Raw genomic sequence first — 112,358 nt, 5'->3', positions numbered from 1 at the left:
AGGCGCCTACAGCCAGGGATCGGATCCGCGCATCGACAGGGCCATCATCCAGAAACCCTATCTGGATCAGTTCTTGCAGCAGAAGATGCGCGAGGTGGTTCCCTACGACGAGGGCCTGCAATCCCTGCACATGGTGGCCATGCCGCTGATGCGTTAACCGGTGGAGTGTCGTGATGAGTAAAGGATTGACGTTGCTGGCGGGCCGACTGCTGGAGGCCGAACAGCAGGCCGCCATGGCGCTGGCCAAGGCCCAGCAGGATCTCAAGCTGTTCATGGATCAGCAAAACGCCCTCAACCAGTACCGCCAGATCTATCACCAGCAGTGGACGGATCGCGGCCTGCAGGGGATCACGCCCCAGCAGAACAGCCAGTATCACGCCTTCATCAACAAGCTGGAAAATGCGGCGACCCAGCAGTATGAAGGGGTGTTGCAGGTGCGCGAGGCGCTGGCCCAATGTCGTACCCAGTGGCTCGAAGCCCAGCAGCGGCGCAAGGCCGTCGAGCTGCTGCTCGAGAAGCAGGCCGGACGAGCCCAGCTGAAGGCCCAGCGTCAGGAGCAGAAGATGCTGGACGATTACGCCATACTGCGACGCTATCACCATTCTGGCCTGTAACTTGCTTTCTATTGCCAACACAGGCTAAGACGCCGCCTCCGCCCCCGGATGTGCGGTCATCACCGGATTGTCGTCAGGGATCCCAGCATGATAGAGACCAAGTTGAACCTAGCGCCCAGCCAGGCAATCCCTGCCGACGGCGCCCTGTCGCCCTCGCTCCTCGCCGGGGGGGAAGGAAAGGATCTGTCGCTGGCGGACGGCAAGGCCGCATTTGCCGATGCCATGGCCAGAGCCCAGCTGCTGGGCCAGGAGCCATCGGCCAGTCAAGGGGGTGACGAGGCCCAGGCTGCGGCCACTTTGGATGCCAAATCTTTGGCGTCTGCCGAGGCAACTGGCGATCAGGAGGTGCCCACCAAGACGCCATCTGAGGAGACCGAGCTTCCCCCCGAGGATTTTCTGCAGCAGCTGCAGGCCTCCCTCAGGCAGGATGTCAGCCTGGTGGTGCCCCCTGCCTTGCCCCCCCAGGAGGTGACGGCGACCGTCGACGGCAATGACTTGCCGCCCGAGTCGCATCCTGTGTCACAGGCCGCAGGGCCTGTGACGGCGGGGGCTGCACCAGCCTCGCCGGTGGTCGCCGATGGGCAGGGCGCAGAGGCGCTCCCCCTTGAAAATGAAGAGAACGGGCTCGCCGCTGGCAAGGTGCCCGTCGCGGGCAAGGGCCAGCCCTCGGAGCCGCAAGAGCGCGAGCAGGCCACTGCCGAAAACAAGCCAGCGGCGCCCAAGGCCGGTCAGCCGGCAGATGCGGTGGCGACTGAACCCTTGTCTGGCGAGACGCGGGCGGCCCAGCTGGCCAAGGTGGTGGCCGGTGAGGCCGCCCCTGCGCCGGCGAGCCAGGGGCCTGTGGCGGGCACGAAGCCGTCCGAGCCAGTTTCCCATGACGAACAGATCAGCGCGGCCTCTGCGACCACAGCCAGGGCCTTCGACGCCGGCGTGGTCAGGGTGGAGCCCCAGGGCGGGGCCCAGGCCAAACCAGAACCTGGCACTGCCGGTGGTGAGGGCGACAAGGCGAGCCCGGCAGGTGACGCCCGGGAGGCCAAGCCAAGCGCGGCCCCCAGAGCCGAGACGACGGCCAGTGGCACCACTCCCCAGCCCGCCCCATCCAGCCCGGATCCCGTGCTGACGGCGCCCCAGCAGACGCTGGCGCGTCATGAGTCCCAGGGGCCGCAAGCCTCGCTGACGGCGCTCTCGGCCGGCATCCAGCAGATGGAGGCCGAACCCGCGGTGGCCGTTGGAGCCGCCGTGGAACTCAAGCCGGCGGCGCAGAAATCCAGGCTCGATGAGCTGGGCAAGCAGCTCGGGATCGAGGCCAAGGGCAACGAACCTAGCGAGGGAAGCCAGCCGCTGCAGCATGCCCAGACCAGCGATGGCAAACCGGCGGCCGAGGTGAGTGCGCGGCGGGAGCCCCAGAGCCTGCCGCATCTCAAGCTGGCCACCCCGGAGGCGCCAGCCCAGTTGCACCAGAAGGTGAACCTGATGCTGGCGGACAAGCTGCAGCAGGCGGAGATCCAGCTAGACCCCCTGGGCCTTGGCAAGATGAAGATCCAAATCCAGATGGATGCCTCCAGCCAGGCCAACGTCCACTTCGTGGTGCAGCATGGCCAGACCCGGGAGATGCTGGAGCAGGCCATGCCCAGGCTGCGGGACATGCTGGCGGGGCAGGGGATCCAGCTCGGTCAGACAGTGGTGCAACAACAGGCACAGCAGCAGGGGCAACAGCAGCAGGGACAGCCGCCATCGCAGGGCCAGTCTGGCTTCGGCGGTCAGGGTCAGCAAGGGGGAGGCTTTGCCGGTGGCGACCAGCCGGAGGGGGAGGGCAGGGCCCGCACCCTGAGTCTGCTGGTGGAATCGACAAACGATGCCGGAATTGATTTCTATGCTTGATGCCTGCCCGAGTAAGTTTATGATACCGAACAAGTTTGAGACTAGGGTGGACAAGGGATGGCAGACGATAACGAACTGACGCTGAAGGACCCGGCGGCGGCCAAGAAAAAGAAGCTGATCATGATAGTCGCCCTGGTCGTCATCCTCCTGGGTGGCGGCGGGGCCGGTGCCTGGTTCATGTTTGCCGGTTCGGACGAACCGGCGGCCGACACGGCCGAGACCAAGCCCGAAGCCAGTGCGCCCCAGCCCTCCCTCTATGTGGGCATGCCGCGCCCCTTCGTGTTCAATGTGGCTGGCGGGCAGCGGGATCGGCTGGTGCAGATCAAGATCCAGCTGATGTTGCGCGGGGCCGCTGACGAGACCCTGGCCAAACAGAATATTCCCCTGATCGAAGGGACCCTGCTGCGGGTCTTCAGTGCGGCCACCGCCGAGCAGCTGATGACCTTCGAGGGCAAGGAGAAGCTGCGTCAGGATTCATTGGAAGAGTGTCGCCGGGTCCTCAAGGATCTGGTCTCTTCCCCCGTAATAGAACAAGTGCTGTTTACCGGCTTTGTCATGCAATGAAAGGTGAAGCGTGAGCGATCTGTTAAGTCAGGACGAAATTGATGCCCTGCTGCACGGTGTCGATGATGTCGAAGAGGAAGAGCTAGGGGCGGCCGGGGATCCCGGTATCGCCCAGTTTGACTTCTCCTCCCAGGACCGCATCGTCCGTGGCCGCATGCCGACCCTGGAGCTGGTGAACGAGCGGTTCGCCCGTCACATGCGCATCAGCCTGTTCAACATGATGCGACGCACCGCCGAGGTGTCGATCAACGGCGTGCAGATGCTCAAGTTCGGCGAATACGTGCACACCCTGTTCGTGCCGACCAGCCTGAACATGGTGCGCTTCCGCCCCCTCAAGGGGACGGCGCTCATCACCATGGAGGCGCGTCTCGTCTTCATTCTGGTGGAGAACTTCTTCGGCGGCGACGGCCGCTACCACGCCAAGATCGAGGGGCGCGAGTTCACCCCCACCGAGCGGCGCATCATCCAGATGCTGCTCAAGCTGGTGTTCGAGGACTACAAGGATGCCTGGGCGCCGGTGATGGACGTCGGCTTCGAATACCTCGACTCGGAAGTGAACCCGGCCATGGCGAACATCGTCAGCCCCACCGAGGTGATCGTCGTGAGCTCCTTCCACATCGAGCTGGATGGCGGCGGCGGCGACTTCCACGTGGCCATGCCCTACTCCATGCTCGAACCCATCCGCGAGCTGCTGGATGCCGGGGTGCAGAGTGACAAGGGCGACACCGACGTGCGCTGGAGCAAGGCCCTGCGCGACGAGATCATGGACGTCAAGGTGGAGCTCAAGGCCAAGCTGCTGGAGACAGAGCTGACCCTACGCGAGCTGATGGAGCTGCAACCCGGCGACATCATACCGGTGGAGATGCCGGAGAACCTGCTGGTCTTCGTGGAGGACCTGCCCACCTTCCACGCCAAGATGGGGCGCACCAAGGAGAACGTGGCGCTCAAGATAGTGGACAAAATCAAGCGCCCTGACGGAGTCAAGACAGAGATGCATCTGGTGACCCGGGGGGGCGTGCGCATCGATGGCGAGGCCGAGCTGGAAGAGCTCGAACGCAGCATCGCCGATAAACAGCCCTAATAGACCCGTCGCCTGCGACCTGGGTCACGAAGCAGCATGAGGAATTGAAGATGAGCGGAACCGATGACGAGCAGGATCTGATGGCTGACGCCTGGGCTGCCGCGCTGGAAGAGCAGGTAACGGCCGAGGCCAAGCCCGCCCCCCTGGAGGAGCTGAGAGACGACGCCCCCATCAGTGCCGAGGAGCGGCGCAAGCTGGACACCATTCTGGATATTCCGGTGACCATCGCCATGGAAGTGGGCCGCAGCCAGATCAGCATTCGCAACCTGCTGCAGCTGAATCAGGGCTCTGTCGTGGAGCTGGATCGGGTGGCGGGCGAGCCCCTGGACGTGCTGGTCAACGGCACCCTGATCGCCCACGGCGAGGTGGTGGTGGTGAACGACAAGTTCGGCATCCGTTTGACCGATGTCATCAGCCAGATAGAACGGATCAAGAAGCTCAAATGATTCGTGCCATCGCCCTGTTGTTGTTCGCCGTCCCCGCACTGGCCAACCCGGGGGCTGGCGCCACTCCCCCCAGCATCACCTCCTGGCTGCTCTCCAGCCTGATGGTGATCGGCCTCATCCTGGTGCTGGGCTTCCTGCTCAAGAAGAGCAAGCTCACCCAGGTGATGGGGGGCGGCCAGATGAAGGTCATCGCCACCCTGCCGCTCGGGTACAAGGAGAAGCTGATGGTGGTCAAGGTGGGCGAGCAACAGCTGCTCATCGGGGTGACGCCGCAGCAGGTCAACTTCCTCTATCGCCTGGAAGAGCCACTGGACGAGCGTCAGCCCCAGGCCTTCTCCCAGCAGCTCGGCAAATTGATGGGCAAGCATGAAAAAAGTTAACTGGATCGGGTGCCTGGGCCTGCTGTCCGTGCTGCTGTCGCCCCTGGCGATGGCCCAGGACGGCATGTCGGCACTGACCGTCAAGACCATGGCGGATGGCAGTCAGGAGTACAGCCTGACCCTGCAGGTGCTGGCGCTGATGACCGCGCTCTCCTTCCTGCCTGCCATTGTCATCATGATGACCTCCTTCACCCGGATCATAGTGGTGCTCGGGATCCTCAGACAGGCCATAGGCCTGCAGCAGAGCCCATCCAACCAGGTGCTGATCGGCATCGCCCTCTTCATGTCCTTCTTCATCATGTCGCCGGTGCTGGATCGCATCAACGAAGAGGCATTGCAGCCCTATTTGGCGGAGACCATAGGGCCCAAGGAGGCGCTGGAGAAGGCCGAGCTGCCCATCCACCAGTTCATGCTGGCCCAGACCCGGATCAAGGATCTCAACACCTTCATGGAGATAGCGAACGTGCAGGTGGCCGAGCCGGCGGATGTGCCGCTGCGGGTGCTGATCCCGGCCTTCGTCACCAGCGAGCTCAAAACCGCCTTCCAGATAGGCTTCATGCTGTTTCTACCCTTCCTGGTCATAGATCTGGTGGTGGCGAGCATACTGATGGCCATGGGTATGATGATGCTTTCTCCCATGCTGGTCTCCCTGCCGTTCAAGCTGATGCTGTTCGTCATGGTGGACGGCTGGAACCTGATCCTGGGGTCGCTCGCGACCAGTTTCGGGCTGGGGGCGGGATAAGCCGGTCAATGGAAAGGAGCCGATAAGATGAGTCCGGAAACCTTCGTCGACGTATTCCGTGAGGCGCTCTGGCTGGTGACCATAATGGTGTGCGCCGTTATCCTGCCGAGCCTGATGGTGGGGCTGGTCGTCGCCATCTTCCAGGCCGCCACCTCCATCAACGAACAGACCCTGAGCTTCCTGCCCCGTCTCGTCGTCACCCTGCTGGCCCTGGGGGCAGGCGCCCACTGGGGCCTGCAGAGCCTGATGGACTTCTTCCAGCTGATGGTGAGCCAGATCCCCGAGGTGGTCGGCTGATGCCCGTGTCGGCATTAGCGACCATCAGGCTGCCGATGACCATCAGTCCCACGGCTTCGGTAGCGGCGGCATGAGCTATACCACTGCGGTGATCATGGAGTGGCTGGCGTCCGTGCTCTGGCCCCTTGCCCGGGTGAGCAGCCTGCTGATGGTGATGGCGGTGTTCGGCAGCCGGCTGGCTCCTGCGAACGTTCGCATGGGGCTGGCGCTCGCCATCACCTTCATCATCGCCCCCCTGCTGCCCCCCATGCCCAAGGTGGAGCTGTTCTCCGTCGGCAGCTTCCTGGTGCTGGGGCAGCAGCTGCTCATCGGCATAGCGCTCGGCCTCATGACCCAGTTTCTGCTGGAAAGCTTCGTGATGGCGGGCCAGATCATCGCCATGCAGACCAGCCTGGGCTTCGCCACCCTGGTGGACCCCATGAACGGCCAGTCGGCCCCCGTGGTGGGTCAGTTCTACCTGATGCTGGCGACCCTGGTGTTTCTGGCGGTGGACGGCCACCTCCTGATGATCAGGATGGTGGTGCTGAGCTTCGAGACCCTGCCGGTCTCGGACAGCGGGCTCAGCCTGCCCGCCATCCGCAGCCTGGTAAGCTTCCTAGGGGTCATGTATCAGGCCTCCCTGGTGATGGCGCTGTCGGCCATCATTGCCCTGCTGCTCATCAACTTCGCGTTCGGGGTCATGACCCGGGCGGCCCCCCAGCTCAACATCTTCAGCATCGGCTTCGCGGTCAGCATGATGTCGGGCCTGTTCATCCTCTGGCTCACCATAGGCGGCTTCATGGGGCACTTTGACTCCCTCTGGGAGCGGGTGCAGGAGACCAGCTGCGAGCTTATCCAGGTCCAGTGCCTGGGGGGCCAAAATGGCTGATACCGGGCTGAAAAGTACCGATTATCTCCCCGTCTGCTGCGCGTGGGGGTTAGCTCGCCATGGCGACTTGATGTGCCTGAGAGGCCAGCATGGCTGATACCGATCAGGAACGCACAGAACAACCCACGGGCAAACGACTGCAACAGGCCCGGGAAAAAGGGCAGATTGCACGTTCCAAGGAGCTGGGTACCGCCAGCGTCCTGCTGGCGACCGTGTTTGGCTTGCTGATGATCAAGGAGAGCCTGGCTGGCGCCATGGTCAAGGTACTCACCATGGGCTTTACCCTGGACCGGGATCAGGCGTTCGATCCCAACGCCATGGGGGTCATGCTGCCCACCCTGCTGTGGGAGTTGCTGCAGCCCCTCGGCCTGCTGTTCCTGCTGGTGACCATAGCCGCCTTCGTGGGCAACACCCTGCTGGGGGGGATGAACTTCTCCTCCGAGGCCATGCTGCCTAAGTGGAGCAAGCTGAGCCCCTTGAGTGGTTTGAAGAGGATGTTCGGGGTGCAGTCCCTGGTGGAGCTCGTCAAGTCCATCGCCAAAGTGGTGTTCATCAGCCTGTTCGCCTGGTGGATGCTGTCTAGCCAGTTCAATCACCTGCTCAATCTCTCCCTCGAGGGCTTCCCCGGCGGCATCATAGACGCCCTGGACCTGCTGCTGTGGATGCTGATCATCCTCTGCTGCGCCCTGATCCCCATAGTCGCCATAGACGTGCCCTTCCAGACCTGGAACCACAATCGCCAGCTCAAGATGACCAAGCAGGAGATCAAGGACGAGTTCAGGGACAGTGAGGGCAAGCCCGAGGTAAAGGGCAAGATCCGCCAGTTGCAGATGCAGATGGCGATGCGCCGCATGATGGGGGATGTGCCCAAGGCGGACGTCATCATCACCAACCCGACCCACTACTCCGTGGCCCTGAAGTACGACGCGGGCAAGCCAGGCGCCGCCCCCAAGGTGCTGGCCAAGGGGGTGGACGAGGTGGCGATGAAGATCAGGGAGATAGCGCGGGAGTACGATATCCCGGTGATGTCCTCGCCGCCCCTGACCCGGGCCATCTACCACGCCACCGAGATTGGCCAGGAGATCCCCGAGGGGCTCTTTGCCGCCGTGGCCCAGGTGCTGGCCTATGTCTATCAGCTCAAGAAGTTCCGCCGTGGCCGTGGCCGCCGCCCGACCCCGGTCGCCAAGGATCTGCCCATTCCACCGGAATATCGCAAGTAGCCCGGTGTTTTGGGAGGCGTTGGCCGTCTCCGCCACCAAGGTCTGTCCACTATGCCGCCGGACTATTGCAAGCAGTCTGTGCTCTGAGGCGTTGGCTGTCTCCGCCGCCAGAGAGCTGTCCACCATGTTCCGCCGGAATATCCTAAGAACCCCCGCACTCCGCCCTGTTTGCCATCAAGCTACCCGAACGTGTCCTCCGACGGACTTCTGACAGCATCAAAATAAAATTCCAATAGATCAATGAGTTGAGTAATTGGCTTGATATTTGCTTTCATTCGGCATCGGCAGTTGTAAATCGAGAAGAACGATGGGATTCAAGGCTGGAGTGAGCCGCTTCAAAGAGTACAGATGGTTGCTCAGCAAGGGGATAGGGACCCCGCTGCTGGTGCTCGCCTCTCTCGGCATGGTGGTACTCCCCATACCGCCCCTGATGCTGGATATCCTCTTCTCCTTCAACATCGCCCTCTCCATAGTGGTGCTGCTGGTGGCCGTCTATACCCGTCGGCCGCTGGAGTTTGCCGCCTTCCCCACAGTCCTGCTGATAGCGACCCTGCTGCGGCTAGCGCTCAACGTCGCTTCCACCCGGGTGGTGCTGCTGGAAGGCCACAACGGCAGCGCGGCGGCGGGCCATGTGATCGAGGCCTTCGGCAACGTGGTGATCGGTGGCAACTATGCGGTGGGCATCATCGTCTTCATGATCCTGGTGATCATCAACTTCGTGGTGGTCACCAAGGGTGCGGGCCGGATCTCCGAGGTGAGCGCCCGCTTCACCCTGGATGCCATGCCCGGCAAGCAGATGGCCATAGATGCGGACCTGAACGCCGGTCTCATCAACCAGGAAGAGGCCAAGAAGCGCCGTCAGGACGTGACCCAGGAAGCCGACTTCTACGGCTCCATGGACGGTGCCTCCAAATTCGTGAAGGGGGATGCCGTCGCCGGCATCATGATCCTCTTCATCAACATCATCGGTGGCTTCATCATCGGCATGATGCAGCACCAGCTCAGCTTCGGTGAAGCGGCCGAGATCTACACCCTGCTCGCCATAGGTGACGGCCTGGTGGCCCAGATACCCTCACTGCTGCTCTCCATCGCCGCTGCCATCATAGTCACCCGTCAAAATACCGATCAGGACATGGGCACGGCCGTGCTCGGCCAGCTGTTCGAGAACCCCAAGGCGCTGGTGATCTCCGCCGGCATACTGCTGATGATGGGCAGCGTGCCCGGCATGCCGCACCTGGCCTTCCTGAGTCTGGGGGCCGTGGCGGCGGTGGGGGCCTGGTGGCTGCTGCGTCGGGAGAAACTGAACAAGGCCAGGGTGGCGAGCGGTGAACTCTTGCCGGCCCAAGGTGATGCCCCGGTGGAGCAGAAGGACCTGAGCTGGGACGACGTGATGCCGGTGGACATCATAGGTCTGGAGGTGGGCTATCAGCTCATCCCGCTGGTGGACAAGAACCAGGGTGGCGAGCTGCTCAACCGGATCAAGGGGGTGCGCAAGAAGCTCTCCCAGGAGTTCGGCTTCCTGGTGCCTGCGGTGCATATCCGCGACAACCTGGATCTCGCCCCCAATCAGTACCGCATCACCCTGATGGGGGTGAGTACCGGCGAGGCCACCGTCTATCACGACAAGGAGATGGCCATCAATCCAGGCCAGGTGTTCGGCCAGATCCAGGGCATAGCGACCCAGGACCCCGCGTTCGGACTGGAAGCTGTCTGGGTCGCCAAGGAGCAGGTCTCCCAGGCCCAGACCCTCGGCTATACAGTGGTGGACGCGGCCACCGTCGTGGCCACCCACCTGAGCCAGATCCTCTCCAACCATGCCGCCTTGCTGCTGGGTCACGACGAGGTGCAGCAATTGCTGGACATGATAGGGAAGCATCAGAGCAAGCTGGTGGAAGGGCTGGTTCCCGAGGTGATCAGCATGGGCAACCTGGTCAAGGTATTGCAAAATCTCCTCAATGAAGGCGTGCCAATTCGCGATATGCGCACTATCCTGCAGACCCTCGTGGAATATGCGCCACGCAGCCCGGACCCGGAAGTGCTGACCGCCGCCTGCCGTATCGCCCTGCGCAGGTTGATAGTGCAGGAGATTGCCGGCCCCGAGCCCGAGCTGCCGGTGATCACCCTTTCACCAGAACTGGAACGCATATTGCATCAATCCCTGCAAGCAGGTGGGGGAGATGGCGCCGGTATAGAACCGGGACTGGCGGAGCGGATGCAGCGCTCCCTGGTGGAAGCCACTCAACGACAAGAACTGGAAGGCCAGCCGGCCGTGCTTCTGACATCGGGGATATTGCGCAATACCCTGGCGAAATTTGTCAAGAATGCCATTCCTGGATTACGCGTCCTGTCTTATCAGGAAGTGCCTGATGACAAGCAGATCCGCATCGTCAGTGCGGTGGGACAGGGCTAGTTAGCGGAGATGACGGGTGAAGATTAAGCGGTTTTTTGCCAAAGACATGCGAACGGCGCTGGCCGAGGTCAAGGAGACGCTCGGGCCGGATGCCGTCATCATGTCCAACAAAAAGGTCACCGGTGGGGTGGAGATAGTCGCGGCTGTCGATTATCAGTCCCAGGTGCCTGGACCTAAAGATGCGCCGGTTCGCCGTCAGTTGAACGATGAGAGCGTCAATATCTCGTCTGCGGGCAAGCAGATGACGCGCTCGGCTCCCCCCAAGGAGCAGAACGAATACTATGCCGATACCCTGGCGGCCCTGCTGGCGCGCCAGCAGAAGCTCAACCCTGCCAATCCGGCGGGCGGCAACGCCGCTCAGGGTTCATGGCCTGCGAATGGGGCGGGCAACGGCACCCCAGCTCCGGCATCATGGTCCGGGAATGGGGCCGCTGGCGGCAATCAGTCCGCGGGACTGGCGTCCGCCAACGGCGCACCCAGGACGCTGGCCGAACAGGGCCAGTGGGGCGCGGCCCCCGAGCCTGCCAAGCCGAAGGCACGTCCTGCCCCCGGCCCCCGTGCAGCGCAACCTGCCCCGCGGGATCAGGAGATGGAGGGGATGCGCAAGGAGATGGCCAGCATCCGCAAGCTGCTGGAGCACCAGATCTCCGGTCTGATGTGGCAGGAGGTGGAGCGCCGCGAGCCGATGCGGGCGCTGCTCATCAAGGAACTCAAGAAGATGGGGTTCGATGATGCCTTCGCCGATCAGCTCGCCGGACTTATCCCGGAAGACATGCCCATCCATCAGGCCATGGCCCAGCTGGCCGAGGTACTGACGGCCCAGCTCAAGATCAGCGAAGACGACATCTTGCGCCAGGGCGGTGCCGTGGCGCTGCTCGGGCCGACCGGGGTGGGCAAGACCACCACCATCGCCAAGCTGGCGGCCCGTTTTGCCATGAAGTATGGCGCCGAGCAGGTGGCCCTCATCACCACGGACAACTACAGGATCGGGGCCCACGAACAGCTGCAGACCTATGGTCGCATCATGGGTTGCCCGGTGCGTCAGGTACGGGATGCCGAGGAGCTGGCCAATGCGCTCTATCAGTTCCGTCACCGCCGGCTGGTACTCATCGATACCGCCGGGGTAGGGCAGCGGGATATCCGTCTGACCGAGCAGCTCGACACCCTGGTCAAGAATGCCAAGGTGCGCATTCGCAGCTACCTGGTCATGTCAGCCACCTCCCAGCGACGGGTGATGCAGGAGGCGGTGGATCACTTCCGGCGCATTCCGCTCTCCGGCTGCATCCTGACCAAGCTCGACGAGAGCCTGAATCTGGGTGAGGTGATTAACGTATGCATTCAGAACGCCCTGCCCATCAGCTACATCACTGATGGGCAGCGGGTGCCGGAAGATATTCAAGTTGCCAATGCGGCGCTGCTGGTCGGCGCGGCCATGGGCTCGCTGGAGCGGGAAACAGAAGACCCTTACTTCTGGGGTTCAGGCTTTGGCGAGGCCGAAGATTCGGAGTTTTATGAGTAACATGTATATGGATCAGGCGAGTGGTCTGCGCAAAATGCGTCAAAACAATCGAGTAAAAGTGATCGCCGTGTCCGGAGGCAAGGGGGGCGTTGGCAAGACCAACGTGACCCTGAACGTGGCGGGAGCCATGGCCGCCCAGGGCAAGCGGGTGTTGGTGCTGGATGCCGACCTTGGTCTGGCCAACGTCGACGTCATGCTGGGGCTGCGGGTGCACCGCAACCTCTCCCATGTGCTGGCGGGGGAGTGCACCATAGACGACATCATAGTCGAGGGGCCCTACGGCATGATGATAGTGCCGGCCACCTCGGGCACCCAGTCCATGGTCGAGCTGTCGCCGGTGCAACATGCCGAGCTCATCCGCGCCTTCAGCGAGATGAAGACCCAGGTGGACGTGCTGCTGGTGGACACGGCGGCGGGGATCTCCGACATGGTGCTGAGCTTCACCCGTGCGGCCCAGGACATCATGGTGGTGGTGTGCGACGAGCCCACCTCCATCACCGATGCCTATGCCCTGATCAAGATCCTCTCCAAGGATCACGGGGTGTTCCGCTTCAAGGTGGTGGCCAACATGGTTCGCTCCCTGCGCGAGGGGCAGGAACTCTTCGCCAAGCTGACCCGGGTCACCGACCGCTTCCTCGACACCTCCCTGGAGCTGGTGGCCTGCGTGCCTTACGACACCAACCTGCGGGCCGCGGTGCGCAAGCAGAAGCTGATCGTCGAGGCGTTTCCCAAGTCGCCCGCCTCCCTGGCATTCCGTGCCCTGGCGAACAAGGCGGCGAGCTGGCCCATCCCGAACCAGCCTGGGGGACACCTCGAATTTTTCCTGGAAAATTTATTGCAAAAGCCGGTCATAGCACAGGAAGACTCCCGTGAATAAAGCCCAAGCATACTTGCGTCATCAGGATTCCTACGTGCTGGTCGAGCGTCATGCTCCGCTGGTCAAGCGGATTGCCCAGCATTTATTGGCTCGCCTGCCAAGCAGTGTCTTGCTGGATGACCTGATCCAGGCAGGTATGATTGGGCTGCTCGAAGCCTCCCGCAACTTTGACGGCAGCAAGGGCGCCAGCTTTGAAACCTATGCCGGCATCCGCATCCGCGGCGCCATGCTCGACGAGATCCGCCGCGGGGACTGGGTGCCCCGTTCGGTGCACCGCAACAGCCGTGCCATCGCAGAGGCGATCGAGAACGTGGAGCAGGCCCATGGCCGGGATGCCAGAGACACCGAGGTAGCCGCCAACATGGGGGTCTCCCTTGGCGAATACCATGCCATGCTGCAGGATGTCTCCTGCGGCAAGATCATCGGCATCGAGGATCTCGGGGTCAGCGAGGATGTGATAGGGCATCCCGATGACGCCAGCGGTCACGGCGGCTTTGACGATCTGGCGGCCGAGCGCTTTCAGGGCGCCCTGGCCGAACACATCGCCCGCCTGCCCGAACGGGAAGCCCTGGTGCTGTCACTGTATTACGACGAAGAGCTGAACTTGCGTGAAATCGGGGAAGTCCTGAGCGTGAGCGAGTCTCGGGTGAGCCAGATCCACAGCCAGGCCATGCACAGGCTGCGGGCCCGTTTGAGAGATTGGAATTTATAAGTGGTTGTACTGGCTACACTGGAACGCAACTCTAAGGCATAATCCGCACCATAAAACCTGCGATCTGCATCATGTAAGTGAGCCGTTTTGGCGGCTATTTAGGAGGGAATTTTGGACAAGAACATGAAAATCCTCATCGTCGACGATTTTTCAACGATGCGCCGGATTATCAAGAACTTGCTGCGTGACCTGGGATATAACAATACCCATGAAGCAGACGATGGCAACACGGCCCTGCCGATGTTGAAAAACGGCGATTATCAGTTCGTGGTCACCGACTGGAACATGCCCGGCATGCAGGGCATAGACCTGCTCAAGGCGATCCGTCTCGATGACAAACTCAAGCACCTGCCGGTACTGATGGTGACTGCGGAAGCCAAGCGCGAGCAGATCATCGAAGCCGCCCAGGCCGGGGTCAATGGCTATATCGTCAAGCCGTTCACTGCCGCCACCCTCAAAGAGAAGCTCGACAAAATCTTTGAACGAATCGGCTAAGGAGCGGCAGGGATGAAGGCCAAAACGAGTGCCATGATCTCGCTTGAACAGGCAAGGATGCTGGTTGCCCACCTGGAGCGAGAAGAGTTTGAACAGGCCGATACCATCCTCGCCGATGTGTGTGCCCCCAATGCGGCGGCCCTGTTTGACAAGGTGGGGCAGTTGACCCGCCAGTTGCACAACTCACTGCAAGATTTTCGCCTGGATCCCAGGATCCCCGACCTGGCCACCCATGAGATCCCGGATGCCCGGGAGCGGCTCAGCTATGTCATCGACATGACTGACAAGGCGGCCAATCGCACCATGGATGCGGTCGAGGCCAGTCTTCCCATCGCCGATCGGCTCAATGACAACATTCAGCTGGTGATGCCCAATTGGAATGCCCTGATGAGCCGGGATCTTGAACTGGGTCAGTTCAAGGCACTCTGCCATCAACTGAATGATTTTATTAAGGCTTCGGAGACGGATGCCGATAAGTTACGACAACTGCTGACTGAAATCCTGATGGCTCAGGATTTCCAGGACTTGACCGGTCAGATGATCCGCAAGGTGATCAAGCTGGTGCAGGAAGTTGAAACAAAGTTGATAGAGATGCTGACCATGTTTGGTGAGGCCGTCATCGAGAATTCGGCGCGCAGCCTGCCGGCGAGCGGCATCGAGGCAGAAGGCCCCATCATGAACCCGCAGACAAGGTCCGATGTGGTCAATGGTCAAGATGATGTGGACGATCTGCTGTCTAGCCTGGGATTCTAATGGAGTGACGCATGGCCTTCGAAGTTGATGAAGACATACTGCAAGACTTTTTGGTCGAAGCATCAGAAATATTGGAACAGTTGTCTGAACAACTGGTCGACTTGGAAAAGCGGCCCGATGACAAGAATCTGTTGAATGCCATCTTTCGCGGCTTCCATACCGTCAAGGGGGGAGCGGGTTTCCTCTCCCTGACCGAGCTGGTGGACGTCTGCCACGGTGCCGAGAACCTGTTCGACATGCTGCGCAACGGCAAGCGAACCCTCAGTGCTGAGCTGATGGATGTCATTTTGCAGGCCCTTGATGCCATCAACGTCATGTTTGCCCAGGTGCAGAATCGGGAGCCGACCAGCCCGGCCTCTGCCGATCTGCTGCACGATCTGCACGAACTGTGCAAACCCGAAGGGCAGGAGCAGTTGCGTACCGCCAGTGTTGCCGCCCCGCAGCAGCCCGAGCCGGAACCCGAACCCGTCATCGTCGCCGAGAGCGCGCCTGTGGCCGTCAACGGTGGCGGCTCCATCGACGAGATCTCTGCCGACGAATTCGAGCGCCTGCTGGATGAACTGCACGGTGCTGGCAAGGCGCCGACAGTGTCTGCCGCCCCCGTTTTGAGCGGCTCGGGCGACATCACGGACGACGAGTTCGAGGCCTTGCTCGATCAACTGCACGGCCAGGGCCAGCATGGCGGCGCTCCGGATCTCTCCCCGCTGCAATCGGTACAAAAAGAGGTGGATGAGCTCATCGACGACGACGAGTTCGAACGCCTGCTGGATGAATTGCATGGCCGTGGCCAGGCGCCGCAGCACAGCATGGCGGCGGCTACTCCGGCTCCCGAGCCCAAGGCTCCCGCCGCGCCTGTGGCCCCGCCCAAGGCGCCGGTCGCGGCCAGCGCCGCCCCCGCCAAACCCGCTTCTGCACCGGCCAAGCCGGCCACTGCTCCCACTCCTGCCAAGCAGGCGGCCCCCGCCGAGAGCAGTGCGGTGCAAAACGACACTACTGTGCGGGTGGATACCAAGACCCTGGACGTCATCATGAACATGGTGGGGGAGCTGGTGCTGGTGCGAAACCGCCTGGTGAGCCTCGGCATCGCCAGCAACGACGAAGAGATGTCCAAGGCGGTGGCCAACCTGGATGTGGTGACCGCCGATCTGCAGGGCGCGGTCATGAAGACCCGCATGCAACCTATCAAGAAAGTCTTCGGCCGCTTCCCGCGCGTTGTGCGCGATCTCGCCCGCACCCTCAAGAAAGATATTGAGCTGGTGATGGTGGGTGAAGAGACGGATCTCGACAAGAACCTGGTGGAGGCCCTGGCCGATCCCCTGGTTCACCTGGTGCGCAACTCCTGCGACCACGGCGTCGAGATGCCGGACGTGCGGGAGAAGGCGGGCAAGCCCCGTCAGGGCACCATCACCCTGAGCGCCTCCCAGCAGGGTGACCATATTCTGCTCTGCATCGAGGATGACGGCGCCGGCATGGATCCGGAGAAGCTCAAAGCCATCGCCATCAGCCGTGGCGTGCTCGATGCAGACAGCGCGGCGCGCATGAGCGACAACGATGCCTACAACCTGATCTTCGCCCCCGGTTTCTCGACCAAGTCCGAGATCTCCGACATCTCGGGCCGTGGCGTCGGCATGGATGTGGTGAAGACCAGCATCGTCAGCCTCAATGGCTCTGTGCACATAGATTCGACCTGGGGCAAGGGCACCCGCCTTGAGATCAAGGTTCCCCTGACCCTGGCCATACTGCCGACCCTGATGGTGGAAGTGGGTGAACAGACCTTCGCCCTGCCGCTTGGCTGCGTGAACGAAATCTTCCACCTGGATCTGAAGAAGGCCAACGTGGTGGACGGCCAGCTCACCATCATAGTCCGCGACAAGGCGATCCCGCTGTTCTACTTGCACAAGTGGCTGGTCCGCGGTGCCGGCAGAGCGGCACGCCAGGACACAGGCCACGTGGTCATAGTCCAGATCGGCACCCAGCAGGTGGGCTTCGTCGTGGACAACCTCATCGGTCAGGAAGAGGTGGTGATCAAGCCCCTGGACAATCTGCTGCAAGGGACCCCCGGCATGGCCGGCGCCACCATCACCAGCGACGGCGGCATCGCCCTCATCCTGGACGTGCCCAGCCTGCTCAAGGCCTATGCCCGCCGCCACTGAGCGTCTGGCCCAAGGAGTTAAAAGAATAACAATGGCAGTCAAGGTATTAGTGGTCGACGATTCGAGTTTCTTCCGTCGCCGGGTCAGCGAGATCATCAATCAGGATCCCCTGATGACGGTGATCGACACGGCCCAGAACGGTCGGGAGGCGGTAGACAAGGCGCTGCAGTTGCGGCCTGACGTCATCACCATGGACATCGAAATGCCGGTGCTCGATGGCATCAGCGCCGTACGCGAGATCATGGCCAAGTGTCCGACCCCCATACTGATGTTCTCCTCGCTGACCCACGAGGGGGCCAAGGCGACCCTGGATGCACTGGATGCCGGTGCCCTGGATTTCCTGCCCAAGAAGTTCGAAGACATAGCCCGCGACAAGGATGAGGCCGTCAAGCTGCTGCAACAACGCGTCAGGGAGATCGCCCGCAAGCGCTTCCTGATGGCGGCCGCCAGGCCCCGGGCGCCGGAGCCCCTGGTGCGCCCCGCCCTCGGAGCTGCCTTGGCGCGTCCTCTTGATCGCCAGCCCGAGCCGGTCCGCGCCGCGGCGCCCGCCAGCTTCAAGCGCAGCGGCAAGAGCTATCAGCTGGTGGCCATCGGCACCTCCACCGGTGGCCCTGTGGCGCTGCAGAACGTGCTGACCAAGCTGCCCGGTGACTTCCCTCACCCCATATTGCTGATCCAGCATATGCCCGCCACCTTCACCGCCGCCTTTGCCGCCCGTCTCAACGGTCTGTGCCAGATCGGGGTCAAGGAGGCGGAGGACGGTGACGTGCTCAAGCCGGGTCACGCCTACCTGGCCCCCGGTGGCAAGCAGATGCTGCTGGAAGGGCGCGGGCCCGGGGCTCGCCTTCGCATCATAGAGGGCAATGACAAGGTCAACTACAAGCCCTGCGTCGATATCACCTTCGCCTCGGCCGCCAAGATCTACGGCGACAAGGTGCTCGCCATAGTGCTGACCGGCATGGGAGCCGATGGCCGGGACGGAGCGCGTCTGCTCAAGGAGCAGGGCGCCACCATCTGGGCGCAGGATGAAGCCTCCTGCGTGGTCTACGGCATGCCCCAGGCGGTTGCCAAGGCCGGCATAGCGAGCGAATCCCTGCCGCTGGACAGGGTTGCCCAGCGCATCCTGGTCGAGTTGGGTCGCTGACCATGGGCATGTTCGGCCTGGTGCTGGCGCTGCTCGCCGTGGCCGTCGCCCAATGGTGGCACGGGGGCAGCCTGCTGACCCTGCTCGATGGCCCGGCCTTCGTCATCGTGGTCGGGGGCACCTGGGGGGCCGTCATACTGCAGACGCCCCGCAAGTACATGCTGTCCGCGCTCGCCCAGGCCCGCTGGATGCTGTTCCCGCCGCGACTGGATCTGGTGCAGCAGGCCGAACGCCTGCAGGCCTGGGCCCAGTTTGCACGCCAGCAGGGGTTGCTGGCGCTGGAGAACCAGGCCGAAGGGGAGCCTGATCCCTTCACCCGCCAGGGGCTCACCATGATAGTGGACGGTGTCTCCATCGAGGATATCCGCCGCCTGCTGGAGGCGGACATCGACATCGAGCAGGAGCGCAACGAGCACGCCGCCAGGGTGTTCGAGGCCATGGGGGGCTACAGCCCGACCATAGGCATCATAGGGGCCGTGATAGGCCTCATCCAGGCCATGTTTCACCTGGAGGAGCCGGGCACCCTGGGCGCCGGCATCGCCATCGCCTTCGTCGCGACCATCTACGGGGTGGGCTTTGCCAACCTCCTCTACCTGCCGATAGCGAATCGCCTGCGGGCATTCCACTACCACTACGGTCTCTACCAGGAGATGACGCTGGAAGGGTTGCTGGCCATCGCCCACGGGGAGAACGGCCAGCAGGTTGAACGGCGGCTACGGGCTTATCTGAAAGGGGAATAGCCATGCGCAAGCGCTATCGTTTGCACCTGCAAGGGCGAGAACATCTCGATCGCTGGCTGGTCTCCTATGCCGATTACATGACGCTCATCTTCGCCCTCTTCGTGGTGCTCTACTCCGTGGCCATAGTCAACAAGGAGCAGTACCGCGCCGTCATCGAGGGCATGACCCAGGCCTTCAACCAGGTACCGCGCAGCGATGGCTTGCTGGAAGGGCAGGGCAACTCCCTGCTGAACCATCCGGTGTCGGCCGCGCCTTCCCTGCTGGAGAGCCAGGCCTCCCCATCGCCTTCGCGTGCCCCCATCACGGGCACCCCGATCCAGCAAGATGGCACGGCCCTTGCGACCATAGACCTGCAGTTGCAGGAGGCCATGGGCGCCCTGGTGGATGCCGGCGTGGTCAAGCTGGCGAAGGATGACAACTGGCTGACGGTGGAGCTGAGTTCCGGCCTGCTGTTTCGCAGCGGCAGCGCCTTTCTGGGGAGCAATGCGGCCCCTGTGCTCGATACGCTTTCAGGTATTCTGAAACCGGTCGATAACTATGTCAGGGTGCGGGGTTACACGGATAACCAGCCGATCAACAACGAAATGTTTCGCTCCAACTGGACCCTGTCTGCCGCCCGCGCCGAGGCTGTGCTCGGCGCCCTGGTGGCCAAGGGGATAGCCCCCGAGCGGCTCGCCTACGAGGCCTATGGGGAGTTCTCCCCCTTCGCCGACAACGGCAGCGAGCAGGGGCGGTTACAGAATCGCAAGGTCGTGGTCGCCATATCCAGATTCGCCTGGGTGCTGCGAACCTCCGTCAACTCCCTGACGGTGACGCCGGCCCCGGCCGCGCCACAGAGCGTCGACAGCGAGAACGTCAGAGTGGTGACGCTGCCCGGTGGTGGCATACGCATAACAACAAGGCAGGATTGATACAGTGATTGTTTGGACGGTTGCCAATCAGAAGGGTGGAGTCGGTAAAACCACCACGGTCGTCTCCCTGGCGGGCATTCTGGCCCAGCGTGGCCAGCGGGTACTGCTGATCGACACCGATCCCCATGCCTCCCTGACCTCTTATTTCGATTTTGACTCGGACCGGCTGGAAGGCACCCTCTACGAGCTGTTCCAGGCGGCCAAGCCGAGCAGCGAGCTGGTCAACCGCATGACCCTGAAGACCAAGTTCGAGAACATCCACCTGCTGCCCGCCTCCATCACGCTGGCGACCCTGGACAGGGTCATGGGCAACCGGGAAGGCATGGGGCTGGTGCTCAAGCGTGCCCTGTTGCGGGTGCAGGATCAGTATGACTATGTGCTCATCGACTGCCCGCCCGTACTGGGGGTGATGATGGTCAATGCGCTGGCGGCCTGCGATCGCATCCTGGTGCCGGTGCAGACCGAATTTTTGGCCTTGAAGGGGCTGGAGCGGATGATGAAGACCTTCGAGATCATGCAGCGATCCAAGCGGGACAAGTTCCGCTATACGGTGATCCCGACCATGTTCGACAAGCGTACCCGGGCCTCCCTGATGACGCTGCAGTCCATCAAGGAACAGTATGGGGAGGCGGTGTGGAATGCGGTCATTCCCATCGACACCAAATTCCGGGATGCCAGCCTGCTGCACATACCCCCGTCCATCTATGCACCGGGCAGCCGTGGCACCTATGCCTACGAGACACTGCTCAACTTTATTGATGCGCTGGAGCGTCAACGAACCCAGGAGGTGAAGCCATGAGAGAGACCACCCAGGTTCGGGCCATGGATGACTATTTCCACTCCCTGCTGCTCGATGACGTCCTGCTGCGGGACGATCCGGACGACGAGGCACCGGCCCCTGCGCCGCAGTTGCAGCCTCAGCCCGCCCCCTTGCCCGAGGTGGTTGCAGCCCCCTATCTCGAAGCCGACAGCCGACTGGCGCAACTGAGCGAGCTGCTCGCCCAGGTGAGCCAGGTGCAGGACGAGATGGATGTCCTGAGCCATGAAGAGCTGCATGTCGAGCCCTTCCAGCTCGAGGTTGAGGTCGAAGCCGAGCCCGAGCCGGTCGAGGTGGCCCTGGCGACGCCCGAGGTGATCCCGGTGATCGCCGAACCCGTCGCCCTGACACTGGCCGAACCCGCGCTGGCGGCGGAACCTGAACCGGCCCCTGCGGCCTGGGAAAACCTGGATACCGGCAACGAGTTTCAGGCGCTCTTCTTCGACGTGGCCGGGGTGACCTTCGCTGTGCCCCTGACCGAACTCGGCGGCATCCACCAGCTGGGGGAGGTGAGCTCCCTCTTCGGCCAGCCGGGCTGGTACAAGGGGATCATGACCTCCCGGGAGCAGAAGATGAACGTGGTCGACACGGCCCAGTGGGTCATGCCGGGCCAGCATCTGGAGATAGACGAGTACAAATATCTGATCATGCTGGGGGAATCACCCTGGGGACTGGCCTGTCATCAGTTGAAGGGCACCGAACTGCTGCATCGGGATCAGGTGAAGTGGCGCCATCAGGAGGGGAAACGTCCCTGGCTGGCGGGCATGGTCAAGGAGAAGATGTGTGCCCTGCTGCACGTCAGGGAGCTCTTGGTGCTCCTTGGCCGAGGCGTGAACATTGAAGGCCGCTGACAACATCGGCACTGCCATGGTTTTATTGCTAATTTTACCCGTTGACGGGTTCATACAAGGATCAAGAAGATGACAGAGAAGCGCAATATTGCACAAAATCTGGCCGAGGACGAAGTGCTGCAGTGGGTGACCTTCCAGTTGGAAAACGAGACCTATGGCATCAACGTGATGCAGGTCCAGGAGGTGTTGCGCTACACCGAGATAGCCCCGGTACCGGGTGCGCCCGACTATGTGCTGGGCATCATCAACCTGCGTGGCAACGTGGTGACCGTCATCGACACCCGCTCCCGTTTCGGCCTGCCGGCCGGTGATGTGAGCGAGAATTCCCGCATCGTCATCATAGAGGCGGAGAAGCAGGTGATCGGCATCATGGTGGACAGCGTGGCCGAGGTGGTCTATCTGCGCTCCTCCGAGATCGACGCCGCCCCGGCGGTGGGCACCGAGGAGAGCGCCAAGTTCATCCAGGGTGTCAGCAACCGCGACGGTCAGCTGCTGATCCTGGTGGATCTCAACAAGCTGCTCTCCGACGAAGAGTGGGACGATATTGGCTCCCTGTAACGGCGGGTCAAAAAGTGATACAACAGCGGTCCCGGATCTGCCCGCGGCACCTTGATGCCGAGCGGGACCCTGTGATGAGGAAGGTGACAGTTTGATGATTGAATTCGCAGCCTTGGGGTTGTCCTTGTTGGCACTGGTGCTGGCCCTCTACGGTCTATTGGGTCATCGCCGCCGTCAGCGAGAGTCCGAGGCCAGGATGGAGACGCTGCAGGGGCAGCTCGAGAGTCTGCGCAAGCAGATGATGGAGCTGCATACCGGTGCCATCGGCATGGGTCAGCGCCTGCAATCCGCCGAAGGGGCCATGCAGAAGATCCAGGATAGCCAGCAGGAGTTGACCCTGCAGGATCCGGAGCGCCGCCTCTACAGCCGCGCCGCCAAGATGGTGGAGCTAGGGGCCGATCTCGACGAGGTGATGAGCGAGTGCGAGTTGCCCCAGGCCGAAGCCGAGCTGCTGATCTCCCTGCGCAAGGGTCGCAGCTGACCCCTGCTCCTGATCGAAAGGGGAGGCTCCGGCCGCCCCTCTCTTCCCTGCCACATCCTCTTCTGCCGGTGCGCGATCTCCCCCACAAATCCTGTTGATTATTGGCATCTTTGAAAAGACGCCTCCGGATCCTGTGTTAAGATGCAGGCCGCCTCATTTTCAACGATTACATCCTCATGCTGCTTCAAGCCAACAATCTGAGCTGCGTGCGTGAAGATCGCACCCTGTTTGAACATCTCTCCTTCGCGGTGCGCTCGGGCGATCTGATGCAGATTGAAGGCCCGAACGGGGTGGGCAAGACCAGCCTGCTCCGACTGCTGACCGGCCTCTCCCAACCCTTCGCGGGGGAGGTGTGCTGGAACGGGGAGAACATCCGCCACTGCCGGGATGAGTACCATGCCAGCCTGCTCTACCTGGGCCATCAGCCCGGTGTCAAGGCGACCCTGACCCCCCTCGAGAATCTCTCCTTCTACCAGAAGCTGCACGGCACGGCCGAGGCTTCCGTGGATCTCTGGCAGGTGCTGGCCCAGGTCGGACTCGCCGGCTTCGAGGATTATCCCGCGGGCCAGCTCTCGGCAGGGCAGCAGCGGCGGGTGGCGCTGGCCAGGCTCTGGCTGTCGGAGCGCCCGGCGCTCTGGATCCTCGACGAACCCTTCACCGCCATCGACAAGCAAGGGGTCAGGGTGCTGGAGCGGTTGTTCCTGACTCACGCGGATCGGGGGGGCATGGTGGTGCTCACCACACATCAGGACCTGACCCTGATGCAGGGGCGCCTGAAGACACTGTCGCTGACCTCGTTGTTGCAGGAGTAGCCATGCTGCGCGCCGTCATACACCTTATTCACCGCGAGTTGCTGATGGCCCTGCGCCAGCGCGCCGACATCTTCAACCCGCTCTGGTTCTTCCTCATCGTCATCACCCTCTTTCCCCTCGGCATCGGGCCCGAGCCCCAGCTGCTGGCCCGCATCGCCCCCGGCATCATCTGGGTGGCGGCCCTGCTGGCGGCCATGCTCTCTCTGGAGCGGCTGTTTCGCGATGACTTCAGCGACGGCGCCCTGGAGCAGATGATGCTGATGCCCCATCCCCTCGGGCTGCTGGCGCTGGCGAAAGTGATCGCTCACTGGTTGCTGACCGGCCTGCCGCTGCTGCTGGTCTCGCCGCTGCTCGCCATCCTGCTCTCCCTGGACATGAAGAGCTATCTGGCGGTGGTGGCCACCCTGGCGCTCGGCACCCCTGTGCTGAGCCTGCTCGGGGCTGTCGGGGTGGCGCTGACGGCGGGACTGCGCAAGGGGGGCGTGCTGCTCAGCCTGCTGCTGCTGCCGCTCTATATCCCGGTGCTTATCTTCGCCACCTCCGCCATCGATGCGGCCAGCATGGGGTTGCCCTACGGGGGGCAGCTCGCGATCCTGGGGGCCATGCTGGTGGGGGCCCTGACCCTGACGCCCCTGGCCATCTCGGCGGCACTGCGGGTCAGCGTCAACTGATTAATTACCAAAAGAGCCTCTTTTGAGGCTTATTTTTGAAAAATATAATTGAGATAGATCAAGGGGATGGCTGCTTATTGCTTTGGGGGGATATGATGTTTCCCGCCTGTGGGTATGGTAGGCCTCGCCACTTAAAAATTAATAACTGAAAGGTTCTGTGAGCTATGTGGAAATGGTTGCACCCTTATGCCAAACCCGAGCGCGCCTATGGGCTGGCCGGCACCCTGCTGCCCTGGTTTGTCGTGACAAGCCTGCTCGCCTTCATCATAGGCACCGTCTGGGGGCTGGCCTTTGCCCCCGCCGATTATCAGCAGGGAGACTCTTTCAGGATCATCTACATCCATGTGCCTGCCGCCATCCTCTCCATGGGAGCCTACTCCACCATGGCGGTGGCGGCCTTCATCGGCCTGGTGTGGCAACTGCGCATGGCGGACATGACGGTGGCGGCCATAGCCCCGGTGGGCGCCGTCTTCACCTTCATCGCCCTCTTCACCGGTGCCGCCTGGGGCAAGCCCATGTGGGGCACCTGGTGGGTGTGGGATGCGCGCCTCACCTCAGAGCTTATCCTGCTGTTCCTCTATCTTGGGGTCATCGCCCTCTACAACGCCTTCAGCGACAAGGTAGTGGCGGGGCGCGCCGCCGGCATACTGGCGCTGGTGGGGGTGATCAACCTGCCGATCATTCACTACTCGGTGGAGTGGTGGAACACCCTGCACCAGGGCGCCTCCATCACCAAGTTTGACAAGCCCTCCATCTCCCCCGAGATGCTGTGGCCGCTGCTCATCATGATACTGGCATTTGCCACCTTCCTCGGGGCCCTGACCCTGATGCGGTTCCGCAACGAGCTGCTGATGCGGGAGTGGCACCGCCCCTGGGTTGCCGACATCGCCAGACAGGAGAAGTAAGCATGCACTTTGCCTCATTCAGCGACTTCATGGCCATGGGCGGTTACGCCTTCTACGTCTGGCTCTCCTTCGGTCTGACCGCGCTCTGCCTGGTCGGCATCGTCATTTCCACCCGGTTGAAAACCCGCAGCCTGCTCGGCGAATTGCGCAACAAGCAGGCCCGAGAGGCCCGTCGCAAGGCGGCCCAGCAGATGGAGAACACTCTATGACCCCGAGACGCAAGAAACGCCTCACCATCATTCTGGCCATCAGCCTGGGCCTCGCCAGCGTGACTGGCCTGGTGCTCTATGCCCTCAGCCAGAACATCGATCTCTTCTATACCCCGAGCGAGCTGGTGGAGGGCAAGGGGCCGGAGAAGGTCAAGCCGGAAGAGGGCCAGCGCCTGCGCATCGGCGGCCTGGTGGTGCCGGGCTCGGTGCAGCGGGATCCCCAGAGCCTCAAGGTGGCCTTCAAGCTGGTGGACAACGGCGGCCATCTGGTGACGGTGGAATTTGACGGCATACTGCCGGACCTGTTCCGGGAAGGGCAGGGCATAGTCGCCCAGGGCACCCTCAAGGACGCGACCACAGTGGCCGCCTTCGAGGTGCTGGCCAAGCACGACGAGAACTACATGCCGCCGGAGGTGGCGGACGCCACCAATGGCATGCACTTCAAGCCCGAATATACCGAGGCGCAGTTGCAGGGGGCCAAGCAATGATGCCGTCAGCCTTGATCTCGTGTTCAGCTCGTTTCGCCGCCGGATCTGTATGTCTCACCCTGCCATCGAAAGGAAATAGTCAATGATCCCCGAATTTGGGCAGTTCTCACCGTCTCATGCCTGTGCACCGGTTCTGGTCGCGGTGCAATTGAAAGGAAGTCAGCCATGATCCCTGAACTGGGGCAGTTCTCACCGTCTCATGCCTGTGCGCCGGTTCTGGTCGCGGCGCAATTGAAAGGAAGTCAGCCATGATCCCTGAACTGGGGCAATTCGCACTGATCCTGGCCTTTGCCACCGCACTGCTGCTGGGGAGCTATCCGCTGATCGGCGCCAAATTGGGGCGCCTCGGCATGATGTCGGCAGCCCGTCCGCTTGCCTACAGCCAGTTCCTGCTGCTGTTGCTCTCCTTCCTCTGCCTGACCTGGGCCTTCGTCGACAACGACTTCACCGTGCAGTACGTGGCCACCAACTCCAACAGCCTGCTGCCGCTGCAGTACCGCATTTCGGCGGTGTGGGGGGCCCACGAGGGCTCCCTGCTGCTCTGGGTGTTGACCCTGGGAGGCTGGACCGCGGCCGTGGCCCTGTTCAGCCGTCGCCTGCCGCTGGATGCGGTGGCGCGGGTGCTGGGGGTGCTCGGGCTCATCTCAGTGGGCTTTACCGCCTTCGTGCTGTTCACCTCGGATCCCTTCACCCGCACCCTGCCGTACTTCCCGGTAGATGGTCGCGACCTCAACCCCCTGCTGCAGGATCCTGGTCTCATCTTCCACCCGCCCATGCTCTACATGGGCTACGTGGGCTTCTCGGTGGCTTTCGCTTTTGCCATCGCCTCCCTGATGACAGGGCGCCTCGACGCCACCTGGGCGCGCTGGTCCCGTCCCTGGACCATGGCTGCCTGGGTCTTCCTGACCCTTGGCATAGTGCTCGGCTCCTGGTGGGCCTATTACGAGCTCGGCTGGGGTGGCTGGTGGTTCTGGGATCCGGTGGAAAACGCCTCCTTCATGCCCTGGCTGGCGGGCACGGCCCTGCTGCATTCGCTGGCGGTGAGTGAGAAGCGCGCCACCTTCAAGGCCTGGACTGTGTTGCTGGCGCTCTCGGCCTTCTCCCTGAGTCTGCTGGGGACCTTCCTGGTGCGCTCCGGCGTGCTGGTGTCCGTCCACGCCTTTGCCTCCGACCCGACCCGCGGCCTCTTCATCCTGGGCTTCCTGCTGGCGGTGATAGGCAGCTCCTTGCTGCTGTTCGCCTTCAAGGGCTCCCAGGTCAAGAGCCACGGCAAACACGAGCTATGGAGCCGCGAGACCCTGCTGCTTGGCAACAACATACTGCTGGTGGCGGGCCTGCTGACAGTGCTGCTCGGCACCCTCTTGCCCCTGGTGCACAAGGAGCTGGGGCTTGGCAGCATCTCCATCGGTACCCCCTTCTTCAACCACATCTACAGCTGGCTGATCATCCCGTTCGCCTTGCTGCTGGGGGTCGGGCCGCTGTTCCGCTGGCGCCGTCAGGAGCTCGGTGAGCTCAAGGGCAAGGTGGTGCTGGCCCTGGGGCTGAGCCTGGCCGCCGCCCTGCTGCTGCCGCAGCTCTTCGCCGGTGAGTTCAAGCCCTGGGCCGCGCTCGGCATAGGCCTGGGTACCTGGATCATCATCACCAGCATCCAGGAGACCTGGGTGCGCGCCACCCACAAACACGGTTTTGCCACCGGGGTGCGCAAACTCGGCAACAGCCATTGGGCCATGATCCTGGGCCACGTGGGGCTGGCGGTCAGCATCATAGGCATCGCCTGCACCCAGAACTACAGCATCGAGAAGGACTTGCGCATGCAGGCCGGTGACAGGGTGCAGTTCGCCGACTACGAATTCGTGTTCACCGGTATCAGCGAAAAGAACGGCCCCAACTACGACGGCTTCAAGGGGGTGCTGGAGGTGCACAGGAACGGCAAGCAGGTGGCCCTGCTCAAGCCCGAGAAGCGGATGTACAAGGTCAGTCGCATGCCGATGACCGAAGCCGCCATCGACGCCGGCTTCACCCGGGATCTCTATGCGGCGCTGGGCGAGCAGCTCGACAACGGCGCCTGGGCGGTGCGTATCTACTACAAGCCCTTCGTGCGCTGGATCTGGTTCGGTGGCGTCTTCATGGCCATCGGCGGCGTGCTGGCCATGCTGGACAAGCGCTACCGGTTCGGCCGTCGTGACGAGGAGACCAAGGCATGAGCAAGAAGACCTGGCTGTTTCTGCTGCCCTTCATCATCTTCCTGATGGGGGCCGTGTTCCTGTTCAAAGGGCTCTACTCGGACCCCACCAAGCTGGAATCCGTGATGGTGGACAAGGAGGTGCCCGTGTTCACCCTGCAGGACATCTACGACCTCGACAAGCAGCATGACAGGAGCATCTTCAAGGGGCGCCCCATGCTGCTCAACGTCTGGGCCACCTGGTGCCCGACCTGCTATGGGGAGCACACCTACCTCAAGCAGCTGGCGGGGCAGGGTATTCCCATTGTCGGCATGAACTACAAGGATGAGCGGGACAAGGCCATCAAGTGGCTGGCTGAGCTCGGCAACCCCTATGAAGTCAACCTCTATGATCCGGATGGCATGCTGGGGCTGGATCTGGGGGTCTACGGCGCCCCCGAGACCTTCTTCATCGACAGCCAGGGCATCATCCGTTATCGCCACGTGGGGGACGTCAATCCCGAAGTCTGGGCCTCGACCCTCAAACCCATCTTCGATGCCATGAAGTGAGGGCCGCTCCGATGAAAACGCTTATTGCATCCCTGTTGCTGCTGGGGGGCCTGCTGGGCGCCGGCCAGGCCAGTGCCGCCATCGACGTCTACACCTTCGACAGCGATGCCCAGGAGCAGACCTTCCGCGAGCTGACCAAGGAGCTGCGCTGCCCCAAGTGTCAGAACCAGGACATCGCCGACTCCAATGCGGGGCTCGCCAAGGACTTGAGGGACAAGACCTACCAGATGGTGCGGGACGGTAAAAACAAGGAGGAGGTGGTGGATTACATGGTGGCCCGTTACGGCAACTTCATCCTCTATGATCCGCCCCTGATGGCCTCCACCCTGATCCTCTGGCTTGGCCCCCTGCTGGTCATCGTCATCGGTGCCGCCACTGTGGTGGTGCGCAGCCGCCGTGCGCCGGCGGCGACAAAACGAATTAATAACGCCCTGAGCGAAGAAGAGCGGCGCCGTCTGGCCGAGCTGCTCAAAGAGGAAGAGAAACAATGACCGCATTTTGGATAGTGATCGCGGCCCTGCTGGTGCTGGCGAGCCTGGCGCTGATCCTGCCGCTGTGGCGCGGCGAGGGTCGCCAGAGCATCAGCCGTTCGGCCCTCAACAAGCAGCTCTACCGCCAGCGTCTGCTGGAGATAGGCGAGGAGCGTGAGCAGGGCATACTGGCCGAGGAGTCCGAGTCCCTGGTAGAACTGCAACGCAGCCTGCTGGACGACATCCCCGACGTGGAGCAGAGCGCCCGCGGCGGCAAGAGCCTGATCTGGATCCCGGGTGTGCTGGTGCTGGTGGTGGTGAGCCTGGGGCTCTACTACCAGCTGGGGGCCTGGCAGGAGGTGAGCCGCTGGCAGGATGCCAGCAGCCGGCTGGGGGAGCTGAGCAACCGCATCCTGGTGGAGCGGGATAGCGAGGTCACCGAGCAGGATCTGCTGGACTTCACCCTGGGGCTGCGCACCCGGCTGAAAGAAGAACCGAATGACTATCGTGGCTGGCTGCTGCTGGGGCGTCTGACCCTGGATGGCAATGACCCCGAGATGGCCCGCGAGGCGCTGGAGCGGGCCTACTCCCTGGCGCCGCAGAAGGCCATGGTGGCTGTGCCCTATGCCCAGGCCCTGATGATGACGGGGGAGGAGGCCCGGGCGGATCAGCTGCTGCAGGCGGCCATCGCCCAGGATCCGGCCAACATAGAGGCGCGCTCGGTCCATGCCTTCATGGCGCTGCAGAAAGAGGACTTCCAGACAGCGCTGGTGCGCTGGCGAGCCATGTTGCCGCTGCTGGAGAAGGGCTCGACCCGCCACGCCATGGTGGAGCGCTCCATCGAGTATGCCGAGCAGCAACTGCGTCAGCGCGGCATCGCCGTGACAGCCGCCCCCGCCGCTCAGGCCGGGCAGGGCAGTGCTCAGGTGCTGGCGGTGAAGGAGGGTGAGTATCCCCTGCACATCACCCTGGCACCCGGCATCCAGCTGCCGGAGGATGCCCACCTGTTCGTCTTTGCGGTGATCCCCAATGGCCCGCCCATGCCCATCGCGGTCAAGCGCATCCCGGGTCCGCAGTTGCCCCTCACCCTCTCACTGGGGGATGGGGATGCCATGATGGAGGGGAGCAAGCTGGCGGCCTATCCCGAGCTGCAGTTCAAGGCGCGCCTCTCCCGGGGCGGCAACGTCATGAACAAGGAAGGCGCCTTCGAGGGGGTCTCGGTCACAGTGCCGACCACCAGCATCCCTACAGCGCCGATTGACATCCGCATCGATCACGCACTCTAATACCCTCTTGGCCCGACCCCGGGATGGGGCGGGCCTACCTATAATCCATAAAGATTCCCAAAAAAGCTTAGGACTTTCATATGTATCTGCGTTCAGGAGCATTGGCAGTGGCACTGCTGTTGGGGGGCTGTGCGGGTGGCCCTCCCAAGCCGGGCCCAGAGAGCCTGGATCTCAACGAAACCCCCAGCCGCCCCGGGGCGTCCAGCACGGCCAGCGATCCCCGTGACCCCTTCCAGGGGGCGAACCGGGCCATGTGGGCCATCAACTACGACGTGCTGGAACCCTATGTGGCCCGCCCCGTGGTCCATGGCTATGCCCGCTATGTGCCGCAGGGGATGAAGGACGGCATCGACAACCTGGTGGAGAACTTCGACGAGCCGAGCAGCATGGTCAACCATCTGCTGGTCGGAGATCTGAAGGGGGCGGGGACCAACCTAGGCCGCTTCACCCTCAACACCACCATAGGTCTGCTGGGGATCTTCGACGTGGCCAAGCATGCCGGCCTCGAGCGCAACATGCTGGAGATGGATACTGTGCTAGGCAGGGCGGACATCGGGGATGGCGCCTACATAATGGTGCCCGTCTACGGCCCGACCACCACCCGCGAACTGGTGGGGGATACCATAGATACCATCTACTTCCCCTATGCCCTGCTGACCTTCCCGATGAAGTTCGTGCACTGGGCGCTGGATGGTCTGGGCACGCGCTCCAAGCTGATCGATCAGGAGCGGATCATCGACAACGCGCTCGATCCTTATGCCCTGACCAAGGACTTCTACCTGCAGTACAACGACGGCAAGGTGACGGGTCGCCAGCCTGAGCTCAAGCAACAGGGCCAGCAGGAGGATGACAGCAACCTGGACGAGTATCTGGACGAGATAGACCAGTAACGACCCATGGTTATCAAAAAGGCGCCCATGGCGCCTTTTTCGTTGCTTGTTCGCTATAAAAAAACGCCCCGCAGTGCGGGGCGTTTTGGCAAGAAAGAGGCTATCAGGCAGCCAGGTTCTTGGCCACGAATTCCCAGTTGACCAGGGTCCAGAAGGTTTCCATGTACTTCGGACGCAGGTTGCGGAAATCGATGTAGTAGGCGTGCTCCCACAGGTCGACGGTCAGCAGCGGGGTGGTCCCGGCTTCGGTCAGCGGGCAGCCGGCGTTGGAGGTGTTGACGATGGCCAGGGAGCCGTCGGCTTTCTTCACCAGCCAGGTCCAGCTGGAGCCGAAGTTGCCGATGGCGGACTTGGTGAACGCATCCTTGAACTCGGCGAAGGAGCCGAACGCCTTGTTGATGGCATCGGCCAGGGCGCCGGTGGGCTCGCCACCGCCGTTCGGGGAGAGGCAGTGCCAGTAGAAGGTGTGGTTCCAGATCTGGGCGGCGTTGTTGAAGATGCCGCCAGTGGAGGTCTTGATGATCTCTTCCAGAGACTTGCCTTCAAACTCGGTACCCGGCACCAGGTTGTTCAGGTTGACCACGTAGGTGTTGTGGTGCTTGCCGTGGTGATATTCCAGGGTTTCCTGGGAGATGTGCGGTTCCAGAGCATTGATTGCATAGGGCAGAGCGGGAAGTTCGAAAGCCATTTTCTACTCTCCATTGGCTGGGCCGTGCGAAGGCGACGGTTGCAAGACATTGCGTACTCTTTTCTATGTTGAAAAGAATTGTTCTTGAAATGATGGGGCCGGACGGCCCAAAGCCCGTCGATTGTAGCAGCATCAAAGATGGGCGAACAACTCTTGATTCTCGCCATGATCCGGATCAAGCTGCGGCGTATTGATTCATCACTTCTTGCATTCGGGACGGTTTGCCAGTTTGTGGTCTGCCCGGTTTGCAGTAGAATGGCCGCCGAAATCGCTCTAGTGAGGCATTTATGGAAACTATTGAAAAGATCAAACAGCAGCTGGCTGAGAATCCCATCATCCTGTACATGAAGGGATCCCCCAAGCTACCCAGCTGCGGTTTCTCTGCCCAGGCCTCCCAGGCCCTGATGTCCTGTGGCGAGCCCTTTGCTTACGTCGACATCCTGCAAAACCCGGACATCCGTGCCGAGCTGCCGAAATTTGCCAACTGGCCGACCTTCCCGCAACTCTGGGTGGAAGGTGAGCTGGTCGGTGGTTGCGACATCATGATCGAGATGTTCCAGGCCGGCGAGCTGCAGACCTTGATCAAGGAAGCTGCCGCCAAGCACAAGCAGGATGATGCCGCCGCCGAATAAGGTCGCATCCGCATCATGCAAAAAGGGGAGCCATTGGCTCCCCTTTTTTATGCGTGCGCAGGGCCTTAGGCGATGCGTTCGATCCGCGCCATGTAGAAACCGTCGAAGCCGGTCTCGGAGGGGCTGACGGTGTGGTCATCCCGCAGGCGATAGTTCTCGTTGGCAGCCAGGAACTTGTCCACCTGCTGGCGGTTCTCCTGGGGCAGGATGGAGCAGGTTGCATAGACCAGCAGGCCGCCCACCTTCACCATCTGGCTGTAGCGTTGCAGTATCTCTTCTTGCAGGGCGACCAGTACCGGCAGGCGCTCGGCGGTGTCACGCCACTTGGCATCCGGATTGCGCTTGAGCACGCCAAGGCCGGAGCAGGGCACGTCCAGCAGCACGCGATCGGCGCTCTCCTTGAGGCGCTTGACAGTCTTGCTGCTGGTGATGACCCGGGTCTCCACGTTGTGGGCTCCGGCGCGGCGTGCGCGCTGCTTGAGGTTCTCCAGCTTCCACTCTTCCACGTCCATCGCCAGCAGGCGGCCCTTGCCTTCCATCATGGCGGCGATGTGCAGTGTCTTGCCACCGGCACCGGCGCAGGCATCGATGACCCGCATGCCCGGGGTCACTTCCAGGGCGGCGGCGACCAGCTGGGAGCCAGCGTCCTGCTGTTCGAAGCAGCCATCGGCAAAGGCCTTGGTGCGGAACAGGGCGGCGTCAGAGGTGACCTGCAGGGCAGTCTCCACACCATCAACGGGAATGGTGGTGACATGCTCTTTGGCCAGAATGGCCTGCAGCTCTTCCCGGGTGCACTTGAGGGTGTTGACCCGCAGGTAGCGCTTGGGCATCCAGGCCAGAGCGGCACGCTCGGCAGGCCAGGCCTCACCCAGCTGCTCGTTACCCAGCTTCTCCAGCCAGGCAGGGCAACCATCCATCAGCACCGGGTTCTTCTTCGCCTCGGTCAGACGGCGGCGGAATGCCTCTTCATTGAAGCGATCCAGGGTCGGATTGTTGGGCTGGGCAATCTTGTGGAAGGCGTGCCAGCTGTGCAGCAGCGGCCAGACATTCTTTTCGGCCTGACGGACCTGGATGCCGGTCAGGAAGCAATAGAGGCTGAGACGACGCAGCAGGTCGCCGGTGACCAGGGCAATCCTTGCCTGTTCTTGCGGTTTGAGTTCGATGCCGGAGAAGTGACGGGCATAAGCGCGGTCCAGGGTGAGACCCTGACCGAGTACATCGTCAACAATGGCAACGACCAGATCCCCGAAACGGGGCAACAGTGGGGATTTGAGCATGAGATTAACCTTGGCCAAAAAAGGGTGAACCGGCCCGTGACACAGGAGGGTTCTGAAACGGACAAATCCGCGCCATGATAGGGGCTAGACTGCATTGGTGCAACCGTCCCCATTCGGGGAATGTACAGAGGATGGGACTGGACTTCTCACCCGGGCAGGAAAATGATGCTGAGGCAGTTCAGGCGAACGCATGGAAAAAGGGATAATAAAGATGCAGTTGATGAAATACTCTCCGCTGGCGTTGCTGGTGGCCGGTCTGATGAACGCCAGCGGCCTGGCCGCCAGTGAGTGGAATACGGTGGCGGCGCGGGCCACCGCTGCCGATGGCTATGAGGTGAGGGCCAGCCAATATCGCATTGCCACTGTGCCGGCCGATTACTTCGCCGGCTTGCAGGGAGGGGAGCCTCGACTGACCCTGCCGCTGCCGGATGGCAAGGAGGTGACCTTCAACCTGCAGCCCTATGATCTGCTGCCATCGGATCTCGCCGCCAGGTATCCCGGCATTCTGGCATTCAAGGGATATGACGAGTCCAACCCGGTGGAGACGGGGCGCTTCGATCTCGGTCCCCAGGGTTTCCACGCCATGTTCAGCCACCAGGGCCGCATGGTGTTCGTGGATCCGCTCCGAAACGGTGAAGGCTACGCCATCTATTACCAGCAGGATGCCCACAGCCGGCTGGAGGAAGAGGCGGACAAGGTGATCGGTTCCCAGGCCAAGGCACTGGCCCGTCAGGTCCTGGTGGATGGCAACGAGCGCAAGCGCTACGTCATCGCCATCTCGGCGGCGGGGGAGTACACCCAGTATCACGGCGGCACCGTCGAGGCGGGTCTCGGCGCCATCGCCACCCTGCTCAACCGGGTCAACGAGGTGTACCAGCGTGACGTCGCCGCCGAGTTCCAGCTCGCCAGCGGCAACGACACTATCATCTTCACCGACACCGCCACCGATCCCTTCAACAACGATGACGGTGACATAGATGCCAACGTCACAGTGCAGCAGAATGCACAGACCCAGGCCGGCACCAAGCTCGGCGCCTTCGACATAGGTCACGTGGTCAACACCGGGGGCGGCGGTCTGGCGGGGCTGGGAGTGCTCTGCACCGCGGAGAAGTCGGCGGGCATGACGGGCTCCCCCAATCCGGTGGGGGATGCCTTCTTCATCGACTACGTGGCCCACGAGATTGGCCACCAGTTCGGCGCCGATCACACCTTCAACGGCACCACCGGCAGCTGTGGCGGTGGCAACCGGGAGGCCAGCCAGGCCTGGGAGCCCGGCAGCGGCAGCTCCATCATGGCCTATGCAGGGATCTGCGGGGAGGAGAACCTGCAGGCCAACAGCCTGCCCTACTTCCACAGCAAGTCCATCGAACAGATGCGGGCCCACATGGCCAGGGTCGCGAGCTGTGGCAGCTCCCAGAGCCTGACCAACAACGCGCCCCAGGTCGCCGCCGGCAACGACTATGTGATCCCGGCCAACACCCCCTTCGTGCTCAAGGGCGCCGGGGCGGATCTGGATCAGGATCCCCTGAGTTACACCTGGGAGCAGATCGATCTCGGCACCGAATCCTTCAGCGTCGCCAGCATGGTGGACGACGGCAGTCGCCCGCTGTTTCGCTTCGTGGCGCCGACCGCGTTGCCGGAGCGCACCCTGCCAAGCCTGCCCTCCCTGCTCTCCAACACCCTGGCGAAGGGGGAGGCCTGGCCTGCCACCAACCGGGAGCTCAATTTCCGCCTCACGGCGCGGGATGGCAAGGGCGGTGTCGCCACTGACGACATGAAGATCCAGGTGGTCAACACCGGCAGCGCCTTCCGCCTGACCAGCCCGCTGGTGACCCCGCTGGGAGCCGGCGCCAACCAGACCATAGGCTGGGACGTGGCCGGCACCAACGCGGCCCCCATCAATTGCAGCAAGGTGGATCTCTCCCTGACCCGGGACGAGGGGGTGAGCTGGACCCTGCTCGCCAGCGGCCAGCCCAACTCGGGCTCGGCCAGCGTCACCATACCCGCCGGTAACGACGGCACCGCCAGGCTGAAGGTGGCCTGCAGTGACAACCTCTTCTTCGCCATCAGCCCGCTCAAGCTGTCGGTGACCCAACGCGGGGATGAGGGCGGCGGTGGTGGCGGTGGCTCCCTCGGCTTCTGGACCCTGGCCCTGGCGCTGCTGGGCTGGCAACGGAGGCGGGCATGAGGCTGGCCAGCGTGCTGCTGCTCACCCTGCTCGGCGGCTGTCAGGCCGATGCCGACACCCTGGATCAGGCAGTCAGTGACAGCCTCGCCCAGCAGGATTACCGGCTGATAGTACGGGCCGGCCGTGGCGAGGTGGCACCCGGCATAGCGGCGGAGCAACAGGTGGCTGCCAAGGCTCGCTGTGGCGTGCGCTATCTGGAGGGGCTCGGCGATGTCATCAAGCCGGATCAGAAGGAGGCCCACGCCAGGCTGAGCGCCTATGCGGCGGAATATAACCGGCGCATGCTGGCCCATTGCCCGCCGATTGACGGCAAACCATAGGCAGGTGGCAAGCTGCCGTCAGAAAAAGGGAGGCACAGGCCTCCCTTTCTGTTTTTGGTGCCAGCATTTGGCCGCCCCCAGGCTTGTACCCATGACGTGCTCGTCGCACAATGCCCCCATCCACAGCCGCAGGGGCGGCAAAGAAAGAGAGAAGGAAAATCAAGATGATGGATGTGGCTGATCTGCGTCGTGAATACACCAGGGGCGGACTGCACCGGGCCGATCTGCCGGCCGAGCCTCTCGCCCTGTTCGAGAAGTGGCTGGCCCAGGCGTGCGAGGCCAAGCTGACCGACCCCACCGCCATGGTGGTGGGCACAGTGGATGCCGACGGCCAGCCCTGGCAGCGCACAGTGCTGCTCAAGCACTACGACGCCCTGGGCATGGTGTTCTACACCAACATGGGCAGCCGCAAGGCACATCAGCTGGAAGGCAATCCCCGCATCAGCCTGCTCTTCCCCTGGCACACCCTGGACCGCCAGGTGCACGTGACAGGCCGGGTGGAGAAGATGAGCACCTTCGAGGTGATGAAGTACTTCCACAGCCGCCCCAAGGATAGCCAGATAGCCGCCTGGGTCTCTAAGCAGTCGACCCGCATCTCGGCCCGCGGCGTGCTGGAAGCCAAGTTCCTCGAGCTCAAGCAGAAGTTTGCCAATGGCGAGGTGCCGCTGCCGAGCTTCTGGGGCGGTTTCCGGGTGGTCATCGAGACGGTGGAGTTCTGGCAGGGGGGCGAGCATCGCCTGCACGATCGCTTCTACTACAGCCGCGAGGGGGATGGCTGGCACATAGAGCGACTGGCCCCCTGATGAACATAGCCAGGCTCAAGAACTTCACCGAGATAGTGAAGAACAACTTCAATATCTCGGCGACGGCGGAGAAGCTCTACACCTCCCAGCCGACCCTCAGCAAGCAGATGAAGATGCTGGAAGACGAGCTGGGGCTGGCGCTGTTCACCCGCAAGGGCAAGAACCTGGTGGGCCTGACCCCCATGGGGGAGCAGGTGATGGAGCTGGCCAAGGGGGTGGTGGCCCAGGTCGAACAGATTGGTCAACTTTCCCTCGGTGATCAGCTGGCCACCAGCGGGGTGCTGCGCATCGCCACCACCCACACCATGGCCCGCTACAAGCTGCCGTCGGTGATCACCGCCTTCTCCCGCCGCTACCCTGAGGTCAGCATCCAGCTGCATCAGGGGGCGCCGGCCCAGCTGGCACAGATGGTGCAAAACGGGGATGTGGAGATGGCCATCGCCACCGAGTCCATGCACCTGTTCGACGAGCTGGCGACCATTCCCTGTTACCGCTGGGGGCGCGGCGTTGTGGTGCCCCACGGTCATCCGCTGCTCGACTGCCAGCCGCTGGCCATGGCGGATCTGGCTCGCTATCCCCTCATCACCTATGTGTTCGGCTTCACCGGTCGATCCAAGATGGACAAGGCGTTCGGCCGTCATGGCCTCAGCCCGCGCATAGTGCTGACCGCCACCGACAGCGACATCATCAAGCACTATGTGCGCCTCGGTATGGGGGTAGGCGTGATCGCCACCTCGGCGTTCGACGAGGGGGACAGGGAGAGCCTGGTCTGCCTCAACATAGATCATCTGATCGCCTCGAGCGTGGCCCATGTCTGCCTGCGCAGGCACGCTCACCTGCGGGACTACATGTATGACTTCATCCACCTCTATGCCCCCCACGTGAGTCGGGAGACGGTGCAGTTGGCGCTGCTCAACCAGTCGAGCCCCGCCAGTGCGGCGACCCTGCCCTGGTTGTAGCGCCGGATCTGTGCTGCGGCCCTGAATGGCAGAGGCAAAAAAAGAGAGGCCATTGGCCTCTCTTTTGTTTATCGGTATGCGGGATTAATCGCGTCTGGTCGCCAGATTGACAAAGATCTGGGCGCCGATCAGCAGGCAGTCATCGTCCAGGTAGTAGGGGTTCCCATGCAGGTAGTTGCAGAGCCCCTGTTGCCCCTCAGGCTGCCCTGGTCGCCAGATTGACAAAGATCTGGGCGCCGATCAGCAGGCAGTCATCGTCCGGGTAGTAGGGGTTCCCATGCAGGTAGTTGCAGAGCCCCTGTTGCCCCTCAGGCTGCCCTGGTCGCCAGATTGACAAAGATCTGGGCACCGATCAGCAGGCAGTCATCGTCCAGATAATAGGGATTGGCGTGCAGGTAGTTGCAGATCCCCTTTGCCTGGCAGCCGCTGCCGAGGAAGAACATGGCCCCCTTGCGACCCGGGGTGGCGTTGATCATGTAGCTGAAGTCCTCGCTGCCTGTCATGGGCTGGCCCCGGGCATTGATGCCCTCGGCGGGTAGCACGCCGGCGGCGGCCTGCAGCAGGCGCTCGCAGGCTTCACCATGGTTCTCCACCGCCGGGTAGCCGGCATAGACCATGGTGGTCTTGAAGCCGCGCAGCTCGCTCTGGGCGACCATGTCCCTGAAGCTATTTTTCAGGATCTGGTCGGTCTCGGCGTCCATGGCACGTATGGTGCCACGAGCCTGCACGTGATCGGCGACGGCGTTGGGGATGGTGCCGCCGTTGATCATGCCGCAGCCAAACACCGCCGGGCTGAACGGACTGGTGCGCTTGGCGACTATGTAGTCCATGTCCTCTATGATCCGCACCGCCTCGCGGATGGCATCCAGCCCCTTGTGGGGGGTGGAGCCGTGGGCTGAGATGCCGTGCACATCCAGGGTCCAGGCCGAGCCCCAGGAGGACATGACCCCCTGGTTGAACTTGATGGTGCCCGTCTCCATGGCGCCGTCGTTGTGCAGGGCGTAGATCTCGTCCACCCCCTTCATGCAGCCGAGCTCCACCATCTTCTCGGCCCCCGGCACCCGCATATCCTCCTCCGCCATCTGGAAGATGACGCGAACGTTGTAGCGCAGCCGCTCCCTGTGCCCTGCCAGGAATTTCGCCGTGGTCAGGGCGATCGCCATATGGGAGTCGTGGCCGCAGTTGTGGGCCATGCCCTCGTGGGTGGACTTGAACGCCACCTCGCTCATGTCGTGCATCTCCAGGCCATCCATGTCGGCACGGAAGGCGATGGTGGGCAGGGTGGGATCAACGACCAGATCCCCGTGAAAACCGGTAAAGCCCGGATACTCGGTGATCTTGTAGCCAAACTCCTCCATCAAGCCCCGGCAGTAGGCTGAGGTCTTGAACTCGGCCCCGGAGTACTCCGGGATGCGGTGCAGGTGGTGGCGCACCTCGTGGCTGAAGTCGCGCAGGGCAAGGAGGTCAGGTTCGATATGGTAGTGGTTCATCAGATGATCCCTTGAATGGAGAAGCCGAGTTGGGCAACCAGCGAGGCGCCGAAGAAGCAGCAGGTGGAGACGATCATGAAGATGAGGATCACCTTCCACGACATCTTCTTGAGCTCCTCGAGCTGACCGCCGACGGAGAGGCCGGCGAAGGCCAGCAGCGGCACGCAGCAGGAGAGGAAGGAGATCTTCGCCACGGCGTCGATGAAGAGGCCGCGCACCGGGGTCTCGGGCAGGCAGATGAGGATGCCGATGATGGTGGCATAGGCAAAGGCCGGCAGCGAAGAGGGCAGATAGCGCTTGGCCACCAGGGAGGCGAACACCACCAGGGACATGGCGACGAAGCTGTCACCCATCAGCCAGAGCGGGGTGCCCGTGGTCAGGGTCTGGGTAAACATGGCCAGCAGGATCGCCAGAAAGACGAACCGCATATCCATCACGATGCTCTTCATGCTTTCGCTCCTTTGTCAGTCAGGGCATAGATCTTTTCGGCGAGGGGCAGCCCCAGGTAGGTGAGGGAGAGGGCGCCCAGGGCAGACGAGAGCAGGTTCGAGGCGGCGGCTATGCTCAGTACCTGCTGGGCCAGCGCCTCGTCGAGGCCGTTGATCAGGGCGCCGGAGGCGGCGCTCAGCATGGAGCCTGAGCCCACGCCGGAGCCGGCGGCCAGGGCCAGCGGGTGCAGACCTGTGAGGGGCGCTATGCTGCCGAGCACGCTGAACCAGAGGGTGCCGATGACGGAGCCGCACAGGTAGATGGCGAGCACGCCTATGTACTCCTGGGAGCCGGTGCCGAACTTGCCCTGGATCACCGCGACGGAGGGCTCACGGCTGATGGAGGAGCAGGCCCCGATGGCGCGACGGCCGAAGCCGAATTTCACCGCCAGTGGAATGGCGATGAGGATGGGCAGCAGGTTGCCTATCTCCTGCAGGAAGAGCGGCACACCGACGCTCAGGATCATCTTGAGGTTGGGGATGATCATGCCCGCATACTGGGTACCCAGGATCAGCAGGCTGAAGCCCACCATCTTGCCGCAGAAGCCCTCTTCCTTTTCGCTGAAGAGGCGCTTCCAGCCCGGGATGCGATCCTTGACCGGCTTGGCGGAGACGATCATGCCGATGATGACGGCAAAGAGCATGGGCAGTATGGGGATGATGGCGATGCCTATCCTGATCTCCTGTTTCCCGATGAGGTACTGGGCCACGAAGATCAGCAGGGCGGTCGCCAGGGTACTGACTAACACCGTTTTGAGGGGAGTGGTTTGCTGCATAGTGTGTTCTCTTGTTATGCGTTGTCATTCACGAGCGGCGCTGGCCGCTGCGAGATGGGGGCATGATAGGAAGGGCAGGGGGGCATTAATGTGACCGCCATCAAGCTGGCCATATGGCATTTTTTCATGGGGTATGCCGTTTAACCATGCTAAAGATATGGGTTAACAAACCATTAGCAGCCGGTTATGCTGCGCCGTTCGGCGGTCGCAGGGGGAAGGATGGAACTGTTGATAGAAGAGGCGCTCTGGCAGCCTCGCTGGCAGGAGGTGCTGCAGAGGTGGCAGGGGCAGGGCAACCGTTGGCAGTTGCTGCGCGGCAGGCGCTGCGAGCAAGGGGCAGTGACCCCTGCGCCCTGGGCCGGCTGCCCGCCTGACGGCACCCTCTCGGCCAGCGGCTTGCTCGCCGCCTGGTTGGGGGAGGGTGAGTCACCCCTCATGACGGCCGACCCGAGTCGCCAGATCCTGGTTTCTGCCTCCAGCGTCCTCCTGACCCTGGCCAAGGAGAGCGGCCTGCTCACCCTGGGGCCCAATGGGGCGGACATGCTCCTCGGCACCGATGGGGATCTGGCCGCCGCGCTGCAACGCCTGCTGGCCCGGCGCCTGACCACGCCCCTGCTGCGTGAACCCGGGGGCGCTGCCTCTCCGGCTCTGGTGCTGCGGCCGCTGCAAGCCGCCGACGAGCCAGCCGTCCTGCGCTATTGCTCGGATGAGGCGCTCGCCCGCTACACCCTCAACATCCCCCACCCCTATCCAGCGGAGGCGGCCCGCGACTGGCTCGCCATGAGCGGGCGCAAGGCCGCCCTCGGGCTGGGGCGGACCTGGGCCCTGACATTGCCCATGGTTGATGTGCCGGCTCCCCTGCTCGGGGTCATCTCCCTGCACTGGCACGGCGAGCTGGCCTGGTGGGTGGGGATCCCTTGGCAAAACCGCGGGCTGGCCACCCGGGCGGCGCGGCTGGTCAGGGCTTTTGCCTTCGAGCAGTTGCGCCTGCCCGCCCTGACCGCCCGCCACATGCCGGACAACCTGGCCTCAGGCCGGGTGATGGCCAAGCTCGGCATGCACCATTGCGGGCGGCGGCCCGGGTCGGCGCGCCAACCCGCTGAACTGGATCATTGGCGGCTGGATCGCCCGCCGTGCCTGCCGGACGACCTCAAGGAGGCGCTGGCCCCCTGGCTCGAGGACAAGCGGGTGGCGGTGGCCATCCTTCATGAGGACGAAGTCGGGGGGCAGGAGGTGGCGCTCTTCATGGAAGGGGCCGGGGCGGGCGGTGAGCGGCGCCTCCCCGCAGGGCTGACGGTCAGATGCTATCCACTCGCCTGGCTGGGGCCTGAGGCCCCCGGGGTGCAGGCCCATGGTGGTGGCGTCCTGCTCAAGGACAGGGGCGAGCTTGGCCTCGGGTACCTGCTGCGATTGCTGGAGCCTGGTGCTTGATGCTGGCAACGTCGGCGGGAAGAGGGGGTATTGCGACGCTTGGCGCATGGATTGCCATTCGTTTTCCTGAGTCAGCCCTCCCATTTTCGGATAAAGGCGCTCAAGTCAGGAGCCACTTCTGTGAAATAATGGCCGTCCTGCTGTACGAGGAGTAACGCTGTATGTTGAGAACCGAGCGTCCCGGCGACATGCTGCCAGTCTTTGAGCTGGTGAGCGCCGCCTTTGGTCGTCCCGACGAGGCCGAACTGGTCAATCGCCTGCGCGAGTGTGGGGCCGCCGTGGTCACCATGGTCGAGGAGGAAGAGTACGAGTTCATGGGGCACCTGATGCTGAGCCCGATCACCATTGACGGCCAGGAAGGTCCTTGGCTCGGGCTGGCGCCGGTGGCCGTCCATCCGGACTGGCAGGGGCAGGGCATAGGCTCGGATCTGGTGCGGGAAGGGCTGGACACGGCCCTCGAGATGGACTGGAAGGCAGTGGTGGTGCTCGGCGATCCGGCTTACTATGGCCGCTTCGGCTTCAGGCCCGCCAGCGACTTCGGCCTGCACTGCATCTACGAGGTGCCCGCCGACTGCTTCATGGCGATGGAGCTGCAGCCCGGGGGGCTGGCTGGCCTGCAGGGCGAGGTGCTCTACCACCCCCTGTTCGATGAAGAGCCGGTGGAATAACCGCCTGAATGCCATAGAAGAAGGACCCATTAAGGGTCCTTCTTCATTTCAATCCGTCCCTCATTGGGCCAGGGACTTCAACTGCTGCCTGCCCGGCGGATTGTTCCAGTCGATGGGGCCGTGGGTGAAGCGATACTGCAACCTTGGCAGGCAGAGCTCCAGCCACTCCTCCCTGAAGTAGGCATAGCCCTGGTCCCAATCCGGGTCATTGGCCCAGCCGGTTTGCAGGAAATGGAGCCGGGTGCCCTGACCTTCGGGTACGAAGCGCAGGCTGACCTGGGTCTTCTGCTGGCGGATATGGGGAAACTGGGGCGGGAAATTCCAGCTGAAGCTGAGCAAGTCATGGGGCATGACCGCCATCACCCGGCACCCTTCACTGCCGCGCTCCCCCAGCGGGGCTTCTGGCCTGAAATAGATTTCGAAAGGACCGTTGGGTTCCGGCACCATCAGACATTCCGGCGCCAGGAAGCTGCGCAGACCGCTCTCCGTGGTCCAGGCCCGCCAGACATCGTCGATGTGGGCGGGTACCAGAATGCTGCCTTCTATTTGCTTGTTATCCATAAATCAGTGAACCTCAAACCAGTCATGGACGGGACCCAGGCAGTATAGCCCCTAAGGCGATAAAATAGGCAGCCCTGCGTCACAGCATCACGTATTCAAGAGGGTCCAGCTTGCCGATTTGACACGGCGGCGGTATCCATCGAGAGTGGGAGGCAGTGAGCAGGCAAATCAAGGATGTCTTCATGATCAGAATGATGCGAGATGCAGATGAACCCATGCTGGCGCAGCTGTTCCTCAAGGGGAGGCGGCAGGCCTTCCATTGGGTCGAGCCCTCCCTGTTTAGGCTGGAGGATTTTGCCGAGCAGACCCGGGGGGAGCAGATCTGGGTGGCGGAGAAGGGCGGTACCCCCTGCGGATTCGTCTCCATCTGGGGTCAAGACAGTTTCGTGCATCACCTCTATGTGGTGGCCGACTGGCATGGGCAGGGAATGGGGCGGGCCTTGCTGGCCGCCGGGCTTGCCGGACACAAGCCCCCGGCATCCCTCAAGGTGGCCACCCGCAACACGACGGCGCTGGCGTTCTATCACCGTCTGGGTTGGCAAAATACGGACGAGACCGGTCACTGCGAGATAACGGGCCCCTGGCGCAGGTTGACTCTGGAGGTGGGGGGCTGATTTAGGGGCCCATCTGCAAAACCAACTCCCCTCAGGGTTTGTGTGCGAAATGAGATCAATCGGATACAAAAAGGGCTACTTCTTGCGAAGTGGCCCTTTATAAATCGTTGGAGGTATCTTGCTCTTGTGTTGTTGTGGGCGCTGCCAGTTGTCGTAATCCGTCAGATATAGCTGATATCCTGCTTCGCCTCCTTGTACCCCGTTGCTGGGAGCCGTTCTGTCTTTAGTATCCTGAGCAACAGCTCCATCGGTACGTCCCATCCTCATCACCGCTACCAGCTTTACCAACTCGCTGCTTACTCTGATCGCCCTGCCCATGGTTGACCGCATTGGCCACTATAAGCTGATGCTGATTGGCTCGGCGGGGCTAACCATATCGATGTACTTTGTGAAGTGGGGCTCCTGACAAAGGAGCCTCGAATAGGGCCTAAAGGAAAGAGATCAAACGTCTATGTGTTGACATTGGATAGTGCAGGCGCTGTGCACTAGGGGGTGGTGCAGGAGCTGCACATAGAATCAGTCACTCTTTAGAACCAGTCATTGAACCAAAGATCCCCCCTGGATCCCCCCTGGATCCCCCAAGGGGGAAAAACGTTCTGACAGTGGGGCGCCGCGACGAGGTACCCGTTTGCCGAATGACTGGAGGCCACCGAGGAGCGTGGGGGAGGTGGGCTATTCAGGAGACAGGGCTCCCCAGAGAGCGGATCCTGTTGGAGGCGGCTACGTTCACCGATTACTGGCAGGCGTTGGCTGGTGTCAAGGCCGTCAAGCTGGACAGGGAGAAGACTTGGCGCAACTGGATACGCCGGGCGGCCAGCCCGTTCCGAACCGCTGCACAGCGGAAGCCCTTAGCCAATATCCAGGCTGCCCAGCAGGTCGCTCTGGTACTTCGAGAGTCGGGGAGGGGGGTCTATGACGACAGCACTCCGCTCTAACGAGACGGCAGCCCTGAGTGCCTAGGGGATTCGCTGCTGGTTAGTGCTCGCATGTCGGTATTCATGGTTGAGGAACTGCTGCCGCTGATGGCCGGGATCTGGCCTGGGGGAGCCTGCTCAGGGGCTTCAATGCGCTGCAAATCCGCGAGGCGGTGCTGCAACTTGGGGAGGATGCCGTTCGGCAGTTTGCGCCGCGGCTGGCGGAGGTGAGGGCTGAAATACTCAAGGCCGTGCCTGCTGCAACGGTATCCCAGAGTGGCCCCTGCATATCGATTAGGGCCTGTGAAATGATTGCTGAAGCTCGGGTGTTTCTGCGGAGTCGTAGTGTGCCCGCAGAGGAGGTTGCCGCTGAGCTGCAGAGAGTGCTGGCAGAGAGGCGCAAGCTTGGCGTAGTTGTGTCAGAACAGAGGCAAGCCTAAGGCAATGTTGAAATTGGAAAGATGTTGCCAGAGGTTTGTTATGAGAACCGTAGTAACAAAGTTGTGATAATCAGGTTGGATCCACTGTACTGTGTTGTATATTGAAGGAGATGTGATGATCTCAACGAATGCGGCTTGTTATAAAGTGGCTTCACCTTGCCATTCATCACATTTTGTTAAATTAAAAAAGTGTTCACTTGGATACTCTATGACTTCATAGATGTTATTGTTTTGAATGTTTTCTGTGCTATATCCTTCATGTTCGATGGATCCGTTTATGCTATATCCGTGATTTGATAAATACACCCTTGCAAGAGCTCTGCAAGGGTAATAGCTCTCTTTTAAGAATTCGATCTTTACTTTTGCTTTTACTATACATGGCCGCCCAATTCTCATTAGTATATTACCTGTTTTTTCTCTGCCTACATGATGATTATAAAGTGCCTCACCTCCCCAAAACTTGAAGAAGCGATAAATGCCATAAGGATCTGAACAATGAGGTTCAAAGAAGCAAAACCAAAGCATGTTAGCTCTATTCGTATCACTGGCTTGATTTATAGAAATTAGTTCATGTGCTACTTCGGGGGTAATATCGAAGCAAGATTTCAATCTCAGTATTCTATTCGTGAGCGATTCTATATTTTGAAGCCTCATTCCATTCAAACGAATGTCTTTAATTTCGTAAGGTGTTAGTTTCGTACAGTGGTAACCAACCAATGAAAATGGCTTCAGTATTCTACGGAATTCATAAATGGCTTGGTCAAATTCACTGGCTGAAACTCTATCTTTAGCGGGAGTCTCCCATCCAAAAAAAAGATGGTGATTTTTTTTCTAAATATGAAATAACTTCAGCGGGCCAAGTGGTTTGATCAGATATTATTATCGACAATTAGTAAACACCTCAATTGAAAATGACCAAGTATCACGATGATTTATTTTTGAGTGATTTTAAATGTTGCAGTGTAATTAGTTCGTGTTGTATTTAAAGTGAAATTAAGATGAAGAAGGTGCCGACACAGAGCTGGCACCATAATAGTGAGTGTTAAAGAGTGTTTATGTAGTCGACTCCAATACGACCGCTATAACTGTTCGCAACGTGTTGATATCTTTCTGCATAACCATGCCGTAGTTGTGATTTCAATTTAAAAACTAGAACTTTTTGCGTTATTGCATTGTTAAGTTGAGTAACGGTCTTAAATGTAGTTGCATATATTATTCGTTCACCATTAACAGTCTTATGGTTTCTCAATATAATGTAATCAATTAATGGGATTGATGTTATAGGGTGTGTCACAGAAAAGTACATTCTGCTGCCATTTTCTATAGCAAATATGAACCTTGATTGAGTCGCTTGTTTATTGGCTGTATCAGCATTGACTTTATATAGCTTTATTATTTTCACTAGGCGGTGTGGGTGTAATTTTTCATGATATAAATCATTGCCTTGTGATGGTACCATATCGCAAGCAGCCGACACACATAGATACCATTCTCCATCATTTTCGCATTTTAAGACAGTACCCGTTGATATGTATTTCTCTCTGTAATTTTTTGATGACAAGCTCATATTTAAAGCATGATACATATCGTTGATAAGGTTATGGCTACTCGGTATCCCCATTTCATTGGCACAATAAGTCGCTCGTTTAGTGCTTATTGAATTCTCATCTATAGGTTGACTATTGAACTTATTGTGATAGTAATCAAAGGTGTCATTTATAAATCTATTTAGATTATGGTTATCTTTCAAATTTGTATATATTTCATCAGATATATTCTTGTAAATGATATTTATCAAATCCCTCCTTTCTTTTTGACCATCCAGTTTGATAATTTCATTTAGCCATGCAGCTTGACCGTGAAGATCATTCTCCAAATGCACCTTAAAAGACAGTGAATCTGATATGATTTCATTTTGAATCTCAGATTTTATTATATTATAGTAAGATGGACTCCAGTTTGATAAAGCATTTATTAGGCAATCCCAAATATCTTCTGAATCATCTTCCGTATCCCCTTTATGAAAAAAGGTGACAAATATATTACCAGACTTAATCCACATACAGTCTTCACTTATAAGTGAAGCAATGCTGGTCTGAGTTGGTATGGATGATGCTATATTATATTTAAGAACATGTTCTTCACATATGGCCAAAGCTAATTGGTTCAGATATGGTTGAAAGACTGCTTTATTTTTAATAAATTCTGGATGAGTGAATAAATTCTTCTTGGCTTTTCTTGTGTCATTTGTTTCTATGAAATATTTGATTTCATCAAAAGTTAAAGATAGGGGCCCATTGCCATTAATTTCGGGAAGCGCCGTGTTCTCCCAAAAGTCCGTTACATCATATTCGTTACAACTATCAATTATTTTTGATGCGCAATTGTTTCCTTTAAGACTGGCAAGAGTCTGCATCCAGGCCTCTTTTAAGTCAGCCTGAGTGTAAACAATCACAATATTTAATTGCTTCGAGTTTCTGAGTGCATCAATTATGTTGATTGTTTTAAGCGGATTTTTATCTTCAAGGTGGTAATCAATTATTATGAGGTCTGATTTTCTTATTCTGTCAATGTCTAATTTATCGACGCCATTGTCGATATCGCAAAGCATCCTTTTATTTTGAAAAAACCGTTCAAGATTAGCGGCTCTCTTAGATGCATCTAGTTTAATTAGCTCTGGCTCTGATTTCTCATTCAAATGTTCGATGGACTGCGAGTAAGTAATGAAATTGTCATCTATCAACATTACGGACCTAATCGCATTTTGGCAGTAAGTGTCACGAACTAGCTCTGGATAGCTAACGATATTAGCCATTTACTCTCTCCATCCCATTAAATTCGATAATAAAATTAGCGCCATTCTTTATAAGATAAGGCTCTTCAGCGTCAATATCTGCATACCAAATTTTATGATGAGCAACTGACAGGTTCTCTCTACACAAATATAGCCCCACACCATGTCCATTAGCTCTCTTGCTATAGAATAAGCTGAACAGTTTCTGGATATCATCTTCATCAACCTTGGGTCCAGAATTTGCTATTAATACAAGATTATCGATAAGATCTATTTTAATTTCTCTCTTATCAGAAAAACAAACCCAATAGAGAGCGTTGTTTACTATATTTGTAAAGACAGGATATATTCTTGATGGAACATCCGTGATATTCATAGACAAAAACTCACGACCAAAGAATAAATCAACTCTTTGTCTAGAGAATCTATCACCAAAAAATTTTATTATATGTTCTGATATATTTTTCCCTGTGATTTTTTGTCGTGCTTGATACCCTGATAATTTTAATGGTGATAGAAATCTAATTTGCTCAGTTAATGATTTATGTGCATTGAATGCGAGTTGAAACCCAGGATGCTCTTTTATATTAGAGGGTAATGAGCTTAGGCCTCTTGTCACGAGAGAATCGGTATCTTCTAACTCATGAGAAATAATTTCAACGCTAATTCCTAGTTGTGCTAAAGCATTTAAACTCTTTGTCTTTTCTTCAAGGTAATCTCGTTCCTCTTCAGATAAAGAAAAAGCTGACTCTAAATTTATCCCTTCAGCTATTCTCTCCAATGCTTTAATAATTGATTGATACTTTAAACTAAAATTTTCCAATAGACTAAGATAGATAGAATCTAAACTGTTTAATGCTATTTCAACTTCCCCACCGTTTTCTACTACCTCTAGCACTGATATTGCATCTCTATAATAGATCGCACGATCACTCTTTATATCTGAGTTCCAATTCTCAGTGAGAGCATCTATCTTTGACTGGATTGCTGAGGAGTACTTACTCAGCCTTGAATTTAGCACACCCTGATTTCTTTCAAGGTGTCGCTTCACAAGTTGAGTTGGCTCTAGTTTATTTAAATCGGAGTTTAATTTGTTTAGAGTGGTTTTTAGTTGTGTTACATATTGAGAGAATTCATTGTATTTATCTCGATAGGAACGATATTTATCTTCATAGATGCCAATTTTTGGTGGTTTTATGGGGGTGCGAATATCTATTCTTACAGCATCTAACTCACTAAGCAAAGTATCCGCTTCCTCTATAAAGTGGATGTCATTACTCCGAGAGCTTTCTAATTCATGTTTTAAGCTTACAGCTTTGGAAAAATACTCGTCCAATAATGGAGCTTGTTTTTTTAACGCCTCGGAGAAGCCTTTCTGCGTTGCTTTTCTTGCATTCTGTTGCGCTGACTTGCGTTGTTCTTTTTCTCTTTTGTTAATAGATAAAATTTCTTGCCTATCTTCAGAGTGTTTACCGAAAAACCGATCGGCTAGAGTTATCAGTAAGTCAGATACAATTACTCTAAGCTGTCTTGCTGCTTGATTTCTTATAAAACCTTCTCTGCCTGATTTGTCTTTTAGCTGTTTGTTTTTATCTTGAGATATGCCTATATATCCGAAAAGCCTGCGATTTGACCAATAATAGCGGCCCGCATTTAAAGATCGTCGCTCTTCAATCTGAAAGAAATCATTATCAACTCGTCCATAAGGAAGAACTCTCAACCCATCTCTAAAAACCATTAATCCTGAGTATCTTTGCGCTTTCTCTAGGAGATTACTGTGCTCTCTTTCTGGATGTACTGTATTTTGAAGCAACATCTCAAATGTGCCAAGATGTACTTGAAAGGGGCCAACACCTGACGAATCTACACTAATAGATGGTGGGATTACTACGTCTCCCTTATCTTCACCAAAAGCTTTTATTTTACCCCTAAACCAACCTTTTTCATCAACACTACCAACGACAGTATGCTCTAGTGAATCAAATTCTGCCTTGCCAAAAACATCAAATTGACTGAGGATGCTTCTTTCTCTCCCATCGTTTCTAATTGAATGAATTTGATATGAAAAAGAATCATCATGACTTGTTAATGGGTTAACAAAACCACGTAGTGTATCAACAAGATCTTTCTGAATATCCGTGAGCTCTATATTATCCTTTGCTAGATCACTTGAGTTGGTAAGTAAAGACAGCTCTCTACCTAGATCAAAGAGGAATAGGGCTGTTCCATGAATATCCCCATCGATGTCTGCTACTTTTTTAAGTACGTCACTCCATGGTAATACTAAATTTTTATCAAATTTAACTGACGTGCAAAAATTTATTATTTTATCTTGTGTTGAGATGAACTCTTCTGGATGCTCCGCAAGCTCAAACTCATCTTTTGAATATCGCGACCATGCTCTTTCTACCAAATCGTCTTTTTTATTATTATGAAAATATACATTTTCATTTAATTGCTGAACGAGAGAGTTAAACGTTAACTCAATATCATTGAATTCACTGAACTGTCCTACAGGTATCTTTATATCATCGAAAGATAAATATGGGTTTTCAAATAAGCGCCAGTCTACTAATATCGCTGTAAATGTAGAATCTATTTTTTTTGTGACTAAGAATGTAACTGATGATAAGAATGCTGCGGATAGCCTACCAATTCCTTTTTCACCCTGAGTTTTACGAATTCTCAGACCAAATCTATCGTGTGAACATAATGGTGATTTTTTACTTTTTGATTCAGTGCCAACGATCAACCAGCTATCAACCAGTTGATCTAATGTCATCCCACAACCATTATCAATTAGCCCTCCACATGGGTACTTACTGTCTATAGTGTATAGCACAACATCACGGGCATATGCGTCGTAGGCGTTTTTCCAAAGTTCACTTACCGCAGTGGGACAGTCCGCTATCTGACCTTTTCCTAAATGCTCGATTGTCCGCGCTCTCGCACGAAATGTTAATGTTCCACTCTGCATACGATGATCATCCGTTTGCTTTTAGAATATCTAAGCATGAACTCAGTAAAGCTTTTCCCATTAATACTGGGACAGCATTACCAATTTGCTTGCCTTGACTAATTACTCCACCCAAGAATAGATAACTATCTGGGAAAGTTTGAAATCTGGCTGCATGCCTTAGTGTGATACCATGATTTTCCCAAGGATGAAGAAACCTACCTTTTGACGGATTAAAACAACCTGTTGTAATTGTTGGACCTGGCTGAGAAAGTCTAATACGACCATAAACATCACTATGACCGCGATAGTTGTGATCATGGCATGGTAATCTAAAATCGATGTCATACCTTCCACCATTAATTGGTGTCATAGAAAATCGCTCAATCATATGCTCAGAATGATTCATAGAAATTTGTAACGGATCATTTTTATCGAACTGATGTTCGTTGAACTGGAGGCTGGATGCTGCTTGAGCGCCAATTGCCTCAGCTATAGACTTTAATATGCTTTTCGATGGCTTTTCAAAAACAGAGGATGCATTTAGCCAAAGGGGCTGTTTATTTTCAAAGTGAGTTGGCTTAGGTGGCCATGCATCTAGTGTTAAATCGATGTCATTGCGGACACCGAGAATAAAAACTCGGCTTCTATTTTGAGGTACGCCATAATCTTTAGCGTTTAACTTTAATGGACCAACTATTTCATAGTCGTTTTTTTGGGCGAGAGATTTGAAATCATTCAGATATGACTGATGCCTTTCCCAGAGGAGGCCTGGAACATTTTCCACCAAAAATAACTTGGGTTTATATGCCGCGACAAAATCGAAATATCTTATTAGGAGGTTGTTTCTTGGGTCATCCACACCAGAATTTTTAATCCTATGTGATGAGAAACCTTGGCATGGAGGGCCACCAATAATAATGTCTAGCTCACCTTCTGATATACCGAGTGAATTCATCATAGATATGGGATCAACATCCATAATATCACTATTTAGCAAAAGGCATGGTTCATCTTGCCTATCAACAATGTTTTTCTTATATGTTTCACATGCGTGTTTGTCAAACTCTATAGCTGACAATATTTTTATATTTAGTTCTAATGCTGCTAATGAAAAACCACCTGCACCTGAAAAAAGATCAATTGCTTTAAAACTCATGTTGACTCAACTCACCAAAGGTCAAATTTTTAATAATTATTCATTTTACCGCAAAATCACTTCATTCTCAATTGGAATAAATTGTGAGTTGTTTCGAGATCAGCAGACCACATTGAAGTTATTATTTTTATAAATTTCTGCAGATGATAGAAAAAGATGATTTATTGCATTTTGATTTCAGCTTTTATAGAACGGTACATCCGGGTGTTATAAATATAACTTTATATAAAGTTGCTACGCTACCGCCCTTAGGTTACAGCCCCCAGATGCTGCTTTTGACCTGCGATCAGATGACGGTTCCTTGTCATGGGTAGGCCTTGCATGGAGCTTGGGTACCTTAGTCGAATAGTATCTCATATGGTTCCTTATGTGGAACTGAATAAGCAACGAATCAGGAAGGGATCACAGATTTCAAGGGTTGCCGATGGGGGAGGGGTTGCTCAACTGTAAATGCTAATTGGTAAGCACTGAGGAGGCCACGTAACTCTGGACTAGGAGTACTTGACTGCCAGTGAAATGTTGGGCAAATTTTGAGCGGCTATCGATTGTCCTGTGCTTACGGCATGCCATTGGCATACCTCTGTAACCAACCTTAGGAGAATCTGTATGAAAATGAGCGAACACTCTCGCTTGTGTGATGAGCTGAGTCACCGGCTTGCTGATGCTCACCCAGGCCTAAAACACGAAGATTTGCTGGATCTCGCAGCACAAGAGCAGGGGTTTGAGGACTACACATCGCTCCACAATCTTCTCAAGCTCCTCGGGCCGGAGGGTGTACCGAGCGAAATTGAGATTGCAAAGGCTGGAGGAGACTCTAGACAGTCCCCTTACTTATCCATCTCTACGACCGTGGGCTCTGGATGATCTGAGGCAGATCCAGTTAGCAGCTAAGCATTATAGAGTAATGAAGTATCGGTACCGCCGATATAGCGGTACCAAGTTTTGCTTGCTGTTTTATACTGCGGGCAGAGCACTTCCTGCTTCCATATGATCTTCTGTAGTTATTGTATTGTTTTTTCTAGCTGCTTCAATATTTCCGTATAAGCTTTGTATTGTTTATATGTCTCTCTTACAGTATTTGAATTTATTGTAGAAGTTGCATGTTCAACATAGGTGTCACCATAAATTGACTGATAAGTAATGGTGATGAGTACTTCTTCACCACCTACAAGCCCGATCATCTCCGGCATGCATCTATCCCTCATATCGCTAGTGGTTATCCCAAGAAGAGCAATTTCGTCGCTTGCTTTTATTGCTGTATTCTCCGTTGGCCATCCAGGAGCAAAGCAATCGTGCTTCAACCCTACACTGTCAAGAACTAATTTCCATTGATCAGATGAAAAGCCAGAAGCAACAACCTTTTTTGTACGAACTTCAAACTCCTTTATTATGGCTGGGCCAAGGCCAATATTCGATAGATAGAGTCCATTGCGTTTATTACCACCCTCAACCATTGGTGTTAGTTGAAGAATTGGTTTTACACTCAATCTATTATGTTCTTTTGTTATATTGTTTTGCTGCCATGAAAAAACAACGGCTAATATAGATGCAACTAATGCAATAGTTGATGCAATGTTACTATACGATACTTTACTTGATTTTCGATCCGAAGGTGGTGTATCCACGGTTATCATTAGTCTCAGTTTTCATATGTCTATACATAATATTTATCCAGCCATAAAGGGGTAGCCTCTGAGGCTCCTGAACATATGCAACTGACCATTTGGTGTAGTTTGGGCATAAATCCATTAGTCAGGGCTCAGATCGGTTTTGCCGGGAGAATAGATAACTCCGCGGTGTCGATCGTTTCTGGTGCGTGACAGAAATTATCGATAGTGGGCACCATAGTCAGTGCCGGACCTAGACCACCCGGCTGTGTATGACCAAAAGGACCCAGACCATGACCAAACCACATACCTGAGATCTATCCGCAGCGCGCCCATACGGCCGTACCAGTATTAACAGCACCCTCAGTTCAGCCCCGAGCATATCGAGCTGTTCCAAAAGCTTGTTGGGGAGGGTGTAGCTTGAACGCCTACCCCAAGTATTTCCTCCGGATCCCTGAAATCCGATCCCGTGCTTGTCAGCCTGCCGGAGTACCACTGAATTTAGTACCACAGCCCTTGTGGTACTCATAATGGTACTAAACAAGCTGGCTCCTGGCGACTCCCTCGGGCTTTTTCGGACAACAAAAAACCCGCAAGACGTTGATTCTTGCGGGTTTTTAGTCTTTTTCGGTCTTATTCGGACCATTGTTTGGTGGAGCTGGGGGGATTTGAACCCCCGTCCAAAATTACTACATCCTCGGTACTACATGCTTAGTCACTCTTTACATTCGCCAGCACGCTGCGGAGAGACACGCCACGCATTGACTAGCTCGATTGGTTTTAATGCTTCCGCCCCGAGCAGGACTTCCACACGATCCTGTGAAGGATGACCTTCCAATTCCCTAGGACACAGGCAAGCTAGGGGAGAAGGGCTCAGCGCAGGTTATTAAGCTGCGAGTGCGTAGTTTTCGTCGTTTGCGACTATTTTTTTGCGGTTTGTTAACGAGGCCTACCGCACCTCGGCATGCACCTTGGGTTTCGTGAATCTTGTCGAATCCAGAATCAGCCCCAAGTTGTCAAAAGCGATTGTACGCAAAAATCCTGCCATGGCAAGGCGTTGATGGCAATCGACCGGCAGGGGCCGGTCGATTGCTGGTTTATTGGTCGCCCCACGGGAGCTGGCGACGCACAATCAACCGCGGTTCTTGTTCTTCATGATGCGGGCCTTCTCCCGGTCCCATTCCCGGGCCTTGGTGTCTTCCCGCTTGTCGTGTTCTTTCTTGCCCTTCACCAGGCCGATCTCGACCTTGACCCAGCACTCTTTCCAGTACAGCGCCAGCGGCACTATGGTATAGCCCTGGCGGGCGGTCAGGCTCTCGAGCTTGTCGAGTTCACGGCGGCTCAGCAGCAGTTTGCGGGTGCGAGTCGGGTCACACACCACGTGGCTGGAGGCGGCGTTCAGCGGCAGGAAGCTGGAGCCGAACAGGAAGGCTTCGCCCTGCAGGAAGATGACATAGGCTTCGCTGATGTTGGCCTTGCCCGCCCGCAGGGATTTGACTTCCCACCCTTGCAGGGACAGACCGGCTTCCACGCGCTCTTCGATGAAGTACTCGTGACGGGCGGTTCTGTTGAGTGCAATGGTGCTGGACCCGGCTTTGTTTTTACTGTTCTTTTTGCTCATGACGGGGGCCTTCGGCAATGTTTAGGAAGGCGCATTATACGTGGGTGGCGGCGGCTGTAAAACGCGCAACCACTCGAGTGGCGGCTTTGTGAGCAGTTCGGTGATGTTTTTGGCCGGCAAGGTGATCTCAAGCTGGTCATCAGGGGCTGCAAAGGGGGCAATTGCACGCGTGGCGGCCCGCTGCGCAGTTTCGGCGGTGATTTTGGCTGGCAAGGTGATAAAATCGGCCCGATTGGATGAGGAAAGCCCATGCCCCGTATTACTCGCAGTGCCCTGGTGATGTTCAGTGCGGAACAGATGTTCCGTCTGGTCAATGATGTTCACGCTTATCCCGAGTTTCTGCCCGGTTGTGTCGGCAGCCGCGTTCACGAGACGGGTGAGGACTACATGATGGCCTCGGTGGATGTGGCCAAGGCAGGCATCGCCAAGACCTTTACCACCCGCAACCTGCTCGATGCCAACCGCGCCATCAAGATGGAGCTGGTGGAGGGCCCCTTCAGCAAGCTGGCGGGCTGGTGGACCTTCACGCCGCTGGATGTGGATGCCTGCAAGGTGGAGTTCGATCTCGACTTTGAATTTACCTCCAAGCTGATCGAGCTGGCCTTTGGCCAGATCTTCCGCGACCTGGTGGGCTCCATGGTGCTCGCCTTCTCCAACCGCGCCAAGGTGGTCTACGGTGTCTGATCTGCTCAATGTCGAAGTGGCCTATGCCCTGCCCGAGCGGCAAACCGTGTTGTGCATCCGGGTGGCCCCGGGCACCAGCGTGCTGGCTGCCATCGAGCAGTCCGGCATAGTGCAGAAGCACCCGGAGATCGATCTCTCGGTCAACAAGTTCGGCATCTACAGCCGTCCGGTCAAGGGAAGCGAGCCGGTGCAGGATGGGGATCGCATCGAGATCTACCGCCCCCTCATCGCCGATCCCAAGGAGATGCGCAAGAAGCGGGCGGAGAAGGCCAAGGAAGAGGGACGGGCCGACGTGGTCACCGGCGGGCGCCCCGATGTGCACCGCAAGCGGGACGACGGCGAATCGACCTGATGCGTGGAGACCGAGCAATGAAAAGAGGCGCCATGGCGCCTCTTTTCTATTGGGTGTTTTACCACAGGGGCTGCACTGGCCCGGGCCTTACAGGGTGAGCAATCGCTCGTTCTGCACTATCTCGACCCCCTGAGCCTGGTCGGCGAGCACCGTCATGGCGTGGGCCACCTGGCTCGCCGCTATGGCCCGCCAGCGCCTGAGGGGCCCCTGCAGCAGGGGTTTTATCCAGGGATAGATGGCCTGAACTATCTGCTCGGATCTGCGCGGGGGTTGGCGGTGGCCGAGCAGCATGGCGGGGCGCAGTATGACGAGCCGCTGCCACGCCTGCGCCAGCAAGGCCTGCTCCATCTCGCCCTTGGTGCGCGGATAGAGGGCGGGGGAGCCGGGGTTGGCTCCCAGGCTGGAGACGACCAGCAGACGCCGGCAGCCGTGGCGGCGGGCGAGGGCGGCAAAGGCCAGCACATAGTCGTGATCGACCCGGCGAAACGCCCCATCGGAGCCGGCGTCCTTGCGGGTGGTGCCGAGGCAGCAGAAGGCCATGTCGACGGCGTTGGGCAGCGCCACCTCGTCGAGGCGTTCGAAGTTCACCGGCAGCCAGTGCCGATTGGGGGCAGCCTCGCCCGGCTGGCGGCAGAGCAGGGTCAGCTGGTGCTCGGGGCCTAGCTGACGGATGAGGGCCTGGCCGACCAGACCGGTTGCCCCGGCGATCAGGATCTGGCTCATGTGATCTCCTTGAGGGGATGACGAGGGGTGTTGACCTCCTTGATCATGGTTCAGGGAGTGCGCCCCTGTGAAACCCGATCGGATGCCAGACAAGAGAAAACCGGCCTTGGCCGGTTTTATGATGCTATCAGAGCGGGGTCGTGAAGGCGGCGGGGAGGGGGAAGTCACCCGTGGCGGTGGCGAGTCTGTCACCCACGAAGTTCAGGGTCAGCTCCTTGCGCTCCTTGTCACCACGACCTGGCTGGAACTCATAGAGATAGTACCAGGTGTTGGGGTCAAAGCCGTCGCGCAGCATGGGAGAACCCAGCACGAACTCGACCTGCTCGCGGGTCATGCCCTGGCGCAGCTTGTCGACCTGCTTTTGTTCCACATAGTTGCCCTGAGGAATATCGATGCGATAGACCAGGCTGCAACCGGACAGGGTGAGGGCGGTCAGGGCCGCGGCAATCAGGTGTTTCATCCGCATATCGGGTTCAGATCATCCATACAGTCTTTTTAGCTCGGCAAATCATACCCACTCCCCGTGCGGAAGTAAAAAGCCATTGATCCTCCTGCCAATAAAAAGGGCCGCGTGGCGGCCCTGACACATAATCGCTCCGTCACATGGCGGCGCGAAAGATGGCGACTATCTCTTCGTGGCTTGCCTGCTTGGGGTTGGTGAAGCCGCAGGCATCTTTCAGGGCGTTGCTGGCCAGCAGGTCGAAATCATCGGCCTTGACGCCGAGCTGCTCCAGCCCGGCCGGGATCTTCACATCCAGCGCCAGCTGCTTGATGGCGGCGATGGCCGCCTCGGCCCCCTGCGCGTCGCTCATGGCGTTCACGTCCACCCCCATGTGGCGGGCTACATCCTTCAGGCGAGCCGCGCTCACCTGAGCGTTGAACGCCTGAACGTGGGGCAGCAGCACGGCGTTGCAGACCCCGTGGGGCAGGTCATAGAAACCGCCGAGCTGATGGGCCATGGCGTGCACATAGCCGAGGCTGGCGTTGTTGAACGCCATGCCGGCCAGGAACTGGGCATAGGCCATCTGCTCGCGGGCGTGCAGGTCGTCCCCCAGGTTGACGGCGGTGCGCAGGTGTTTGGCGATAAGCTGAATTGCCATCACGGCACTGGCATCGGTCACCGGGGTGGCGGCGGTGGAGACATAGGCCTCGATGGCGTGGGTCAGGGCGTCCATGCCGGTGGCGGCGGTGAGACCGGCCGGCTTGGCCAGCATCAGCTCGGGATCGTTGACCGACATCAGCGGGGTGACATGCTTGTCGATGATGGCCATCTTCACCTGGCGCGCCTCGTCGGTGATGATGCAAAAACGGGTCATCTCGGAGGCGGTACCGGCTGTGGTGTTGATGGCGATAAGCGGCAGCTGCGGCCTGGCGGAGCAGTCCACCCCTTCATAATCCTGGATGCTGCCCCCGTTGGTGGCCACCAGGGCGATGCCCTTGGCGCAGTCATGGGGGGAGCCGCCCCCCAGCGAGATGACGCAGTCGCAGCCATGGGCCTTGATCATGGCCAGACCGGATTCGACGTTGGTCATGGTGGGGTTCGGCTTGGTTTCGTCGAAAACCACGCTTTCAATGCCATGTTCTGCCAGCAGGGCGGTGAGCCTGGCGACCACGCCTATCTGGTTGAGGATCTTGTCGGTGACGATCAGCGCCTTGCGAAAGCCATGACCCTGGATGTCGGCCGCCGCCTCTTGCAGGCAGCCCGCCCCCATCAGGTTGACCGCGGGAATGTAGAACTTAAATGTCGCCATGGTGGACTCCGTATGATTAGCCATTAAGTGGTATACGGGCCTCAACATAACAGCGCCAGAGGGGATGAAAAGGGGTCAATGGTATCTGATTGGCAACTTTATGGACTCGATCACGTACCGAAAAACCGGGGCCAGGCGGGGATTGACAAGGGCCCTTGCCTCTTGTTCGGTATAAAAACGTTTTTCAAGAAATTCATCAGGTTAGCAAACGTTTTGCCGGTTTTTTAGGGCCGTGGATGCGCGGAAGTGTGAAGCGCGTCAAGGAATTGGAAAGCGCTTTCGACCATAGTTGGCGCCTTCCCCAATGGAGGGAAACAGGCTCGAAAATACCATAAAGAATCACCTTAACTGCGCTCGGCTGCGAGGCGGCGGGATGCAACCAGGAGTCCACTATGTCTGATGTATTTCACTTGGGTTTGAAGAAAGCGGATCTGCAAGGCGCCACCCTGGCGATCGTTCCCGGTGACCCCGAGCGCGTGAAGCGCATCGCAGAGCTGTTGGACAACCCTGTGCACCTGGCCAGCCATCGTGAGTTCACTACCTGGCGCGGCGAGATGGACGGCAAGGCCGTGATCATCTGCTCCACCGGTATCGGCGGCCCGTCCACCTCCATCGCGGTGGAAGAGCTGGCCCAGCTGGGTATCAATACCTTCCTGCGCATCGGCACCACTGGTGCCATCCAGCCGCACCTGAACGTGGGCGACGTCATCGTCACCACCGGCTCTGTGCGCCTCGACGGTGCCAGCCTGCACTTCGCACCCATGGAGTTCCCGGCCGTGGCAGACTTCGACTGCACCACTGCGCTGGTCAACACCGCCAAGGAGATGGGTTCCAAGCTGCACGTGGGTGTGACTGCCTCTTCCGACACCTTCTACCCGGGTCAGGAGCGTTATGACACCGTATCCGGCCGCGTAGTGAGCCGTTTCCAGGGTTCCATGAAAGAGTGGCAAGCCATGGGCGTGCTGAACTACGAGATGGAATCTGCAACCCTGCTGACCATGTGCTCCAGCCAGGGCCTGCGCGCCGGCATGGTGGCCGGTGTCATCGTGAACCGTACCCAGCAGGAAATCCCGAACGCCGAAACCATGGCGAGAACCGAATCTGATGCCATCAAGATCGTGCTGGGCGCCGCCCGCAAGCTGATCTGATAGCACCACCACGAGTGGGGGGTGGGGGCCGTTGCGAAAGCGCGGCCCCTATCTTTATCCGCCGTTTGCCGCTGTTCTCACTTTCCCCTTCTCCGCGTTACGCTTTTTGCCCCGTCATTGCCTCAAGCACCTCCTCAAAGGGCGTCTCACATCTGATTTGCATCGGCTCCCCACTCACCGGATGCACGAAATCCAGCGCGCTGGCGTGCAGCATCAGCCTTGGCGCCTGCTCACAGCCCGGCAACAGCAGACCGCCGTAGAGATCGCAGCCGAGTATGGGGTGACCCAGCAGCTGGCTGTGGATGCGCAGCTGATGGGTGCGGCCCGTCTCAGGCACCAGGCTGACCCGGGTCAATGGCAAGGGCTCGCCCCCAACGCCCTCGTACACCAGTCGCTCCACCACCCGATAGCGGGAGCGGGCGGGCTTGCCGCTGGCGCAGATCTTCATCAGGGGAAAGATCGCCGGATCCTTGGCGATGGGGGCGTCGATCACCCCCTCATCGTCCGCCAGATGGCCGCACAGCAGGGCGTCATAGGCCTTGCCCACCGCCCGTTGGCTGAACTGCTGGCACAGCATCCCGTTGATGCCCTTGTCTCTGGCCACCACCATGATCCCCGAGGTGCCAAAGTCGAGGCGGTGCACCAGGGTGCAGCCAGGGTAATCCTGCACCAGCCGATGGTGGACAGAGTCGAGGTTCTGCGGGTTCTTGCCCGAGAGGCTCAGCAGGCCGCTCGGCTTGTTGATGAGCAGCAGGTGTTCATCCTCGAACAGGATCTCGATGGCGGCACTGCAAGGGGGGGCGATAAAGGTGTCGACGATGGCGGACATGGGCGGCTGCGGGCTGGAAACGGGGGGCGATCATACTCCAAGCGGCGGCGCGGGGCGAATCGGGACGAACTGGCCAGTGCCTGCCCGGCGGGTCTGGTGGCAAGTGATTGATAATGCAGGAAGGCCCCGTTTTGTGACCCCTTCCCGAGTTCATTCGGCGCTGGCTTGCTAAGGTATGGCTCCCTGTCATGTCGTAAGGAGCCTCTCCATGGCGTTGCCCGTTATTCTCGATTGCGATCCCGGCCACGATGATGCCATCGCCCTCATACTGGCGCTGGCGAGCCCAGAGCTCAAGGTGCTGGCGGTGACCACCAGCGCGGGCAACCAGACCCCGGACAAGACCCTCAACAACGCCCTGCGCATCCTCACCCTGCTCGGTCGCCACGACATTCCGGTGGCGGCGGGGGCGCCCAAACCCCTGATGCGCGAGCTCATTATCGCCGACAACGTTCACGGCGAATCGGGTCTCGACGGCCCCACACTGCCGGATCCCGCCTTTGCGCCCCAGGCCATGACGGGCCTCGAATTGATGGTCAAGTGCCTGCGCGAGAGCCCGGAGCCGGTCACCCTGGTGCCGACCGGCCCCCTCACCAACGTTGCCCTGCTGCTGGCGGCCCACCCCGAGCTCAAGCCCAAGATTGCTCGCATCGTCTTGATGGGCGGTGCGGCGGGAGCGGGCAACTGGACCCCGGCGGCTGAATTCAATATTTATGTGGACCCGGAAGCAGCCGATATGGTGTTCAACGCCGGTATTCCCATCACAATGTGCGGGCTGGATGTGACTCACGAGGCCCAGGTGATGGACGAGGATATAGCGCGGGTGCGCGCCATCCCCAACCCGGTGGCCCAGTGCGTGGCGGACCTGCTCGATTTCTTCATGATCTACCACAGGGATCCCAAGTGGGGATTTGCTGGCGCGCCGCTCCATGACCCCTGTACCATCGCCTGGTTGCTGGCACCCACGCTGTTCCATGGGGTAGAGTGCCGGGTCGATATCGAAACCGGAGGCACCCATACTACCGGCATGACGGTAGTGGATCGCTACGGGCTCACCGGCAGGCCGGCCAATGCGCGGGTGTTGCTGGGGCTGGACAGGGTCGGCTTCATCGATCTGCTGGTGGGGCGTCTAAGGGCATTTGACTAAGAACTCGGACATCGAATAAGGGGTTGGGCATGTGGAAAGGGACGTTGGCACTGCTGACATGTATGCAATTGACGGCCTGTGCCACCCCCTTCGAGAGGATGTGGCAGGGGCTGGCGACCTGCGATCTGGACGATCTCTACCTGGACAGCGAGAGCGGTGAGCCGTCCCACCCGCTGCTCAAGACCTTCACCCCCGACAAGACGTCAGATGGCTTCGCCTGGTACAAGACCCACCAGGAGCTTCATGGCCTGCCCATCACGGGATTTCTGATCCCGGCCTCGACCTTCGAGGTGCACGCCCTGTTTGTGGATACCCCCATCGCCAATGCGCGCAGGCTGACCCACAACGCTTACGGCAGCGAGTTTGCCGACGAGCAGAAACACGACAGGGGGGAGGCCCCCCTGCTGCTGCGTGACCCGGGCAACCCCAAGCGCTCCATCATCGACTGCACCAAGGGGGAGTCGGCGGATCCGCTGCCGGAGGAGCCCTTCCCGGAATAGGGGGCGCATCCTGCAGATAAATAGAGAGGGGAGCCTGGGCTCCCCTCTCTATTTATCGATTGCCAGCTCGCCCTCAGGGATAACCCAGGGTCTGCTTGATGACCGGCAGCTGAGCCTTGATCCAGTCAGGATTGATGGGGCCCCAGTCGCTGATGCGATAGTGGCCCTGCAGGTGGCGGGCTCCCTCGGTCTGCTCGAAGGCGCAGCTGATGTCGAGTTCGGCCAGGGCACTCAGGGTGTCCTGGGCGGTGCGGCGCGGCATGCCGGTGGCGGCCATGATGGCGGGCACTGTGTCCGTGCCCTGGCTTATCAGATGGGCCACGTAGAGCCGCCGGTAGAAGCTGGTGCGGGTCTTGCTCGGTTCCGTCATTGCCCGTCTCCGCCAGATGCCGGTGCGCCCCTCATATCTCGTCCTCGAGACGGTCGAAGTAGCGCCAGGTGGCGATGGCGGCCTTGCCCATCACCAGCGCCCAGACACCGAACCAGAACCAGCGGAAGAAGCTCCAGGTGGAGGCATCGGGCTGGGTGCTCTCTATCTTGGTGACGTTGGGGAAGAGGGAGAACATGTTCACCCGCCAGCCGTAGGAGGTGATGATGGCCAGGCGCTTCTCGAACTCCATGGACTTGGCCTTGGCCTGGACGTCGGCGGCATTGAACTTGAAGTAGAAGGGCCAGCCCCAGCCGGTATCTTCATTGCGGAACACCCGGATCTTCTCGCCGGGACGCTCGGTGTAGATGTAATAGACGTCGGTGATGGGGCCGTCGGCCGGGTTCTTCTGGCTGATGGGACCATCCTTGTCGGTGCGCTTCACCTCGACCCCTGTGATGGTGGCAATGGTGTGTTCCGGCAGATAGAAATCGAGCCAGGTGGCGGACACGAGGGCGATGAGCCCCAAAGCGATAAAGGCGGGTTTCTTGAACTTCAGGCTCATGGTGTTCTCTGGGTGAGGGGGAATGACGTGCCTCTACCATACCCATATTTGTGGATGCAGCCCAGCCCCTAATGGCGCCTTGTGGGCAAAAAGCCGTTTTAAACGGGAGGGGACAGACCCCGGTGCCGGGCCCGGGGTCTGCCAAAGAGAAGGAGGAGGATTACAGCTGGAACTGGGCGAGCTGCCTGCGCTGCTGCTCGGCGAGCTGTGACAGTTCGTGACTGGCGGCGGCGCTCTGGGTGATGCCGGCCACGTTCTGGTTCACTATCTCGTGGATGTTGGTGATGTTGCGGCTGATGTCGGCAGTGACGCAGGACTGCTCCTCGGCGGCGGTGGCCACCTGGGCATTGGCGCCATTGATCTGGTTGACCGCCTCCGTGATGCCTCCCAGCAGGTCTTGCACCTCGGCGGAGAGACGCTGGTTGTGGCCGAGGATCTCCAGGGTCTCCTGTACGCCGCTGTTGGCCGACAGGGACTGGCTCTGCAACTGCTCTATGATGGCCTGGATCTCCTTGGTGGAGTCCTGGGTCCGCGCCGCCAGCAGGCGTACCTCGTCGGCCACCACCGCAAAACCACGGCCGGTTTCACCAGCGCGGGCGGCCTCGATGGCGGCGTTGAGCGCCAGCAGGTTGGTCTGCTCCGAGATGCTCTGAATCACCTCTATCACCTTGCCGATCTGCTCGGATTGGGACTTGAGCCGCGCCACCACAGTAGCGGCGTTCTCCAGGCTGCCCGCCATGCGGCCGTTGGCCTGGATGCTCTCGGCAAACAGGGCCAGCCCCTGCTCGACCCGGCTGTTGGCCTCTCGCGCCAGCTCATCGGCCAGGGCGGCATTGTGGTTGACGTTGTCGGCTGTGCTGGCCAGCTCGGTGACGGCGGAGGCCACCTGCTCGGTCTCGCTGCGCTGCTGCTGGGCATTGGCCTCGGACTGGGTCATGACGGCGGCCAGCTCGGTGGCGGCGGAGGCCACGTTGCCGCTGATGCCGGTCAGGGCCTGGATAGTGCTGCCAAGCTGGCTCAGGGTCTGGTTGATGTCCTTGGCCAGCTGGCCCAGCTCGTTGTTGCCTTCGGCTTTGGCGCGCACGTTGAAGCGACCGAGGGCGACGGCGTGCATCACCTCCTGCAACTGGCCTATGGGCTGGACGATGCGACCGGATAGCCACCAGCCGCCGCAGAGTGCCGCGACCAGGGTGGCGGCCATCAGCAGCAGGGTCTGCAGCAGGGTGGCCTGGTAGTGGGCCTGTTCCAGGGCTATCTCCTGCTGGATCAGCTGGTTGATGTGGGCAGAGAGGGTGTCAATCTGCTTGATCAACTGCTCCCCCAGTTCGCGAAAACGCAGCCTGGATTGCTCATAGCCGGCGGGCTTGGTCCCGTCTCTGTACTGCTGGGTCAGCAGTGGCAGCATGTTGCTGCGGGTGTGGCCGAGATAGGCCTGCAGGGCCGCCGCCACCTGGCTGTTGTCCTGCTCGGCACCGGGGATCACCAGCCGGGACAAGAGGCCGCTTATCTCCTGCTCGGCGGCATTGAGCGTGCCGGGCAGCTCGGCGAAGCGGGCCTGATCGTAGAGGCCGTAGATGGCATTGGTGCGCAGCCGGTAGGTGGCGTGGATCAGGGCGGCGATGTCATCCTTGTGGCGGGTGACGCTGGTGGTGGTGTCGTTCATGTCCTTGATGGCACCGTCTATCTCCTGCTTGCTGATCACGGCCATGAGCAGCATCAGCAGGCTGGCGAGCAGTAGTGGAATGAGAACTTGCAGACGAATGGACAGATTATTCAAAGACATGAAAGATCCTAACCCAAAAGAGGAGTGAGGCGGCATCTTACACAGGCGCGACAACTATTGTCACAGGGTTTTTAAGGTGAAATCCGTGCCGAACGCAAAGGTTTTTCTTGTGTTAAAAGAGTGTGATAGGCAAGATCGACTGCTTGTTATCTGGAGGTGTAGTGTGTCCGACTGGATTGATCCCGCCATCTTGGCGCTCTTTATTCCCACGTTTTTCTTTGTCTCCGTGACCCCCGGCATGTGCATGACACTGGCGATGACCCTGGGCATGAGCCTTGGGGTGCGCCGCACCCTGCACATGATGTGGGGGGAGCTCATCGGGGTCGGCCTGGTCTCTGTGCTCTCCGTGGTCGGGGTGGCGGCCGTCATGCTCAACTATCCGGCCCTGTTCTCGGCCTTCAAGTACGTGGGCGGTGCCTATCTGGTCTGGCTCGGCATCCAGATGTGGCAAGCCAAGGGCAAGATGGCGATTCCGGCGGATCTCTCGGCCGGCCAGGAGACCAAGCCGCTCGGCCTGGCGCTGCAGGGTTTCGTCACCGCCATCGCCAATCCCAAGGGGTGGGCCTTCATGGTCTCCCTGCTGCCCCCCTTCATCAATGCGGCCAAGCCGATGGCACCCCAGATCAGCGCTCTGGTGGTGCTCATCCTGGTCATAGAATTCTCCTGCCTGCTGCTCTACGCGAGCGGTGGCCGCACCCTGCGCCACTTCCTCGCCAAGAGCGGCAACGTCACCCTGATGAACCGCATCGCCGGCTCGCTCATGCTGTTTGTCGGCGTCTGGCTGGCCTTCGGCTGAGGCGATCGGAATGAAAAATGCCACCTCCCCCGGTGAAGGGGAGGTGGCATTTTTATTGGGCGTCCGGCGAGGTGTCAGTCGGTGAGGCAGTCCGGATCGAACACATACTCCCCCGCCAGCCAGCGCAGGATCTCGTTCACGCAGCTCTGATCCTGGAACGGCAGGTAGCGGTGCTTGAGGTGGGTGAGCTGCTCCGGGGTGAGCTGGGCCAGGCCTATGTCCTGAAACAGCGGCAGATCCGCCTCTATCATGGCGGAGATCTGCGGCCCGCAGGTGGCGTTGAGGGAGGTGTGCAGCGCCTGATCCGGATCGTACTGGTGGCCGAGCCGGTAACTCATGGGCAGGGTGGCGAGCGGCAGCACGGAGAGCGCCGCCTGCTTCATGGGATTGACCGCGTGGCCAGCGGTCAGCTCCGCCAGCTCGGCGGGGCGGTTCTCGAAGGCACGCAGGTGCAGGAAGCTGCTCGCCTTGCTGCCGTCGTTGACCGGGTAGTTGTCCCACAGGAAGGGCTTGCGGTGCAGCCAGTCGGCGGCCTGCTTGAGGTGCGCAGCCGGGTAGTCGGTGGAGCAGACTCTGGGGCCTGTCCAGAAGATGTCAAAACCCTTGTCCAGCCCCTGGCCCAGATCCGTCAGATAGTGGGGGGGCATGGCGCCGAACACCTTCTCCAGCACAGGATCCGTCGAGTAGTAGCTGGGGCAGAAGATGAGACGGCTGGCGCCGGTGTGGGCCGCGATGTCGTGGGCTATGGTGAGCTGCCAGTGGGCGAGATCCGGGGTGTCCCCCTTCATGTCGTCAAACAGCACCGCCAGTATGTCGGGCTTGAGCGCCTCCTCGATGAGGCGAACCTTCTCGAGCAGGGCCGGGCGCTTGTGCGCGTAGTCGTGATGGGCGCCCATGGGGCTCAACCCCACACCGAAGGCGAGGCCGTTGTCCCGGCACTGCTGGGCCAGCTGGCGCAGGTGGTCGAGCTGCTCCCTCGGCCAGGGCTCGGCCCAGTGCTTGCGCAGATAGCCGTCTTCCTTGGGGGCGTAGAGGTAGAAGCCATAGCCATGGCGGGGCAGCCACTGGGCATAGCGGGCACGGGCCTCCCAGCTCCAGCCCTTGCCGAAGAAGCCCTCGATCAGCCCCAGTCGGGGGGAGGGAGGATAGAGACCAGACAACAGGGTTTGATAAGGCATGGGTCACTCCCTTCTCGCCGGGCGCCGGTTCACCGTCCTGGCGGGAACGGGCGCCGAGTATATGTATTGAACAGGGTCCGGCTTGCGTCCTAGACCGGATCTTCTTCCAGGAAGCGTACCCCTATCTTGCGAGGTTCACCCTCTTCCATCTCCGCCACTGTCCAGAGCAGGCCCTGCCAGGCGACGTGGTCACCCACTACCAGATTATCGCCCAACTGATGGGCAATGAAATCGCCCAGGGTCTGATCCGCCACCTCGCTCACATCCAGCCCGTAGAGCGGGGCGAGATCCACCAGCCTGGCGGTCGCCTCCAGCAGGAAGTCACCGAAGAAGCGCGGGCCCAGATCCTGCTCCGGCGCCTGGCTGAACAGTTGGCCGAGGGCGGGGAGGTCCCGCTCGTGGCCGATGACGCAGAGGATGTCATCCGACTGCAGGCAGGTACTGCCCGAGGGGTGCAGCAGCTCCTGGCCGCGGAACAGGGCGCAGATGCGGGTACCCTGGGGCATGCGCAGCTCCCGCAGGGGCGAGCCTATGCACCACTTCTCGGCGCTCAGGCGATAGACGAAGGTCTCCCACTGGCTGTCGAGATCGATCTCGAGCCCGGAGCGGTTGATGGGGGACGGCGGCGCCGGCACCTCGACCCGCGCCAGCCTGGAGGCCAGCGGCAGCGAGCTGCCCTGCAGGATGAGGGAGACCAGCACCACGAAGAAGGCGACATTGAAGTAGAGCTGGGCATTGGGCAGCCCCGCCATCATGGGGAAGACCGCCAGTATGATGGGCACGGCGCCGCGCAGGCCGACCCAGGAGATGAACCAGCGCTCCCGGGGGGCGAAGTTCTTGAACGGCAGCAGGCCTATCCAGACCGATACCGGGCGGGCAAAGAGGATCATCCACATGGCCAGGGCCAGCGCCGGCACGGCGATGGGCAGCAGATTGCTCGGGGTGGCGAGCAGCCCCAGCACCAGGAACATGCCGATCTGGCTGAGCCAGGTCAGACCGTCCAGCACCGACAAGGTGGTGCTGCGGCTGCGCAGGGAGAGGTTGCCGAGCAAGAGGCCGGTGAGGTAGATGGCGAGGATGCCGCTGCCCCCCACCGCCGTGGTGAGGGCGAAGATCAGCAGGCCGCCGCTCACCGTGAGCAGCGGATAGAGCCCTGGGGCCAGGCGGGCCGTGTTGATGAGCCGCCACAGCAGCCAGCCCCCCGCCAGGCCTATGCCGGCGCCGAGGCCAAACTGCTTGATGAGTTGCAGCAGCAGGAAGCCGGCGTCCAGCCCCTGCTGGGCGCTGGCCAGCACCTCTATCAGGGTGACGGTGAGAAAGACCGCCATGGGATCGTTGCTGCCGGACTCTATCTCCAGGGTGGCGCTGACCCGCTCGTTGAGGCTGCGCCCGCCGAGCAGGGAGAAGACAGCCGCCGCATCGGTGGAGCCGACGATGGCGCCGATCAGCATCCCCTGCATCAGGTTGAGGTCAAACAGCCAGGCGGCGGCCAGACCGGTCAGGCCTGTGGTGATGGCCACCCCGACGGTGGCCAGCGACAGGGCAGGCCAGAGTGCGACCCGAAAGGAGGAGACCCGGGTGCGCATGCCGCCATCCAGCAGGATGATGGCGAGCGCCAGGTTGCCCACCAGGTAGGCGACAGAGTAGTCGGCGAAGTGGATGCCGCCGGGACCATCCTCACCGGCCAGCATGCCGACGGCGAGGAAGATGACCAGGATGGGGATGCCGACCCGGGACGAGAGCGCACTTAACAGGACACTGGCTCCCACCAACAAGGCACCGATAAAAAAGAAACTGTTGATGGTGGTGGCATCCAATGGCGAACTCCTTATGGCGGGCGGCAAAACAGGCACATTATATGCAGATTGCACCCCTTTGTGTGGCTTAATTGTGCATCGATTTGCAGTTTTTTACGGTTGTTGTGCTGTTTTTAAGCAGTAGGCGCGGGGCCTGAGGGGGACGAGAAAGAGGCGGGGGGTGAGTGGCGATTGGTGCCCATTTTCAGGGGGCGGGTGCCGGGTTGTCAGCAGGCCGGGGTGGGGGCGCAGGAGCGCCATCGGGCTCCTGCGGGGGAGGTCAGTCGTCCTCGTCGTCCTTGACTTCCCGGATCTTGTCCTTGTATTTCGGCAACTGCTTTTCGAGCTGTTTCATGTCCTTGATGGCATTGAGAAACAGGCCGAGCAAAAACAGCAGCGGCAGGCCTATCCATAACCACACACTCATCGGATTCTCCTTTCGGTGTGACCGGCAGTGACATAACGGGCCAGGATCTCGTCGAGATGAGACAGTATGCACGCCTTGCCTTCAATATCCGCCTGTTGTAGACAAAGCGCCAGCGCATCAGGATCCAGCCGCTGTTCAGCGGACTCCAGGGCGAAGCTGATGTGCCAGGGCTCGTAGGCGACCCCCTGAGCCGCGTCCAGCGGTTTGGCATAGGGCAGGAAGAAGCCGAAGTCGCTCATGTGATCCCCGAGCCACTCGCCGAGATCGGCAAACCAGCCTCCCGCCTCATACTCCCAGGGCTCCAGCGCCAGCCTGGTACCGGCGGGCAGGCAGTCGGGGTCGTAGATGTCGAGATCCGTGCCCCAGTGGTGGCGGCTGGTACCCGGCAGGGCGCTCCAGCGCAAGATGGCGTGCAGCCGCTCTGCCTCCCCCAGCTGCAGCGCATCCAGCGGCTGGTTGTCGGCATCCAGCAGGGGCCGCTCCCCGCGCCACTTGCCATTCCAGATGGCGAGCTGGCGCTCGAAGCTGCGCCAGCTGGAGGCGGCCTGCAGGTTGAACCCTTCATAGGCGGCCGCCACCTGCATGTCGTTGAAGGCCGCCGCCGTGGCGGCGGTCAGGCGGTGAGGCCCGCGCCCCACCAGGATGAGGTGGCTCTCGTCGAGCCCAAGCAGTTGATCCTGGGTCATGCCAGCAAGTGCTCCAGCACCCCTTGGTACATGTCCGCCAGCAGATCCAGATCGTCCGCCTTCACGCACTCGTTCACCTTGTGGATGGTGGCGTTGACCGGGCCCAGTTCAATGACTTCAGCCCCGGTGGGGGCGATAAAGCGTCCATCGGACGTTCCGCCCGTGGTGAGCAGGGCTGGTTGCTGACCGTTGACTGCCGCCACGGCGGCGACGGTGGCCTCCAGCAGGGCGCCGGTGTCGGTCAGGAAGGGCTGGCCTGAGAGGGTCCACTTCAGCTCAAAGTCCAGACCGTGACGGGTCAGCAGTGCCTCGACCCGCTCGCGGATGTCCATGTCGGTCAGTTGGGTGCTGAAACGGAAGTTGAACTGCACCTGCAATTCGCCGGGGATGACGTTGGAGGCACCGGTCCCGGCCTGGATGTTGGCTATCTGGAAGCTGGTGGGAGGGAAGAAGGCGTTGCCCTGATCCCAGACGGTGGCGGCGAGCTCCGCCAGGGCAGGCGCCGCCTTGTGGATGGGGTTGTCTGCCAGATGAGGATAAGCCACGTGGCCCTGTACTCCGCGCACCAGCAGATCGCCGGTGATGGAGCCGCGGCGGCCGTTCTTCACCACGTCCCCCACCACTGCGGTGGAGGAGGGCTCGCCGACGATGCACCAGCGGATCTTCTCGTTGCGCGCCTCCAGGGTGTCGATGACGCGCACTGTGCCGTTGATAAAGGGGCCCTCTTCATCGGAGGTGATGAGAAAGGCGATGGAGCCCTGGTGATCCGGGTGGGCCGCGACGAAACGCTCGGTGGCCACCACCATGGCGGCCAGCGACCCCTTCATGTCGGCGGCGCCCCGGCCATAGAGCATGCCATCCTGGATGGTCGGCTCGAACGGCGGCGTCTGCCATTTGTCCAGCGGCCCGGCGGGCACCACATCGGTGTGGCCGGCGAAGCAGAACAGCGGCCCCTCGCTGCCACGGCGGGCCCAGAGGTTGGTGGTGTCTTCAAACACCATGGGTTCGATGACGAACCCGAGGCGCTCGAGGCGCTCCGCCATCAGGGTCTGGCACCCTTCATCCAGCGGGGTAACTGAGGGGCGGCGGATAAGATCCTTGGCCAGTGCGATGACATCCGACATCGGCGTTCCTTAACAGAAAAGTTTAACGAGAGAAGAGGGATTGGTAGTGGTCTGCCTTGAATCCCAGGGTCAGCTCGCCATCGCGATCCAGCAGCGGGCGCTTGATCATGGCGGGGTGTTCCAGCAGCAGGGCACGGGCTTTTGCGGTGTCCAGCCCTTGCTTGGCCTCCTCCGGCAGGGCGCGGAAGCTGGTGCCTCGGGTGTTGAGCAGGGCTTCCCAGCCCAGCTGGTTCAGCCAGCCGTCCAGCCGGGCAGGCTCGAGGCCGTCGGCCCTGTGGTCGTGAAAGCGATAGTCGATGCCAGCCTCGTCCAGCCACTTGCGGGCCTTCTTGATGGTGTCGCAGTTCTTGATGCCATAGAGGGTGGTGGCCATGGGAGATCCTATATCTGCGGGCCCGGGGCCCTGAAATCCGAACGTGAAATCATGCAAGGGCCCGATTCTGGCATTGTGGCCCAGCCATGGCAACGCTCATGGCCGGGCTGGCTGGTTTTACCAGCGGGGAGGGGGGAGAAAACGCGAGGGGCCAGATAGCCAAAACGCGCCTGGGGGCGCGTTTTGTGGGAAGGGGGCTATCAGTGCAGGGTGGTCCACTGGTGGTCGAAGACCCGGGCCCGCTCCCAGGGCGCATCCGGCAGGCTGGAGGAGAGGCCTGTGTATTTGCCCACGTCGTCCACCACTATGGCGGAGAGGATCGGCAGGTTGTTTTCGGTGCAGTACATGCGGATGCGTTGCAGCAGGGTGCGCAGCTCATCCTGGCACTGTTCCAGCCCGGCCTGCCTGGCCAGCTTGGAATAACGAATGGTGGTGCGTTCCTTTGCAGACTCGACGAGGATGTCCCACAGCTTGTAGTCGCAGGTCGAAGTCCCTGCGGTGGCTTGGCTTGTCATAACTCTCTCCGGTGCGAAATGGTCGCTCTGTATCGACGGGCATCTTGGCCAGTTCACCCTTGACGGGCGTTGATCCAACGCAAAAAAAGTGGAGGTTGTTGGTCAGGATCTGATGCAGGGCATTCTAGTGCGTCGACACTGGATTGATGTACCAATTTTATTTGATATATCAAAATTTAATGCTGCTTTTTATCATTCAAGCCACTTTTATTGATAGGGATCAAGGGGAAAGGAGGGGCTCGCCACTAGATTTCGATCCTCGATAATCTTATCAGGAGCGCACTTTGGAACTCTTATTCGTCTTGCTCGTGCTGATGGCCGTGGTCTACGGCATCGTCAAGGATTACAACCCGCAGGCGGTGCTGGCGCTGGCAGGCATGGCCATCTTCGCGGTGGCCTACTGGCTGGGGTTGCACCCCATACTGCCTGCCGACAAGAGCACAGGGTTCGCCCTGTTCGACCTGTTCGAGGTGTTCAAGGGGATCTTCTCCTACCGGGCGGCGGGGCTTGGCCTCACCATAATGGCGGTGGCGGGCTTTGCCACCTACATGTCCCACATAGGCGCCTCCCAGTCCCTGGTGCGGGTGGCGGTCAAGCCGGTGGCGGGCATCCAGTCCAGCTACCTGATGCTGGCCATCTGCTATCTGGTGGCGGTCTTCGTGTCGCTGTTTGTCACCTCCGCCACCGGCCTCGGCCTCTTGCTGATGGTCACCATGTACCCCGTGATGCGCAACCTCGGTATCAGCCCGGCGTCGGCCTGTGGCGTCATCGCCACCTCCCAGGCGTTCGAGATTGGCCCGACCCAGACCAACGCCATCTTCTCCGCCGGCCAGTCCGGCATGGATCCGACCAGCTACTTCGTCGACTACCAGATTTGGCTGGTGGCCCCCATGCTGCTGGTGACCATGGTGCTGCACTTCTTCTGGCAGCGTCACTGCGATCGCCAAGATGGCTGGGATCCCGCCCTGCACAGAGGCGATCCGGCCGAGCTGGACGAGCAGGGGAAGGAGGAGGTGCCGGCACCGACCTGGTATGCCCTGCTGCCCATCATCCCCTTTGTGCTGATGATGACCTTCTCCAAGCTGCTGGTGACCAGCATCAGCGTCAGCGTGGAGGTGGCCATGCTGTTGTCGGTCTTTATCGGCATGCTGTGCGAGCTGCTGCGCACCCGCTCGGTGCGCACCGCCATGGCCGGGCTCTCCAGCTTCCTAGACGGCATGGGCAAGGTGTTTGGCCCTGTAGTGGCGCTCATCGTCTGTGCCGAGCTGTTTGCCGAATCCCTCAAGGCCATAGGCGCCATCGACACCCTGCTGCACTCCGCCAGCAATGCCGGGATCGGCAGCGGCCTGATGACGCTGGTGATGGTGGGACTCATCATGGTGGCGGCCGTCATCATGGGCTCGGGCAACGCGGCCTTCCTGAGCTTCTCCACCCTGGCGCCCGCGGTGGCGGCCAAGTTCGGGGTGCCGGCGGTGACCATGCTGCTGCCGATGCAGCTCGCCTCCAGCATAGGCCGCACCGTCTCCCCCATAGCGGCGGTGCTGATCGCCTGCGCGGGGATCGCCAAGGTCTCCCCCTTCGTGGTGGTCAAGCGCACCTGCGTGCCCATGGCCGGCGCCCTGGTGACGGCGCTGGCGCTCAACTATCTGCTGTTTATGTAATGGCGGGGCGGGCGGCCAGGCTGCCCGCTCCATTCACTCTGCGCAAGGGCGAGGCCCGACCTTTTGCCCTTTGGAGACGATGATGACAGGTCCTCGCAATGCTTTTTCCCTGGACGCCTATCTGGCGGATCTGGCCCCCCTCATCAACCTGGATTGCGGTACCCGCACCCCGGCCGGGGTGGCTCGGGTGGCCGACATCCTGACCGAAAAATATGAGGCCATTGGCTGGCAGGTGGTGCGCCACCAGTTAGCTCCTGAGTGCGGCCCCTGCCTCGAGGCAACCAATGCCCCGGGGGCGGATCACTATGACGTCATGCTGGTGGGTCACATGGATACCGTCTTCCCCGAGGGGACGGCGGCCAAGCGGCCGCTGAAAGTCGAAGGCAATCAGGCCTTCGGCCCCGGTGTGTCGGACATGAAGAGCGGCCTGCTCTCCACCTGGTATGCCTTGAAGGGGATGGATCCGGCGCTGCTGGCCAAGCTCAAGGTGTTGGTCTGCTGTAACTGCGACGAGGAGATTGGCTCCCCCTGGTCCAGGGATTGGCTGGTAGCCAAGGCCAGGCAGAGCGGCTGCGTGCTGGTGGCCGAGGCGGCCCGCCCGAGCGGGGATCTCATCAGCGCCCGCAAGGGCAACGCCAAGTACCGCATCCGCTTCCACGGCAAGGCTTCTCATGCCGGTTCGGCCCTGACCGAAGGGGTTTCCGCCATTACAGAGCTCGCCCATTGGGTGCTGACCATCAATGAACAGGTCAACATGGAGACGGGCACCACCATGAACGTGGGGGTGGTACAGGGGGGCACCGGCGTCAACGTGGTGCCGGACTTCGCCGAGGCCATAGTCGACCTGCGCTTCTGGAGCAATGACGAGGCTGCCGCCGTGCACGAGCGGCTCGGCTTTATGGCCAACAACCCCTTCCTGCGCGGTTGCCGGGTCGAGGTGGAGCGCCAGAGCTTCAAGCCGGCAATGCGCCCGAGTGGCGACACCGAGGCGTTGATGGCGCTGGTGGAGGCGGCGGCAGCGGATGAGGGGATCTCCTTCAACTGGCTGGAGGCGGGGGGCGGATCTGATGCCAACTTCACCGCCGCGGCCGGGGTGCCGTCCCTCGATGGCTTGGGCCCCATGGGTGGTGGCTTCCACTCGGAGGCCGAGTTCCTGCTGCTTGACAGCATAGAGCCGCGCATCCGCCTGTTGCAGCGGGTGCTGGGCAAGCTGGCGAAATAGGTCGGTGTGCCCGGCAAGCAAAACGGGAGGCCATCGCCTCCCGTTTTTTATGGTTGCTCGGTGGGCACAGGCTCGTCCTGGGCCAGATAGGCCAGATGATCCTGGCGCGCCAGCTGCCAGCCATCGAGGCGCAGCGGGGCGGCAAAGCCCGGGCCGTCGGTCACCATGCTGTGGTACTCCCCCTGCTCGCCGCAGGCATCGAATCCCTCGCGCTCGGCCAGTTGCTGCAGCTCGCTGAGGGTGGCGGCATCCAGGATACGTCCGGCCCATTCCGGGGCAAGTATCCGGGTATCGACGCAGGATAAGTGGGCGACTATGCCGCGCGCCAGCATATCCGCCAGCAGCGCCTGGCGAGATTGCTGCCAGAGCGGGGTGTGGACGGTTAGCCCCAGCGGCTGGCAGCGTTCGCGGATCCAGTTTGGTGCGCCCCCCACGCTGTCGATATCGCCGGTCACCACCCCATCGAGTGCCCACTCCTGCCGCAGGCGACTCAGCGCCATCTCATAGCCCTGCTCGAATGGCGCTTCTATGGTGACCAGCAGATGGGGCAGACCCAGGGCCGCCGCCTGACGGCGCACCAGTGGCAAGGGGTGAGCGAGAAATCGGGGCTTTAGCGGTGCAAAGGTGGCCAGGGCCACCACCTGATGACCCGCATCGCGGGCATGGCAGAGGGCCAGCATGGCATCTTTGCCACCGCTCCAGAGCAGGATGACGCGAGACATGGATGAGATTCCAATGGTGAACTAGGGGGCATGCTACCCAGCGGCGGGGGCGCAGGTAAAGGCATAGTGTCTGGAAATGGCGGCTGGAAATAGCAGTGGGGAAATTGTTGGGGAGCCGAGAGGGGGAGAAAAGAGCAGGCCCCCAAAGCGGGGGCCTGTCTGGCAATGGCGTGCTAAACGCGACTGCGATTAGAGCAGAATGGTGGTCAGCACATAGCCCAGGGCACAGGAGCTGCTGACCCCGATCAGCCCCGGAATGATGAAGCTGTGGTTGATGATGAACTTGCCGATGCGGGTGGTGCCGGAGCGGTCGAAACCGATACAGGCCAGGTCGCTCGGGTAGGTCGGCAGCACGAAGTAGCCGTAGCTGGCCGGCAGGAAGGCGATCAGCAGTTTCGGCTCTACGCCCAGAGCCAGACCCATGGGGGCGATGGCGGTCAGGGCGGCGGCCTGGCTGTTCACCAGCTTGGAGATGAGGAAGAGCACCAGGGCGTAGGTCCAGGGCTGGGCCTGTACCACGTGGGCCAGGGTCTCTTTGAGCAGCGGCATGTGGGCCTGGAAGAAGGTTTCGCTCATCCAGGCAACCCCGAACACGGAGAAGATGGCGACCATGCCTGCCTTGAAGACGGCGCCGTTGGAGATATCGCCCGGCTTGACCTTGCAGCGCATCAAAATGATGGCGCCGGCGATCAGCATCATCATCTGGATCACCAGGTTCATGGAGAGGGGGCCTGTCTTGTCCTTGATGGTGAACACCGGACGCAACCCTTCGTTGGCACCGAGCAAGACCACGGCAGCGATGGCGGCGAAGAAGATCCAGGTAGACCAGTAGGCCTCTTTCGGGAACTTGGTGTTGAGCAGGGTTTCACCGCCGCCATAGACGAAGGCGCGCTGCTCAGGATCCTGGATCTTGGCCTGGAACTCCTCATCCTTGTCCAGATCCTTGCCACGGCGCAGGCTCCACAGGGCCGCCATGACCACACCGGTCAGGGAGGAGGGGATGGCGATCATCAGGATGTCGAGCAGGCCGTAGGCCTGACCTATGCCGTGACCGGCCGCCAAAATGGAGACCATGGAGACCACGGCAACGGAGACAGGGGAGGCGCAGATCGCCATCTGGGAGGCAACGGAGGCGACCGCCATGGGGCGCTCGGGACGTATGTTCTTCTGCAGCGCTATGTCGGCGATGATGGGGAACATGGTGTAGACCACGTGGCCGGTACCGCACAGGAAGGTGAGGGTCCAGGTGGTGAGGGGCGCCAGGATTGTGATGTACTGGGGGTGGCGGCGCAGCAGACGCTCGGCGACCTGCATCATCAGGTTGAGGCCACCGGCGGTCTGCAGGGTGGCGGCGCAGCCGATCACCGCCAGTATGGTCAGCATCACCTGCACCGGCGGCTCGCCCGGCACCAGGCCGAACACGAAGGTCAGCAGGAAGAGACCTATGCCACTGATGAGACCCAGTCCCATGCCCCCAAAGCGGGTACCCAGCAGCAAGCAGCCGAGCACCACCAAAAATTCCATCAAGATCATTCCATTACCTCGTGTGATTGAATCCATGTCCGCATCGGCCCTGGGGCCCGGGAGCATCTGTCGTTATTTGCCCCTAAAGGGTTGGTGGGTATTCTGGCACCCCTAAAGGGGTAAAAAATTGAGGTGGTTCAATAACAGACTCTTTTCCGATTTAAGTGCATAAAAACTATGGATATGCCCTTGAACAGGGGCGATCGGGAGGGTGGCAGGCAGGGGAAGGGCTGGGGGGATTTATTCGAGGATCAGGATGAGAGGCGGGGGGCCACAGCCGGGAGAGCAGGAAATAAAAAGCCGACCCAAGGGTCGGCTTTTGCACGGAGCGAGTCTGGCTCGGCGCGTCTTAGAACTCGGCGGTGCGAGGGGTACGCGGGAAGGGGATGACGTCGCGCACGTTCCCCATGCCGGTCACATAGACCACCAGACGCTCGAAGCCCAGGCCGAAACCTGAGTGCGGCACTGTGCCGTAGCGACGCAGGTCGCGATACCACCAGTAATCTTCCTTGTTCAGGCCCATTTCGGCTAGACGGGCATCCAGCACCTCGAGGCGCTCCTCACGCTGGGAGCCACCGATGATCTCGCCGATCCCCGGGGCCAGCACGTCCATGGCGGCGACGGTTTTGCCGTCGTCGTTGAGGCGCATGTAGAAGGCCTTGATGTCTTTCGGGTAGTTCTTCACCACCACAGGAGACTTGAAGTGCTCCTCGGCCAGGTAGCGCTCGTGCTCGGAGGAGAGATCGATGCCCCAGGAGACAGGGAACTCGAAGCTCTTGCCGCAGTTCTTCAGTACTTCGATGGCGTCGGTGTAGTCAATCTGGGCGAAGTCGGAGGCGACGAAACGTTCCAGACGGTCGATGGCGTCCTTGTCAATGTGCTGGGTGAAGAACTCCAGATCGTCACGGCGCTCACGCAGCACGGCGTTGAAGACGTATTTGAGCATGGCTTCGGCCAGGGCGGCGTTATCTTCCAGGTCCGCGAAGGCGATTTCCGGCTCCACCATCCAGAACTCGGCCAAATGGCGGCTGGTGTTGGAGTTTTCGGCGCGGAAGGTCGGGCCGAAGGTGTAGACCTTGGACAGGGCGCAGGCATAGGTCTCGACGTTGAGCTGACCGGAGACGGTCAGGAAGGTCTCCTTGCCGAAGAAGTCCTTGTCGTAATCCACCTTGCCTTCGGGAGTGCGCGGCAGGTTTTCCATGTCCAGGGTGGAGACGCGGAACATCTCGCCGGCACCTTCGGTGTCGGAGGCGGTGATGAGGGGGGCGGCAATCCACAGATAGCCTTCTTCGTGGAAGAAGCGGTGAATGGCCTGGGCCAGGCAGTTGCGCACCCGGGTCACGGCGCCGACCACGTTGGTACGGGCACGCAGGTGACCCTGCTCGCGCAGGTATTCGATGCTGTGGCGCTTGGCAGACATGGGGTAGGTGTCCGGGTCTTCGACCCAGCCTACTACCTTGACGTCGGAGGCTTGCAGCTCGAAGGCCTGGCCGCTGCCCTGGGAAGCCACGACCACACCGGTCACTTCCACTGAGCAGGCGGTGGTCAGACGCAGCACTTCATTCTCGTAATTGGCCAGGGTATTGGGAACGACGGCCTGTACCGGATGGAAACAGGAGCCATCGGATATGGCCAAAAATGAGATCCCCGCCTTGGAATCGCGGCGGGTCCGGATCCACCCTTTCACTGTCTGGGTGGTGCCAACCGCATACTTACCGGTCAGCACATCTACTACGGATGCGTGCGTCATCGAAATATTGTCTCCAGCTTGTTCTTGCAGCGCTATTTGCAACACTAGGGGTCTGGCCGGGCGTGAGTGGCCCATCATGGCAGACTAAGCCGTTAATCTTACCCGCGCGGGTTTGATAAACAAGCAAAAATGTCGGACCCTTGCGGGGTTTTCCCCATGAATCTTGCATGGATCCGGTCGGTTGGGCAGGGGGTGAGAGTGAAGGAACGCAGGCGGGGGCCGGATGGCTGGATACGGGTACTCCAGGGGCTGGTGATCCTCTGCTGGGGCGGCTTTATCGTCCTGCTCGGCCTCTATCACCATGCCCGCCCCGATATTGCCTACGGCTTTCTGGTCTATGGCGGGGTCAAGGTGCGTGACTATTGGGATCCTGCCTTGACCCCCTGGCTGGTGCACGGGCTCTGGGGTTGCTGCCTGCTGACCCTGGGGGTCTTGGCGCTGGAGCAGCGCCGCAGTCGACGGCAAGAGGATGCGCTGCACCTCAATTTGTTCATCCTGCTGCTGATCCTGATCGCCAGCCTGCTGTTCTACTACCTGGCGTGATCCACCGGCTTCTCGTCCTGTGACGAGGGGGCGGGGCGCTTGCCGAGCTGGCGCTCCACGCTGTCGAGCATCTGGTTGTAGGCGAGCGCCACCCGGCCTATCTCGTCCCCTTCATCCCCCTCCAGCCGGTGGCCGAAGTCGTGCAGATCGGTGGCCTCTTCCATGGAGCGGGTCAGCTGGTTGAGGGGGCGGACTATCCAGGTACGGATGACCCAGAGGGTGAGCAGCAGCCCCAGCCCGAAGATACCGGTGAGAATAAGCGCCGAAGTGAGGATGTTCTGCTCGACCCGGGTAAAGAGGGTATCGAGGGAGTAGTCAAAGCGCACAGCCCCCAGCACCGTATTCTCCGGCACCTGGTGGCAACTGGTGCAGTCGGTGCCGCGAAAATCCGTCTTGGCCAGCAGGGGGCGGGTTACCACCAGCTTGCTGTGGGTGCCGTCGTGCACCACCTCCAGGCTCCCCTTGCCCGCCAGGGCCAGGGCATCGAATCTGTCCTTGGGGGCCTCGGTCTCGCGACCCGCCCCGTACTGCTTGTTGATCGCCGCTCCGCGCACTATGCGGGCATCTTCCACGTGGGCGTGATCGAGGAACTTGGCGCGCAGGGTGTCGCGGGCCTCCATCTTGCCGGTCAGCATCAGCATGTTGAGGCCGTCGAAATAGGCCTCGGTCTGCTCGCGGCTCTGCTCCTTGATGAGGGTCAGGATGAGGTCGCGCTCGCGCACCGCCTGATAGGCCGCGGAGAACACCAATACCATGGAGAAGATGAAGAGCAGGAAGAAATTGATCTTGGCAGTGATGGAGAGGCGCATGGGAAAGGTACATCTGTTGGGTAAAACCCGCGCAGTCTACTCCCCTCGCCAGCCGGGTTCTGGTGTCTTGCTCACATTCTGATGAAAAAGAGCCAAAAGGCCCTGCATTCTCATGCAGGGCCTATTCATCCAGACTCAGAATTCGCCGCTGGTGATGGCCTCATGGATGGCGCGGGTCAGCACCCGCAGCTCCTCGGGGCTGATGACGAAGGGGGGCATCAGGTAGATGAGCTTGCCGAAGGGGCGGATCCAGGCTCCCAGTTCGACGAACTTGCGCTGGATGCGCGCCACGTCCACCCGCTCCTTCATCTCTACCACGCCGATGGCGCCGAGTACCCGCACATCCGCCACCGCCGGGTTGAGGGTCAGCTGCACCAGCTCGGTGCGCAGCTGATGCTCGATGGCCTGTACCCGTTCCTGCCACGGCGAGGCCAGCAGCAGATCGATGGAGGCGTTGGCCACCGCGCAGGCGAGTGGATTGCCCATAAAGGTGGGGCCGTGCATAAAGACCCCGGCCTTGCCGTCACAGATGGTGCGGGCGACCTGCTCCGTGGTGAGGGTGGCCGACAGCGTCAGGTAGCCGCCGGTGAGCGCCTTGCCCAGGCACATGATGTCGGGGCTGATCCCCGCCCAGTCGCAGGCAAACAGCTGGCCGGTGCGGCCAAAGCCGGTGGCTATTTCGTCGGCAATCAAGAGCAGGCCGAACTCGTCGCACAGGGCGCGCACCCACTGCAGGTAGCGGGGATGATAGAAGCGCATGCCGCCCGCCCCCTGGACTATGGGCTCCAGCACTATGGCGGCAATCTCTTCGTGGCGATCGGCAACCAGCTCCGCCAGCTCCACCACGCAGCTCTCGTCCCACTGGGCGTGGAAGCGGCAGCTCGGGGCGGCCACGAAATGGTGCTCCGGCAGGAAGCCCTTGTAGAGCTCGTGCATGCCGCCATCGGGGTCACAGACGCTCATGGCGCCGAAGGTGTCGCCGTGATAGCCGCCCCGCAGGGAGACAAATTTGGCCCTTGGCGTCCCCTTGGCATGCCAGTACTGCTGGGCCATCTTGAGTGCCACCTCCACCGCTACCGACCCCGAATCTGCCAGAAACACCCGATCCAGCCCTTTTGGTGTGATCTCCACCAGCTTGCGGCACAGCTCCACCGCAGGAGCATGGGTCAGGCCGCCAAACATCACGTGGGACATCTTGCCGAGCTGGGCAGTGGCGGCGGCGTCCAGCTCCGGCACCTGATAGCCGTGGACGCAGGCCCACCAGGAGCTCATGCCATCCACCAGTTCACGGCCGTCGCTGAGGGTGAGGGTCACCCCCTTGGCGCTGGCCACTTCATAGCAGGGCAGGGGATGGGTGAGGGAGGTATAGGGGTGCCAGACGTGGTGCAGGTCGAATTCTTGATTGGTCATTTTGTGTTCTGTTGTCAATTGGTTTGATCTGGTCGGTGTTGACAGTCTACGCGCGCTCTCTACACTAGCCAACAATTTCAGCCACTTGGCGCCAGGCCTCACTGCGAGGAGGTCGGCCTGTGGCGGCTTTTGCGGTCCTTCATCCCAGGATGGCGGCGCAGGATCCCACTTATAACAACTGGAAGCCATGTATGAATGCTCTCACCCTGGGCGGTCACGCCCTTCGTCACGACTGGACCCTCGCCGAGGTTCAGGCCCTGTTTGCCCTGCCATTCAACGATCTGCTGTTCCAGGCCCAGACGGTACACCGCGCCCATTTCGACCCGAACGAGGTGCAGGTGAGCACCTTGCTCTCCATCAAGACCGGCGCCTGCCCGGAGGATTGCAAATATTGCCCCCAGAGCGCTCGCTACCACACCGGGCTCGAAACCGAGCGGCTGATGGAGGTGGAAAAAGTGCTGGAGCGGGCCCGCGAGGCCAAGGCCAATGGCTCGTCGCGCTTCTGCATGGGGGCCGCCTGGCGCAACCCGAAGGAGAGGGACATGCCCTATATCCTCCGCATGGTCGAGGAGGTGCGCGGGCTGGGGATGGAGACCTGCATGACGCTGGGGATGCTGACCGCGGATCAGGCCGCCCGCCTCGGTGCCGCCGGCCTTGACTACTACAACCACAACCTCGATACCTCGCCGGAGTTCTACGGTGACATCATCACCACCCGCACCTATCAGGACAGGCTGGATACCCTGGAGCACGTGCGCGGCGCCGGCATGAAGGTGTGCTCAGGTGGCATCGTCGGCATGGGGGAGCAGGCGAAAGATAGGGCGGGTCTCTTGATGGCGCTGGCCAACCTGCCGCGCCACCCGGAGAGCGTGCCCATCAACATGCTGGTCAAGGTGAAGGGGACTCCCCTGGAAAATGAGGAGAACCTGGATCCTTTCGAATTTATCCGCACCATAGCGGTGGCGCGCATCATGATGCCCGCCTCCCACGTGCGCCTCTCCGCCGGGCGGGAGAAGATGAACGAGCAGATGCAGGCCATGTGCTTTATGGCCGGCGCCAACTCCATCTTCTATGGCTGCAAGCTCTTGACCACCCCGAACCCCGACGAGAACAGCGACATGCAGCTCTTCAAGCGGCTCGGCATCCGTCCCGCCCAGCGCGCCCAGAAGCCGGATCAGGTTCAAGAAGAGGAGCTGCTGGCCGAGGTGAGCCGCCAGAGCGAGCCTCGCGAACTCTTCTACGATGCCACCCGCCCCCGCGCAGGTGCCGTCCGTTCATGACTTCCCCTGTTGTCACAGGCCCCTTTGCGCTGGGGGAGGCCCTGGCCGGGCGCGAGCAGGCGGACCTGCTGCGCCGCCGCATCGCCACCGATGGCCCCACTGGCGCCAGGCTGGTGGTCGATGGGCGCGACTACCTCAACTTCTCTGCCAACGACTACCTGGGGCTCGCCGATCACTCCGCCATCAAGGCCGCCTTCAAAGCGGGGATCGACCGCCATGGTGCGGGCGCTGGCGCCTCGCCGCTGGTAACCGGTTACAGCCGTGCCCACCAAGAGCTTGAGGAGACCCTGGCCGAGTGGCTCGGGGTGGAGGCGGTGCTGCTGTTCAACTGCGGTTTTTCCGCCAATCAGGCGGTGCTCAAGGCCCTGCTCGGCAAGGAGCACCTGCTGTGGCAGGACAGGCTCAACCACGCCTCCCTGCAGGAGATGGGCAGCCAGCTCCCTTGCAGGATGAAGCGCTTCGGCCACAACGACATGGCGGCCCTTGAGCGTCAACTTGAGCCAAACCGTGGCTTGATCGTCTCGGAAGGGGTCTTCAGCATGGACGGGGATCAGGGCCCCTGGCACGAGCTTGCAACCCTCGCCGCCCGGAGCGGCAACTGGTTGATGATCGATGATGCCCATGGTCTCGGTGTGCTGGGGCCACAAGGGCGTGGCACCCTGGCGGCGCAGGGAGTACATCCGGCCAGCGTACACATCCAGATGGGCACTTTTGGCAAGGCGCTTGGGGTCGCCGGTGCCTTCGTGGGGGGCAGCCGCGAGCTGGTGGAGTACCTGGTCAACTTTGCCCGCCACTATGTCTACAGCACCCATATGCCGGCCGCCCAGGCCTGTGCGGTCAGCAAGAGTATCGAATTGGTACGCGCTGCTGATGATGCCCGCGCTCATCTTGGCCAGTTGATCGCCCGCTTCCGGCAGGGGGCCGAGGCGCTGGGCTGGCGGCTCGGAGCAAGCGAGACCCCGATCCAGCCCCTGCTGGTGGGGGAGAGCGCGGCTGCCCTGCAACTGGCCCAGCGGCTGCGGGATAGCGGCGTCTGGGTCAGCGCCATCCGCCCACCCACTGTGCCGGTCGGCACGGCGCGCCTTCGCATCACCCTGAGTGCGGCGCACCGCGAGCAGGATGTGGACAGCCTGCTCTATGCCTTGGGCCCTTGCCCGCTAGGTGCAGGTGCCGAGGGGGCTTGCCATGCATGAGCGTTTCCAGCAGGTCGACAAGGCCCAGCTCGCCCGCCGCTTCGGGGCGGCCGCCCGTCATTACGACGCCCATGCCCGCTTCCAGCAGGAGGTGGGGCAGGCGCTGCTTGACCTGATGCCGGACGGGCAGGTCGGTTCTGAACTGACGGTTTGCGGGCTGGATCTGGGCTGCGGCACCGGCTTCTTCCTGCCCGCGCTGGCGGGTCGTTGCCAGCAGTTGCACGGGCTGGATCTCGCCCCCGGCATGCTGGCCCAGGCCGCCCTGCGTGGCAGCGGCGCCCGGCTGGTGTGCGGCGATGCGGAGGCGCTGCCCTTCGCGGATCAGAGCCTGGACTGGGTCTTCTCCAGCCTGGCCCTGCAGTGGTGCGAGCGCCCGGCCCAGGCGTTTGCCGAGATCCACCGGGTGCTCAAGCCCGGCGGCCAACTGCTGTTCTCGACCCTGCTTGTGGACTCCCTCTGGCAGTTGCGCGAGGCCTGGGGTGTCGTCGACGGGCACGCCCACGTCAATCGCTTCCTCGCCCTGCCCCAGTTGCAGCAGGCCATTGGCGCCGCGGGGTTTCAGGCGCCTGAGTTGACCTCTGTCACCTGGTCCCTCGCCTATCTGGAGCTCAATGACTTGCTGCGGGATCTCAAGGGCATAGGGGCCAGCCAGGTCAATGACGACAGGGCCGCGGGGCTTGGCAACCGCCAGCGCCTGAGGCGTCTCGGGGAAGCCTATGAACGCCACCGCCAGCCCGACGGCCTGCTGGCCGCCAGCTATGAGGTCTGTCTCGGGCGCCTTGTCCGCCGCTGATCGGCCGCGGGATCACCCGTTTTTTGCCTTGGGCCGGGCGAGGTTAGCCGCCCGGCACAAGCCCATCATTGATACCCAGGTGGTGCCAGAGCGCCACCTTGAACTGCGCTGAGGAATCATCATGGTCAGATCCTATTTCATCACGGGCACCGACACAGACGTGGGCAAGACCCTGGTCGCCCGTACCCTGCTGCAAGCCTTCGCCGCCCAAGGCATCTCCTGCGCTGGCTACAAGCCGATTTCCGCCGGCTGTGCCCGCACCCCCGAGGGGCTTCGCAACCTAGATGCCCAGCAGTTGCAAGCGGCCGCCAGCCTCCCGCTGCCCATCGACTCGGTCAACCCCTATGCCTTCGAGCCCCCCATAGCCCCCCATATAGCCGCCCGGGAGGTGGGGGCGAGCATTCCTTTGGCGGGCCTGTCGGCTGGATTGCGGGAGATTGAACGGGCCGGTGCCGAACTGGTGATAATCGAGGGGGCGGGGGGGTGGTTTTTGCCGCTGGATCACCAGCATCTGCTCTCCGACTGGGTCGCCCTTGAGCGCCTGCCGGTGATCCTGGTGGTGGGGGCCAAGCTGGGTTGCCTCAATCATGCCCTGCTCACCTGCGCCGCCATCCGCCACCAGGGGCTGACCCTGGCTGGCTGGGTGGTCAATCGGGTGGATCCGCACATGAGTCGCTACCCGGAGAACCTGGCCACCTTGAAAGCCTTGTTGCCGGCCCCATTTCTGGGAGAGATCCCCTTCGTAGACCAGCCGCTCGAGGCGGATCTGCGCGGCTGTCTCGACGTCTCGTCCCTGGGCTGACCCCCTCGGCAGCTTAGCTGGGCCCGACATTCAGCAAACATTCATCGAGTCTGTCTATGATCGGGAGCAGGTGTGGTATCAGGTCGATTGTGAACTGGCCCGAACCATGCATCTATATCTCACAAGGAGTCAATATGAAGCGAATTATGCTATTCCTGGTGACCAACCTGGCCGTCATGCTGGTGCTGGGGGTGGTACTCAATATCCTGTTCTCGGTTCTGGGGATCAACAAGTCCAGCATTTCCGGTCTGTTGGTGTTCTGTGCCGTGTTCGGTTTTGGGGGTTCCTTTATCTCCTTGCTGATGTCCAAATGGATGGCCAAGCGCAGCTATGGCGTCCAGGTCATCGAGCAGCCCCGCAACGAGACAGAACACTGGCTGGTGAGCACTGTTGCCCGTCAGGCCCGTGAGGCTGGCATCAAGATGCCGGAAGTGGGGATCTACGACTCTCCCGAGATGAACGCCTTTGCCACAGGTGCCCGTCGTGACGATTCCCTCGTCGCCGTCTCCTCCGGCCTGCTCTACAGCATGAGCCGTGACGAGGCGGAAGCCGTGCTGGCCCACGAGGTGAGCCACGTGGCCAACGGCGACATGGTGACCCTGACCCTGATCCAGGGGGTGGTGAACACCTTCGTGATGTTCTTCGCCCGCATAGTGGCCGGCGTCATCAGCAACTTCTTCAGCTCCAACAACAGCGAAGAGAGCAGCAGCTCCGGCGGCTTTGCCTACATGATCACCGTCTTCGTGCTGGAGATGCTGTTTGGCGTGCTGGCCTCCATGATCGTCATGTGGTTCAGCCGTCAGCGTGAGTTCCGCGCCGACGCCGGTGCCGCCAAGCTGGCCGGCCGCGACAAGATGATAGCCGCGCTGCAGCGCCTCTCCCGTGGTGCCGAGCCGCAGATGGAAGGGGCCATGATGGCCTTCGGCATCAACGGCAAGCGCTCCATGAGCGAGCTGTTCATGAGCCACCCGCCCATAGAGCAGCGCATCGCCGCCCTGCGTGGCTGATTGCCAGACGCCATAAGAAAACGGCTGCCTCAGGGCAGCCGTTTTGCTTTGTGGTGATGGCACCGCCCCGTGGCGGCGCCATCCTCTTATTTGATCACCAGATCGGTCAGCGGCACGGCGCAGCAGGTGAGGATCCTGCCAGCGGCCCGCTCGGCGGCCGTGATGGCCGGGGCGTCCGGGTGATCTACCTCCCCTTCGAGCAGGGTCTGCTTGCAACTGCCGCAGATGCCGGCGCGGCAGCTCCAGGGCAGCTCCACCCCCTGCTTGTGGGCCTGATCCAGTATGGTGCCCTGGTTGTTGCCAGCGAAGGTCTGCTCGCCGATGCGCAGCTGCACCGCCTTGTGGGGGCGGGCCACCGAGAGAATGGCCCCGCCAAAGCTCTCCTGCCGGATGCGCTCGGCGGCGACCCCTTGCTCCTGCAGCAGCCTGACCGCCTCGCTCATAAAGCCGTGGGGGCCGCACAGGAAGATCTCCCGCGCCAGCAGATCCCTGACCTGCGCGAGGTGCCCCTTGCCAAGGCGACCGCTCATGCCCTGCCAGTGCGCATCGGGCTGGCTCAGGATCAGGGTCAGCTGCATGCCTGCCTGACTCATGGCGTGCAGCTCGGCGGCGGCAGGAATGTCGGCCTCGCTGCGGCACAGGTGCATAAAGTGCACGTCGCCGAGTTCGTGTCTGAGATGCAGGGTGCGGGCGATGGAGAGCATGGGGGTGACGCCTGAGCCCGCCGAGAGCAGCAGCAGCTTGCGCTCGGTGCCGAGGTGAAACTCCCCGGCCGGGGGGGCGGCCAGCAGGTGGTCGCCCACCCGCAGCTCATGGTGCAGCCAGGGGGAGATACGGCCATCGGCCAGCTTCTTGACGCTGATGCTGTAACGCTCGGGTCTCTCCGGGGTGGAGCTCAGGGTATAGCGGCGCTGTTGCCTCTCCCCCTTGATGTCGAGGCTGATGGGCAGGTGCTGGCCCGGCAGATAGTCGGGCAGGGGCTCGCCGTCGGCGGCCTCGAACCAGAAGGTCTCCAGATCCCGGGCCAGGGGCTCGCGGGCCACGCAGACCAGCTCCCGCTTCTTCGGCGCCGCATTGGGGTAGACATGGGGGCGGGTGCTTTCCAGCACCTCGATCTCGCTGCCTGCCTCAATCCAGCCCTCGTTCAGCGCCACCAGATTCTGGCCGAAATAGACATCCCCATCCTCGCCACGGCGGTAGCGGGTCAGGGTGGCGAGCGGCTCTTTCAGGGCGTTGAAGCGATCCGTGCCTGCCTCCACAGTGGTCATGATGCAGCGGCTGCAGGGCTTGGCCACCAGAAACTCCACCTCGCCGATGCGGATCCGCTTCCAGCCATCCTCCTCGAAGGGGCGGGTGCCGCTCGCCACCAGGTTGGTCCTAAACTGGCTCATCTGATGCAGGGCATCGGATCTCAGGTTGAGGTCATCGAGCGAGGCCTGGCTGATCAGCAGCAGGGGATAGCCGTCGGCAAAGCTGACCCGGGTACCGGTTTTCTCCCGAAAACGGTCAGAGGTTTCGCCGAGCCAGAGCAGGCGAACCGGCTCCCCCGCCACCTGGCTCAGCCACTCATCGGCCTGGGACTGGGTGTGCAGGGCATGGAAGCTGTCGCCCCAGACCCCGGTGGCCTGGGGGGCGCGGCTGAAGTCGGCCTCCTGCAACCTGAGCTGCGCCATTCCCGGGTAACGCAGTTGCAGGCCGCCCTCCACCGGGGTGGCCGTCACCAGTTGCAACTGGGGATGGGTGCGGGCCGTGATGAAGCTGCCGTCCGGCTTGACCACCATGTAGCGGCGATCCCCCAGCAGCCCCTCCTCGGTCACCAGGGCGCGGGTCAGCGGCATGCCCGCCGTCGATTTGATGGGGTAGAGATGTATGCTGGCGAGGCTGGGCATGTCAGGGTCCTTGTGCTGTGGCGATTCCAGTGAAGAGGGCAAGATAACGATTCCTGTCCTGTGCGGCAATCCTCTCTTGCCCCCCATCATGGGGGGGCAGGCGAGGCGGCGCCTGGCCGGTGCCAGCCAGCGGCGCCATGTGATCGGGGTCGGATCCCGGGGGAAACTCCTCATAAAGTGCAACATTTATTGATCCTGATCCCCAGGTGCGTACAAAAAACGGCCCATCATCGAGCCAGCTTCCAGTTTCTGACGCTTTCGCTTCTTCCCTCTCCGGCCACCGTCTGCCCAGGCTACACGGTATCAAGTGCATTCGGAGCGGGCCTGTTACCCAACAAAGAAGAAAGCAATGTATGAGCAAACAACTGGATATGACCCCACAGCCGGATCTCTCCCTGAAATCGGGAACGGGCCCGGTCCGCACCCGGCTGCCCGTCTGGCAACCGGCCCTGCCACCCTGCAATCACGCCTGTCCGGCTGGCGAGAATATCCAGGCCTGGCTTGCCCTGGCCGAAGCGGGCCGCTTCGAGGCGGCCTGGCAGACGCTTGTCGAAGAGAACCCCTTGCCCGCCGTCCATGGCCGGGTCTGCTATCACCCCTGCGAGAGCGCCTGCAACCGCGCCCAGGTGGACGATGCCGTCTCCATTCATGCCATCGAGCGTTTCCTCGGTGACGAGGCGCTGGCCAAGGGCTGGCTGCCTGCAACCCCGGCGCCCGCCAGCGGCAAGAAGGTGCTGGTGATCGGTGCCGGGCCCTCAGGCCTCTCCTGCGCCTGGCATCTCAATCGGCTCGGCCATCGGGTGGAGATCCGTGAGGCGGGGCCGCTCGCCGGCGGCATGCTGCGCTTTGGTATTCCCGCTTACCGCTTGCCCCGCGATGTGCTGGACAGGGAGGTGGCCCGCATCCTGGCCGCTGGTGTGACGCTGACCCTCAATCACAAGGTGGAAGACGTGCTCAAGGCGCGTGACGAGGGGGGCTTTGACGCCGTCTTTATGGCCATAGGCGCCCATCTGGCCAAGCGGGTCGATATTCCGGCCCGGGAGGCGGGCAAGATCCTCGATGCGGTGAGCTTCCTCGAACAGGCCAGTCTGGCCGAGGAGCAAGGACTGCCGCCCCCCAGACTGGGGCGGCGAGTGGCCATCTACGGTGGCGGCAATACCGCCATGGACGCGGCCCGCACCGCCCGCCGCCTCGGTGTTGAAGAGGCGATGATCATCTACCGCCGCGACCGGGATCATATGCCCGCCCACGCCTTCGAAGCCCTTGAGGCCGAGGAGGAGGGGATCAAGATCAACTGGCTGCGCAGCATCCGCCAGCTCGACAGCACCAGCATCGAGGTGGAGGTGATGGCGCTGGACGGGCAGGGCAAGCCGGTGCCCACCGGCCAGTTTGAAACCCTGGAAGCGGACTCCCTGATTCTGGCGCTGGGTCAGGAGGTCGACCTCTCTGTGCTGGAGAGCATCCCCGGCGTGCGGATCAACAAGGAGGGAGTGGTGCAGGTGGCGGGCAACCTGATGACGGATGTGCCGGGTCTCTTTGCGGGTGGCGACATGGTGCCCTCGGAGCGCACCGTCACCATAGCCACCGGCCATGGCAAGAAGGCGGCGCGCCATATGGATGCCTGGCTGCGCGGTCGCCACTACCACAAACCGCTTTCATTCCCGCTGGTGGGGCCCGAGCAGCTGCAGCTCTGGTTCCAGACCCATGCGCCCGCCAGCAGTCAGCCGGTCAAACCGGCGTGGGCGCGGGACGACTTTGGCGAGATCATAGGTGGGCTGGACGAGACGGCGGCCCGCTACGAGGCGGCGCGCTGCTACTCCTGCGGCAACTGCTTCGAGTGCGACGGCTGCTACGGCAGCTGCCCCGAGCAGGCCATCACCAAGCTGGGGCCGGGTCTGGGCTATCGGGTGGATGCGGATCGCTGCACCGGCTGCGGTGCCTGTCACGATCAATGCCCCTGCCACGCCATAGTGCTGCGCCAACCGGAGGTGTCCCTATGAAACATGAACTGATCATGGTCGATGGCAACGAAGCCGCGGCCCGGGTGGCGTACCAGCTGAGCGAAGTGTGCGCCATCTATCCCATCACCCCCTCCTCGACCATGGCGGAGCTGGTTGACGCCTGGGCGGACGAGGGGCAGACCAACCTCTGGGGCAACATCCCCACAGTCGTGGAGATGCAGAGCGAAGGGGGGGCTGCTGGTACTGTGCACGGCGCCCTGCAGGCGGGGGCGCTCGCCACCACCTTCACCGCCAGTCAGGGGCTGATGCTGATGCTGCCCAACATGTACAAGATCGCCGGGGAATTGACCGCTGCTGTGTTCCATGTGGCGGCCCGTTCGCTCGCGGCGCAGGGGCTCTCGATTTTTGGCGACCATCAGGACGTGATGGCGGCGCGCAGCACCGGCTTTGCCATGCTCGCCTCCGGTTCTGTGCAGGAGGCGCAGGATCTGGCGCTGGTTGCCCACAGCGTCACCCTGCAGTGCCGGGTGCCCTTCATCCACTTCTTCGACGGCTTTCGCACCTCTCACGAGGTGAACAAGATCACGGCCCTGCATAGGGACGAGATCCGCGCCCTTGTCGACAACGACTGGGTGCGGGCCCACAGGGCCCGGGCGCTCAACCCGGATCACCCCGTGATGCGCGGCACCGCCCAGAACCCCGACACCTACTTCCAGTCCCGCGAGAGCGTCAACCCCTTCTACGAGGCGGTGCCGGCGCGGGTGCAGCAGTGCATGGACAAGCTGGGATCCCTCACCGGCCGCCACTACCGGCTGGTGGAGTACCACGGCGCCAGCGATGCCACCGACGTTATCGTGCTGATGGGATCGGGGGCGGCCACCGCCCGCACTACCGTGGATTGGCTCAACCGGCAGGATCGCAAGACCGGGGTCCTGGTCATTCGCCTCTATCGTCCCTTCCCGGTGCAGGCGCTGCTCGATGCCCTGCCCAGGAGTGTGCGTCGCATCGCCGTGCTGGATCGCACCAAGGAGCCGGGCGCGGGCGGCGAGCCGCTGCTGCTGGATGTACAGAGCGCCCTGATTGACGGCTTGCAGCGTGGCCTTCTCAAGCGGCTGCCCTGGCTCAGTGGCGGTCGCTATGGCCTCTCTTCCAAAGAGTTCACCCCCGCCATGTGCGCGGCGGTATTCGAGGAGCTGGCATCCGATGCACCGCGTCCGCGCTTTACCGTGGGGATTGTCGATGACGTCTCCGGCCTTAGTCTGGCCTGGCACCCCATCGGCGATCTGGAGCCCGCCAGTCGGGTGCGGGCGCTCTTCTTTGGCCTGGGTGCAGACGGCACGGTGGGCGCCAACAAGAACAGCATCAAGATCATCGGCGAGCTGGAGGGGTTCCACGCCCAGGGCTACTTCGTCTACGACTCCAAGAAGTCGGGCTCGCGCACCGTCTCCCACCTGCGTTTTGGCCCCGAGCCCATCGATGCGCCCTGGCTTATCGAGCAGGCGAGCTTTATCGGCTGCCACCAGTGGGGCTTTGTCGAATCGGTGGATCTGCTGGAGCACGCCGCCCAAGGGGCGACCCTGCTGCTCAATGCCCCTTATGAGGCGGACAAGGTGTGGGGCCAGCTGCCCGAGCGGCTGCGCGCCCGCATCCGTGCCCTCAATATCCAGCTCTACTGCATCGATGGGGATCGGGTGGCCGAGCAAAACGGCATGGGCAATCGCATCAACACCATTATGCAGACCTGCTTCTTCGCCCTGGCCGGGGTCTTGCCACGGGATGAAGCCATTGCGCTGATCAAGGAGAGCATAGAGAAGAGCTATGCCCGCAAGGGGCCCGAGGTGGTCGAGCGCAACTTCGCGGCCGTGGACGATACCCTGGCTCACCTCTGCAAGGTGGCAATCCCGGCCGGTGACGAGCAGATCAGCGACTATCCGCTGCCACTGGCAGCGGGCGGCAGCGACTTTGTCCAGCGGGTCACAGGCGAGATGCTGGCGGGGCGTGGCGATCTCATTCCCGTCTCCATGCTGCCGGTGGATGGTACTTACCCCACCGCCACCAGCCGCTTCGAGAAGCGGGATATCGCCCGCGAGATCCCTATCTGGCACTCCGATATCTGCATTCAGTGCGGCAACTGCGTCTTTGTCTGCCCCCACGCGGCGCTGCGGGCCAAGTTCTACCATCAGGACTGGCTGGCGACCGCCCCCGAGGCTGCCCAGTCGGTGCCCGTCACTGCCAAGGGCTTCCCCGATAGCCGCTACACCTTGCAGCTCTATCCGGAGGATTGCACCGGCTGCGGTCAGTGCGTGCAGGCCTGTCCGGTGCGGGTCGGAGCGGATGAAAACCACGAAGGCGACCGCGCCATCACCATGATGGACAAGGCGCCGCACCTGGCGGGCCAGAAACAGGCGCTGCGCTGGTTCGAGAGCCTGCCGTGGCCTGCCCGCGAGCGGGTGGATTTCTCCACGGTGCGCGGTGCCCAGTTCCTCGAGCCGCTGTTCGAGTTCTCCGGCGCTTGCGCCGGTTGTGGCGAGACCCCGTATCTCAAGCTGCTGACCCAGCTGTTTGGCGATCGCATGCTGGTGGCCAACGCCACCGGTTGCTCCTCCATCTACGGCGGCAACCTGCCGACCACGCCGTGGGCCAAGAACGCGGAAGGGAAGGGGCCAGCCTGGTCCAACTCCCTGTTCGAGGACAATGCCGAGTTCGGCTTTGGTTTTCGTCTCACCGCCGATCAGCATCACGGTCAGGCGGTGGCGGCCTTGCAGGGGATGAAGGGGGAGCTGGGAGAGGCATTGGTCGATACCCTGATTAGCGCCCCGCAGCGGCTGGAGTCGGAGATCCGCGCCCAGCGGGGCCGGGTAGCCCAAGTGCGGGAGCGGCTGGAAGAGGTGAAATCCGGCAAGGCTCGCGAGTTGTTGTCACTCATCGATCAGCTGGTGCGCCGTTCGGTCTGGATCATCGGCGGCGATGGCTGGGCCTATGACATAGGCTCGGCGGGGCTCGATCATGTGCTCGCCTCCGGGCGCGATGTGAACGTGCTGGTGATGGATACCGAGGTCTACTCCAACACCGGCGGCCAGATGTCGAAATCGACGCCGCTCGGTGCCGTTGCCAAGTTCGCAGCGGGGGGCAAGACGCTGGCCAAAAAGGATGTGGCGTTGCAGGCCATCTCCTACGGCAACGTCTATGTTGCTCGCATCGCCTTTGGTGCCAACCCGCAGCAGGCACTGCAGGCCTTGCGTGAGGCCGAAGCCTATCCTGGCCCGTCGCTGATCATCGCCTACAGCCACTGTATCGCCCATGGCATCGATATGGAGCAGGGCTTGGCCCAACAGAAGCGGGCGGTGGATTCGGGCCATTGGCCACTGATGCGCTACAACCCTGTATTGCGCAGCGCGGGGCAGAACCCCTTCAGCCTCGACAGCCTGCGCCCCTCCATTCCCCTCGCCGAGTACAGGGCAGAGGAGAACCGCTACCAGGTGCTGGCCCAGAGTCATCCTGAAGAAGCCGAGCGGCTGATGCAGGTGGCGCAGCAGGTGGTCTGGCAGAGGTGGGCCACCTACGAGGAGATGGCCACCCGCGAGGCCAGCCAGTTCCATCCGCCGGTGTGATGAAGGGGTGAGTGAAATACAACCAAGCGGGCCATTGGCCCGCTTTTTGTGTGGAAAGAAAGTGAGTTCTCTCTTGAGTAAAAATATACAATTTTCCGAAAGAAAGTTTAGTGTTATGTAGAAAATCGTCAGTGATAGCGCATTGAGAGAAATGAAAATTATGGATAATATATGTGCAAATCTAATTAAAGGGAACCTGTAAAATGAGCAAGTATATGGAGGGCGTCGAAAAGGTTTATTCGTTATCGAATCAACCATGGGTGAAACAAATGGACAGAATTCAGTCGGTTCTAAATCCAGTATGAATGAAGGAAATAGAACGTATTAATACTATTCCAAACTCGATTATTAGGCCAGAAGTTGCACTGCTTTCTCAAACTATAAAAAAATATAGATCTAATCTAACCTGGCTGGATGGTTTTTCTCAACTAGGAATTCAAAAGTATTTAAGATGTATCGAACGAGATTTTCCAGAGTTCCGAAAATTATCTTATCTCCCTAACGAGTTTATTTTGACATTAAACTTGTTAAAGCAACATCGAACTTTGGTTCAAAGTGTTGATCTTTATGCGTGTTCAGCCGAGTCAGTTGAATATGAAGATGACTCTGATATTTCCAGTGTATTATCTGAAGTAAACGAAATACTTAGAGAAAGTAGTTTATCTCGAAATTCATTATTAGAAGCCTTTCAGAAACTTCCAGGCTTATTTAAAGTTATTATACTGTTGTTTATAACTGAAATAATTGCTCCTATAAGTGTTGACATATACATTAAACCTGAGATTGAAGAGTTTCTTAGGAACAATGATGAACCTCGTAGAGTTCAGACTAATGCGATTAAAAAACTTCCTAAAAGTATTGGTGTAGATGTGACACCTCTAAACAGATTTATTAGCGGAGATGAAGTCCGATTGAGAGTTTCACCATCTATAAAGTCAGAGATAATTATGACTTTAAATTTTGGGCAATCTGTATACGTTCTTGAAAAGAATCGTAGCTGGATAAAGGTTGCAATACCTCAAAAACAAGGTGAGACGTTAGAAGGCTGGGTGTTTACTGAATATACAGAGCGCTTTAATAAATAGCTCTAGCTGGTTGTATAAAACATAGTCAATCTATTGATAGTCAGGTGTTCCTTTGCCGAGCTTGCTACAGAAATATATGTTATTCATGAATGAAAATAGAATGATGTGACAGCGAAAGTGATTTAGTGAGATTGCCGCATAACAGATACAAATATTACCAGCTCAACAACATTTATCTATCAGCATGCCAAGGCTTCCTTTTCCTTTCAAGGCAGGTAAGCTGCGTGGCAAACAATGTCAAGCATGAGAAGGGGACGGTGACAGAACAATATATAGCAGGGCCGAGCGGCTGATGCAGGTGGCGCAGCAGGTAGTCTGGCAGAGGTGGGCCACCTACGAGGAGATGGCCACCCGCGAGGCCAGCCAGTTCCATCCGCCGGTGTGATGAAGGGGTGAGTGAAATACAACCAAGCGGGCCATTGGCCCGCTTCTTTGCTTCCGATGTCAAAGGGGGAGTGGCCCCGCGCCGTCGTGAGCGGGCAATAAAAAGCCCGGCTTTAAGCCGGGCTGGGGGATAAGTTGCTTATCCAGGTATTCGTCGAGGCGTCTAGTGTGGATGTTGTTTGAGGATGTCGTATATCTCCTCTTTCAGTTTAAGTTTCTGTTTTTTCAGATCCTTCACCTCGGAGCTGTAATCGCTGGCGTGATGTTTTTCCAGCTTCCTGATCTCCGCATCCAGGTCGTTGTGCAAGTCAAACTTCTTTTGGAAATGGACATCACTGCTCTTCAGTTTCGAGATGAGATCTCTGTACTCGGGGAACATGTAATGAAGCCTCCTTGGTGTCGTTTGATTGTGCCTTGACCTTCAAACTACCCCTTCCCCCGGGAGATAAATGTGATCCCGATCCAATTTGGGGCAACGGATTTGCTGCATCTGGCGGATGATTTTTAACTGATTGAATCACAAGCAGATAAGTGATTTATGAGGAGGGCAGAGAGGAGGGAACTGGGAGCTTGTTCACAGTTGTGACGCTTTGATGACGACAGGCGCGCGCCAGGCGGGCAGCAAGAAGGGGCGCAAGGCCCCTTCTTCAAAAGCAGTGCCGTCTTTACTCTTTTTTCTTTTTCTTCTCGGGCAGGGGCTGACCGCCTCGGGCAATCACCTTGCCCACCTCGAAGCCTATCTGGGCCGCCAGCTCTTCCAGATCCGGGGCCTTGGCCTCGTTGCCGATGGCGTACTGGTAGTTGGCTATGGTGATCTTCTCGGCCACCGGGGTGCCGGGAACTATGGGCTCACGCCAGCCCTGGCCAACATGGGCCACCAGGGTGCCGTTCATGATGAGCTCGCCGACTATCTCCTGGGTGGGGATGCCCTTGCCGTAGGTCAGGCCCTGGGGGTGTTTCTTGCCCACCAGGGGTTCGGTGCTTGCGGGCATCAGCTTGGTGCGGATCAGCCACTTGGGATCCTTGTGCTTGCCCACCGCCTTGCCGGTCTGGTACTCGTTGATCTTGATGGTCTTGATCATCTGGGCCATGAAGTCCTTGGTCAGGGCCTTCTGCGCCTCGCTGGTCTGGTCGATGACGATGGGGGCCACGTACCAGGTCTGGGGGGCTTGCGCCTTGGGGGCCGCCGGGGCGGTTTGTGCCATGGCGAGCGGGCTGAGCAGGATGGCCGCCAACAAGAGTCCGATTTTCTTCATTGTGATTCCGCTTATGTTTCGACAAGAATTTTGTTTTGCCAGCGACGACTGCGCCAGCGCCAGAACATGGCCAGACCGCGTACCCACTCGTCGCAGGCCAGCGCCAACCAGATGCCTACCAGGCCATAGCCCTGCATGATACCAAGGAAATAGGCGAGGGGAACGGCAATGCCCCACATGGAGACGAGCGCCATGTAGAGCGGGAAACGGGCATCCCCGGTGGCACGCAGGGCGTTGATCACCACCAGGTTGAAGGTGCGGCCGGGTTCGAGGATGAGGCTGATGAGGAAGAGCTGCGCCACCTGGGTGATGATGTCTGCATCGTCGGTGAACAGGCTGATGATGGCGCGTCCGTTGAGGGCCGCGGCTATGGCAATCAGGCTGGTGACGATGAGGCCGAGCTTGAGGCTCTTGATGAGCTGGCGATAGGCCTGCTCGAAGCGACGGGCCCCCGCCAGATGGCCGATGATGATCTCGTTGCCAAGGCCGATGGAGAGGCCGAACAGCAGGATGAACAGGCAGATCTGGAAGAAGTAGGACTGGGTCGCCAGTGCCTTGTCGCCGAGCAGGCCGACGAAGGCGGTCACCACCATGAACTGCAGCATCCAGGAGAGGTTTTCCCCCGCCGCCGGCAGGCCTATGTGCAGCACCTTGTCTAGCATGACCTTGCTTGGCCGAAGGATCTCCGGCAGCCGCAGCCGTATGCCGGTCTTGCGCGCCACCAGCCACACCAGCAGCACCACGCCGACGATGCGCCCCACCACAGTGCTGATGGCGACCCCAGCGACCCCGAGCTGGGGCAGGCCGAACCAGCCGTAGAGCAGCAGCAGGTTGCCGACGAAGGTGATGAGGTTGACGATCAGGGTCACGTACATGGCCTGACGGGTGTGGCCATGGGCGCGCAGGGTGGCGGCCAGGCAGAGCGCCGCCGCCTCCGGTAGCAGGCAGAGGCCGATGATCTGCAGATAAAGGGTGGCATCCCCCATCAGGTGGGCGGGCAGGTTCATCAGCGCCAGCATGGTGCTGGCACCGGCCATGACCCCGACCGCGGCCACCAGCCCCACCAGCAGGTTGAAGCCGATGGCGGTGTGGATGACCACGCGCGCCTTCTCTCTATCCCCCGCCCCCAGGTACTGGGTGATCACCACGCTGGTGCCTATGCTGACGAAGCTGAACAATGTGATGGCGAGATCGAACACCTGGTTGCCGACTGCCAGTGCCGCCACCCCCTGATAGGAGACGTGGCCCACCATGAAGGTGTTGAGGGCCCCGGTCAGGAAGTGCAGGGCGAGATCGATGAACAGTGGCCAGGTCAGGGCGAAGAGGGTGCCCGGGCCCGCGTGGGATTGAGTCTGCATGGGATGTCCAAATACTGGGGATGGCCCTCGTCAGCGCCATCTGGACGGGCATTTAACACCAAGCGGGTGCGGGGTGCAATCCTGCCCTGAGCAAAGAGGGTGCTGGCCCGGCACCCTCTCGCAGTCTGGTGGCGCGCCGCCGTCAGACCGGGGTGGCGCCCGCTTCCTGCTCGCAGGGCCGGGTGAGGCGCGCCGAGTCCGGTAGCGTCTCATCCTGAGGCCAGCGGGAGAGCAGGGTATCAGTGGTGCTCTCCACCACTTCGTCATCCTTGAACACAGGCTCCCGGTAGCAGCGGGTCAGGCGCAGGGCCTGATACATGTCGGGACTGAGGATGACCCCCTCGTCCCCGATCCGGATCCCCGCCTGCTTGAGCCACTGGGTCATCTGGCCGTGACGACCCGCCATCACCATGTGGATGCCGCGGCGCCTGAGCTCCTTGTGCAGTTCCCCCACCATGCTCATCACGCTGATGTCCTGGTGGGTGAAGCAGGCCACGGCATCCACGATGAGGCACTTGGGATTGTGTGGATCCTGCACCAGCAGCGCCAGCACCCGCCGCTTGAAGTAGGGGGCGTTGAAGTAGGTCAGCGGCGAGTTGAAGCGATAGACCAGGATGCCGGGAATCGCCTTGGCCTGCTCGTTGTCCCCCAGGGTGCGCACCACCCCTTCATCGTCCATGCCGAGCAGCTGATCGGTGGGGCGCATCACGTTGCGCAGGAACTGGAACAGCCCCAGCAAGACCGCGAGGGTGATCCCCGGGATCACCCCCATGGTGAGCACGCTGATAAAGGTGATCAGCGCCAGCCAGAAGGCGGCGCGGTCCGAGTCGCGCAGAGCCCAGAGGCCGCGAAAATCGGTGAGCGACAGAGAGGCCATCACCAGCACCACCCCGAGGGCGGCGGTGGGAATGAATTGCAGCGGCGCCGTCAGGTAGAAGGTGATGAGGGCGATCACAGCCGCGGCTATGATGGAGACCAGCTGGCTCTTGCCGCCGTTGGCGTCGTTGACCGCGGTGCGTGAATCCGCGCCGCTGATGGCAAAGCCCTGGGAGACAGCCGAGGCCAGGTTTGCCATGCCAAGGGCCCGAAACTCCTTGTCCGCATCGATTTCGTAGCCGTTCTTGGCGGCGAAGCTGCGGGCGGTGAGCATCATGGAGACGAAGCTCACCATGGCGAGGTTGAGCGCCGGCAGCACCAGCTCGCGCATCAGGCCGGGGGGGAACTCCGGCATCTGGAAGGCGGGCAGGCCCGAGCCCACCGCCCCCAGAGTGGCGATATCGAACTGGCCGAGATTGAGGGCCCACACCAGGGCCGCCGTCACCACCATGGCCACCATGGAGGAGGGCCAGGATGGCCTGTAGCGCTTGGCCAGCAGCAGGGTGAGCAGGGCGGTCAGACTCATGGCCAGGGTCGGCAGATGGGTCTGGGTAAGGTAGTCGGTGCCATTCAAGATCCGCTCGATGAGATAGCGCTCGCTGAAGGTGAAGCCGAAGATCTTGGAGAGCTGGCTCACCATTATGGTGATGGCCACACCATTGAGCAGGCCCATCAGTATGGGGCGGGAGAGAAAGTCCGCCAGCACCCCCAGCTTGAAGCGGCTGGCGATCAGGCACCAGAAGCCGGTCATGGCGGTCATGGTCATCACCAGTTGCCACTGGCGGGTGGGATCCCCGGCGGCGAGTGGCGTCACCACGGCGGCAATGACGGCGCAGGTGGCGGCGTCCGGGCCGACGATGAGCTGGCGGGAGGTGCCAAAGAGGGCGTAGACCACCATGGGCAGTATGCAGGAGTAGAGGCCGACGATGGCGCCCACTCCGGCGAGCTCCGCATAGGCTATGGCCACGGGCAAGGCCACGGCCGCCACCGAGAGGCCAGCGCGAAGATCCGGCATCAGCCAGGCCCGCTGATATTGCAGCAGGGCGGCGAGGCCCGGCAGCCAGCGTTCGAGAGAGAAGAAGTCGCGCATTATTTAACCCATTGAGTTATAAACAGCTTTTCCTTAGTGTGCCCAAGGTTGCCGAAACATTGCAATCCGGTTATGGCCAGTTCACCACCAGATCAGGCCAGATGCGCTGCCACTGTTTGTCCCTGATCCTGTCGATGAAGATCCGGCTCTCCTGCCGGCAGCGCGGATTGGCACTCACCTGCAGCGACCAGTTGTGGCCAAAGCCATGGGGCGCCAGCCACTCGAACTCATCGTTGGCCAGCAGCCTGACCCCGATGCAGGTGGGGACCTCCACCCAGTGACTGAGCGCTTCCAGCGAGCTGGCGAAGGGGGGCACCTGCTGGCGACTGTGCATGCGCGCCTGGTTGCGCACCTCCCAGCGTTGATCAGGCAAGCGAATTCTGAGCCGGGTTTCGTACTCCCGTTCGTCCGCACCTTCCGGGTCGCTGGGATCCAGATAGATAAGATCTATGTCGTTGAGGGGAGTGGGCTCGGCTTTCTGGTGCAGGTGATCCCAGATGAGGTTGCGCACAAAGCCCGCCCCCAGCGCCCAGTCCGGCAGGGCCAGCTCCCGCGCAGCCCAGAGGCAGGCCATGCGTAGGGGATCGGTCCGCAGCAGGGCCTCGGTGCGGGCTTGCAGCTGTGCCTCTCGGGCCGCTTGTGCCTCAACCCCCATGACGGCGCAGCCAGACGCCTATGTAGCTGCAGCTCGGCACTATGGTGAGCCCCTCTGCTCGGGCCCAGTCGTAGAAGCTGCGCGCCAGTTTGTCGGCAATGCCCTGTCCCCTCAGCTCGGACGGCACCTGGGTGCTGCAGGCATCGACAGTGCCCGCATCCAGCCAGCGGTAGCTGAGGCGAGAGGTCTTGCCGTCCACCACGCAGATGAACTGCTGCTGGTCGGCCTGATGAAGAATGTCGCTCATGGAGGCTCCTCAAAGGGTGGGGAAGGGGTATCAGAGCATGCTGGCCGGACTTTGCCAACAGTGCTCTTTGCGGGCCGAGGAGGCTCGCTTACACTGACCGGCCTGCGAGTGGCTCGTCAGGCAAGGTATAGAACAGTTAGCAGAGGATGGATCCCGTTATGGCCTTCGCCACCCTGGAAGATCTGATTGGCAATACCCCGTTGCTGCGCCTGCGCCGCATCAACCCCTATCCCGACGTGACCCTGCTGGTGAAGCTGGAGGGCAACAACCCCGGCGGCTCGGTCAAGGACAGGCCGGCCCTGAACCTCATCCGGGCGGCGGAGGCGAGTGGTCACTTAGGGCCAGGCGCGCGGCTTATCGAGGCCACCTCGGGCAATACCGGCATAGCGCTGGCCATGGTGGCGGCGGCCCGGGGGTACAGGATGCGCCTCGTGATGCCGAGCAACATGAGCCAGGAGCGGCGCGACGCCATGCAGGCCTACGGCGCCGAGCTGGTGCTGGTGGAAGAGGGCATGGAAGCTGCGCGCGACCTCGCCCTCGCCATGCAGGCGCGCGGCGAGGGGCTGGTGCTCGATCAGTTCAACAACCCGGCCAACCCGGATGCCCACTACCTCTCCACCGGTCCCGAGATCTGGCGCCAGAGCGAGTGGGCAATCACTCACTTCGTCTCGGCCATGGGCACCACGGGCACCATAATGGGGGTCTCCCGCTACCTCAAGGAGCAGAACCCGGCGGTAGAGGTGATTGGGCTGCAACCGGCAGAGGGGAGCCAGATCCCGGGCATTCGCCGCTGGCCCGCCGCCTATATGCCCGCCATCTTCGAGCCACAAAGGGTCGATCGGGTGCTGGATGTGACCCAGGAGGAGGCGCTCGCCACCATGCGCCGGCTGGCGCGGGAGGAGGGGATCTGCTGCGGGGTCAGCTCGGGGGGCGCCGTGGCCGGTGCCCTGCGGGTGGCGGCCGAGCTGAGCCAAGGGGTGGTGGTGGCCATCATCTGCGATCGGGGGGATCGCTATCTTTCCACCGGGGTCTTTACTCCGCCCTTCTGATCCTGCGCCCCGGGGTCATTCCCATACCTGCTCCAGCAGCGTCAGCAGCTGTTCCCTGTCCGCATCCTTGCGGTTGTAGAGCAGGGCACCGTCGTTGATGGCGAGATCCCGGATATCCTTGAGCACTGCTCTGTCCGTCACCCCGGCTTCCGCCAGGGTGCGCGGCAACCCCACTCCCTGCCAGAGACTGTCCCGCAGGGCGCAGAGTGCATCCAGGGCCGCCTGGGGGCGCAGGGCCTGTGGGGTGGCCGCGAAGCGCTCCGGCCCGGCCAGCGGCAGCAGCAGGCGGGCCAGCTCGGTGTCTATCTGGGGCCTGTTGTAGTCGAGCACCGTGGGCAGGAAGAGGTTCATGCACAGGCCGTGGGGCAGGTGGCAGCGGGCCCCCAGGCTGTGGCCGAGGGCGTGCACCAGCCCCACCATGGAGTTGGAAAAGGCCATGCCCGCCAGGGTGGAGCCCTCCGCCAGTTGCAGCCGCAGGGCCTTGTCTTCGGGGGCCAGCAGCACCCTGGGCAGGGCATCGGCTATCTTCTCCACCGCCATCAGGGCCAGGGCGTCGCTGACCGGGTTCTTGCCGTTGCCGATGAAGGCCTCGATGGCGTGGGTCATGGCGTCCATGGCGGTGGCGGCCGTGATGGGCAGCGGCAGCCCCTGGGTGAGGCGCGGGTCCAGCACCGCCAGCTGGGGCAGCAGGAAGGGGGAGGTGAAGGGCACCTTGCGCCCGCTCCCCTCGTCCCGGATCACCGCCACCAGTGTCACCTCGGAGCCGGTGCCCGCCGTGGTCGGCACCACAGCCAGCGGCTTGAGGGGCCGGGTCAGGCAACCTGCCCCCGCGTGATCCAGCAGCCGCTCCCCACCCAGGGTGACCAGGATGTTGACCGCCTTGGCGGTGTCGATGACGGAGCCGCCCCCCAGGGCCACCAGGCTGTCACAGCCGAGTTCCCGCCAGCGGGTGGCGATGCGCTCCACCACTGCGGTAGAGGAGTCGGCGGGGATCTGGTCCCAGATTGCGGCCACCGGCAGGCCCCCCTCCGCCAGCACATTGGCCAGCAGGGTGGCGAGCCCGCTGCCGCCGACCCCCTTGTCGGTGAGCAGCAGCGGACGGCGCGCCCCCAGCGCCATCAGCTCGTCCGGAAGTTGCTCCAGTGCCTGCTCCCCCGCCATCAACCTGACCGGACAGAAGAAATCGTAATAACGGCTCATGGTGTTCATCCTTCTCTTCAACCGGTCAGCAGACCCAGGTAGATGTGGCAGGCTCGCGTCAGCTTGTGGCGCGGGCTCGGGTAGTGGCGCAGCAGGGGCCGTGCGATGAAGGCCGGCAGGATCAGGGCTTGCAACTGCTCCAGCGCCCGCACCAGGTGCATGGCCGCACTGAGATCCCCCTCCACCAGCAGTCGGTTCTCGCAGAAGGCCTGATTGATGCCGAGGCGAAAGCTGAGGGCGCGAAAGGCGATGGCGGGGTGCTTGAAGCAGACGCGCAGCAGATGAGGGCTTGTTGCCCCCCGGGGCGCGGGGCCGCAGCGCCAGCGCCCGGCCCTCTTGTGCAGGGTCAGGCCATGAGGCAGCCCGTGAACCTCCAGCCGGATGCAGAGCCCCTCCGGCAGGGGGGCCAGCTCCCGGCGCACCGCCTCGTCGACCCGGGCGGCGCGGCACAGGGTGCGGCCGATGACCCAGAGCAGGCTCCCTATCAAGAGGCGCCTGCCGGTGGCGAGCAGGGGATCAAGCGTCATGAGGGCCTCCTGCGATGGCGGACCAGAAGAGGGCGAAGGCGCTGGCCTGCCAGTGGGGATCCTCCCCGAGCTCGGGTTGGTCCACAAAGAGGGAGGCGCAGGCCAGAAACTGGCTCTGGCACACCTCCAGCATCAGGACGGGGGGCGCCTGCATCAGCTCGCCGCTGGCCTGGCCCTGGCTCAGCAGGCGCGGCAGGAAGCGCAGTGTCTCCCCCAGGATCTGGCTGCGCAGGGATCTGGCCAGCAAGGGGGAGTGGAAGAACCCCAGCACGAACTTGAGTTCGTGGGGATGGGCCTGCATCCAGCTCATCGCCTGATGCCAGTAGTGGCGCGCCTGCTCCCTGAGGGGCAGGGCCGGATCCGCCTCGCTGATGGCGGCGCCAAGGCGCAGCTTGACGTCCTGATAGAGGCATTGGATCAACAGCTCCTTGCTGGGAAAGTGGTGAAACAGGGTGCCGTTGGCCACCCCGGCCGCCCGGGCGATGCGGGCGGTGGCGGCCCCCTGCAGGCCATCCTCGGCGCAGAGGGCAAGGGCGGCATCCAGGATCTGGCGGCGTTTGTCTGTCATGTGTTCGCTCATGCAGCCTCCTAGCGCAGGAACAGGGCCATCATCAGCCGCTGGTACCAGCGCCGATAAGGGGGGTGGATCAGGGTTCCGGCGCTGAAACGGCCACGGCGCAGCACGGTTTTCGCCTTGGAGAAGGTGAGAAAGCCCTCGTGGCCATGGTAGTGACCCATGCCGGAGGGGCCTATGCCGCCGAAGGGGGCGTCGTCCGCCGCCACCTGGAACAGGCACTCGTTGATGGCCATGCCACCGGCGTGGGTCTCCCGGATGAGGCGGCTCTGCAGCGCCGGATCCAGGCTCATCAGGTAGCAGGCGAGGGGGCGCGGGCGCGCCGCTATGTAGGCGAGGGCCTCGTCGAGGCTGTCATAGGGCACCAGGGGCAGCAATGGGCCGAAGATCTCCTGCTGCATCAGCTGGCAGTGGCCGGGCACCTCGGTCAGCAGGTGGGGCACCAGGCGGCGGGCGCCGTCATCCCGGGCCGGCGAGGCGCAAGGGTGCACCTGGGCGCCCGCCTGCTTCGCCTCCGCCAGCCAGGCGGTGAGCCGCTCGTACTGGGCCCCGTTGATGATGGAGCCGTAATCCGGGCTATCCAGCCCCTTGGGATAGAGGCGGCGAAAGTGCGCCTGATAGGCCTCGATAAAGGCCTGCTCCTGCCCCCGCGGCAGCAGCACATAGTCCGGGGCCACGCAGATCTGGCCGGCGTTGAGGCTCTTGCCGAAGATCATCCGCTCCACCGCCAGGGCCAGCGGCATGTCGGGGGCGATGAGGCAGGGGCTCTTGCCACCGAGCTCCAGGGTGAGGGGGGTGAGCTGGGGGGCGGCGGCGGCCATCACCAGCCTGCCCACCGCAGTGGAGCCGGTGAACAGCAGATGATCGAAGGGGAGGGTGCTGAAGGCGGCCGCGAGTCCCGCGTCCCCCTCGATGACCACCACCTCGTCATCCCCAAACACCTGGGCCAGCAGGGTGCGCAACACGGCATTGGTATGGGGGGTGAACTCGGAGAGCTTGATCATGGCTCTGTTGCCGGCGGCGATGGTGCCTATGAGGGGCCCCAGGCTCAGCATCACAGGGAAGTTCCAGGGCACCATGATGCCGATGACGCCCAGAGGCTGATAGTGCACCTCGACCCTGGCGGGGGCCAGCAGCAGGCCGGGGTGGCGCCGCGCCGGCCTCATCCAGCCCTTGAGCCGTTTCAGGCTGTAGTTGATCTGCATGACGCAGGGCAGTATGTCGGCGACCAGACTGTCGTAGTCGCTGCGCTGGCCATAGTCCAGGGCCAGGGCGTCGCACAGGGGTTGCTTGTGGGCGAGCAGGGCCCCCTTGAGTGCGCTCAGCCGGTTGCGGCGTTGCTCCAGGCTCGGCATGGGATGGGCCTGACAGGCCCGCTTGAGGCGGTTCACCTGCTCGGGCAGGGAGAACTTGTCTGGGGACTCTGTTCGTATGGCTTCCATGGCATGCTCCGCACAAAAATTGACCGACTGATTAGTCGGTCTAAGCCTACCGGCTTGTTGCCAGCTTGTAAACAAGGGCGTGCCAGAGCAAGGGTGGATGAGTGGGTTCTCCGATGGAACTGTGCTCGGCCACACAGTTTGGGGGTATCTCGATTGGTGAATTATCCAATAAGGGGTAGTTTTCAATCATCAACTCAAATGGAGAGCAGCACATGACCAGGGAATTGCACAGCCTGCTGGCCCGGCTGGACGATGTGATCGAGCGCATGCCGGACAGTTTCAACACCTATGAATTTGCCCAGAAGCTGGCGCTGCAACATCAGCGCGAGTATTTCGCCGCGGGTCACTCCCTGGCGGAGCAGGACAAAAACCTGCTGCGGCTGCTCCACGAGAAGATTGCCGAGGCGCTGGCAGCAAGCGATGGGCTGATCGAAGGGGCCCTGCTGCCCTGCGTGACCCCCTGGGGCGAGCGAGCCACCTCGCCCCGCTGGCACCGCAAGCACTGAGCCTCTGCGCGGCACATAAAGAAGAAGGCCCCTTGGGGCCTTTTTGGTGTTCGTTGGTGGCGGCTACTGGGTCAGGCGGCGGGCCTGCCAGTAGCGGCTGTTCCAGTAGACGTTGTCGAGGCGCGAGCGGATCACCCCCTTGCTGGTGGAGGCGTGAATGAACTCCCCGGCACCGGTATAGACGCCGACGTGGTACTGCTGCCAGCCGGTCTTGAAGAACACCAGATCCCCGTGCTGCAGGCGGTATCTGTCCACCGGGCGGCCGAGGCTGGCCTGGGATTCAGTGGTGCGGGGCAGGGTGAAGCCCAGCACCTGCTGGTAGGCAAGCTGGGTGAAGGCGGAGCAGTCGAGGCCGGCGCGATTGGTGCCGCCCATGCGATAGGGGACGCCGCGCCACTGTTGATAGAAGCCGTCGAAGGCACTGGCCTGGCGGGCAGGAGGGGGCGGCTCCGGGGTACTGGAGCAGGCGACGACAAGCAGGGCCAGCAGGGGCGGAAGCAAGGTGCGAAACATCTCAACTCCTTGATAGGGCACGGGATTCATCATAGACGATGTTCCTGCCTGGAACCTGAACAGCGATAGCATAAAAACTTGCCGAGGGCAGAGAAAGGGCCCCCGGCGAGCCAGTCGTCAGTCCGCCGCCTTGGGACTTATCAGCGGCGTGAGCAGCTCGGCAATCTTGTAGAAGGTCTGCACCCGGGTGGTGCTGGGGCGCCACACCAGGCCAATCTCGCGATAGGGCTTCTCCCCGGGCAGGGGGATGGCCACCAGATCCGAGTTGTCGAGGATGCCTGCATCTATGGCCATCTGGGGCAGGAAGGTGGTGCCAAGGCCGGCGCCCACCATCTGCACCAGGGTGTGCAGACTGGTGGCGGCGAAGGGGTTGATCTTGCTCTTGTCCCGCAGCCGGCAGGCACTCACCGCGTGCTCGGTCAGGCAGTGCTCCCGCTCCAGCAGGAAGATGCTCTGATTGGGCAGCTCCTTGTAGTCGAACGGCATGTGCAAAGTGGCAGCCATATCTGACGGCATCACCATATGGAAGGGATCCAGCCCCACCGTCTTGCTGTGAAAGCCGCCTATTTCCACCGGCAGCGCCAGGATCAGCAAGTCGAGCTGCCCCTGCTCCAGCTGCTTGAGCAGATTGGTGGTGGTGTCTTCCCGCAGCAGCAGCTCCAGCTCCGGATAGGCCTTGCCGCACACCTGCAGCAGCTTGCTCAGCAGGAAGGGGGCTATGGTGGGGATGCAGCCCAGGCGGACTGTGCCGTGCATGACGCCCCCCTGCTGCTGGCCGAGCTCCATCAGATCCCGGGCATCGGAGAGCAGGTTGCGCGCCCGCGCGACTATCTCCATGCCGACCGGCGTCATGATGAAGCTCTTGTGGTCACGCTCCACCAGTTGCAGGTTCATCATGTCCTCCAGAGTCTGGATCCCGGTACTCAGGGTGGACTGGCTGACATGACAGGCCTTGGCGGCGCGATTGAAATTCTTGTGCTCGTCCAGAGCGACCAGATACTGCAGCTGTTTCAGGCTGGGCCAACGTTGCATAGGGGAAACCCGATCGATGCTATCTATTTGATTTGATTAATCTACCATCGAGAGACTGCTTTGTCGCCGAGATTAGGCGCCCTCCTGGCAGGGTCTGTGCGTTGCGGGGCAAGCGGATGGGGATAAGCCCGCCATCCACCTGCCCGTCGCGGCAACTGCTGCCATGGGAGCTTATCCCCTTGTGCCAGCCCGTTGAAGGGGGGTTGCCATGGGATGTGACGGGGATCGGCCTTCCCTGGCGTCTTCCGGAGTTGCCCATGGCCGGCCATAAAAAAACGCGCCTGTTGGCGCGTTTTTGCAGGAGTGAGGGCAGGCTATTCGTCGAAGATACCGAAGTGATCCTTGGCGAAGTTGACCCGCTGCTCCACGTTCATCTTGACCTGACCCAGCTTCTCTATGGTCTTGAGATTGGGCACCAGGCCGCGACCGTTGGCTATCTGGATGGCGAGGCCGGGACGGGCGTTGAGCTCCAGCAGCATGGGGCCGCGGAACTTGTCGAGCACCATGTCGGTGCCGATGTAGCCCAGACCCGACATCTCGTAGCAGGAGGCGGCCAGGGTCAGCAGGGTATCCCAGTGGGGCACCTTGAGATCGTAGAGATCCAGACCTGTGTCCGGGTGATGGCGCAGCGGGTTGCCAAACTGAACCGCCCGCAGGGCGCGACCGGTGCGCAGGCACAGACCCACCCCCACGGCGCCCTGGTGCAGGTTTGCCTTGCCGTCGGAGGCGGCGGTGGAGAGGCGCATCATGGCCATCACGGGGAAGCCCTTGAAGATGATCACCCGGGCATCGGGGACCCCTTCGAAGGAGTAGCCGTCGAACACGTCATCGAAGTTGATGAGGCCTTCCACCAGCGCCACGTCGGGCTTGCCGCCCAGGGAATAGAGGCCCGCCAGTATGTTGGAGACATGACGCTCCAGATCCTGACCGGTGGAGGCGCTGCCGTTGGGCTTGTAGAAGCTGCCCTCTTGCTGGCGCAGGATCACCAGTATCCCCTTGCCCCCCGAGCCGCGGGCCGGCTTGATGCAGAAGCCCGGCCAATCCTTGACCAGCTCGGTGATGCGGGTCACGTCGTGCTGCTCGCGTATGGTTCCGATGAGTTCAGGCACCGTCACCCCCGCATCCAGCGCGATGCGCTTGGTCTTGAGCTTGTCATCCACCAGCGGGTAGAGACGACGCGGGTTGTAGCGGCTGATGTAGGAGTGGTTGCGTTTGTTCATGCCGAGGATGCCTGCCTGGGACAGGCTCCACGGACTGGTGTATTTCTGCCAGAACCACATCTGTTACTTGTCCTTACCCGGGGTGGCACCGGACTTCATCTCGTCCACCAGCGGCTTGAAGCGCTTGAGCTCGCTCAGCTTGTAGCCGGTGTAGTTACCCATCACCAGCACGGTGGCCATCAGCACCAGTTGCAGGCCGAGGAAGTTGAAGGTGAGGTGACGAATGAGCTCGTTGTCCATGGCCAGGTAGGCGATGACCGCCACCAGCAGGGAGCCGCCGCCCTGACGGAACACCTCTTTGGGGCCCTCTTCTTCCCACAGGATGGACATCCGCTCTATGGTCCAGGAGAGGATGATCATCGGGAAGAAGGTGATCTTCATGCCGTCGGTCAGCCCCAGCTTGAAGGCAAAGGCCGAGAAGATGCCGATCATCGAGATCACCATGATGATGATCGCCGATATTCGGGCCACCAGCAGTAGGTTGAGCCTTGAGAGGTAGGAGCGGATCACCAGGCCGGTGCCGACGATCAGCAGGAAGCCGATGAGACCGGTGACCAGGGAAGTCTGGATGAAGGCGACCGCGATCAGCACCGGCATGAAGGTGCCCGAGGTCTTGATCCCCACCAGTACCCGCAGGAACACCACCATGAGCACACCGATGGGGATCAGCAGCAGACCCTTGAACAGGGCCTGCTCTTCCAGCGGCAGGCTGTGGATGGAGAAGTTCATCATCTCTGATTTTTCGAACTTCTGCGCCAGGGCCACGTTCACCGGTTGCTCCTGCTCGATCATCGAGAAGGTGACGCGGGAGTTGTGGCCGCCGGTCACGTCCAGCAGGGCGCCTGAGTTGTATTCCCACAGCAGCAGGTTGCCCGGTTGCCCCTGTTCGCCGGTTTGCGGGTTGAACAGCTTGTAGTCGGTCGGGCTGTTGAACACCTGCAGGTAGTCCACCAGCTCCTGACGACGGCGACCGTCTTCCAGGCTCAGGGCGTGCACCACGCGCGCCGGCACCTCGGCGTTGTTGAGCAGCTCGGCGATCAAGCTGGCGCGGCTCTTGTGAGACTTGAGCAGCTCGGCGTTCTGTTCCTGCTTCTCGATCTCCTTGATGATCTCGCGGGTCAGGGTGTAGCCGTCGGCGGAACGCTCCTGGGCGCGCTCGAGGATCTGCTTCATCGCGGTGGCGTAAGGCTCACTCTCGATCTGCTTCTCGATGGCGGGCGGCAGGGGGTTGGCGGCGGGCTTGGCATGGGCATCCGCCATCATGTCGACCCGGTAGTAGAGCTCCTGGCGGCCGGAGGCGCTGCGAATGGACCACTCGGCGCGGGCATCCCCGTCTTTTTCCACGAACGACAGGCCGTAGCCCGGGCTCGCGGCATTCTCGTTCATCAGGGTGAAGCCGGGCTGGGTGCCCGGAATGGCCAGGGAGGCGATCACCGGCTCGCCGGTCGCCTCGAACTCGAGCTTGGCTTCGATAGACCAGATCTGACGTTTTTCACCGGGCGTGAGGGGCACGTCCAGGGCGACATGGTGATAAAACGTCATTCCCAGGCCGACAATGAACAGCAGGGCGACCAGCAGATAGAACGGCTTACGGGAAACCATGGATTATTTTACATCCTTGAGCTTGGGTTTTGGTTGGATATACTCGCGGGCCACGTCGACCACGGCGATGTCTTTCAAGAATTCACGGCCCAGCAGCACGGGGAAGGTCATGTCGCTGCGATCTTTGAGGGTAAACTCGGCCTTCTCGGTCATGTCGCCGATGCGCACTGTGAGGCGCACCACGGGACGGCGGTCGAGGTCGTCGGCAGAGGCCTGACGCACCCGCACGTGACGCACCAGGGGTGCCTCGATCTGGATCTTGTCGTCCATCTCCTGGTGGCTCAGGAAGAAGCGTACCCAGTTCTTGCCGTTGCGCTCGAAGATGGTGATCTCCTGGGCGCTGATGGAGGAGGTGGTGGCGCCGGTATCGACCCGTGCCTGGAAGGCATCGTTGGCGGCATCGACCCAGATCCACTCGGCTTCACCCACCAGCAGCTTGCCGTCGACCGTGTGGCCCTGGCTCGGGGCCGGGCACTTCTCGGTCGGGATGGCCATGGGTTTGGGGGGCTCGGGTGGCAGGGTAGCCAGCTTGCTGTCGACTTTCTTCACGGACTCTTTCATGTTGGTGACATCGGTGTTGAGCTGAACCAGCAGGTGCTGTTGCTGCACATACTGCTTCTGTTGCTGTTCCATGGATGTTTGCAGGCGTTGCTCGCTCAAGCTTATCTCGTTGCGAAGCTCTGCCAGCGTCAGGGTCGGGACAGGGGGCGCTTTTTCCATACTGACACACCCGCCGAGACTGAGCAGGGAGAGCAGGGTCATTCCTTTTAATTTGCTTTTCATGTCATTCATTTAACTGTGCTTCCTGGAATTGGGTCAGTGTAACTTCCACAGCCGCCATCGGCTAGTCTTTGGCCTTTCTGGCGATCAGTACGGCACGCTTGGGTGCCGGGTATCCTTCGACCGTGAGTGCGGGATCATCGGGATCCAGATAGTCACTCAGGGACTCGTTAATCATCCAGTCGGTACGACGCTGCTCGTCGGTGCTGGTCATATTCTCGTCCACTATCCGCACGTCGCTGAAGCCGCAGCGCTCGACCCAGAGTTTGAGGGCTGCGCTGGAGGGGATGAACCAGACGTTGCGCATCTTGCCGTAGCGATCGGTGGGCACCAGCACTTCCCGCTCGTCGCCATCTATCACCAGCGTCTCCAGCACCAGCTCCCCATCGTCTTTCAACTGGTTGCGCAGCTGTTCGATGTGCTCGATGGGGGACTTGCGATGATAGAGCACTCCCATGGAGAAGACGGTGTCAAAGGCACGCAGCTCCGGCAGCTCCTGGATGCCGAGCGGCAACAAGTGCGCCCGTTGATCGTTGCCGGCAAAGTGGCGAATGGCCTCGAACTGGCACAGGAACAATGGGCTGGGATCGATGCCGACCGCGAGCCTGGCCCCTTCCCCCACCATGCGCCAGAGGTGGTAGCCGCTGCCGCAGCCCACATCCAGCACGTAACGCCCTTCGAG

General features: G+C 60.8%; 112 protein-coding genes and 1 other RNA gene (2 of these 113 cut by a window edge). 63 read left to right on the top strand and 50 right to left on the bottom strand.

From position 1 onward, the window contains the following. The 35 genes from fliI to G4923_RS05900 all read left to right on the top strand — a co-directional run. Window positions 1–157, top strand: partial view of a flagellar protein export ATPase FliI gene (gene fliI / locus G4923_RS06070; RefSeq protein ID WP_025326242.1) — the end only. 1,175 nt of this gene lie to the left of the window's left edge; the window shows 157 of its 1,332 coding nt (coding positions 1,176–1,332); its start codon lies beyond the left edge, outside the window; the stop codon is at window positions 155–157. Window positions 158–173: 16 nt separating this feature from the next. Then, window positions 174–614, top strand: coding sequence for a flagellar export protein FliJ (gene fliJ / locus G4923_RS06065; RefSeq protein WP_106887478.1), 441 nt, complete (start codon window positions 174–176; stop codon window positions 612–614). Window positions 615–701: 87 nt separating this feature from the next. Further along, window positions 702–2,495 carry a flagellar hook-length control protein FliK gene (locus G4923_RS06060; protein WP_163136075.1) on the top strand — a complete coding sequence of 598 codons (1,794 nt, stop codon included), beginning with the start codon at window positions 702–704 and terminating at the stop codon, window positions 2,493–2,495. Between the two features lie 57 nt (window positions 2,496–2,552). Further along, a complete protein-coding gene (gene fliL / locus G4923_RS06055; RefSeq protein ID WP_163136073.1) occupies window positions 2,553–3,059 on the top strand; it encodes a flagellar basal body-associated protein FliL in 507 nt (168 codons plus the stop codon). A 10-nt stretch (window positions 3,060–3,069) separates the two neighbouring features. After that, a complete protein-coding gene (gene fliM, locus G4923_RS06050; RefSeq protein ID WP_042650084.1) occupies window positions 3,070–4,140 on the top strand; it encodes a flagellar motor switch protein FliM in 1,071 nt (356 codons plus the stop codon). A gap of 50 nt (window positions 4,141–4,190) precedes the next feature. After that, the gene (fliN, locus tag G4923_RS06045; RefSeq protein WP_042650085.1) at window positions 4,191–4,586 is read left to right on the top strand and encodes a flagellar motor switch protein FliN; all 396 of its coding nucleotides are present in this window, start codon (window positions 4,191–4,193) and stop codon (window positions 4,584–4,586) included. Continuing rightward, the gene (fliO, locus tag G4923_RS06040; protein ID WP_025326248.1) at window positions 4,583–4,966 is read left to right on the top strand and encodes a flagellar biosynthetic protein FliO; all 384 of its coding nucleotides are present in this window, start codon (window positions 4,583–4,585) and stop codon (window positions 4,964–4,966) included. The genes fliN and fliO overlap by 4 nt, the downstream gene beginning before the upstream one ends. Next, window positions 4,953–5,708, top strand: a complete 756-nt coding sequence (fliP, locus tag G4923_RS06035; RefSeq protein WP_111912517.1) for a flagellar type III secretion system pore protein FliP — start codon at window positions 4,953–4,955, stop codon at window positions 5,706–5,708. The genes fliO and fliP overlap by 14 nt, the downstream gene beginning before the upstream one ends. A gap of 27 nt (window positions 5,709–5,735) precedes the next feature. Continuing rightward, window positions 5,736–6,005: a flagellar biosynthesis protein FliQ gene (gene fliQ, locus G4923_RS06030; protein ID WP_010673927.1), complete on the top strand. Its 270-nt coding sequence runs from the start codon at window positions 5,736–5,738 to the stop codon at window positions 6,003–6,005. A 70-nt stretch (window positions 6,006–6,075) separates the two neighbouring features. Continuing rightward, complete coding sequence (gene fliR / locus G4923_RS06025; protein WP_106887472.1) at window positions 6,076–6,873, top strand: flagellar biosynthetic protein FliR; 798 nt, start codon at window positions 6,076–6,078, stop codon at window positions 6,871–6,873. Window positions 6,874–6,962: 89 nt separating this feature from the next. Beyond that, window positions 6,963–8,093, top strand: coding sequence for a flagellar biosynthesis protein FlhB (gene flhB, locus G4923_RS06020; protein ID WP_025326251.1), 1,131 nt, complete (start codon window positions 6,963–6,965; stop codon window positions 8,091–8,093). A 307-nt stretch (window positions 8,094–8,400) separates the two neighbouring features. Further along, on the top strand, window positions 8,401–10,503 hold the full coding sequence (gene flhA / locus G4923_RS06015; protein WP_106887470.1) for a flagellar biosynthesis protein FlhA: 2,103 nt from the start codon (window positions 8,401–8,403) through the stop codon (window positions 10,501–10,503). A gap of 16 nt (window positions 10,504–10,519) precedes the next feature. Then, entirely contained in the window at window positions 10,520–12,022 is a 1,503-nt protein-coding gene (gene flhF, locus G4923_RS06010; protein ID WP_163136072.1) for a flagellar biosynthesis GTPase FlhF, read from the top strand. A gap of 1 nt (window position 12,023) precedes the next feature. Next, window positions 12,024–12,899 (top strand): MinD/ParA family protein, encoded by an 876-nt coding sequence (locus G4923_RS06005; protein ID WP_025326254.1) that lies wholly within the window; start codon window positions 12,024–12,026, stop codon window positions 12,897–12,899. Beyond that, window positions 12,892–13,611: an RNA polymerase sigma factor FliA gene (locus G4923_RS06000; protein WP_025326255.1), complete on the top strand. Its 720-nt coding sequence runs from the start codon at window positions 12,892–12,894 to the stop codon at window positions 13,609–13,611. The genes G4923_RS06005 and G4923_RS06000 overlap by 8 nt, the downstream gene beginning before the upstream one ends. A 123-nt stretch (window positions 13,612–13,734) precedes the next feature. Then, on the top strand, window positions 13,735–14,106 hold the full coding sequence (gene cheY / locus G4923_RS05995) for a chemotaxis response regulator CheY (protein WP_425266319.1): 372 nt from the start codon (window positions 13,735–13,737) through the stop codon (window positions 14,104–14,106). Between the two features lie 12 nt (window positions 14,107–14,118). Then, a complete protein-coding gene (locus G4923_RS05990; protein WP_025326257.1) occupies window positions 14,119–14,859 on the top strand; it encodes a protein phosphatase CheZ in 741 nt (246 codons plus the stop codon). A gap of 11 nt (window positions 14,860–14,870) precedes the next feature. After that, the gene (locus tag G4923_RS05985; protein ID WP_163136071.1) at window positions 14,871–17,012 is read left to right on the top strand and encodes a chemotaxis protein CheA; all 2,142 of its coding nucleotides are present in this window, start codon (window positions 14,871–14,873) and stop codon (window positions 17,010–17,012) included. A gap of 31 nt (window positions 17,013–17,043) precedes the next feature. Continuing rightward, window positions 17,044–18,156 (top strand): protein-glutamate methylesterase/protein-glutamine glutaminase, encoded by a 1,113-nt coding sequence (locus G4923_RS05980; protein WP_106887467.1) that lies wholly within the window; start codon window positions 17,044–17,046, stop codon window positions 18,154–18,156. A gap of 2 nt (window positions 18,157–18,158) precedes the next feature. Next, window positions 18,159–18,896, top strand: a complete 738-nt coding sequence (locus tag G4923_RS05975) for a flagellar motor protein (protein ID WP_163136069.1) — start codon at window positions 18,159–18,161, stop codon at window positions 18,894–18,896. Window positions 18,897–18,898: 2 nt separating this feature from the next. Continuing rightward, on the top strand, window positions 18,899–19,807 hold the full coding sequence (locus G4923_RS05970; protein ID WP_163136067.1) for a flagellar motor protein MotB: 909 nt from the start codon (window positions 18,899–18,901) through the stop codon (window positions 19,805–19,807). Window positions 19,808–19,811: 4 nt separating this feature from the next. Beyond that, entirely contained in the window at window positions 19,812–20,606 is a 795-nt protein-coding gene (locus tag G4923_RS05965) for a ParA family protein (protein WP_111912507.1), read from the top strand. Then, window positions 20,603–21,475 (top strand): chemotaxis protein CheW, encoded by an 873-nt coding sequence (locus tag G4923_RS05960; protein WP_163136065.1) that lies wholly within the window; start codon window positions 20,603–20,605, stop codon window positions 21,473–21,475. Before G4923_RS05965 ends, G4923_RS05960 begins: the two co-directional genes overlap by 4 nt. A gap of 69 nt (window positions 21,476–21,544) precedes the next feature. Next, window positions 21,545–22,033 carry a chemotaxis protein CheW gene (locus tag G4923_RS05955; protein WP_005333026.1) on the top strand — a complete coding sequence of 163 codons (489 nt, stop codon included), beginning with the start codon at window positions 21,545–21,547 and terminating at the stop codon, window positions 22,031–22,033. 94 nt (window positions 22,034–22,127) lie between these two features. Then, complete coding sequence (locus G4923_RS05950; protein ID WP_025326264.1) at window positions 22,128–22,514, top strand: DUF2802 domain-containing protein; 387 nt, start codon at window positions 22,128–22,130, stop codon at window positions 22,512–22,514. A 176-nt stretch (window positions 22,515–22,690) separates the two neighbouring features. After that, window positions 22,691–23,326, top strand: coding sequence for a cytochrome c biogenesis heme-transporting ATPase CcmA (gene ccmA, locus G4923_RS05945; protein ID WP_025326265.1), 636 nt, complete (start codon window positions 22,691–22,693; stop codon window positions 23,324–23,326). 2 nt (window positions 23,327–23,328) lie between these two features. Continuing rightward, a complete protein-coding gene (gene ccmB / locus G4923_RS05940; RefSeq protein WP_025326266.1) occupies window positions 23,329–23,997 on the top strand; it encodes a heme exporter protein CcmB in 669 nt (222 codons plus the stop codon). A gap of 164 nt (window positions 23,998–24,161) precedes the next feature. Next, window positions 24,162–24,902 (top strand): heme ABC transporter permease, encoded by a 741-nt coding sequence (locus G4923_RS05935; RefSeq protein WP_025326267.1) that lies wholly within the window; start codon window positions 24,162–24,164, stop codon window positions 24,900–24,902. A gap of 2 nt (window positions 24,903–24,904) precedes the next feature. Further along, complete coding sequence (gene ccmD, locus G4923_RS05930) at window positions 24,905–25,111, top strand: heme exporter protein CcmD (RefSeq protein ID WP_106887463.1); 207 nt, start codon at window positions 24,905–24,907, stop codon at window positions 25,109–25,111. Further along, window positions 25,108–25,599, top strand: a complete 492-nt coding sequence (ccmE, locus tag G4923_RS05925; protein WP_106887462.1) for a cytochrome c maturation protein CcmE — start codon at window positions 25,108–25,110, stop codon at window positions 25,597–25,599. The genes ccmD and ccmE overlap by 4 nt, the downstream gene beginning before the upstream one ends. 248 nt (window positions 25,600–25,847) lie before the next feature. After that, on the top strand, window positions 25,848–27,803 hold the full coding sequence (locus G4923_RS05920; RefSeq protein ID WP_111912503.1) for a heme lyase CcmF/NrfE family subunit: 1,956 nt from the start codon (window positions 25,848–25,850) through the stop codon (window positions 27,801–27,803). Continuing rightward, entirely contained in the window at window positions 27,800–28,330 is a 531-nt protein-coding gene (locus tag G4923_RS05915) for a DsbE family thiol:disulfide interchange protein (RefSeq protein WP_025326271.1), read from the top strand. The genes G4923_RS05920 and G4923_RS05915 overlap by 4 nt, the downstream gene beginning before the upstream one ends. Before the next feature lie 11 nt (window positions 28,331–28,341). Continuing rightward, the gene (locus tag G4923_RS05910) at window positions 28,342–28,821 is read left to right on the top strand and encodes a cytochrome c-type biogenesis protein (RefSeq protein WP_163136063.1); all 480 of its coding nucleotides are present in this window, start codon (window positions 28,342–28,344) and stop codon (window positions 28,819–28,821) included. Beyond that, a complete protein-coding gene (ccmI, locus tag G4923_RS05905) occupies window positions 28,818–30,086 on the top strand; it encodes a c-type cytochrome biogenesis protein CcmI (protein WP_163136061.1) in 1,269 nt (422 codons plus the stop codon). The genes G4923_RS05910 and ccmI overlap by 4 nt, the downstream gene beginning before the upstream one ends. Window positions 30,087–30,166: 80 nt before the next feature. After that, entirely contained in the window at window positions 30,167–30,976 is an 810-nt protein-coding gene (locus G4923_RS05900) for an MlaA family lipoprotein (protein WP_139744878.1), read from the top strand. Between the two features lie 103 nt (window positions 30,977–31,079). Here G4923_RS05900 and sodB read toward each other — a convergent pair whose 3' ends face one another. Further along, window positions 31,080–31,664, bottom strand: a complete 585-nt coding sequence (gene sodB / locus G4923_RS05895; RefSeq protein ID WP_163136059.1) for a superoxide dismutase [Fe] — start codon at window positions 31,662–31,664, stop codon at window positions 31,080–31,082. Between the two features lie 287 nt (window positions 31,665–31,951). On the opposite strand from sodB, the gene G4923_RS05890 reads away from it, so the two are divergent. Beyond that, window positions 31,952–32,296 carry a Grx4 family monothiol glutaredoxin gene (locus tag G4923_RS05890; RefSeq protein ID WP_025326276.1) on the top strand — a complete coding sequence of 115 codons (345 nt, stop codon included), beginning with the start codon at window positions 31,952–31,954 and terminating at the stop codon, window positions 32,294–32,296. 65 nt (window positions 32,297–32,361) lie between these two features. Here G4923_RS05890 and G4923_RS05885 read toward each other — a convergent pair whose 3' ends face one another. After that, window positions 32,362–33,573, bottom strand: coding sequence for an RsmB/NOP family class I SAM-dependent RNA methyltransferase (locus tag G4923_RS05885; protein WP_106887457.1), 1,212 nt, complete (start codon window positions 33,571–33,573; stop codon window positions 32,362–32,364). A gap of 211 nt (window positions 33,574–33,784) precedes the next feature. Here G4923_RS05885 and G4923_RS05880 point away from each other — a divergent pair, with 211 nt between their 5' ends. The 4 genes from G4923_RS05880 to G4923_RS05865 all read left to right on the top strand — a co-directional run bounded on the left by G4923_RS05880 (window position 33,785) and on the right by G4923_RS05865 (window position 37,843). Then, complete coding sequence (locus tag G4923_RS05880) at window positions 33,785–35,761, top strand: reprolysin-like metallopeptidase (protein ID WP_163136057.1); 1,977 nt, start codon at window positions 33,785–33,787, stop codon at window positions 35,759–35,761. Beyond that, complete coding sequence (locus G4923_RS05875) at window positions 35,758–36,081, top strand: hypothetical protein (RefSeq protein ID WP_163136046.1); 324 nt, start codon at window positions 35,758–35,760, stop codon at window positions 36,079–36,081. The genes G4923_RS05880 and G4923_RS05875 overlap by 4 nt, the downstream gene beginning before the upstream one ends. Window positions 36,082–36,245: 164 nt before the next feature. Beyond that, complete coding sequence (gene pdxH / locus G4923_RS05870; RefSeq protein ID WP_139744881.1) at window positions 36,246–36,884, top strand: pyridoxamine 5'-phosphate oxidase; 639 nt, start codon at window positions 36,246–36,248, stop codon at window positions 36,882–36,884. Continuing rightward, the gene (locus G4923_RS05865; protein WP_163136043.1) at window positions 36,884–37,843 is read left to right on the top strand and encodes a LysR substrate-binding domain-containing protein; all 960 of its coding nucleotides are present in this window, start codon (window positions 36,884–36,886) and stop codon (window positions 37,841–37,843) included. Before pdxH ends, G4923_RS05865 begins: the two co-directional genes overlap by 1 nt. An 84-nt stretch (window positions 37,844–37,927) precedes the next feature. Here the strand turns inward: G4923_RS05865 and G4923_RS05860 are convergent, their stop codons facing one another. The 4 genes from G4923_RS05860 to G4923_RS05845 all read right to left on the bottom strand — a co-directional run bounded on the left by G4923_RS05860 (window position 37,928) and on the right by G4923_RS05845 (window position 40,597). After that, window positions 37,928–38,068 (bottom strand): hypothetical protein, encoded by a 141-nt coding sequence (locus G4923_RS05860; RefSeq protein ID WP_163136041.1) that lies wholly within the window; start codon window positions 38,066–38,068, stop codon window positions 37,928–37,930. 83 nt (window positions 38,069–38,151) lie between these two features. Further along, window positions 38,152–39,333 (bottom strand): M20 metallopeptidase family protein, encoded by a 1,182-nt coding sequence (locus tag G4923_RS05855; protein WP_163136039.1) that lies wholly within the window; start codon window positions 39,331–39,333, stop codon window positions 38,152–38,154. Then, on the bottom strand, window positions 39,333–39,782 hold the full coding sequence (locus G4923_RS05850; RefSeq protein ID WP_005339141.1) for a hypothetical protein: 450 nt from the start codon (window positions 39,780–39,782) through the stop codon (window positions 39,333–39,335). Before G4923_RS05850 ends, G4923_RS05855 begins: the two co-directional genes overlap by 1 nt. Beyond that, window positions 39,779–40,597: a DUF3100 domain-containing protein gene (locus G4923_RS05845; protein WP_106887450.1), complete on the bottom strand. Its 819-nt coding sequence runs from the start codon at window positions 40,595–40,597 to the stop codon at window positions 39,779–39,781. The genes G4923_RS05850 and G4923_RS05845 overlap by 4 nt, the downstream gene beginning before the upstream one ends. A gap of 219 nt (window positions 40,598–40,816) precedes the next feature. On the opposite strand from G4923_RS05845, the gene G4923_RS05840 reads away from it, so the two are divergent. After that, window positions 40,817–42,028 (top strand): GNAT family N-acetyltransferase, encoded by a 1,212-nt coding sequence (locus tag G4923_RS05840; protein ID WP_163136037.1) that lies wholly within the window; start codon window positions 40,817–40,819, stop codon window positions 42,026–42,028. A 161-nt stretch (window positions 42,029–42,189) separates the two neighbouring features. Next, a complete protein-coding gene (locus G4923_RS05835) occupies window positions 42,190–42,696 on the top strand; it encodes a GNAT family N-acetyltransferase (RefSeq protein ID WP_106887448.1) in 507 nt (168 codons plus the stop codon). 60 nt (window positions 42,697–42,756) lie between these two features. Here G4923_RS05835 and G4923_RS05830 read toward each other — a convergent pair whose 3' ends face one another. Further along, window positions 42,757–43,257, bottom strand: a complete 501-nt coding sequence (locus G4923_RS05830) for an SRPBCC family protein (RefSeq protein WP_106887447.1) — start codon at window positions 43,255–43,257, stop codon at window positions 42,757–42,759. Between the two features lie 182 nt (window positions 43,258–43,439). On the opposite strand from G4923_RS05830, the gene G4923_RS05825 reads away from it, so the two are divergent. Both G4923_RS05825 and G4923_RS05820 read left to right on the top strand, forming a co-directional pair. Beyond that, a complete protein-coding gene (locus G4923_RS05825; RefSeq protein ID WP_163136035.1) occupies window positions 43,440–43,871 on the top strand; it encodes a GNAT family N-acetyltransferase in 432 nt (143 codons plus the stop codon). A 316-nt stretch (window positions 43,872–44,187) separates the two neighbouring features. Next, entirely contained in the window at window positions 44,188–44,277 is a 90-nt protein-coding gene (locus G4923_RS05820; protein ID WP_240455264.1) for a hypothetical protein, read from the top strand. Between the two features lie 1,086 nt (window positions 44,278–45,363). Here the strand turns inward: G4923_RS05820 and G4923_RS05815 are convergent. The 7 genes from G4923_RS05815 to smpB form a co-directional block, all read right to left on the bottom strand. Next, complete coding sequence (locus G4923_RS05815) at window positions 45,364–45,834, bottom strand: hypothetical protein (protein ID WP_163136033.1); 471 nt, start codon at window positions 45,832–45,834, stop codon at window positions 45,364–45,366. Between the two features lie 433 nt (window positions 45,835–46,267). After that, on the bottom strand, window positions 46,268–48,040 hold the full coding sequence (locus G4923_RS05810) for a response regulator receiver domain (RefSeq protein ID WP_163136031.1): 1,773 nt from the start codon (window positions 48,038–48,040) through the stop codon (window positions 46,268–46,270). Next, window positions 48,033–50,996 (bottom strand): ATP-binding protein, encoded by a 2,964-nt coding sequence (locus G4923_RS05805; protein ID WP_163136029.1) that lies wholly within the window; start codon window positions 50,994–50,996, stop codon window positions 48,033–48,035. The genes G4923_RS05810 and G4923_RS05805 overlap by 8 nt, the downstream gene beginning before the upstream one ends. A 7-nt stretch (window positions 50,997–51,003) precedes the next feature. Continuing rightward, entirely contained in the window at window positions 51,004–52,134 is a 1,131-nt protein-coding gene (locus tag G4923_RS05800) for a DNA cytosine methyltransferase (RefSeq protein ID WP_163136027.1), read from the bottom strand. A 1,001-nt stretch (window positions 52,135–53,135) separates the two neighbouring features. Then, window positions 53,136–53,759 (bottom strand): hypothetical protein, encoded by a 624-nt coding sequence (locus G4923_RS05795; RefSeq protein WP_163136024.1) that lies wholly within the window; start codon window positions 53,757–53,759, stop codon window positions 53,136–53,138. A 632-nt stretch (window positions 53,760–54,391) separates the two neighbouring features. After that, window positions 54,392–54,751, bottom strand: a transfer-messenger RNA (tmRNA) gene (ssrA, locus tag G4923_RS05790). A 122-nt stretch (window positions 54,752–54,873) separates the two neighbouring features. Beyond that, window positions 54,874–55,362, bottom strand: a complete 489-nt coding sequence (gene smpB / locus G4923_RS05785; RefSeq protein WP_025326288.1) for an SsrA-binding protein SmpB — start codon at window positions 55,360–55,362, stop codon at window positions 54,874–54,876. Between the two features lie 249 nt (window positions 55,363–55,611). Here smpB and G4923_RS05780 point away from each other — a divergent pair, with 249 nt between their 5' ends. Together G4923_RS05780 and G4923_RS05775 are read left to right on the top strand one after the other, a co-directional pair. Continuing rightward, a complete protein-coding gene (locus G4923_RS05780) occupies window positions 55,612–56,046 on the top strand; it encodes an SRPBCC family protein (protein WP_043133123.1) in 435 nt (144 codons plus the stop codon). Continuing rightward, a complete protein-coding gene (locus tag G4923_RS05775; protein ID WP_106887445.1) occupies window positions 56,039–56,398 on the top strand; it encodes an RnfH family protein in 360 nt (119 codons plus the stop codon). The genes G4923_RS05780 and G4923_RS05775 overlap by 8 nt, the downstream gene beginning before the upstream one ends. A gap of 87 nt (window positions 56,399–56,485) precedes the next feature. On the opposite strand, the gene G4923_RS05770 is transcribed toward G4923_RS05775, so the two are convergent. The 3 genes from G4923_RS05770 to yiaY form a co-directional block, all read right to left on the bottom strand. After that, complete coding sequence (locus tag G4923_RS05770) at window positions 56,486–57,121, bottom strand: NAD(P)H-binding protein (protein ID WP_163136022.1); 636 nt, start codon at window positions 57,119–57,121, stop codon at window positions 56,486–56,488. A 127-nt stretch (window positions 57,122–57,248) separates the two neighbouring features. After that, window positions 57,249–57,587, bottom strand: a complete 339-nt coding sequence (locus G4923_RS05765) for an outer membrane protein assembly factor BamE (protein WP_005325779.1) — start codon at window positions 57,585–57,587, stop codon at window positions 57,249–57,251. Window positions 57,588–57,720: 133 nt separating this feature from the next. Beyond that, on the bottom strand, window positions 57,721–58,872 hold the full coding sequence (gene yiaY, locus G4923_RS05760; protein ID WP_163136020.1) for an L-threonine dehydrogenase: 1,152 nt from the start codon (window positions 58,870–58,872) through the stop codon (window positions 57,721–57,723). Window positions 58,873–59,264: 392 nt separating this feature from the next. On the opposite strand from yiaY, the gene udp reads away from it, so the two are divergent. Further along, window positions 59,265–60,020 carry a uridine phosphorylase gene (gene udp, locus G4923_RS05755; RefSeq protein ID WP_111911183.1) on the top strand — a complete coding sequence of 252 codons (756 nt, stop codon included), beginning with the start codon at window positions 59,265–59,267 and terminating at the stop codon, window positions 60,018–60,020. A gap of 97 nt (window positions 60,021–60,117) precedes the next feature. Here udp and G4923_RS05750 read toward each other — a convergent pair whose 3' ends face one another. Continuing rightward, window positions 60,118–60,849 carry an RluA family pseudouridine synthase gene (locus G4923_RS05750; protein WP_163136017.1) on the bottom strand — a complete coding sequence of 244 codons (732 nt, stop codon included), beginning with the start codon at window positions 60,847–60,849 and terminating at the stop codon, window positions 60,118–60,120. Window positions 60,850–61,057: 208 nt separating this feature from the next. On the opposite strand from G4923_RS05750, the gene rihA reads away from it, so the two are divergent. Together rihA and G4923_RS05740 are read left to right on the top strand one after the other, a co-directional pair. After that, window positions 61,058–61,993, top strand: a complete 936-nt coding sequence (gene rihA / locus G4923_RS05745; protein ID WP_163136015.1) for a pyrimidine-specific ribonucleoside hydrolase RihA — start codon at window positions 61,058–61,060, stop codon at window positions 61,991–61,993. A gap of 29 nt (window positions 61,994–62,022) precedes the next feature. Continuing rightward, a complete protein-coding gene (locus G4923_RS05740) occupies window positions 62,023–62,493 on the top strand; it encodes a hypothetical protein (protein ID WP_111911189.1) in 471 nt (156 codons plus the stop codon). A 73-nt stretch (window positions 62,494–62,566) separates the two neighbouring features. Here G4923_RS05740 and G4923_RS05735 read toward each other — a convergent pair whose 3' ends face one another. The 3 genes from G4923_RS05735 to G4923_RS05725 all read right to left on the bottom strand — a co-directional run bounded on the left by G4923_RS05735 (window position 62,567) and on the right by G4923_RS05725 (window position 65,208). Beyond that, a complete protein-coding gene (locus G4923_RS05735; protein ID WP_106887438.1) occupies window positions 62,567–62,863 on the bottom strand; it encodes a winged helix-turn-helix domain-containing protein in 297 nt (98 codons plus the stop codon). Window positions 62,864–62,894: 31 nt separating this feature from the next. After that, window positions 62,895–63,425, bottom strand: coding sequence for a DUF1523 family protein (locus G4923_RS05730; RefSeq protein ID WP_106887437.1), 531 nt, complete (start codon window positions 63,423–63,425; stop codon window positions 62,895–62,897). A gap of 160 nt (window positions 63,426–63,585) precedes the next feature. Beyond that, a complete protein-coding gene (locus tag G4923_RS05725) occupies window positions 63,586–65,208 on the bottom strand; it encodes a methyl-accepting chemotaxis protein (protein ID WP_163136013.1) in 1,623 nt (540 codons plus the stop codon). Between the two features lie 163 nt (window positions 65,209–65,371). Here G4923_RS05725 and G4923_RS05720 point away from each other — a divergent pair, with 163 nt between their 5' ends. Beyond that, entirely contained in the window at window positions 65,372–66,004 is a 633-nt protein-coding gene (locus tag G4923_RS05720; RefSeq protein ID WP_106887435.1) for a LysE family translocator, read from the top strand. A gap of 74 nt (window positions 66,005–66,078) precedes the next feature. Here the strand turns inward: G4923_RS05720 and G4923_RS05715 are convergent, their stop codons facing one another. The 7 genes from G4923_RS05715 to G4923_RS05685 all read right to left on the bottom strand — a co-directional run bounded on the left by G4923_RS05715 (window position 66,079) and on the right by G4923_RS05685 (window position 72,103). Then, a complete protein-coding gene (locus tag G4923_RS05715) occupies window positions 66,079–67,182 on the bottom strand; it encodes a beta-N-acetylglucosaminidase domain-containing protein (RefSeq protein ID WP_106887434.1) in 1,104 nt (367 codons plus the stop codon). 89 nt (window positions 67,183–67,271) lie between these two features. Then, a complete protein-coding gene (locus G4923_RS05710) occupies window positions 67,272–68,999 on the bottom strand; it encodes a potassium/proton antiporter (RefSeq protein ID WP_163136011.1) in 1,728 nt (575 codons plus the stop codon). 259 nt (window positions 69,000–69,258) lie between these two features. After that, window positions 69,259–69,405, bottom strand: coding sequence for a hypothetical protein (locus G4923_RS05705; RefSeq protein ID WP_080675092.1), 147 nt, complete (start codon window positions 69,403–69,405; stop codon window positions 69,259–69,261). Then, window positions 69,402–70,091: a M15 family metallopeptidase gene (locus tag G4923_RS05700; RefSeq protein WP_163136009.1), complete on the bottom strand. Its 690-nt coding sequence runs from the start codon at window positions 70,089–70,091 to the stop codon at window positions 69,402–69,404. Before G4923_RS05700 ends, G4923_RS05705 begins: the two co-directional genes overlap by 4 nt. Further along, complete coding sequence (gene dapE, locus G4923_RS05695; RefSeq protein WP_163136007.1) at window positions 70,088–71,215, bottom strand: succinyl-diaminopimelate desuccinylase; 1,128 nt, start codon at window positions 71,213–71,215, stop codon at window positions 70,088–70,090. Before dapE ends, G4923_RS05700 begins: the two co-directional genes overlap by 4 nt. Before the next feature lie 22 nt (window positions 71,216–71,237). Further along, a complete protein-coding gene (locus G4923_RS05690) occupies window positions 71,238–71,588 on the bottom strand; it encodes an ArsC family reductase (protein ID WP_111911199.1) in 351 nt (116 codons plus the stop codon). 200 nt (window positions 71,589–71,788) lie between these two features. Continuing rightward, on the bottom strand, window positions 71,789–72,103 hold the full coding sequence (locus tag G4923_RS05685; protein ID WP_163136004.1) for a hypothetical protein: 315 nt from the start codon (window positions 72,101–72,103) through the stop codon (window positions 71,789–71,791). A gap of 284 nt (window positions 72,104–72,387) precedes the next feature. Here G4923_RS05685 and dcuC point away from each other — a divergent pair, with 284 nt between their 5' ends. Together dcuC and G4923_RS05675 are read left to right on the top strand one after the other, a co-directional pair. Next, on the top strand, window positions 72,388–73,764 hold the full coding sequence (gene dcuC, locus G4923_RS05680; RefSeq protein ID WP_106887424.1) for a C4-dicarboxylate transporter DcuC: 1,377 nt from the start codon (window positions 72,388–72,390) through the stop codon (window positions 73,762–73,764). Between the two features lie 82 nt (window positions 73,765–73,846). Continuing rightward, a complete protein-coding gene (locus G4923_RS05675) occupies window positions 73,847–74,986 on the top strand; it encodes a M20 family metallopeptidase (RefSeq protein WP_163136002.1) in 1,140 nt (379 codons plus the stop codon). A 47-nt stretch (window positions 74,987–75,033) separates the two neighbouring features. Here the strand turns inward: G4923_RS05675 and G4923_RS05670 are convergent, their stop codons facing one another. From G4923_RS05670 to asnS, 3 genes are all read right to left on the bottom strand, one after another. Then, window positions 75,034–75,708, bottom strand: coding sequence for an adenine nucleotide alpha hydrolase (locus G4923_RS05670; protein ID WP_163136000.1), 675 nt, complete (start codon window positions 75,706–75,708; stop codon window positions 75,034–75,036). 189 nt (window positions 75,709–75,897) lie between these two features. Next, window positions 75,898–77,241, bottom strand: a complete 1,344-nt coding sequence (locus G4923_RS05665) for an anaerobic C4-dicarboxylate transporter (protein WP_025326310.1) — start codon at window positions 77,239–77,241, stop codon at window positions 75,898–75,900. A 340-nt stretch (window positions 77,242–77,581) separates the two neighbouring features. Beyond that, entirely contained in the window at window positions 77,582–78,982 is a 1,401-nt protein-coding gene (gene asnS, locus G4923_RS05660; protein WP_106887421.1) for an asparagine--tRNA ligase, read from the bottom strand. 198 nt (window positions 78,983–79,180) lie between these two features. Here asnS and G4923_RS05655 point away from each other — a divergent pair, with 198 nt between their 5' ends. Next, a complete protein-coding gene (locus G4923_RS05655) occupies window positions 79,181–79,525 on the top strand; it encodes a hypothetical protein (RefSeq protein ID WP_163135999.1) in 345 nt (114 codons plus the stop codon). Here G4923_RS05655 and G4923_RS05650 read toward each other — a convergent pair. Beyond that, entirely contained in the window at window positions 79,513–80,334 is an 822-nt protein-coding gene (locus G4923_RS05650; RefSeq protein WP_163135997.1) for a HAMP domain-containing protein, read from the bottom strand. The two genes, G4923_RS05655 and G4923_RS05650, sit on opposite strands and share 13 nt — an antisense overlap. 135 nt (window positions 80,335–80,469) lie before the next feature. Then, window positions 80,470–81,744: an adenosylmethionine--8-amino-7-oxononanoate transaminase gene (gene bioA / locus G4923_RS05645; RefSeq protein WP_163135995.1), complete on the bottom strand. Its 1,275-nt coding sequence runs from the start codon at window positions 81,742–81,744 to the stop codon at window positions 80,470–80,472. A 191-nt stretch (window positions 81,745–81,935) separates the two neighbouring features. Between bioA and bioB the strand changes: the two genes are divergently transcribed. The 5 genes from bioB (at window position 81,936) to htpX (ending at window position 86,819) form a co-directional block, all read left to right on the top strand. Beyond that, entirely contained in the window at window positions 81,936–83,024 is a 1,089-nt protein-coding gene (bioB, locus tag G4923_RS05640; RefSeq protein WP_163135993.1) for a biotin synthase BioB, read from the top strand. Continuing rightward, complete coding sequence (bioF, locus tag G4923_RS05635; protein ID WP_163135991.1) at window positions 83,021–84,217, top strand: 8-amino-7-oxononanoate synthase; 1,197 nt, start codon at window positions 83,021–83,023, stop codon at window positions 84,215–84,217. The genes bioB and bioF overlap by 4 nt, the downstream gene beginning before the upstream one ends. Beyond that, entirely contained in the window at window positions 84,210–85,010 is an 801-nt protein-coding gene (gene bioC / locus G4923_RS05630) for a malonyl-ACP O-methyltransferase BioC (RefSeq protein ID WP_163135989.1), read from the top strand. Before bioF ends, bioC begins: the two co-directional genes overlap by 8 nt. Before the next feature lie 121 nt (window positions 85,011–85,131). Then, window positions 85,132–85,812, top strand: a complete 681-nt coding sequence (gene bioD / locus G4923_RS05625; protein ID WP_163135987.1) for a dethiobiotin synthase — start codon at window positions 85,132–85,134, stop codon at window positions 85,810–85,812. A gap of 134 nt (window positions 85,813–85,946) precedes the next feature. Continuing rightward, the gene (htpX, locus tag G4923_RS05620; protein ID WP_106887413.1) at window positions 85,947–86,819 is read left to right on the top strand and encodes a protease HtpX; all 873 of its coding nucleotides are present in this window, start codon (window positions 85,947–85,949) and stop codon (window positions 86,817–86,819) included. Window positions 86,820–86,905: 86 nt separating this feature from the next. Here htpX and G4923_RS05615 read toward each other — a convergent pair whose 3' ends face one another. Continuing rightward, entirely contained in the window at window positions 86,906–88,708 is a 1,803-nt protein-coding gene (locus tag G4923_RS05615) for a hybrid-cluster NAD(P)-dependent oxidoreductase (protein WP_163135985.1), read from the bottom strand. Window positions 88,709–89,061: 353 nt separating this feature from the next. Here G4923_RS05615 and G4923_RS05610 point away from each other — a divergent pair, with 353 nt between their 5' ends. From G4923_RS05610 to G4923_RS05600, 3 genes are all read left to right on the top strand, one after another. Continuing rightward, complete coding sequence (locus G4923_RS05610; protein ID WP_163135983.1) at window positions 89,062–90,708, top strand: NAD(P)-binding protein; 1,647 nt, start codon at window positions 89,062–89,064, stop codon at window positions 90,706–90,708. After that, a complete protein-coding gene (gene nifJ, locus G4923_RS05605) occupies window positions 90,705–94,280 on the top strand; it encodes a pyruvate:ferredoxin (flavodoxin) oxidoreductase (RefSeq protein ID WP_163135981.1) in 3,576 nt (1,191 codons plus the stop codon). Before G4923_RS05610 ends, nifJ begins: the two co-directional genes overlap by 4 nt. Window positions 94,281–94,585: 305 nt before the next feature. After that, complete coding sequence (locus tag G4923_RS05600) at window positions 94,586–95,365, top strand: SH3 domain-containing protein (RefSeq protein WP_163135979.1); 780 nt, start codon at window positions 94,586–94,588, stop codon at window positions 95,363–95,365. A 547-nt stretch (window positions 95,366–95,912) separates the two neighbouring features. On the opposite strand, the gene G4923_RS05595 is transcribed toward G4923_RS05600, so the two are convergent. From G4923_RS05595 to G4923_RS05570, 6 genes are all read right to left on the bottom strand, one after another. After that, window positions 95,913–96,128, bottom strand: coding sequence for an HP1242/YdcH family protein (locus tag G4923_RS05595; protein ID WP_005313020.1), 216 nt, complete (start codon window positions 96,126–96,128; stop codon window positions 95,913–95,915). 286 nt (window positions 96,129–96,414) lie between these two features. Continuing rightward, window positions 96,415–97,005, bottom strand: coding sequence for a hypothetical protein (locus G4923_RS05590; protein WP_163135976.1), 591 nt, complete (start codon window positions 97,003–97,005; stop codon window positions 96,415–96,417). Between the two features lie 11 nt (window positions 97,006–97,016). Then, window positions 97,017–98,363 (bottom strand): MATE family efflux transporter, encoded by a 1,347-nt coding sequence (locus G4923_RS05585; protein ID WP_106887407.1) that lies wholly within the window; start codon window positions 98,361–98,363, stop codon window positions 97,017–97,019. A gap of 142 nt (window positions 98,364–98,505) precedes the next feature. After that, complete coding sequence (locus tag G4923_RS05580; RefSeq protein WP_106887406.1) at window positions 98,506–100,329, bottom strand: SulP family inorganic anion transporter; 1,824 nt, start codon at window positions 100,327–100,329, stop codon at window positions 98,506–98,508. A gap of 70 nt (window positions 100,330–100,399) precedes the next feature. Further along, window positions 100,400–100,984, bottom strand: coding sequence for a nucleotidyltransferase family protein (locus G4923_RS05575; RefSeq protein WP_163135974.1), 585 nt, complete (start codon window positions 100,982–100,984; stop codon window positions 100,400–100,402). After that, complete coding sequence (locus tag G4923_RS05570) at window positions 100,974–101,231, bottom strand: GNAT family N-acetyltransferase (RefSeq protein ID WP_163135972.1); 258 nt, start codon at window positions 101,229–101,231, stop codon at window positions 100,974–100,976. Before G4923_RS05570 ends, G4923_RS05575 begins: the two co-directional genes overlap by 11 nt. A gap of 146 nt (window positions 101,232–101,377) precedes the next feature. On the opposite strand from G4923_RS05570, the gene cysM reads away from it, so the two are divergent. Continuing rightward, the gene (gene cysM / locus G4923_RS05565; protein WP_163135970.1) at window positions 101,378–102,280 is read left to right on the top strand and encodes a cysteine synthase CysM; all 903 of its coding nucleotides are present in this window, start codon (window positions 101,378–101,380) and stop codon (window positions 102,278–102,280) included. Window positions 102,281–102,295: 15 nt separating this feature from the next. Here the strand turns inward: cysM and G4923_RS05560 are convergent, their stop codons facing one another. The 4 genes from G4923_RS05560 to G4923_RS05545 are packed head-to-tail and all read right to left on the bottom strand — an operon-like array spanning window position 102,296 to window position 106,023. Beyond that, complete coding sequence (locus G4923_RS05560) at window positions 102,296–103,480, bottom strand: iron-containing alcohol dehydrogenase (RefSeq protein ID WP_106887402.1); 1,185 nt, start codon at window positions 103,478–103,480, stop codon at window positions 102,296–102,298. A 17-nt stretch (window positions 103,481–103,497) separates the two neighbouring features. Further along, window positions 103,498–104,007 carry an SCP2 sterol-binding domain-containing protein gene (locus G4923_RS05555; protein WP_163135967.1) on the bottom strand — a complete coding sequence of 170 codons (510 nt, stop codon included), beginning with the start codon at window positions 104,005–104,007 and terminating at the stop codon, window positions 103,498–103,500. Continuing rightward, window positions 103,997–104,587: a TetR/AcrR family transcriptional regulator gene (locus tag G4923_RS05550; protein ID WP_163135965.1), complete on the bottom strand. Its 591-nt coding sequence runs from the start codon at window positions 104,585–104,587 to the stop codon at window positions 103,997–103,999. Before G4923_RS05550 ends, G4923_RS05555 begins: the two co-directional genes overlap by 11 nt. 8 nt (window positions 104,588–104,595) lie before the next feature. Further along, on the bottom strand, window positions 104,596–106,023 hold the full coding sequence (locus tag G4923_RS05545; RefSeq protein ID WP_163135963.1) for a coniferyl aldehyde dehydrogenase: 1,428 nt from the start codon (window positions 106,021–106,023) through the stop codon (window positions 104,596–104,598). Window positions 106,024–106,235: 212 nt separating this feature from the next. Between G4923_RS05545 and G4923_RS05540 the strand changes: the two genes are divergently transcribed. Continuing rightward, entirely contained in the window at window positions 106,236–106,529 is a 294-nt protein-coding gene (locus tag G4923_RS05540; protein ID WP_106887398.1) for a hypothetical protein, read from the top strand. A 63-nt stretch (window positions 106,530–106,592) separates the two neighbouring features. On the opposite strand, the gene G4923_RS05535 is transcribed toward G4923_RS05540, so the two are convergent. The 6 genes from G4923_RS05535 to cmoB all read right to left on the bottom strand — a co-directional run. After that, complete coding sequence (locus G4923_RS05535; protein ID WP_025326338.1) at window positions 106,593–107,042, bottom strand: C40 family peptidase; 450 nt, start codon at window positions 107,040–107,042, stop codon at window positions 106,593–106,595. 117 nt (window positions 107,043–107,159) lie between these two features. Beyond that, entirely contained in the window at window positions 107,160–108,074 is a 915-nt protein-coding gene (locus tag G4923_RS05530; protein ID WP_163135960.1) for a hydrogen peroxide-inducible genes activator, read from the bottom strand. Between the two features lie 314 nt (window positions 108,075–108,388). Next, window positions 108,389–109,354: an alpha-L-glutamate ligase-like protein gene (locus tag G4923_RS05525; protein ID WP_106887395.1), complete on the bottom strand. Its 966-nt coding sequence runs from the start codon at window positions 109,352–109,354 to the stop codon at window positions 108,389–108,391. A gap of 3 nt (window positions 109,355–109,357) precedes the next feature. Then, window positions 109,358–110,896, bottom strand: a complete 1,539-nt coding sequence (locus G4923_RS05520) for an inactive transglutaminase family protein (protein ID WP_106887394.1) — start codon at window positions 110,894–110,896, stop codon at window positions 109,358–109,360. Between the two features lie 3 nt (window positions 110,897–110,899). Then, on the bottom strand, window positions 110,900–111,688 hold the full coding sequence (locus G4923_RS05515) for an ATP-dependent zinc protease family protein (protein WP_041204232.1): 789 nt from the start codon (window positions 111,686–111,688) through the stop codon (window positions 110,900–110,902). 52 nt (window positions 111,689–111,740) lie between these two features. Then, window positions 111,741–112,358, bottom strand: partial view of a tRNA 5-methoxyuridine(34)/uridine 5-oxyacetic acid(34) synthase CmoB gene (cmoB, locus tag G4923_RS05510; protein ID WP_163135958.1) — the 3' portion only. It continues 360 nt past the right edge of the window; the window shows 618 of its 978 coding nt (coding positions 361–978); its start codon lies beyond the right edge, outside the window; it ends in the stop codon at window positions 111,741–111,743.

This window comes from Aeromonas rivipollensis (assembly GCF_010974825.1).
In the GTDB taxonomy this organism is placed as follows: domain Bacteria; phylum Pseudomonadota; class Gammaproteobacteria; order Enterobacterales; family Aeromonadaceae; genus Aeromonas; species Aeromonas rivipollensis.
The sequence above is the reverse complement of the archived record's forward strand: the minus strand, read 5'-3'. Positions and strand labels throughout refer to the sequence as shown.

What these genes read in the sequence shown, in the direction of transcription:
- rihA (WP_163136015.1), top strand. Translation starts at nt 61,058, where the DNA reads ATGGCGTTGCCCGTTATTCTCGATTGCGATCCCGGCCACGATGATGCC.
- G4923_RS05600 (WP_163135979.1), top strand. Translation starts at nt 94,586, where the DNA reads ATGAAGGAAATAGAACGTATTAATACTATTCCAAACTCGATTATTAGG.
- G4923_RS05985 (WP_163136071.1), top strand. Translation starts at nt 14,871, where the DNA reads ATGGCCTTCGAAGTTGATGAAGACATACTGCAAGACTTTTTGGTCGAA.
- pdxH (WP_139744881.1), top strand. Translation starts at nt 36,246, where the DNA reads ATGATGGATGTGGCTGATCTGCGTCGTGAATACACCAGGGGCGGACTG.
- G4923_RS05610 (WP_163135983.1), top strand. Translation starts at nt 89,062, where the DNA reads ATGAGCAAACAACTGGATATGACCCCACAGCCGGATCTCTCCCTGAAA.
- G4923_RS05770 (WP_163136022.1), bottom strand. Translation starts at nt 57,121, where the DNA reads ATGAGCCAGATCCTGATCGCCGGGGCAACCGGTCTGGTCGGCCAGGCC.
- G4923_RS05975 (WP_163136069.1), top strand. Translation starts at nt 18,159, where the DNA reads ATGGGCATGTTCGGCCTGGTGCTGGCGCTGCTCGCCGTGGCCGTCGCC.
- G4923_RS05980 (WP_106887467.1), top strand. Translation starts at nt 17,044, where the DNA reads ATGGCAGTCAAGGTATTAGTGGTCGACGATTCGAGTTTCTTCCGTCGC.
- G4923_RS05845 (WP_106887450.1), bottom strand. Translation starts at nt 40,597, where the DNA reads ATGCAGCAAACCACTCCCCTCAAAACGGTGTTAGTCAGTACCCTGGCG.
- G4923_RS05550 (WP_163135965.1), bottom strand. Translation starts at nt 104,587, where the DNA reads ATGAGCGAACACATGACAGACAAACGCCGCCAGATCCTGGATGCCGCC.
- G4923_RS05525 (WP_106887395.1), bottom strand. Translation starts at nt 109,354, where the DNA reads ATGTGGTTCTGGCAGAAATACACCAGTCCGTGGAGCCTGTCCCAGGCA.
- G4923_RS05835 (WP_106887448.1), top strand. Translation starts at nt 42,190, where the DNA reads ATGTTGAGAACCGAGCGTCCCGGCGACATGCTGCCAGTCTTTGAGCTG.
- G4923_RS05675 (WP_163136002.1), top strand. Translation starts at nt 73,847, where the DNA reads ATGACAGGTCCTCGCAATGCTTTTTCCCTGGACGCCTATCTGGCGGAT.
- G4923_RS05595 (WP_005313020.1), bottom strand. Translation starts at nt 96,128, where the DNA reads ATGTTCCCCGAGTACAGAGATCTCATCTCGAAACTGAAGAGCAGTGAT.
- bioC (WP_163135989.1), top strand. Translation starts at nt 84,210, where the DNA reads ATGCATGAGCGTTTCCAGCAGGTCGACAAGGCCCAGCTCGCCCGCCGC.
- bioF (WP_163135991.1), top strand. Translation starts at nt 83,021, where the DNA reads ATGACTTCCCCTGTTGTCACAGGCCCCTTTGCGCTGGGGGAGGCCCTG.
- yiaY (WP_163136020.1), bottom strand. Translation starts at nt 58,872, where the DNA reads ATGGCGACATTTAAGTTCTACATTCCCGCGGTCAACCTGATGGGGGCG.
- G4923_RS05800 (WP_163136027.1), bottom strand. Translation starts at nt 52,134, where the DNA reads ATGAGTTTTAAAGCAATTGATCTTTTTTCAGGTGCAGGTGGTTTTTCA.
- G4923_RS05590 (WP_163135976.1), bottom strand. Translation starts at nt 97,005, where the DNA reads ATGAAGAAAATCGGACTCTTGTTGGCGGCCATCCTGCTCAGCCCGCTC.
- G4923_RS05805 (WP_163136029.1), bottom strand. Translation starts at nt 50,996, where the DNA reads ATGCAGAGTGGAACATTAACATTTCGTGCGAGAGCGCGGACAATCGAG.
- G4923_RS05840 (WP_163136037.1), top strand. Translation starts at nt 40,817, where the DNA reads ATGGAACTGTTGATAGAAGAGGCGCTCTGGCAGCCTCGCTGGCAGGAG.
- G4923_RS05575 (WP_163135974.1), bottom strand. Translation starts at nt 100,984, where the DNA reads ATGGGGGTTGAGGCACAAGCGGCCCGAGAGGCACAGCTGCAAGCCCGC.
- htpX (WP_106887413.1), top strand. Translation starts at nt 85,947, where the DNA reads ATGAAGCGAATTATGCTATTCCTGGTGACCAACCTGGCCGTCATGCTG.
- G4923_RS05580 (WP_106887406.1), bottom strand. Translation starts at nt 100,329, where the DNA reads ATGCGCGACTTCTTCTCTCTCGAACGCTGGCTGCCGGGCCTCGCCGCC.
- G4923_RS05750 (WP_163136017.1), bottom strand. Translation starts at nt 60,849, where the DNA reads ATGTCCGCCATCGTCGACACCTTTATCGCCCCCCCTTGCAGTGCCGCC.
- G4923_RS05530 (WP_163135960.1), bottom strand. Translation starts at nt 108,074, where the DNA reads ATGCAACGTTGGCCCAGCCTGAAACAGCTGCAGTATCTGGTCGCTCTG.
- fliL (WP_163136073.1), top strand. Translation starts at nt 2,553, where the DNA reads ATGGCAGACGATAACGAACTGACGCTGAAGGACCCGGCGGCGGCCAAG.
- G4923_RS05650 (WP_163135997.1), bottom strand. Translation starts at nt 80,334, where the DNA reads ATGCGCCTCTCCATCACTGCCAAGATCAATTTCTTCCTGCTCTTCATC.
- bioA (WP_163135995.1), bottom strand. Translation starts at nt 81,744, where the DNA reads ATGACCAATCAAGAATTCGACCTGCACCACGTCTGGCACCCCTATACC.
- ccmE (WP_106887462.1), top strand. Translation starts at nt 25,108, where the DNA reads ATGACCCCGAGACGCAAGAAACGCCTCACCATCATTCTGGCCATCAGC.
- G4923_RS05825 (WP_163136035.1), top strand. Translation starts at nt 43,440, where the DNA reads ATGATCAGAATGATGCGAGATGCAGATGAACCCATGCTGGCGCAGCTG.
- G4923_RS05670 (WP_163136000.1), bottom strand. Translation starts at nt 75,708, where the DNA reads ATGTCTCGCGTCATCCTGCTCTGGAGCGGTGGCAAAGATGCCATGCTG.
- asnS (WP_106887421.1), bottom strand. Translation starts at nt 78,982, where the DNA reads ATGACGCACGCATCCGTAGTAGATGTGCTGACCGGTAAGTATGCGGTT.
- G4923_RS05725 (WP_163136013.1), bottom strand. Translation starts at nt 65,208, where the DNA reads ATGTCTTTGAATAATCTGTCCATTCGTCTGCAAGTTCTCATTCCACTA.
- fliN (WP_042650085.1), top strand. Translation starts at nt 4,191, where the DNA reads ATGAGCGGAACCGATGACGAGCAGGATCTGATGGCTGACGCCTGGGCT.
- G4923_RS05830 (WP_106887447.1), bottom strand. Translation starts at nt 43,257, where the DNA reads ATGGATAACAAGCAAATAGAAGGCAGCATTCTGGTACCCGCCCACATC.
- G4923_RS05900 (WP_139744878.1), top strand. Translation starts at nt 30,167, where the DNA reads ATGTATCTGCGTTCAGGAGCATTGGCAGTGGCACTGCTGTTGGGGGGC.
- G4923_RS05890 (WP_025326276.1), top strand. Translation starts at nt 31,952, where the DNA reads ATGGAAACTATTGAAAAGATCAAACAGCAGCTGGCTGAGAATCCCATC.
- G4923_RS05765 (WP_005325779.1), bottom strand. Translation starts at nt 57,587, where the DNA reads ATGCGGATGAAACACCTGATTGCCGCGGCCCTGACCGCCCTCACCCTG.
- G4923_RS05810 (WP_163136031.1), bottom strand. Translation starts at nt 48,040, where the DNA reads ATGGCTAATATCGTTAGCTATCCAGAGCTAGTTCGTGACACTTACTGC.
- G4923_RS05865 (WP_163136043.1), top strand. Translation starts at nt 36,884, where the DNA reads ATGAACATAGCCAGGCTCAAGAACTTCACCGAGATAGTGAAGAACAAC.
- G4923_RS05560 (WP_106887402.1), bottom strand. Translation starts at nt 103,480, where the DNA reads ATGAGCCGTTATTACGATTTCTTCTGTCCGGTCAGGTTGATGGCGGGG.
- G4923_RS05570 (WP_163135972.1), bottom strand. Translation starts at nt 101,231, where the DNA reads ATGAGCGACATTCTTCATCAGGCCGACCAGCAGCAGTTCATCTGCGTG.
- G4923_RS05855 (WP_163136039.1), bottom strand. Translation starts at nt 39,333, where the DNA reads ATGAACCACTACCATATCGAACCTGACCTCCTTGCCCTGCGCGACTTC.
- G4923_RS05780 (WP_043133123.1), top strand. Translation starts at nt 55,612, where the DNA reads ATGCCCCGTATTACTCGCAGTGCCCTGGTGATGTTCAGTGCGGAACAG.
- fliO (WP_025326248.1), top strand. Translation starts at nt 4,583, where the DNA reads ATGATTCGTGCCATCGCCCTGTTGTTGTTCGCCGTCCCCGCACTGGCC.
- G4923_RS05520 (WP_106887394.1), bottom strand. Translation starts at nt 110,896, where the DNA reads ATGGTTTCCCGTAAGCCGTTCTATCTGCTGGTCGCCCTGCTGTTCATT.
- G4923_RS05585 (WP_106887407.1), bottom strand. Translation starts at nt 98,363, where the DNA reads ATGCAGACTCAATCCCACGCGGGCCCGGGCACCCTCTTCGCCCTGACC.
- G4923_RS05700 (WP_163136009.1), bottom strand. Translation starts at nt 70,091, where the DNA reads ATGACCCAGGATCAACTGCTTGGGCTCGACGAGAGCCACCTCATCCTG.
- G4923_RS05950 (WP_025326264.1), top strand. Translation starts at nt 22,128, where the DNA reads ATGATTGAATTCGCAGCCTTGGGGTTGTCCTTGTTGGCACTGGTGCTG.
- G4923_RS05545 (WP_163135963.1), bottom strand. Translation starts at nt 106,023, where the DNA reads ATGGAAGCCATACGAACAGAGTCCCCAGACAAGTTCTCCCTGCCCGAG.
- G4923_RS05850 (WP_005339141.1), bottom strand. Translation starts at nt 39,782, where the DNA reads ATGAAGAGCATCGTGATGGATATGCGGTTCGTCTTTCTGGCGATCCTG.
- G4923_RS05910 (WP_163136063.1), top strand. Translation starts at nt 28,342, where the DNA reads ATGAAAACGCTTATTGCATCCCTGTTGCTGCTGGGGGGCCTGCTGGGC.
- G4923_RS05885 (WP_106887457.1), bottom strand. Translation starts at nt 33,573, where the DNA reads ATGCTCAAATCCCCACTGTTGCCCCGTTTCGGGGATCTGGTCGTTGCC.
- G4923_RS05615 (WP_163135985.1), bottom strand. Translation starts at nt 88,708, where the DNA reads ATGCCCAGCCTCGCCAGCATACATCTCTACCCCATCAAATCGACGGCG.
- flhB (WP_025326251.1), top strand. Translation starts at nt 6,963, where the DNA reads ATGGCTGATACCGATCAGGAACGCACAGAACAACCCACGGGCAAACGA.
- bioD (WP_163135987.1), top strand. Translation starts at nt 85,132, where the DNA reads ATGGTCAGATCCTATTTCATCACGGGCACCGACACAGACGTGGGCAAG.
- G4923_RS05955 (WP_005333026.1), top strand. Translation starts at nt 21,545, where the DNA reads ATGACAGAGAAGCGCAATATTGCACAAAATCTGGCCGAGGACGAAGTG.
- G4923_RS05820 (WP_240455264.1), top strand. Translation starts at nt 44,188, where the DNA reads ATGGTTGACCGCATTGGCCACTATAAGCTGATGCTGATTGGCTCGGCG.
- G4923_RS05735 (WP_106887438.1), bottom strand. Translation starts at nt 62,863, where the DNA reads ATGACGGAACCGAGCAAGACCCGCACCAGCTTCTACCGGCGGCTCTAC.
- G4923_RS05665 (WP_025326310.1), bottom strand. Translation starts at nt 77,241, where the DNA reads ATGATCTTGATGGAATTTTTGGTGGTGCTCGGCTGCTTGCTGCTGGGT.
- ccmI (WP_163136061.1), top strand. Translation starts at nt 28,818, where the DNA reads ATGACCGCATTTTGGATAGTGATCGCGGCCCTGCTGGTGCTGGCGAGC.
- G4923_RS05535 (WP_025326338.1), bottom strand. Translation starts at nt 107,042, where the DNA reads ATGTTTCGCACCTTGCTTCCGCCCCTGCTGGCCCTGCTTGTCGTCGCC.
- G4923_RS05920 (WP_111912503.1), top strand. Translation starts at nt 25,848, where the DNA reads ATGATCCCTGAACTGGGGCAATTCGCACTGATCCTGGCCTTTGCCACC.
- ccmB (WP_025326266.1), top strand. Translation starts at nt 23,329, where the DNA reads ATGCTGCGCGCCGTCATACACCTTATTCACCGCGAGTTGCTGATGGCC.
- cheY (WP_425266319.1), top strand. Translation starts at nt 13,735, where the DNA reads ATGAAAATCCTCATCGTCGACGATTTTTCAACGATGCGCCGGATTATC.
- G4923_RS05515 (WP_041204232.1), bottom strand. Translation starts at nt 111,688, where the DNA reads ATGAATGACATGAAAAGCAAATTAAAAGGAATGACCCTGCTCTCCCTG.
- G4923_RS05880 (WP_163136057.1), top strand. Translation starts at nt 33,785, where the DNA reads ATGCAGTTGATGAAATACTCTCCGCTGGCGTTGCTGGTGGCCGGTCTG.
- smpB (WP_025326288.1), bottom strand. Translation starts at nt 55,362, where the DNA reads ATGAGCAAAAAGAACAGTAAAAACAAAGCCGGGTCCAGCACCATTGCA.
- G4923_RS05875 (WP_163136046.1), top strand. Translation starts at nt 35,758, where the DNA reads ATGAGGCTGGCCAGCGTGCTGCTGCTCACCCTGCTCGGCGGCTGTCAG.
- ccmA (WP_025326265.1), top strand. Translation starts at nt 22,691, where the DNA reads ATGCTGCTTCAAGCCAACAATCTGAGCTGCGTGCGTGAAGATCGCACC.
- fliP (WP_111912517.1), top strand. Translation starts at nt 4,953, where the DNA reads ATGAAAAAAGTTAACTGGATCGGGTGCCTGGGCCTGCTGTCCGTGCTG.
- G4923_RS05970 (WP_163136067.1), top strand. Translation starts at nt 18,899, where the DNA reads ATGCGCAAGCGCTATCGTTTGCACCTGCAAGGGCGAGAACATCTCGAT.
- G4923_RS05685 (WP_163136004.1), bottom strand. Translation starts at nt 72,103, where the DNA reads ATGACAAGCCAAGCCACCGCAGGGACTTCGACCTGCGACTACAAGCTG.
- dapE (WP_163136007.1), bottom strand. Translation starts at nt 71,215, where the DNA reads ATGTCGGATGTCATCGCACTGGCCAAGGATCTTATCCGCCGCCCCTCA.
- G4923_RS05730 (WP_106887437.1), bottom strand. Translation starts at nt 63,425, where the DNA reads ATGAGCCTGAAGTTCAAGAAACCCGCCTTTATCGCTTTGGGGCTCATC.
- G4923_RS05715 (WP_106887434.1), bottom strand. Translation starts at nt 67,182, where the DNA reads ATGCCTTATCAAACCCTGTTGTCTGGTCTCTATCCTCCCTCCCCCCGA.
- cysM (WP_163135970.1), top strand. Translation starts at nt 101,378, where the DNA reads ATGGATCCCGTTATGGCCTTCGCCACCCTGGAAGATCTGATTGGCAAT.
- G4923_RS05705 (WP_080675092.1), bottom strand. Translation starts at nt 69,405, where the DNA reads ATGAGTGTGTGGTTATGGATAGGCCTGCCGCTGCTGTTTTTGCTCGGC.
- G4923_RS05935 (WP_025326267.1), top strand. Translation starts at nt 24,162, where the DNA reads ATGTGGAAATGGTTGCACCCTTATGCCAAACCCGAGCGCGCCTATGGG.
- flhA (WP_106887470.1), top strand. Translation starts at nt 8,401, where the DNA reads ATGGGATTCAAGGCTGGAGTGAGCCGCTTCAAAGAGTACAGATGGTTG.
- G4923_RS05690 (WP_111911199.1), bottom strand. Translation starts at nt 71,588, where the DNA reads ATGGCCACCACCCTCTATGGCATCAAGAACTGCGACACCATCAAGAAG.
- G4923_RS05540 (WP_106887398.1), top strand. Translation starts at nt 106,236, where the DNA reads ATGACCAGGGAATTGCACAGCCTGCTGGCCCGGCTGGACGATGTGATC.
- G4923_RS05740 (WP_111911189.1), top strand. Translation starts at nt 62,023, where the DNA reads ATGTGGAAAGGGACGTTGGCACTGCTGACATGTATGCAATTGACGGCC.
- fliJ (WP_106887478.1), top strand. Translation starts at nt 174, where the DNA reads ATGAGTAAAGGATTGACGTTGCTGGCGGGCCGACTGCTGGAGGCCGAA.
- G4923_RS05960 (WP_163136065.1), top strand. Translation starts at nt 20,603, where the DNA reads ATGAGAGAGACCACCCAGGTTCGGGCCATGGATGACTATTTCCACTCC.
- G4923_RS06005 (WP_025326254.1), top strand. Translation starts at nt 12,024, where the DNA reads ATGTATATGGATCAGGCGAGTGGTCTGCGCAAAATGCGTCAAAACAAT.
- nifJ (WP_163135981.1), top strand. Translation starts at nt 90,705, where the DNA reads ATGAAACATGAACTGATCATGGTCGATGGCAACGAAGCCGCGGCCCGG.
- G4923_RS06060 (WP_163136075.1), top strand. Translation starts at nt 702, where the DNA reads ATGATAGAGACCAAGTTGAACCTAGCGCCCAGCCAGGCAATCCCTGCC.
- fliR (WP_106887472.1), top strand. Translation starts at nt 6,076, where the DNA reads ATGAGCTATACCACTGCGGTGATCATGGAGTGGCTGGCGTCCGTGCTC.
- ccmD (WP_106887463.1), top strand. Translation starts at nt 24,905, where the DNA reads ATGCACTTTGCCTCATTCAGCGACTTCATGGCCATGGGCGGTTACGCC.
- sodB (WP_163136059.1), bottom strand. Translation starts at nt 31,664, where the DNA reads ATGGCTTTCGAACTTCCCGCTCTGCCCTATGCAATCAATGCTCTGGAA.
- G4923_RS05555 (WP_163135967.1), bottom strand. Translation starts at nt 104,007, where the DNA reads ATGACGCTTGATCCCCTGCTCGCCACCGGCAGGCGCCTCTTGATAGGG.
- udp (WP_111911183.1), top strand. Translation starts at nt 59,265, where the DNA reads ATGTCTGATGTATTTCACTTGGGTTTGAAGAAAGCGGATCTGCAAGGC.
- bioB (WP_163135993.1), top strand. Translation starts at nt 81,936, where the DNA reads ATGAATGCTCTCACCCTGGGCGGTCACGCCCTTCGTCACGACTGGACC.
- fliQ (WP_010673927.1), top strand. Translation starts at nt 5,736, where the DNA reads ATGAGTCCGGAAACCTTCGTCGACGTATTCCGTGAGGCGCTCTGGCTG.
- G4923_RS05915 (WP_025326271.1), top strand. Translation starts at nt 27,800, where the DNA reads ATGAGCAAGAAGACCTGGCTGTTTCTGCTGCCCTTCATCATCTTCCTG.
- G4923_RS05990 (WP_025326257.1), top strand. Translation starts at nt 14,119, where the DNA reads ATGAAGGCCAAAACGAGTGCCATGATCTCGCTTGAACAGGCAAGGATG.